This window comes from Paenibacillus sp. TSA_86.1, from assembly GCF_052691815.1.
The window spans coordinates 1-115,343 of the sequence record NZ_JBQZGE010000017.1 but is presented as its reverse complement, the minus strand read 5'-3'; the positions used below and the strand labels follow the sequence as shown (position 1 = coordinate 115,343).

Here is a 115,343-nt window from a genome sequence, read left to right as displayed (position 1 = left end):
CAAGATCATAAACACCCGGATCTACGTGCGGTGCATTCTCAGCATATACGCTGGAAGGCCCACCGGAGAATACAATACCTTTTGGCGCAATTTCAGCAATTTTCTCCGCTGGTGTGTTATACGGCAAAAGCTCGCTGTATACGCCAAGATCCCGGATTCTTCTGGCGATTAACTGGTTGTATTGGCCCCCGAAGTCAAGGACAACCACAATTTCATTTTGCTTATTCATTACCGTGCCTCCCTCAATTCAATGAAACTAATTATACGCAACGACAAAACCTACCGTCAAGGAAAGACGAAACTCCATTTTTCAGGCAAGTAACGGGAAGATGTGACATAAAGCGACAGTCGATGCTATTCCCTAAAGGCGAATCTACAGGATGAAATTTTGTTCAATATAGCAAGCACATATGATCCACCCTCATGTGTACTCTTATAATTGGATAAAAGAACGGATCTCATCCGCCATATGGACATATAACAAGCCATGGTAAAGCCATCAGTATAAGTGAGAGTGGTGATTCGGTATTAAAGTTGCAAAGCAAATATGCCAAGAGGCAGCACCAAAAACATCTCGACACGCTAACGATCACACCGGACCTTATTTCGCACGCTGAGCGGTGTTTGAAATTCTAACGATCCTCAGAAGCGCTATTTGGACTAAAACTCCCAAACTCCAGTGAAAACCACGTCATTTCAAGTAAATAAGGTTTCTGGTGATCGTTAGAATTTTAAAACGGCTAAAAAGGAGTAAATAACGTCGCTGGTGATCGTTAGAGATCGTGAAGTTTAATTTGGGCCCTACGAACTTTAAGAATTGAAATATCGTTTGCTCGTGAGAAAATATAAGAAGTAGGAGTAACCAACCTCATATGCTGACTGCAAACGAATTTAGCTGGAGGGTAATAGGCGAATTACTACTATGGGGTGAGTAGGATCTGTTGTAGTTAGTATAACTTTCAATCTACATACACCTTACAGAGGAGTTAGCTTAGATTGACACACATCCTCTTCCTAAAAGTCACTCCGTTGCAACTCGATAGAGTGTGGTGGTGTAAATTAAAAAATCTCGTTCACCCTTGGGCAAACGAGACGGGTCAGGAATTAGCGCCAGCGCCCTGGGGATTGTCGGGCCAGGCGAAGCGCCCGGCGCAGGAAGTCGAGACTGTCCGCGCGCAGCGGACGGTCTGGCCCGTACAGCAGCCGCTCCCAGTCGGCTGCAAAGCGCGCGATGTCCGCGCCGTCCGTGCCTGCGGCCACGGCGGGTGACGCTGCGTATTCCCGCAGCGTCATGCCCGGCGGCCGCGGGCCGTACCGGCGCGCAAGCGCGTGCCAGACCGGAGCGGCAGCCTGCAGCAGCCGCTCGCGGTCCGGGAAGCTGCTGCGCGGCCACGCCAGCAGCAGTCCAAGCCGCAGCGCGGGGCGAAGCCGCCGCGCGCAGACCCATGCAGCGGCGCAGAGCAGCGCCGCTGCCGCAAGTGCCGTCGCGGCCGGCCACGGCGCCGCGACAAGGGCACGGGCGTGCGCGGCCAGCCACGCGCCCGCACGAGCTAGCCCGCTGCCCGCATCCGGCAGCGGTGCTCCGTCGCCAGGCTGCGCCGCGGCGACCCCGGCGGCGCTGGCATCTGCAGCCTGCGCCGAACCAAACCCCGGCGTAGCCTCAAACGGCATCCAGCCCACGCCGGGAAAATAGACCTCCACCCAGGAATGAGCATCGCCCTGGGTGACAACAACACGCCCTGGGACTTGCCAGTCCGCCTGTCCTGGGGCGTAACCTTTTACCCAGCGTGCCGGTATACCCTCGGCACGCAGCAGCACAACCATGGCGGTGGAAAAATGATTACAGTACCCCGCCCGGGTCACGAATAGAAAATCATCCACAAAATCTGTACCGCGCGGCGGCATCCGGGTATCCAGCGAGTAACGGGCGTTTGCTTTCAGATAACTGCGCACAGCCTGTACAGCATCGTAGCGCGTTGCACTGGGTCGGATAATATCGGCAGCAAGATCTCTTACCCGCTCCGGCAGTGTGTCCGGAAGCTGTAAATCCTTTCTACGAATAGAGGCCGGATCGGCCGGACTGTTCCCGCCAGAATGATTATGTTCGCCAACGCCAAAGCTTCTCTCTCCATCCCCACTGATGCTCTTCCCATCCATCCCGACACTCTGTCGAAGCTGATCTGGTTTTATATTGGGCACCATCACATCTACGGTATAATTTCGGACAAGATCGTTCTTGTCCCTTCCCCCCGCAAGCCATAATGTGCCCGTATCTTCACTGGACAGCAACCGCTTTTCATTTTTGGTATTCATCCTATTTCCGTCCTGAAAAGATAAACTCACCGGTAGGCCGCCCGCGAACAGCGGGTTGGGTCCTCTCCACTCCCGCTCCATCGTAATAATCTGACGAACACGCTGCCAGTAGGGATGATCTTCCCATCCATCAGAACGCAGCAAGTCAGATAGATTCGCATAACGGAAGCGCTGCTCCGTATCACTCCAGGCACTACCGTTGTAATAAGAGCGGGTTTCCCCTCGCCAATACGTGGTGACAGCTGTGTTTGCTGTAAACACAGGTTCATTCCCCTGCACCAGGGGTGCTCCCATAGGCGCATCAACCGTACTGTATCCCGTCACGCTCAGGGAAGCCGGCATATTTCCTGACGGCGTATATCCTGCCCATTTGGCCAATCGTTCGACCGTATCCATAACAGAGAGTTGTCCGGCAGGTGATACTGCACTCATCCGCCCAGGAAGTGTAGATATCAACACTATACATACCGCTGTGCCTATGGACGCGACCATCCAAAGCAAATAGATCTTACTCCGTATCCGAGGAGAGCTACTCTTCTCGGATCGTGTCGCCTTTTGGCTAGTCCCTGAATCTACACCTTGGTTTGTACCTTCGTTTATACTTGGATTACCTTCGTAGTGTGTCCTCCCGTGATCCTGCTCGTTCCTCTCATGACCTGTTCCTTCTGAAAGGCGAAGAAGATGAAGCATGCCCTGAATGCACAGCAGCCAGCATACCGAACGCACCACGGAGCCATAAGCATCATAACCTACCAGGCTCTCCAGCAAAATCAGATATACTAATGTTCCCGTGCCAAACAGAGAAATACTGCGGCGAAGCAACACCAGATATTGCACCGAAGCCAGCAGCATGCTCCAGCCGCATAGCATGAACAAACCTCTCGTTTCCCTGCTCATCACACGAAAACGCCCTTTGTCGATCCATTCTCCCAGATCCACATTGAGCATGCCAGGGTAGGATATGCCCCATTCAATCGGATGACTGGCCCCGTACATCATGCATAACGCAGCATAGATCATAGGGATACGTAGCACGATGCCTGTAACCAAGCTGGTACGCAGCAAGCCAGCGGATAGAAGAACGGCTGAATAACCCGCCATAACAGCGGTAAATCGTTCACTGCCTACTTGACCATCCGAAGTCACAGGAAATATCCATTCCATGCACAATACGAGCAGCCCCGCTGTGATAAGCCATAAGTATAGGGCAGGAGCAGGTAGACTCCCGGACTGAGATAATGAAGAATTCACTTCTGAACTCCGTACCTTTGCCACCTGTCCAGCATAGACTGCAGATTCGGGCTGCCGTTTCATTTTATGCCCCCACATCAACAATCCCCGCCTTTCCGCCAGGCATAGCTCCAATGCTTGTACCAGACTCCAGACTGACAACCTGTACACCTTTGGATACAAGACGTTCAGTCCACTCTTGCGAACGATTGGCCTGCACCGCTGACGAATGCGATCCAGCCGATACTCCAGCACTTCCTTTTCCGCTCTCCACTGTTACAACAGTCTGCGTTAGATGTACGATGGCCTGGAAACCAAGTACAGACGCGTATTCGAGCCATACAACCAAACGCTCATCCAGCCGCCCGGTGAAGACCAATATACTTGAGCCATAAGGGAGGTGCTCCAGTCTGCCAACATCCAGCGACTCTCCATCGGATACCCGCTCTTGGTGTAATTGGGCATAGGCCAGCCGTTTTAATGCATAGGCCAGACCTTCGTCAGGGTTACCCTGACTTTTCTGGCTTTCATCAACATCACCCCTGCGTTTCGTCCGCACTTCATTCCATAACACTTCATCGAAAGGCATGTCCGGTTTACTTGCCAGCCCCTCTCCGCTCAACCAAAGCTGACAAGGCATCTGCACGCATGCTGCCTCACGAACCCAGCTAGCCGCGCCATGTACTGCGCGTTCAAACTCTTCCCGAGCCCGATTTTCAGCACCATGACTCGCATATCCTGAATGTTCTTCGTATACCATAATCGCCATAGAGGTATGTTGCTGCATTTCAGGAATCAGGGTGTGCAGCTTCCCGGTTCGGGCTGTACTTTTCCAATGAATCCGGTTAAACGAATCCCCCTGCCGGTATTCACGAACTTCTATACCAGGTGCACCCCGCAACTGATGCTGTACCTCCACGCCTTCGCCATGAGTTATCCACGCTTCTGGCCGGAACAATGTCTCAGCATTTCCGGTAGTTGCAGGCACAACAACAACCGGCTCCTCACCTTGAATGATCGTGCAGGCTCTATTCCACCCAAAAACGTCACCCCAGTATACTCGCCCTTCCTCCCACACATACACTCCTCGCGCAAGACCTGTTATCTCATACTGATAAGACCATCGTCTTTTTAAGCCTGGAAAGAGCAATTTGCGATGTACACCACCCGGAGTGTTGTCACATACCACGAGCCACAATAGCGGAAGCGGGCACCTCATCTGTAGTTCAATCCGAACACGCAACCTTTCTCCTACCTCAATCTGACCTTGCCGTATATGCCTGTTTATATGAATTTGAGAAGGACCAAACACACGCAGAAGTATTCCATGTATCACGATTAGCACGGATACAACCGCCAAGAACAATGCCGATTGTCCGCCATGCCAGAAATAGAAGCAACTCAGAAGAACGGCAATCGGCACTTGAACTATGCTTCCGCGCAGCTCTCTCATGCCCGCCGTCCCCTTCCCTGACCACTCATCTGCACAGGTACAGGTACGGATGACAACACTTCACGGATCACCTGCTCTTGCATCGCACTTCCGTCTACTCTGTTCATCAGTTTTAGCTGAATTCGGTGGGAGAGCACAGGAACAGCGAGTGATTGCACGTCATCTGGCACAACATAACTGCGCCCTTGCAAATAGGCATATGCCTGCACGGCTGTCATCCAGGCCAGCGTTCCCCGGGGACTGATACCCAGTCTTACGGCATCATGCGTTCTCGTAGCCACAGCGACAGCGACAAGGTATTGCTTGATCACGGCATCCACATGCACCTGTCTTACTTCTCGCTGCATGGCGACAACTTCCTCAGCCAGCATAATGGGACGCATGTGCTCCAGCATATCCTGGCTACGCTCACGGGAAAGTAATTCTACTTCCTGCTCCGGTTCGGGATACCCCAGTGTAATCCGCATCATGAAGCGATCCAACTGCGCTTCCGGCAAACGGTAGGTGCCTTCAAATTGCAACGGGTTCTGTGTCGCAAGCAGTAGAAAGGGTTTGGGCAACGTGTGAGTTATGCCATCTACGGTAACACTGCGCTCTTCCATCGCTTCCAGTAACGAAGACTGTGTCCGGGGAGAAGCCCGGTTGATTTCGTCTGCAAGTACAACATTGTTCATCAGCGGCCCTGGCCTGAAATTGAACTCTCCTGTAGCGGCATGATAGATCGATACGCCAGTCACATCAGCTGGCATCACATCGGGCGTACACTGAATGCGCCCCATCGCACAGTTTAACGACGAAGCTACCGTACGGATCAGCATCGTTTTCCCCGTACCCGGTACATCCTCCAGCAGAATATGTCCTTCACTGAGCATAGCTGCAATAATATATTGAATTTCCTGTTTCTTGCCGATGATCACATCGGCAATTCGATGGCTAAGTCTTTTCAACAGCTCGGTAGCATGATCATGCTCTATTCTCACTCTGGTCATTGGACTACACTCTCCTTCCTTACCTATGAATCCTGATTATCGTAATCTATGATTCATTGTTGCCCGGAAGTAGAGAGAATAGTCAGATGATCCGCCGTTTCTTTCAAATCATGCTATAAAAATGTCTATGCTCCATAGACGTCCAAGGCGGTTCTATGGTAAGTACCCACTCACTGTCCTTGGATTGAACCGTATATTGTTTCGCTCCGAGCTGCTGCATCAAATCGCCCACAGACACCCAAATTGTTCCCTCACGGCTCTCTATGGTCGCTTGCACCGTTCTCGCCTCCGGATCATGTAATCGTTTGGACGTTAACGTACCTACGCCCGGGTTGATCTTGACAATCCTGTCCTTCCACCAGGTGGTGGCCGTACCTGAAGCCTGATCCCAGCTTATGCTGCCTCCCAGCTTGTTCATATAACTGCGTAGCGGAACCAGCAATGTCTGATCCTTGAACTGATATTCATCCGAATTGAGCTCAACCGTCATGTATCCTAGCTCAATTTTAAGAGGTTTGGCCGCAATCCATTGCTCCGCGTTTTGGTTCACATGTTTAGCAACCCAGCTCGAGGCCGGAGACTGGCGAGATTTATATTTAGCAGCAGGTTTGACCTGGAATTGCACAGGTTTATCGGATGCCTGCATCACTTCAAACCGATACCCTTCCTGTTGATAGTATCGAATAATATCAGGCAGTGCTTTCACTGTCTCCGCATGTGCACCTCCGTCATGCATCAGCACGACGGCTGAGGATGTGCCCGCAGGCACATCTGTAGCATGTGCGGCAATTTCGCTAGAGGGTACATTTTTTCGCTTAGAATCACCGCTGTCTACATTCCAGTCCATGACAGCGTACCCTGCCTTTTTCAACAGGTCAAAATAAGTATGGTCAAAATGGCCGTATGTTCCACCAGGCGCTCTGACCAGTGCAGGACGGATGCCCACAATGTTGTTAATGATATCTTCCGTGCGTTTAATCTGCTGCCAGAACGTTTGGAAATCCCGGTATAGTTCTTTATAATCATGGTTATATGTATGATTGCCGATGGCATGACCTTCACTGGTTATCCGCTTGATCAATCCAGGCCTACGTTCCGCATGTTCTCCCAATACAAAAAAAGTAGCGGGAACCTTCGCACCACGTAAAATATCCAGTACTTCCGTTGTATGTTTGCCGGGCCCATCGTCAAAGCTCAAGTAGACAACTTTGTCCGATTTATTGCTTTGCGCCGACGCTGCAGCAGAAGGAACACCTGCTCCAAGTAGACCCGTAAGCAGCAACACGGCGAGCGAAAACCACATCGACAGACGCTGCCAAAACCGTATTCTCCCACAGGAATGAGATAAAGTTTGCTGCCCCTCAAGCTGTCCATTTCGTTGCATCATTTCGCGTGATCCCTGCGCCATTTGTGAATCAACCTCCAGCACTCTATTGAATTTGCTGATAGACTTCAGCAGATTTGTTAGAATTATATGGAGACAGATCGCAAAAAAGACGTCATTCCTCTACTATTTTGCAACATTTTTGATCGAGCCTGATATAGAATTTGATTCTTGATCTACAATTCGGTAGCATTAGGAAAACAAAGAACAAGTACGGGCAAACAGCTCTTCAAGCCCTGATTCATATGAAATCACCAGGAGTGTGAACCTATTGGAATTACTTCAGAAGGTCCAGGAGCTATTCGGGTCTTACGGATATAGTGTATTATTTTTCGGCTTGCTTCTGGAATTTATTGCGCTTCCCTTCCCAGGCGAAACGACGATGGCTTATGCCGGCTACTTGTCCTACAAAGGTCAGCTTGATTTCGGTATGCTCATCATTCTGGCGTTTCTGGGTACAACGATTGGCATGACCATTACGTATTTCATCGGAGCCAAAGCCGGACTGCCTTTTATTACAAAATACGGAAAATGGTTTTTGCTCAAACCGGACAAGCTGGACAAAACACAAAAATGGTTTGCCAAATACGGTTACGGCCTGATATTTATCGGATATTTCATCCCCGGTGTTCGCCATTTCACAGGATACTTCTCCGGTATTGCCGCCATTCCGTTTCGCAAGTTTGCTCTGTACGCTTATTCTGGAGCTTTGTTCTGGGTCGTGCTCTTCCTTGGGATCGGTAAGTTGTTTGGCCCTGGCTGGAGTGCCGTATTCACACTGGCCCATCAATATACGGCATACATTCTTGCCGCGGTTGTATTATTGGTGATCGCTGGCATCGTTTATCGTTACCGCAAAACCTTGTTCGCTCGTTCCCGTCGCAAGCCCCTCCCTGCTCGCCGGCGTCAGAAACAAAATGCGGACTAGTTATCAAGTCCATACTACCTTTAAAAATAGAGAAGCCGTATATATACGGCTTCTTTTTATTTGTTTTTATTGACATATGAAGATCGAATATCCTTTCATTCATATTTTTTTCATAAACTGAAACACTCCCGGTCATACTACTTGCAAATAAAGGATGCGTGAGGGAGGGAATCGGAATGGCTACAGATACGCAGGCGCAGGTCACACATGAAACGCATTCCATTCATCCGGATCTGGCTGAAAATATTGCCTATTGCAAAAAGATCATGGGGAATAGTAATGACTTGATGATTCGTCCATTGCAAAGCCTGCACAAATGGCCTTCGATGCTGTTATATATTGATGGGCTTGTCGATACGCAAGTCATCAATCAGGCTGTCCTTCATCCCTTGATGAAAGTTCGTAACTTGCCCGATTTCTCTGCGGACGATGAACACATAAGTTATCTCCAGAACGATGTTCTTACCGCCAGTGAAGTCATGTTCATCGATGATATGGATGCTGCGTTGAAAGCGATGCTGGGAGGCGAAGCTATCCTGTTGCTCGACGGATCCACTCGGGGACTCAAGATCGGTGCTGCTGGTTGGGAAGACCGTCCTGTAGGCGAACCTGTTTCCCAAACCGTGGTACGGGGGCCAATGGAAGGTTTTACGGAAAATTTGCGTACAAATACCGCACTGATTCGCAAACGGATTCGTGACCCTCACCTTTGGATTGAGGAGCGTGAGATTGGACGCGTCACCAAAACCAGAGTAGGTGTCGTATATCTGGAACATACGGTTAATGACGAGGTTGTTGATGAGCTTCGCAGGCGGCTGGGAGAAATTGATATCGACAGTATTCTGGAGAGCGGGTACATTGAGGAACTGATCCAGGACAAAACCACGACGATCTTTCCGACAGTCTACAACAGTGAACGTCCAGACACCGTCTGCGCCGCACTGCTTGAAGGGCGAGTAGCCATCATTATAGACGGCACACCGTTTGTATTGCTCGTACCCGCATTATTCATGCACTTTTTCCAATCACCTGAAGATTATTACCAACGTTCTGATATCAGTTCTCTTGTTCGTATGTTGCGATATTTATCTTTTCTGATCGCCATGCTGGCTCCATCCTTTTACATTGCTATCTCGACATTTCATCAAGAGATGCTTCCCACCACACTGTTGATCAGCCTGGCTGCACAGCGTGAAGGTGTGCCTTTTCCAGCCTTCATTGAAGCCGTTCTGATGGAATTAACTTATGAAATATTACGAGAAGCGGGGATCCGAATTCCGAGGACAGTCGGACAGGCCGTATCCATTGTAGGCACACTTGTTATCGGACAGGCCGCGGTAGAGGCTGGTGTTGTCTCTGCAGCGATGGTTATTATCGTTTCCATCACGGCGATCTCCAGCTATGTCATTCCGGAGAACGGATTATCTATTTCGGTTCGTATTTTGCGTTTTATTCTGATGATAGCGGCTGCAGCCTTTGGGTTCTACGGCATTCTGATTGCGCTGCTCATTACGCTAACTCATCTTTGCAGCTTACGCTCTTTTGGGATCTCGTACATGTCTCCCTTTGCCCCATTCATTCAGAATGATCTGAAAGATACGCTGTTTCGTGTTCCCTGGTCACGTATGAAAACTCGCCCATTATCCAACGGTACTCCGAACGTAACGAGACAGAAAAGTAAAAAAAACAAACGTTAGTAAAGGCAGGCGTTAAAGTTATGATGAAATGTCTACGCGTCATGCTATCCCTCATCGTTATACTGCCATTGCTGAGCGGGTGCTGGGATCGCCAGGAGCTGAATCAGCTCGGAATTATGCTTGGTCTTGGAGTAGACAGAGACGGCGACCTGATCAGGGTGAGTGCACAGGTGGTTGTTCCTCGTGAAGTCGCCAAAGGTCAGGGCGGTAATGGCACATCGGTTACCCAATTTCAAGCCAGCGCCCGTACGTTGCTCGAGGCCATTCAGAAACTTACTCAGACTAGTCCTCGCGCCATTTTCAAGGCACATATCCGGGTACTGGTTTTTGGAGAAGAATTTGCTAGGAAAAACGGCATATATGACGTCATTGAAGCCTTAATCAGAGAGCCAGACGTAAGACCCGATTACTACGTAATGGTGGCGCGAAAAAACACGGCTTCCAATATTCTGAATGTACTCACTCCGCTGGAAAATATTCCTGCAGAAAAACTGTTCAACGCACTCGATATTTCTGCTAAAAGCTGGGCTCCAACGACAACCGTGACCAGTGACAAACTGATGCAGTATATTCTCACACCCAGCATGTCCCCCGTTATTACTGGAATTGAGCTTGTTGGAGATCAAGGGATAAGTGGAGAGACCAAAAATGTCGAGAGTATCGAACCGCCAGCTACTCTTCAATTCAGTGGTCTCAGCGTGTTCCAGAAAGACAAGCTCATCGGCTGGCTTGATCAGGATAAGTCTAAAGGCTACAACTACATTCGCAATAACGTGAAATCAACGATTGGACCCACCAAATGTCCAAAAGGAGGTTATGTCACCCTGAAAACGCTACGCACCTCCACTGATCACAAAGTCAAAATGGTTCGGGGCGAACCCCAAATCCATCTGAAAGTCAATACGGTCTCCGTCATTGGTTCCGTCGACTGTGAGATGGAGATTGGTTCGATGGAAGCCATCAAGCAACTGGAACAACTGGCACAGGATCGGATTGTAGAACTGATGAAAAGTACGGTAAGTCTCGTGCGTAGCAAATATAAAGTGGACATCTTCGGTTTTGGGCAAGACATTTATCATAAGTACCCGAAAATTTACAAAAGAGAAGAAAAGAACTGGGATAAGTATTTTCAAAACTTAGACATCACATATGAGGCCAACGTACAGATCCGTCGTATAGGCACGTTAGACAATTCATTTAATAAAAAAGCCAAGGAGTGAGCATGCTTGCTGCTATCGATTGCAGTTGTCATTGTCGGGTGCCTGATGGGGGTGATTGATTTACCCAAGTTATGGAGAAAGAAGGAATGGAAAGAACTTACCGTCTATTCCTGTTTACTGCTGACAGGCACCTTTTTTGGTGTTGTCGCGGTGAATCTATGGGAGTTCCCAAGCCCGCTCTACATTATTATCTGGATTTACAAACCCGTGAATCAATTATTGGCTTTTATTACAGGAAGCTAGCCAAAAGGGAGTTGACAACATGCTGGAGCAAGGTCGGCTTGGCATTAGACAATTATGTATCTTGACCATTTTGATCATTGCCGGAGACATGATGATGATCTACCCTTCGGTTATCTCAACCTATTCGGGGCAAAACGCATGGCTTTATGCCTTAATCGGTGTTCCTCTTGGCATGGGACTGATGTATCTTTTCGTCAAACTTGCAGATACGTATCCGAATGAAAATCTAATTGGAGTTTTCCGCAAAATCCTTGGATTTTGGCCTGGCACGGTGTTATCCCTGTTCTACCTGATGTATTTTATTTTTAGCTCTGCAGCACAATCACGGGTCGTTGGTGATTTCATGACCAGCCAAATTTTTTTATATACGCCCATTCGGGCTGTACTTCTTATTTTTGTAATCCCCATCGGTTGGGCTCTGTATAACGGACTCGAAACCATCGGACGAAGCAGTGAAATACTCGTTCCGATCATTACTACTTTTATGTTTATTTTAGTCGTTTTTTTGTTGCCCGAGGTGCAATTAAACCAACTTGTACCCTTTACGGACACCACCTTCAGCCAGTTTACGCACGGGATTATGATCGGTTTTATCTATCCCGTTGGTGAATCCCTTCCCATTCTGATGATTCTTCCCTATGCAAGTCAACAAGCTCATCGTACCCGTGATCTTATGATATCTGCCGGATTTGGCAATCTGCTCATGGCTATTCTGGTGACAACCTCCATGCTGGTTATGGGTCTCTTTCTTACCCAGCATACGATCTTTGGTTCGTTTGTATTATCTCAAAAAATCAATATAGCCAATTTTTTCCAGAGAATTGAAGTGCTGATGGCTTCTTCTTGGCTGATATCTACCTACTTTAAAGCTACCGTTTATACGTATGCCTTTATTGTTGGTACCGCTGAGCTTTTTCGTCTCAAGACCTACCCATTTCTCATTTTGCCAAGCGTACTGATTGTATATGCGCTATCTAACATTTTGACACCCAATATGCCCTTTTTTAACACAACCGTCATTCCCTATTGGCTGGAGTGGGATTTAACTGTGAGCCTGATTATACCTGTCTTGCTGTTGATCATTCATCTAATTAAATCCAAAGCACCATTCAGAAAAGAGAAAGCGTGACGATAATCAAAGGAGGCTTCAGTGCATGCTCATCAAGGAGAGAATTACCGTACGGCAGTTTGCAGTCCTTGCCTTTTTGGGCATGATTGGAGATATGATGTTAATCTACCCGACATTAATTGCTTACGCTGGAAAACAGGATGCTTGGATCTGCTCCATTGTATCCCAAGGTATCGGCATGTCGATCTTATGGCTTTCCTATAAGCTGCATCAAACTCATCCCGGACTTACACTGATCGAAATTTGCTCCAAAACACTTGGTAATTGGATAGGTTCGGTTGTGGCCGTTTTTTACCTATTTTACTTTATGATAGGTTCGGCTATATGTATCCGTGAAGTCGGAGATTTTATGACAACCCAGGTTTATCTTCGTACCCCCATTCGGGCTATCATTCTTATTTTTATTATCGCCCTAGGTTGGTCAGTACTCAAAGGACTGGGTACGTTGGGTAAAATGGCAGAAATTCTGGCCCCCTTCGTCCTGATCAGCTTGATCATCTTGATTCTTTGTTTGCTGCCCAAAATGGAAGTATCGAACATCCAGCCTTTCTTCGATACGCCCTTGTTTTCATTTATAAGCGGAAGCGTTCGAGGGGCGACAGCTCCATATGGAGAACTCATTATCATTACCATGATTTATCCCTATATTTCGCACGGCGTGCATAAGCGGCGAGACTTGTTATTGGCCGCATTGCTTGCAGGAATTATGTTGACCTTCATTCTCCTTACCTCACTGCTAGTACTTGGCTCTGAACTGACAGAGCATAATATTTATGTATCGTATACTCTTGCACAAAAAATTAACATTGGCGGCTTCATTCAACGAATTGAAGCGATCTCTTCAACAGCTTGGCTCGTGTCTACCTACTTTAAAACCTCGCTGTACACATTGGGATTTATCCTTGGACTTGCACAACTATGTCGTCTCAAGTCCTACAAGCCGTTAATTCTGCCAACGATGCTTCTATTATTTGGCGTAGCCGTTGTACTTGCTCCTGATGTTCTGTTCTATACCAGTGGTATCATGTATGCTTGGATCGACTGGGACTTTACGATGGGCATTGTCTTACCTGCCCTCCTACTTCTGGTGTATCGCATCAGAAGCCGATGTAAACAACCTAATAAAGCAAATGCTCTTCCGCAAAAATAAAAAAGCTGCATCGGGATGGAATGGTATCCACAGATGCAGCCTTTTCATGTGAACCATGCTCGCTGTGAGCAAGGCTCGTTTTATTTTCACAGGATCGTAACCGATGGATTACAGCCCTTTTACCGTGTCCAGCGCCTCTTCAATGTGCCCTTTCACACGCACCTTCGTCCATTGTTTGATCAGCTTGCCCTCTTCATCCAGCAAAAAGGTGGAACGCACGATCCCCATATACTCCTTGCCGTACATCTTCTTTAACTGCCATGCGCCAAACTGCTCGGCAACCGTGTGTTCCTCATCCGATAACAGGATGAAAGGCAGTCCGTATTTAGCAATAAACTTGTCATGTTGCTTCATCGGATCGGTACTGATGCCCAGAATGACCGTATTCAGCCCCTGAAACTCCTCATGTCGGTCCCGAAAATCACAAGCTTGTTGCGTGCAAGACGAGGTCATATCTTTCGGGTAAAAGTAAATCAGAACTCGCTTACCGCGAAAATCAGACAGCTTCACAGACTCACCCGTGCTAGATGGCAGTTCAAAATCGGGAACTTGTATACCTTCTGTTAAAGTCATTTTCATGTCCTCCTTGGAATTTATGAACCCGCTCCCCGATACCTCTTCACACCAAAGTTCCACAAGGTAAGTCCAACCGTTGCAAAGACCAACCCCATGACCGGAGTCAGCAAAGCCATGCGATGCATCTCGGCCCGATCCAGGAAAAGTGCAGCAGGATAGATTCCCACAAAAGCAAACGGGATGATCCAGGTGAGCAACACCTGAATGGCTCTGTTATAGATCGTTACCGGGTAACGTCCGTATCCTTGAATATTGTACATCAGCGGCAGGATTCCTGTCGGTGCATCGGAATAAAAAGACAGTGAAGTTAATGTGGTATAGATGCCTGCATAGATCAGCACCGAACTGATCGCCAGAATAATTAATGCCGGGATATGCCACCATTCCAGTATCAGCCCCATCTCTGCGCCGCTGCTGATCATAATAATTAACCCGATGAATGAACCTACGAGAGCGGGCGGGTCTACATTTTCAAGCAAAATCTGAAACAGGTTGTGTGCAGGCCTTGTCAGAATGCGATCCATCTCACCTTTGACAATATAACGTTCGCTGAACCCCCACAAATTGATAAAACAGCTAAAGATGCCGTAAGGCACCATAAAGTACCCGTAAACAAACAACACTTCCGCCTCACTCCAGCCACCGAGGTTGTCCGTATGCCGGAATACAACAAAGATAAAGATCAGATTGGTTGCCTGAAAGAGCAGATCCGAGATGATCTCGACCCAGAAGTCGGCGCGGTACGTCAGACGTGTCTTCATGTAATTTTTCAGATATTCCCAGATTAGACCCATATAGTACATTCGCTTATCCCCCTTGCACGAACAGACGCTTGCGAGCCTGCCGCCAGATTAGCACCATGGGTATAAGTAGCAGGACAAACCAGAGCACCTGAATCCCGAGTACATTCCAGATGCCTGTGCCCTCTACTCTGCCAGTGAAGACCGAGCCGGGCAGATACGTGATCGCCTGAAACGGCAACACCTTCATGATCGCGGACAACCAGTCCGGGTACAGGCTGATCGGAATGATCAGACCCGAGAACAGATCGACTACGACACGTTTCATACGCATCATACCTTCGTTATTTTCCACAAAAAATGCGGCCAGTCCCGTAATAACATTAATCTGGGAATTAATGATGAAACTGAAGAACAACATGACGAGAAAACCAATCCATGCTGAAGGCGCGGTTGGCAGTTCAACCGGGAATAACAGGATGGCTATAATCATGCCTGGAATCATGAGCAGTAAGAAGCGGAAAATACCTTCGCCAAGCCCTTGCATCATTTTGACCATCACATAGTTAATCGGCCGGATAAACTGAATCGCGATGGAGCCATCCCGAATATCGGCGGCGATCTCCCGATCCAGATTGTTGAAATAAAATGCACGCGCCATCCACGAGACCGCAACATACGTTGTCATCTGCGCTGCCGTAAAACCGCCGATCTCTCCGCTACTTCCGTAAATAGCTTGCCATGTAAAGTAATACACGCCGATATTCAGCGTATATATCAAAATGCCGGAATAATAATTGACTCGATACGCCAGCATCGTCAGAAAACGAATGCGCATGAAATCGATAAATGCACTATTCATCTAAGATACACCTGCCGCTTCATTTCCTGCTGATACGATCTTGGGACGCTCGGCGGAACCGGACTGGTAGATGCTACGCACGATCTCATCCGTATTGATCTCAATAATCTGAATGTCCGTAATATCTGCCTGACCCACCACACGTGCCAGTACATCCGAAACGTTCAATTCTAACGGAATCCACACGGATGCCGATAACTCGTTCTCCACAGTCCATCTTACAGGCATCGCAGCTGTCCATTCATTCATCTGTACCAAGTTATGGCCTGTGCCAAACTTAAAGCGTACCTCCCGCTCTGTGCCCCACTGAGACTTGAGATGATCCAAACCGCCATCATAGATGATGCTTCCTGCATCCAGCATGATGACACGTGAACACAAAGCTTCAATATCTTGCAAGTCATGAGTTGTAAGCAAAATGGTTGTGCCATGTTGCTGATTCATGTCTTTCAGAAATTCGCGAATCTCCGACTTCACCACGATATCGAGGCCAATCGTTGGCTCATCCAGAAATAAAATGCCCGGATTGTGCAGCAAGGCTGCTACCAGTTCACAGCGCATTCGCTGACCGAGACTGAGCTTACGTACCGGACGACTTAAAAGCTCCTGTAATTGCAGACGCTCGACCAGCTCGTCCAGCCGTTTACGGAAGTCTTGTTCCCCCACACGATATACTTTGCGCAGGAGATGAAAAGATTCAATCACACCGATGTCCCACCATAGCTGACTACGCTGCCCAAAGACTACACCAATATTTTTGACAAACTTCTCCCGTTCCTGATACGGAACGTACCCACCTACTGATATATGCCCGGATGTAGGCACCAAAATGCCGGTCAACATCTTGATCGTTGTTGATTTGCCGGCACCGTTCTCTCCAATATATCCGCATATTTCGCCTTGCGGTATCTGAAATGAAATATCATTCACAGCCAATACTTCCTGGTATTGACGTTTGAACAGATCTTGAAACGCGCCCTTCAGCCCACCACGGCTTTTCTGGACATTAAACGACTTTCGCAAATCTTTGACATCAATCGCCAGCATGTTTATACCTCACTTGGATTTTGTTGAAATTGCTTGTAGCCCAAAAAGAAATTATAATAGTAACAGTCAAAATTCAGCAAGCTTTAAAAAATAGTCCGAAGCGGCCTCCTCTGCCTTGAGGTTCGGAGGGGAAGCGAACGGAAAGCTTCGACTTATACGCAAATTCAACGCAACTTTACATGTACTGAACTCGTTTATTTTTTATCTCAATTACAAAGGAGCGCTAGCATGACCAGAAAGACGAAGAGGACCCTATGGATCTCTCTTGCCGCCTTCGTGTTAATTGTTGGAGGGGCAACGGCCTATTATTTCGGTTCTATTCTTAATCAGTTGGATGGATTGCAGAAAAAAGGCGAGGATTCGCCATTTGCCAATATTCAAAATGTAGAGAAAGTGAATACACCTGACCCTCCCAAATGGGAAGGCACCGAGACCGTTAATATTTTGGTTATGGGTGTCGATGCGCGCGGTCTGAAAAAGGGTGAAGTTCCCCGTTCCGACAGCATGATGGTCGTATCACTTGACCCACTAACCAAAAAAATCAATCTTTTCTCCATTCTGCGTGACACTTACATTAATATCGACGGATATGGTAAAGATCGTATTAACACAGCCATTACCCATGGCCCGAATGTAGCGATGGAAGCCGCAAGTGATTTGCTCGGTATCCCTGTTCAATATTATGTGTATACCGATTTCCAAGGATTCATCAAATTGGTTGATGCAGTTGGCGGTGTAGACTTTGATGTCGAGAAGGACATGCATTATACAAGTAAAGCCGACAACAACGAGTACGATATTGATCTGAAAAAAGGATACCAGCATCTCGACGGCAAAACAGCCTTGATGTATGTTCGTTTCCGTCACGATGCCATGTCAGATTTCGCCCGTTCGGAACGTCAGCGGGAGCTGCTCAAAGCCGTGACTGCAAAGATGCAATCCACGACAACCATTGCCAAGCTGCCTTCCATTCTGGAAGAAGTCAGCCCGTTTGTGGATACCAATCTTACCCTTTCGGACATGTGGAAGCTGGGCGGACTTGGATATCAAAGCAGTATGAATGGCAGTGAGCAGGTTCCCCCAATGAATCTGTTGAAAGAAGAACGCACACCTGGCGGCGCGCAAGTCTTGTCGGTAACCAGTGAAGAAAAACTGAAACAGCATGTTCAGGACATCATTCACCCGCCAGCCAAGACGGAGGATCCCAAAGCCAAGGAAGATAAAACCGCTAGCGGTGATGAGAAAAACACACAGCAGCCGGCAGAGTAAGTGAGCCGGTAATAGCGATGATCCGATTCATTCTCAAAAGGGCAGCCTACATGCTGCCCTTTCGCTATGCCTGCACGCCAAAGTATGCGAAAATAATCATAGCATGTCATTGTTTTGCTCGTTTAAACTATTGGAATGACGAAAGGAAGTTATCTCATGAATACACGTACGAACTCTGAGTTGTTATATACAGAAGCGCTTGAGCATATTGTGGGCGGTGTAAACAGCCCTTCACGCTCATTCAAAGCAGTGGGCGGCGGGGCACCCGTTTTTATGAAAAAAGCGCAAGGTGCACACTTCTGGGATGTTGACGACAACAAATATATTGACTACCTCGCGGCATACGGCCCGATTGTGACTGGACATGCTCACCCTCATATTACCAAAGCCATTACGGAAGCTGCTGCGAATGGTGTTCTGTACGGTACACCGACGGAGCTTGAGATCCAACTTGCCAAGATGCTCAAAGAAGCTATCCCTTCCATGGACAAGGTTCGCTTTGTTAACTCAGGTACAGAATCTGTTATGACGACGATTCGGGTGGCACGCGCGTATACAAAACGGAACAAAATTGTGAAATTTGCCGGATGTTATCACGGCCACTCCGACCTCGTGCTGGTTGCTGCCGGTTCGGGCCCGTCTACGCTTGGCATTCCCGACAGTGCCGGTATCCCGACCAGTATCGCTCATGAAGTCATTACCGTTCCTTATAACGATCTGGGTGGTCTGAAAGATGCACTCGAACGCTGGGGTGATGACGTGGCTGCGGTGATGGTGGAGCCGATTGTTGGTAACTTCGGTATGGTTATGCCGGAGCCTGGGTTCCTCGAAGGCCTCTGTGCGATGACACGCGCGAACGGTTCACTCGTGATTTATGACGAGGTTATTACTGCGTTCCGCTTCCATTACGGATCTACGCAGACGTACGCCGGATTGAACAATCATGCAGAGATTGAACCAGACCTCACTGCACTTGGGAAAATCATTGGCGGCGGCTTGCCGATTGGCGCTTATGGCGGCCGTAAACATATCATGGAACAGGTTGCCCCACTCGGACCAGCATATCAGGCCGGAACAATGGCGGGTAACCCGGCATCCATCTCGGCGGGTATCGCTTGTCTTGAAGTGCTGCAAGGCACTGGTGTATATGAAGAAATGGAACGTCTCGCCATCGATCTGACCGCTGGTTTACAAGCTTCCGCTGACCGTCACGGCATTGATCTGACGATCAACCGGATTCGTGGTGCGTTCTCTACACATTTCTGCAACCATCCGGTGACAAATTATGATCACGCACAAGACACGGACGGTGAACGCTTCGCGTCCTTCTTCCGCCACATGCTGGATCGCGGCATCAATCTGGCTCCATCCAAATATGAAGCCTGGTTCCTGACCACCGCTCATACAGATGAAGACATTGCTGCTACTCTGGAAGCTGCAGAAGCTTCTTTTAAAGCGATGGCTCAGGAATAAGTAAGAGCAGAAGACTTCGAGTAGCGAAGGAGTAAGCATTGAGCTATTGGATAATGCATGGTGTATATGCAGAGCCCCCCGAGCAGCGCATGGAATTAGTGTAGAACTGTCGATTAGCACATAAAGAAGGAAACCTAGCCCTTTGGGCTAGGTTTTTTATGCTAGATGAAGGTGACTCCTTTATGGATGTGGATAGGAGGTATTCAACCTGATGAGCATGCCTTTCATCATATCCCTCCAAGCTGCCGAAATTCTAACGATCACAGGAAGCCTTATTTCCCGCTTTTTGATCGGTTTTGAAATCTAACGATCACAGAAGACGTTATTTTGCAAAATGGAGCCCAATTCTCCCCTCAAAGGGTCATTTTGGACAAAATAGCGTCGCTGGAGATCGTTAGAATATGGATTGGCTCAAAACAGGCCAAATAAGGTCTCTCAGGATCGTTAGAATTTCCCCACCTAAAATATTGAATAATGCAAGGCCGCAATCTCATTCAATCCGGCAAAATTTCGCCTTTACTACATCATCCTAATCATGTTTCGGAGTTGACTTCATTTCGGGTGCGATGATAGCCCCCGCCTAATAGTCACCTTTCGCAACATCGTTTAACATTCGAGATAGACCAGTCATCAATGGCTGGTCTATGTTCACGTTGCAGATCTGATCTGCAACTTCAAAATCTCCTCCCGAATGATCCGCATCCCTTCTTCAATACGCTGTTTCGGAACATTGGAAATGTTCAGTCGCAGCATCTGATCCGTATAGGCGCGGTAAGTCCCTTCGGGATAATACCGTTCAGTTGTATCCGTAATGATTCCGCGCTTCTGCAGGCGGGACAGTAAGGTACGAACAGGCATATCCCCTGGCAAAGGCAGAACTGTATGCTCCCCTCCGGTTCGTGGCGCAGCACAAAATGGTTCAAACTCAGTATGAGCCGCCAGTTGTTCATGAACTACTTCCATACGTGCTGCGTAGCGGCTACGAATGATTTTCCGATGATGGGCAAACATCCCGCTATGAATATACACTTCCAGTGCCGCTTGAGACAGCAGTGAGGTGTCGATGTCCAGCATTCTTTTCATTGTGCCGAAAGAGGCAATCAAGGCTATGGGAAGAACGGCTACACCCATACGAAGCCCAGGGAACAGGATCTTGGAATAACTTTTCAGATAAATCACCCGGTCATGCGTATCATAAGCCCACAAAGGATCTTGTCTTGCGCTGTCCTCCAAATCTGCCAGATAGTCATCCTCCACCAGATAGACATCATATCGCTGAGCAAGTCGAAGTAACCGTTTTTTCTCCTTGACCGTCATGGATGTTCCGATGGGATTATGAAACCGCGGCATGACGTAGAAAAACTTGATCTCTCCCTCTGCAAACTGACGTTCAACAGAATCCCAGTCCAGCCCTTCCCCTAGTGTTCTTCGTACACCTGCAACAGGGACATTCAGGCTTTCTAGTAAAGTAGGCATATTGTGATATGTCGGCAGTTCCACCATGACTGTAGTTTTTCCGCCGGGAAAAGGCATCAATGCCAGTGCCGCGAGCGCCTGTTGTACACCCGATGTGATGAAAAACTGCTCTGTCCGCGCGAAGACCTGATAATCGGCAAACTGTTTCTGTAAAAGCTCAATGAGCGAAGGCAATCCTTGCTGGGTTCCATATAAAAAAAGTTCATCCTGCTTCTGTTTCATCGCGAGCTCTACGCAATGCCGAAAATCGGCATAAGGGAACACCCTGGGATCAGGAGCGGCCGATGCAAAATCCAGCGGTTCCTCCCAATCCATATCCTGTATACCCAGACCATTCTGAACAGCGTAATAACCGGATTGGGGAACCGCGTACACCAAATGTCGCTGTTCCAGCGATTCATACGCACGAATCGCTGTGCTTACACTGCAGTGATACTGCTCCGCCACACGGCGAACGGCAGGAAGTCTGATTCCTTTCTCATCCCAGTGGCGGCTCCCCTGCTGTACCATCTGCTCTTGTATCCACTGTTGTAATGCATGAGCGATCACCTCATATTTTTTCATACCTTCCCCTCCCTTCCTTATGTTGTACCGGTACAATTCACGCTTTTGACTATTGTAGCACGAGATGAGCAGAAGTAATATTAAATCAAGCGAATGTATTCCACATCCTGTCAGGTTTAGATATAGGATCATCAGGAACATTCATCACGGCTACGACCACATCGGAGGGAATACAAATGAATAATACGTCCACACGTACTTATGCTTATATTGCAGCTGTGTTGTATGCAGCGATTATCGGTCTCTCTTTTTTATTTGTAAAAATGACCGTCACCATAGCAGATCCTATTGATGTGCTTGCACACCGGTTTGCTCTTTCACTGATTGTTGTCAGTATTCCAGTTCTATTCGGCTGGATCAAAATTAATCTTCGCCTCGCTGATCTGTGGCGGATTATCCCACTCGGATTGCTGTCCCCTGTCCTGTTCTTTGCCTTTCAGGCCTTTGGACTTGTCACCTCTAATTCGTCGGAGGCCGGCATTATTCAGGCTACTACACCAATATTCACGATGTTACTCGCCTCAATCTACCTGAAAGAGCGTTCATCCACGATGCAGAACATGTTTGTGCTTCTATCCGTTGCTGGCGTGATCTTTATCTTCATGATGAAAGGCAGCAGCATGTCACTGAGTAATTTCAAAGGAATCTTCTTACTGCTCTTGTCCGCTGCATGTTTCGCTGGTTATGGCGTGCTTGCAAGACCGCTGACCCGGAAATACAAACCATTGGAATTAACCTGGGTTACACTCTTGGTTGGTTGTGTTGTCTTTAACGTTGCTTCGCTCGGAATGCATGCTTTCAACGGTTCTATGGCAGACTACATCAAACCCCTTGGAGAACCTTCCTATCTGGGTGCACTGGCCTATCTGGCCATTCTTTCTACGATGTTCTCTACGCTACTTGCCAGTTATGCACTGACACATCTGGAAGCTTCGCGCATGAGTGTCTTCACCAACTTCTCCACACTCATCTCTATCGCAGGGGGAGCCTTGATTCTGCATGAACCGGTCTATGGCTATCATTATATCGGTGCGGTACTGATCATCATCGGAGTTTTAGGTACCAATATGAGCGGTCGCAGGCAGGGGCTAATTAAAAAAGAGCTGCCCAACTAAATAAATGTTCGCCCTGTATGAAGCTTCCCGAACACGTTAACACTGCTGAGGATACTCTACCCTGAAAAGGAGTTCCTCAGCATGAAGCGTACCCAACCTTCTTTTTTACAAGCTATGATGTTAATCATGTTATCCGTTGGCCTTATTAGCCATGTATTAATTATTCCTGCCCTTCTGAGTGCGGCGAAAAGAGATTCGTGGATTTCCGTGCTTTTATCAACCGGACCTCTGCTTGTCTTTGCATGTATGCTTGCCTTCGTCTCCCGCTTCCTACAGCATCAAAATATGCATGATTGGCTGTCTTCCCGTCTCGGTAAACCCGTAGGCTTGCTGCTGCGGGCGGGAAACAGTCTCTTTTTTCTATGCACAATCTACTTCACTCTGCGCGACACCACCACCTGGGCCAAAACGAACTATTTGACGGAAACGCCTGTTATTGCAACAACCATTGCACTTATGGCCTTATGTGCATATGCCGCCTTTAAAGGCATGCGTTCTCTTGCCTTCACCGCGGGATTGATTCTGCCCCTCGTTGTACTGCTCGGCTTCTATGTCGCTATCGTTAATTCCCAGTACAAAGATTACAGCCGGATGTTACCTGTGCTGGAGCATGGATGGTCGCCTGTATTTCATGGCATGGTGTACAGTCTTGCAGGCATGTTTGAATTGCTTTTCCTCTGGTACATCCAACCTCATCTCGCCAAACGTATAAAGCTATGGCAGTATCTAATGCTTGCCTTTATCATGGTTGGATTAACGACAGGCCCGCTCATTGGAGCGATCGTGGAATTCGACCCTTATGAAGCAGCCAGAATGAGATACCCTGCTTTTGAAGAATGGCGCATCGCCTCCTTGGGCAAATATATTGCGCAGACTGACTTCTTTTCTATCTATCAGTGGCTTGCAGGTTCTTTTACCCGGATCAGTCTGGCTATGTATATTGTGGTAGAGATTTGGAATATTAAAAGTGTCTCCAGAAGGAAGATCACCTGTGTTTCATTAGCTGTATTCTTTATTGTATCCATGCTGTATCCTCTGGACGATATGACTTTCACGAAGATTCTGGTTGATTACATCTTCCCTTTCAATCTCGTATATCTGAGCGGATTTGCGGCTCTGGCAACCCTGGTTGCCTGCATCCAATCACGCCATCAGAGGAGGAAACACCACCATGGAGAAACACCTGATTGATACCACTTCCTATGAAACTTTGCTCTCCTCCCTGAGAAAAAGCTTTGAATCCTGTGCCGATGTAGTGATCCAAACGTTCCCTGCCAAAGAGGAGACCCCTCGGTCTGTCATTCTGCTCTATTGCGACGGATTGGTGGATAGTAAACAGATCAATCAATTCATCATCCCACGGCTGGAACAACATACACTGATCATGGAAGAGACTGCGCCCAATGAGCTAGGTCTGACCCTGAAGCCCATAGAGGATGTCTCTGATCTGCAAAACATAAGCATGCTCCTGTTCAGTGGACAACTCCTGCTTGTTTTTGAAAATGGTGTACAAGCCTGTAGCCTCGATATCGCCAATATTCCAGGACGTACACCTGAAGAATCTGCCATCGAAACGTCCGTAAAAGGACCACGCGACGGGTTCACCGAAGAGCTGTCCACGAACATCGCCCTGGTTCGCAAACGTTTGAAAACGTCATCCATGTGTTATGAGAAAATAGTAAAAGGGGACCGGACACAGACAACGATCGGCCTCTTATATATCAGAGATATTATCAACCCCGAAATTTTGGAGACCGCTCGCAGTAATCTGAATCAGATTAACGTGGACGGCATCATGGGCACCTCTATCATGGAACGTGCAGTTATGGGAGGCGTGCGAAGCATCTTTCCGCTCACGGATAACTCCGAACGGCCGGATTATGTCGCGGACTCCTTAATTAACGGACGTTTTGCCGTAATCACGGATGGTTCACCTGTAGCCGTCATTGCACCCACAACACTGTTTAATCAGTTGAAATCGCCGGAGGACGAGAGCACTCCCTTTTTCATCGTGACCTTTGAACGCATATTACGGATTGCCGGACTGCTCATTGCCTGTTTTTTTCCGGCCTTCTACATCGGTCTGACCAGCTTTAATCTGGAACAGATTCCGCTGCCACTGCTCGCAACGATCGCAGGAACGCGAATGGGTTTGCCCATGCCGGTTACCCTTGAAGCATTTCTGATGATATTTATGTTTGAATTGTTTAATGAAGCCGGCCGTAGGCTGCCACGTGCATTGGGACAAACCGTAAGTGTGGTCGGTGGCTTAATTATCGGGGATGCGGCCATTCGTGCCGGAATTACGTCTCCCACTATTATTGTCACTGTAGCGATCTCCGTCATCTCCAGCTACATTCTGGTAAACACCGTTCTGGGGGGAGCCACATCCCAAGTCCGTATCGGAATGTTAATCGCTTCCTCGATCTTGGGGTTATTCGGATTTATGGTTGCCCTGTTTGCCCTGTTAGTTCATCTCGTATCTCTGGAGTGTTACGGTGTATTTTACCTCTCCCCCGTATCACCCTATATTCCGGGAGACTTCACACAGGCTGTATCGATGCCACCTTCCATGACACGCACCCAGCGCCCAGCCGTATTACGCACACAGGACTCTACCCGTCATAAGGAAAAACCTTGATGAGATGGGCTTGCGTAAGTAGCATACTTGCGGTTTGTGTCATGCTCCTGACAGGATGCTGGGATTCCAAGGAAGTACAGAGCATTAACTTTATTACAGCCATCGGCATCGATTACTCGGACAATCAATATACGACGTACGCCCAGTTAATCGATTTTTCAAGTATAGCGAAACAAGAAGGCCCCACGCCCAGGGAGGGCAGTCAAATCTGGATCGGGCGAGGTACTGGTACCACTTTGAGTATGGCCATCAACGATCTATATGAGACATCACAGCAGCAAACGTTGTGGACTCATGTGAAAGCAATTGTGTTATCCAAAAGTGCATTGGAAGCACGTCTTGAGGATATTTTTGATACGTTACTTCACTCCGGGCAGCTAAGATACACGCCATGGATCTATGGGACGGATCAGGACATGTCTACCCTGCTCTCTCCCTCGGCGATTCTGAACCAGTCCACTCAAACAATTGAGTTGTTTGAACCGATGAGACTGTACAGGCAGCATTCCGGATACGAGCCTATTCGCCTGCATCAATTGCTGGATTCTCTGAGAGAACCTTCATCGGTAGTGCTGCTACCTTCCGTTTCCACTAAAAATCAGACGTGGCATAACGGTGAAAAGACCCCGCCGCTGATTCGAATGGATGGATTTTACGTTGTGAGCAATGGCAAAAGTCAGGGGAAAGTGTCGGGGGCCGAAGCAGATGGCACACGTTATGTGAACTACGATCATGTGTACCAATATCCACTGTATGTCTATGGGAAGCATGGCGATGCTCCTGACCTTACCTTGAATCTTCACAAACCTAAAACGCGTATTAAAGCGAAAAAAAGCACCCACGGTATCACCTTTGATTTGGTCACTTCCGTAAAAGGTACCATCTCGGAGGATCACGGCTCTTATCGTTCTCCTCGTGTTATGGAGCAAGAAGCCAGTAAGCAGATAGAGGCTCAAATCCGTAGCACATTTGCCAAATCCCAAGCGCGCAATATTGATTCATATGGTCTTGTGGAGCATCTCTACCGGCATCATCCCGATTGGTGGAAAGAAGAGATTGCCCGGCGAGATAAATCGCTTGCCCGTTTTCAGCTCGGCAAAGTTGAAGTCAACGTGAACATTTTGAATGCCAGTACGTATAAATACGGGGAATAGAGCTATGGGAAAAAGACCTGTCATCCGCATCAAATCTGATGCCGGGTTACAGGTCTTTTGGTTCCAATGACTTTGATTACTGGGACATCGATTTTCACGTAGATCTAGACTTCTGTGATTGGGTATGCCATGACACTCATTAATGCCAGTTCCGGTTGTGTTGTGTCCAGACGACTATACTGAATGATGACAGGAACATTACTTGAAACCGTGATGGCATAGGGTACACCGGAAGGGATGCTTTCGTCCCCGACACTTAGCGATGCGGTACGGATATGTTTTGTTCTTTTAGCCGGGACTTCAGCTTGAATATGCTCCAGCGGATCGCGGTCTTCAAAATAAATCGTGATGTCTAGTGTTGCATCTTCACTGCCTGTATTCAATACACAGATGCTCTCATGGCTTTCCAACGAGCCTGAGCTATCCGGTGGGATGTAACCGTCTGGAATAACCCAGTACGTATGGCCATGGGTTGAAGGTTTTGGAAGATCGGTGTTGTCTTGCATGGGACACTCTCCTTAAGCTCATTGCGAAGGTGATGTGAGTTAAAACTCGTGGTGGCTCGCGGGCGGACGCTCGGTGCGCGGATCGGCTTTCGGGCCACTCATTGGTCCGGGATTTCTTCCTTTCCCCCTCCATGGGGGAAATCCCGTGCCAAACGCGGGCGCTTCGCTCCCTTTTTCCGATTCCGCCCCCCTCGCTGCCTCGCTCAACCTCTACTGCCTTTAAAAGCATGACCTTCGCTTCGCTGGGTCATTTTTTTGCGCTCGTTGCTTCGCTCAACTTACGTTTTATTTAGAAGCGTTTGTGTGGCTCGCCGTTCAACGCAAATACATCTGTAACGGCTGCAAGCGCAGCTCACCAATGGCTTTGGCCACCTGCTCTGCCAGGCGGCGTGCGCCTCGCTCCTGAAAATGTGTGTTATCTTCCATCCCTGTCGGGAAGTTGATATATTCGCCGGGCAGCACCCACATAAAATCATCTTTGGTGCCTTCTTCGCCCGCCTGTTCAAACAGCAGGCGGCTGCGCTCAGCCAGATCGATTAATGGCACCTCTTCATCTGCCGCAAGTTCGCGCACGGCAGTGATATAATCGCCGTGTGTATCGGTCAATGTGCCATCTTCCTCGAAATATCGGCGATGTACCGGTGTAATCAGCACCGGGCGAGCTTTTGCCTCGCGCGCGGTATCGACATACTTTTTCAAATGCTGCTTATAAGTGGTGAAAGGCTCCGTTCCCCGTTCTGGGTCAGGCTTCTCATCGTTATGTCCAAATTGAATAAACAGAAAGTCATGGGGCTTTATTCGCTGCCTTATTGCATCCAGGCGACCTTCATGAATAAAGCTACGGGAACTCCGGCCCGACTGCGCATGGTTATCCACCGCCACGTCATGTTTGAACTGTGCAGGCAGTAGCTGCCCCCAGCCACAATACGGGTATCCGCTCTCCGGCTGGTCCGTTACCGTTGAATCCCCGGCGAGAAACACAGTCATCGTTTGATCGGCCAGTGTAACCTCCAATACATTGATACGAGGAACTGGTCCCGAGAAGCTAAGGCGAAGCCGGCCTCCACGCACAATAACAGCAAATCTCACCTCTGCACATTGTCCAGCGACCGTACGGATTGCTGGTAACATCAGGCGACCTTCTCCCGCTTTGACATGAGTTACCGTATCGGCAAACGGATCTCCAGCCATCATAAGCACCTGATACGTCCCGTCCGGTACATCGAGCACAAACGACGCCTTGAGCGGGATACAGAAGCTCGAACGTAAGCGGACAGACATCGCTGTCTGCCCCTGCGGTGCACAAAACCCTTTTGCCAAATGCGACTGGGCTTCCTTCTCCTCATGCCGCTGCTTCTCATATACCAACGATCCTGACTCGAATCCGTAACCTCTGTGCTCATCATATATCGTTGCGGAGGAAACCGCCTTATAACCTTCTGCTTTTTCCAGACTTTCGTAACTTCCGTCTTTGCCCGTTTGCTTCTCTACTTTACCCATTCCTGAGTTCAAATTGGATTCTGTATCTGAAGATGGGCCAAAGTTAAACTTCCAGGAGGTCATGCTCTGTTTATCCTTTTGCATATCCGCAGAGTCCACTGCATGATCTCCCCCGCGTAATCCTTCCTTACCCTGTACTTCCTGCAATTTGTGTCCTCCTTACCCCTTCAAACCACTCGTGCTCATGCCTTGCACAATCTGTTTCTGGAAGATGAAGAATACGGCCACAACCGGCACCAGACTGACAATCGACATCGCGAACATCGCGCCCCAGTTGGAGGCAGATTCACTGTCCAGGAACATTTTGAGCGCCATCGATACGGTATACTTGTCAGGCGAGTTCAGATACAGCACCGGTCCGAGCAAGTCCTCCCATCTCCAGTAAAAGGAGAAGATTGCCGCTGTCGCCAGCGAAGATTTAATCAGGGGCATGATAATCTGGATATAAAGCCTGAACTTGTTACAGCCATCAATTGTTGCGGCCTCGTCCAGCTCTTTCGGAATCGTGCGAATAAACTGCACCATCAGGAAGATGAAAAACGGCATTCCGAAGAAGGTAGGTACAACAATCGGCAAAATCGTGTTGAGCCAGCCCAGCTTGGTAAATATGATATACTGCGGAACCAATACCACGTCATGCGGCAGCATCAGCGTAAGCATCATCAGCGAGAACCAGAAGGTACGTCCTTTGAAATTCAGTCTGGCAAAACCAAACGCGATCAGCGATGACGACAACACCGCTCCAATGGTAGAGATCACCACAATGACAAGTGAGTTGGTGATGTAATCCATAAACGGCCGTCCCGCTGTTCCTTTCCAGCCATCCGCATAGTTGGACCAGATCCATTCCGTAGGAAACAGACTTTCTGCCGTTACAAAAATCGTCCGACTTTCCTTAAACGAACTGAACAGCATCCACAGCACCGGGTAGAGCATCAGAAGGGCAAGTGCGGCAACGAACAGATGATAGATTGGCCATTTTACATTTCTCCACACCATCATTACTTCCCTCCTTCAGATTCATAAAATACCCAGAACTTGGATGTCAGGAACACAGCCGCCGTAAGCACACCAATCATGATCAACATCACCCAAGCCATGGCAGAAGCATAACCCATGTTGTTAAACATAAATGCCTGACGGAACAGATATAACGAGTACAGCATCGTACCGTCCATCGGGCCGCCCTCACCTTTGGAGATGATATAGGCAGGCACAAAGGTCATAAATGCACCGATCGTCTGCATGATCAGGTTAAACAGCACGATTGGACTGAGCAATGGCAGCGTGATGCTGAAAAACTTCCGAACGGGATTCGCGCCATCCACTCCTGCGGCCTCATACATCTCGGGAGAGATGTTTTTGAGTCCTGCCAGAAAGATCAGCATCGATGAACCGAACTGCCACACGGACAGGGAAATCAGCATAACAAGCGCCGCATCCGGATCGCCAAACCAACTTACCGGACCAATGCCAATGGCGGTCATCGCACTGTTAATGACACCTTCATTGCTGAACAGGTTACGCCACATAATCGATACGGCCACGCTACCGCCGATGATGGAGGGCAGATAGTACAACGTACGGTACGTTCCTACCATGCGAGAGCCCGTGTTCAGAATCATTGCGACAAAGAGGGCAAAAATCAGCCTTAACGGCACCCCGATAAATACATATAAAAACGTAACCTTAACCGAATTCCAGTATTTTGGATCATCAAAAAACATCTTGGTATAGTTGTCCATCCCGATCCATTTGGGAGAGGTGAACAGGTTATAACTCGTAAACGACATGTAGAGGGAAACGAACATCGGGATGAGCGTAAAACCAAGAAAACCAATAATAAATGGGCTGATAAAAGCATACCCCGTCAAGTTTCTGCGCAATGAAGAATACTGCCTCAAGTGGAACGTACCTCCTTCATGGATCAGCTTGCTACCACACTCTATGTTGCAGATGGGACGGGGAAAGGCCCTCGCATCAGCGAGCAGCCTCGTTCCCGACCATCCCTGCAAGCGGGACGAGCAAGCCATCATTCAATTATCATTTATTGTTTGCAAGCACGGACTCTGCATTTTTGCGGAAGGTCTGTGCTGCCTGTTCGGCCGTAATTTTGCCAAAGTTCAACTCTTCCACTACATCAGCCAGTGAGGAGATTACTTCAGGTGATCCGACCGGTGGTGGTGGACTCATTGGGGAAGCTTTCGGCTCCATCGATGCCACGAATTCAAATACCTGTTTCGTTGCGTCACTCAGTTCAGGAGCAATGGCCTCTTTAATTTTTCCGGAAATCGGCACACCGCGCTCCCCTTTGACCAGTTTGTTGGCCTCTTCATCGTTCACCCAGAAGTCAATGAACTTCGCCGCTTCTTCCTTCACCTTGGAGTTGGACGTTACACCCCAGTACATACTTGGCTGCATATAAAGTCCTTTCTCCATATCCGGTCCCGGCATCGGCGCAATCGCGAGTGGACGGTTAGCGACCTGTTGCAAAGCGACAAACTGATTCGACCATTGCCATACCCCGATGCCTTTTTCTTTGACCAGATCCGACTCTTCAATAATGCCTTTCGTTTGGTTAGCCACATCCGGCGAAGGTGCAGCCTTCTGCTCAATCATGCGTTGCATTAATCCGAAGAACTCTACGAACAGAGCATCGTCATCATATCCAAGCCCGGTTCCCTCCGGGTTGTAAAGCGATTTGCCTTTGGTACGCAGGAAATAGTGGAAGAAGATATCCGGAGCTACGCCGCCATCCAGATACAGCCCCTTCTCTGCTGCTTGTTTGCCAAGCGCTTCGTAGGATTCCCATGTCAGATTTTCCGGCATGGCATCTAGGCCAGCTTTCTTGAGCAGTGCCGGATCATATTGAAAACCAAGGACGTTAACCCCGGCGGGTACACCATACTGTTTGCCGTTAATTACACCTGTGCTGATGACGTTCTCAGCCACATCATCTACCTTGATCTGATTGCCCAGATACGGTGCGAGGTCTTCAAGCTGCCCGTTCTGTGCATATTGGCTGATGTAGGAAATATCCATCTGAATAATATCAGGCAGCTGGTTGGCTGCGGCTTGCGGGGCAAGCTTTTTCCAGTAGTCGTCAAAAGAAGCATATTCCACATCAATTTTGACGTTTGGATTTTTCGTTTTATACAGGTCGATGACCTTCTGTGTGTATTCATGCCTTGTATCCGAGCCCCACCATGCGATACGCAGATTTACCGAATCCCCCTTGCTCCCGGATCCCTGTTCGCTGCCTCCACCTGAGCTACACGCTGCTGTAAAAACAAGTAACGCAGCCATCATCAGGAATATTGCCTTTTTCACCATGCCAATCTCCCCTTTTTATGCTGATATGGTATTGTGAACGGGTTATCTCCATCTTGTTAACGATATACTGATAACGCTTTCACAAACTTGATATTGTCATTTTCGCAAAAGTACGATCCAAGTTGAATACACAAAACCGTCTTGTTGGTTCAAAAAACAGAGGAGGACATCCCTGACGCTGCAAGCGCCAGTTGTCCTCCTCTTGAGATATGTCATGGCATCGCATGATATGGATTGGTCATTGACAATGCACTGTTAGATGCCGAACCTGCGGAATTCGGTAGGTGTCATGCCGGTCCATTTTTTGAACACCTGACTGAAATATTGCGAGTTACCTCCAAAACCAAATAAATCAGCCAGCTCAAATACCTTCACATCCCCACCTCTACGGATATGTTCACACGCCCGTTCAATGCGTAGACGATTAACGTAATTGGAGAAATTTTCGCCAGTTACTTTTTTGAAAATTTTGCCGAGGTAGTCCGGATTCATATATAACATCTGATGCGCCACCCCACTCAGGGAAAGGTCAGCCTCACCATAGTGACGGTCCACGATGTCCATCATTTTCTCCACCGCCGATGATTGGCGACTAATATAATTTTTATAATAACCAGCGGTTAACCGAGCAGCACTGTCTGCCACAAACGTATTCAAATCAGGCAGCGTATCAAGATGTGTCAGTTCCGCCATCCGCTGCGTAAAATCGGTCGCCTCTTCCGGCGGGCACACTTGAATCATGGCAGAGTATAACTGCACCACATAAGCGCGTGTCACTTCAATATCCAGCTTCTGGTCGGCCAGCTGTTCGAACAGACGATGTACCTCAGCGGCAGCTTCCTCCGTATTGCCCGATTTAATTAACTGGCACAGCTGCTCGGCATCCCGCTCCACATTCACACCGTCACATTCCCCGGCCAGCACCACATCATTCTTGGTAATGAGTTTGCCCTCTCCAATGAAAAAGCGGTGATTCAAGTACTGCATCACCTCGCGGAACAACCGCCGGGACTGGGTCATATGATCGGCTTCACTGAGCGCAGCCGTCAGCTCTAATTTGTAGAGACGGGTAAAAGCTTGGCGAACCGCTTCAATTCTCTCCTGCAGCACATGCACATCGGATTGTTCTGCCAGCACAATCAAAAGCTTGCCTTCAATCGTGGTGCTTAACAGAACATCGGGAAGAAGGTCAGCAGCTATATTTTTAATCGCAAATAAATGGCTGTAATCATGCTCATCCACAATACGAAGCAACAGCAACCGGACACTGTTCTGTTGAAGCTCCAGATTGAATAAATCCTGATAATACGCCAGATCGACGGGGCCATACGTGCGATTGGTCATGAACTCCAGCAGAAATTGCTCCTTCACATGAGGGAGTACTCGCTGCAAACGCTGCTTGATCTCTCCCGCAACATGCTCTTTCACCTGCGCATCCTGACGCTCTTGCAACAACTCGACCAGAGCATCATGAATCTGATTCTCGTTACAGGGTTTCAGCAGATAATGCTTCACGCCATATTGCATCGCCTTGCGAGCATACTCAAACTCCTTGTAGCCGGATAACATGATAAAACGTAGTGACGGATAAGCCTCGGAAGCCTTTTCGATCAGACCCAGTCCATCCAACCCCGGCATGGAAATGTCAGTAATGATGATATCTGGTCTGGCACTTTCGATCTTCCCTAGAGCTTCCACTCCATTTCTGGCCGTGCCCACAAGCTCTGTCCCTGCCGCCGCCCAGTCAACTACCTGAGAAATCCCCTCCAGTATGACACGTTCATCATCTACGAGCATCACTTTGTACATCGTCATCGTCCTCTCTGATCCAAGGTATGCTGATCGATACTACAGTTCCTGATCCAGGCTTGCTGCTTATGCTCATGATGCCTTCGTCGCCAAAGGTCAGCCTGAGACGTTCCTGAATATTGGTAAGCCCTATGCCCTGTCCTCTGGTCTGAATCTGTCCTTCCTGCAAACGTTCCATGAATTCGGAGGTCATACCCGGCCCGTTATCCTCGACTTCAATCCGAATATGCTCGCCTTCTGCTCTGGCACGGATTCGTATCTGGCAAGGTTCGATGCTTGGTTCAAGCGCATAATGAATGGCATTCTCTACAAGTGGCTGTAATGTTAACTTGGGAATTCGGGCAGTTCCAACCTCAGGTGCGATAAGCATGTCAAAATCAAGTCTTTCCTCAAACCGGGTACGTTGAATCGTGACGTAACTGCGCACAATGTCCAACTCCCGTTCCAGCGTAATCCATTTCTCAGACATATTAACTGAGCTACGCAGCAGAAATCCAAGAGCCTCGACCATCTCGGAGATTTGATGCTGTTTCTGTACTTTAGCCATCCAGTTAATGGATTCAAGCGTGTTATATAAAAAGTGCGGATTGATCTGCGCCTGAAGCGCTTTCAATTCGGTCTCGCGAATGACGAGCTGTTTGGCATAATTCTCATCGATCAGCTCTCGAATCCGCTGTAACATCATCTTGAACGTTCGATGCAGCAGTCCGACTTCATTTTGCGGAGATACGGGGATGTTGCCAAGAGCCGCCTCTTCCAGTTTATCCAGATCCCCTTTTTCAATATTACGCATCTTCTTGATTAATTGAGCAATCGGATGGGTGATGCTGCGAGAGTATTTGGCTCCGATTACAAGTGCCACCAGAAAGATCATAATAAAAATGACCATGACCAGCTGTTTAACAAATTGAATCTGCTTGAACATCTGATTAAATGGGGTTGTATATAAATAATTCCAGTCCGTATAGGATGAGTGTGTGCGGGCAACAAAATACTTTCCCAGCTCTAACGTGGCGATTCCGTAGGGTTGGGTCCGCTTCAGCTCATCTGCAATTTCGGACTTGCTAATAGTGGACTCGGTCGGATAGATGACTTCCGTCCCATCAACGATAAGCAACTGGGAGTCTTCCGCTGGTTCCTGCATCTGATCCTGGACGATACGATCCAGCCGCACCCGGATAATCAAGGTGCCCAGCTTCTCCAGCGTAAATGCCCCGCCAGTGAATGACTTCACTTGCCTAACCGACAGCAGCCTCGCCTGTTGATCCCCACTTGCCAGCCATACGTTGGAACCCGCATTTTGCTCACCGAGCGCAATCAGTTCCTTTTGCTTCGCAGGCGAAATGCCTTCCCGATTGCCTGCCGCCATGACATTGTTATCGTTGTCGATGAAGATCATGGAGTACACGTATTTCTCGGAACCGGCGTAAGCGACAAGACGGTTTGTAATCTTTTTACGTAGACCATTCCGCTCGTATCCCGTTTCCGCCTTCTCCAATTGCAGCAGATACTGTTGCAGTGGCTCATCCGACATCACTTTGAAGGACAGGTTAGATAACTCGCGCAGTTTGTTCTCTATGCCGACGGACGACATGTTGAGCACTTGTGATGACTTTTCATAGATCTGACGATCATAAATATTCAACACGTACTGCATGACAGATACGTAAAAAGCAAAGCTGATCAACATCAAAAAGCCAATCAGCAACATCGTCTTGTGATGGATGGGGAGTTTCGTGAAAGCGTTTTTAATTTTATTCACTCGGGAGCGCTCCTTTGCTTGGCGAAGGGTTGCTGGATTAGAGGGATACCGGCCTACGATGAAGCTGATAAGGGTCTGAATTGGGTTGCATATGCCAGTTTACTTGTAAGTTATTTTCATATTTACACATCCATGGTCGGATGACAAGTCAAAAAAACCGCCGAGATAATAATTAGCGGTTTTACATATTAAATTCTATCTATTCTTTTTTTGGGTTGAAGTAATATCTATATTAATCTGCTTACTAATCGGGATACTTAATAGTGAACATATTCTTTGTTTATCACTTATATTGGTATCATACATATATAAATGATTAATCACCAATAATTTCAGAAGGCTTGTAGCAATTATATTGCCTTCTATACTTTCTTTTATCCGCTTAATATCATTGTATGGAAGTGCACGTAATTGATCCAATTTAATAGAAATTTCAATTAGTTTCACTGAGGTCATATTATGTTTCTCAGAAATTTGTTTATAAGTTAGATATAATTCTTTCGAACCTATAGATTCAGATATTTTTATAATAGTTTGAAAAGCTATAGTACAACAAAGATTAAAAAGCACCCTTCTCGATAACTTCTCGACTTCTGTTTTATTTGGATTTTTTTCTTCTTCTTGAATTATTCTTTCAATTTTCGCGGAAATACTGTGTACATTATTGTTTACAAGTGATAAAAATGAGTTCAAGGTGCGGAGGCCTATCATATAAGTTTCCTCAGCTAAATAAAGCTTTTCTGAAGCTTCTATAGAGCCATAGTAATTCCTAAGAATTTGACCCATAATTTCTATAGTTTTGAATGCTACATTAAGCTTTGCAACAACATCCATTACAGTTTCGTCTCTTCTCTCACCATCGGTGGTAGTGGCCATTTCTCTCTTGCTTCGTTCAATTTCATCTTTAGCCATTAATTTTTCTTCACGATGTTTTTTTACTTCAATGTTGTTGTATACAATTTTCGGTATTTCAACTGCAAGTTCATTAAGTAATGAAATATCTTTATCTAATTTTGTTGGTTCAAACTCATTAAAAATTTTCTTTGCTTGGTCATAAAGACTATTTAAGATAAATGGGTCTTTAGAAAGGTGAGTAAGAAACATTAATATATTAGCATACTCCTCTACTTGTAAGTTTGTACACATCTTAATGGTTATACTTCGGATCTTCTCATCGGTTATTTTCATAGACAGATACCTTGCTACGAAATAATAGTAGATGTAACTGTATTTAAATCTAAAAGAATTATTACTGTTTTCGATTATTCCTGATGACGTCAATTTACTAACTGTCTTTTCGAAATCATGGCTTAGATCATATTTTCGATTCAATAAAGTATTAAAATCGCTAAATTCTAATTTTGAAAATTCAACTATCTCGTTCTCATAAAAATAAAAAGCTAATTCTGCGATATACGTATAATATGCATCAATCTCTTTATTCTGCATATTTATATTAATAAACGATTGCGTGATTAACAATTCGTAGTAATATCCATATGCTGATTCTTTATTACTGTGTGGAAATCCACTTTCAGCAGTTTGAAGTAATATAAGCAAAAAGAATGGAAAAGATGGCACAAAATTATTGCCAATTACTGTGTTGATGTCAGCTAACATCCTATCTTGCTTTTCGATTATATCTTGATCTGACATGCTCATTTGTCCTATAGTGTTCCATTTCTCTACAAACTCTGCTCTTTTTACGTGACCAAATTGTAAAATCTCAAATTTTTCGAATTGCTCTATAGAGTTTTTATCAGGCTCTTCATCAAGTATTAAATTTGATAATTTAAGCATCTCATTACCAGTAATAATTATATTAGGATACACAGACGTCAGCCCATCAATTAAATCGATTAAATTTTTACTATTAAATCTATATTTCTCCAGTCCGTCAATTATTAAAAGCTTTCTTTTTTCTTCAACTTGTTTATATCTTTCCAATGCATCCTTAGAATATTGTAATGTAAAATTTTTATAAATGACCTTATTTACATCTGAAATAGAGGATCCTGTTATACTTTGAGCATCTAAATAAACAGGTATAAATCCTGATTGATAGTAATGGTGATATATAATTTTAGTTAAGGCTGACTTTCCCGATTTCTCAGCACCATATATTATTACTTTAAAATCATTTTTATAATCTTTAAGTTTAGATAAATTAATAATTTGCTCTATTTTATTTGGTTTATCATTATTCAGAATTTTTTTAGCGTCGGGAAATACATATATATCTTCTAAACTTACCTTCGTTTTACGCGGATGCTTTATATTAATGCCAGGATCATTTAATGATTCAGCAAAATTATCAGATAAAGTAAAGGTAGAGGCATTATGAGAAGAGCTTTTATCAAATTTTTTCCATTCAGTTTCGAAATTATTAGAATAATACTCTCCATTCCATGAATATCTTGAAAATTTTTGATATTTTTCAGCTAAGTTAAACAGAATAATATTAAATTCACTGATTTCGTCATTAAATGACTCTTGCAGAACCCCACCTTCCACATATTGAGTAATGCTCCCTTCGAAACTTTCCACTTTTTTCCCTGTGGCAACATGTTCATGACCAGTTAATACTATATCAGAATTTTTTTCCAAATGACTTGTTATGATTCTAGCATTCTCAGGCTGAAACCAATTCCTTGGATGATGTATCACAGTAATATTCAAATCTTCACTATTGTTTTTTATAACATCTTTATACATATCAATAGGAAATATTAGGCTTCCTGGCTTCTCATGTAGTTCAGATATCCATGATGAATTGAGACAATTAAACGCGACCGAATATCCTTGGAGATTAAAAGCGTATTTTGTAAACAAATAATTTGAATATATCTTATTACTGACTGGATCAAAACAACTAAGAAAATTAAAAAATTCTTTTTGAGGTTTGATCAATTCTTCAATCACATCTTTATCAATTTCTGCATTACCTTGCTGAATTAAAGTGATTTGACCATCTCGAACTCTAGTACTTAGTCCAAAATCACAATCATGATTACCTGGAATAATGATGAAATGTACATCAATTTCCTTTATTGAATTGATCTGAGCCTTTATATCTTCGTAAATTTCCATTGCAATTATGTATTCTTCTTGTTTACCTGAAAAAGCACTATCTCCTGTTATTGCGATAAATAGGCATTCGAGCTCAAATAAATATTCTTTAATCGCAGGTATTATCGCCTTATATTTAGAAATGATGCTATTACTACTAACTTTTATATGAATATCGCTGAGTTGAAGTATTCCGATTCTCATTTTATCACCTTCCACATCATATAATAATAAGAGGGAAATCCTGAACCATTCTTTTCAAAAATCCTTAACAGTAGAGATAATTTGACACATCATGCTAATTTTCCTCCCTTATTTACAAATTTTAAGCAATGCTCCGTGGAGCATTGCTTAAAATAATCATTACGGATTAACAAATACCGTTCTGAGCTTCGCGATATATTGCACGTCAAAACCAAGACCTTCGGCAACCATAGCTACCGGTACATAGGTTTTAGCTTCCTTGCCTACTTTGTTCAAGAAGGCCGGGGTATCCACTGCAACGGATGCGCCGTTCACTTTCACGGCATTCGCTCCAATCTTCACAGCTACTGTGCGGTCACCGTAAGTAATGGTTGCAGTTGACGTTTTGTTGTCCCATACTGTTTTGGCACCAACCGCATTCACAATGTCCTGGATCGCGACGAAGTTTTTGCCGTTACGAATAACGGGTTTATACGGTGTGTTCAGCGTCTTGCCACTTACGATGATGTTCATCGGTTGGCCCGCATCGGGTGCAGTCAGTTTCGTGTAATCGCCCCAGATGGTTTTTGCAAACTCTTCAGCAATAGCAGCATATCCGAGCTGATTCGGGTGAAAATCACGGTTTTTGATCATATGTGTCATCGTGCCCTCACCGCCAACAAAGTCTTTGGCTACATGAGCGACTTTTACATCTGCACCCTGAGCTGTGAACTGAGCAGCAATGCCATCAATCGTTTGTGTGAATCCTTGGGAAGCCTGCATCAGCTTGGCATACAGCTCTTTGCCTGCTACTTCTGGCATCGGCTGATACTGGTCAGCAATAACAATTCGGGCAGTTGGATTAATCGCATGAATATCATTAATGATAGCAGTAACATTGGTTGTATACGTGGACAGCAGTTCCTTCACTTTCTCTTGCAGCTCTTGGTCGCTCATGGTGTTCGCTGTACCTAGAAGCTCCGAGACATCATTGCCGCCAATCGTCATCGCAACGAGATTAGCCTGTGCAATACTCTCACGGATCGCAGCCGTATTAGCTCCGATCTGTCCTGCTCTTGGATCAGGCAGACTTGGTTGAATGGCTTCCGAAGTCAGCGTCTTGCCTTCCTTGATCGCATCGGTAAAGTTCTTCAAACCGCCGGTTTTAAGTCCAGCGATGCCGAAGTTATCCACCTGCGTACGTCCATGGAGCAAGCCCTGTTCCTGCAAACGCTCCACGTAACCGTAAGGCAACGTAGTCATTTTTGGCTCATACCCTACGGTGATAGAATCGCCCAATGTGACAACTCGGAACTCTTTCGTTACCGCAGTAGCATCTTTCTTGGTTGCTGTAAGCGATGCTTCGTTGGAAGCCGCAGGTAACACGCCCGTTTTGGCATCGGCAGCATGTGCCGGGAATGCGGACGATGTGAATAGCAACATACCCGCCAGCATGCTGGCGCTCAGTCCTGCCGCGGTGTTTTTCCAAATACGTTTACGCTTCATTCTTGTGAACACTCCTTTAGTTAAACCAGCATTTACACGATTATATAGTACATCCATCATTCCGATGACATATGCTTGTGTATCTCTATTCTATCACTTCCGTAATAGCTTTGTCCTCTTGCCTCTATGTGCACACAAAATAACAGACTCCCCTTGTCAGGAAGCCTGTTATTTATAAAACCTGTCTCCGTTAATGAGCGTAATTCTAAGGATTGTAGGTCTAGGAATGATGGCATGTCTCTTGATGATCGTAAGTGCCACGCAGGTTATGTTTCGCTGTCTGTACCTTGATTCGTCACTCGATCTTGATCTGCACGCTGACTTGTCGTTGCTTCGCCATTTGCCTTCGTTTTCTGCCCGGCAGCACGATCCAGATACCGGTCATATCGATCATCCAGTTCACGGGCCATGGTACGATACTTTAACGTTTCCTCCACAATCGGGTCTCGTTCTGTCTGAATGCGCACCTCGTACTTCGGAGGAATGAGCTGACGCTGACGCTCTTCAACATCGCCAGACGCTTCCATGTCTCCTTCCGTCAGCATATCGCTCAGCCGTCGTTCCAGTTCTTTGGATTCATCCATCGTAATTCGCTCCTTTGATAAGTGGTGTATGCTGCAATCAGATTATTCCAGTCCGGTAGCCTTGGCTTCTTTAAGTACACCCGTCAATGCGTCATGAATCTTGCCATTGCTGGCAACGATGTGGTTCACGGCTAGCGTATATGACGTTCCGAGCGTATCGGTCACCTTACCGCCAGATTCCGCAACCAGCAGCGCACCTGCAGCAATATCCCAAGGTTTGAGACCCACTTCCGTGTAAGCACTCAGTCGACCAGCAGCCACGTAAGCGAGATGAATTGCAGCTGAACCGCCTGCACGCAGATTGCGTACTTGCGGAGCAAGGGCTTGAACAGCAGCCATATTGAGTGGCAGCGCAAATGTTGTATCTGCCGGGAAGCCCACCGCGACAAGGCTCTGTGCCAGCGTCTCTTCACCCGATACCGTCATCCGGTTTCCGTGCACGTAGGCTCCTTTACCTTTTTCCGCAACAAATAATTCATCCCGCGAAGGGTCGTAGATGACACCCACGATTACTTCGCCCTTATGCGCCAGTGCAATGGACACCGAATAGAATGGGAATCCGTGCACAAAGTTCGTCGTTCCATCCACCGGATCAACAATCCAGAGGTACTCTTCCTCTGCTGCCTCTTTCAGCGCTTTTGCTGAAGCCTCAGGCCCCGGTTCGACTCCTTCTTCACCCAGAATAGCGTGGTCTGGAAAATGGGTCAGTATCAGGCGGCGAATCATCTGCTCTGCACCTTTATCCACTTCGGTAACCAGATCTTGAGGAGAATACTTCGTTCCGAGTTCACTTACCGTGCCCAGACGGCTCTTGATCCACTCGCCCGCCTTGGACGCAGCATTAATGGCAACGGCAGTATAGCTTTTGCTTGTCACGACATAAGGTACCTTTTCCTTTTCACTCAAAGCGTTCACTCTACTTTCTATATCAATCTACGAAAAAGTTAAAAATACTTGTTAGAAGTATACGTCCGAGCGTCCGTAAAGTTTCTTGCTGTCCAAGCCCCTTTTGGCTTCACGGATGGATGCGAACGGTAGACTCGTCCACCCATTCCACACCCTCATCCTGATAAAAGGCCAGTTTCTGCATCAGCTGCACCAGAGCTTCATCCTTGCGTTTCGCCTCGATCATCACATCGAGGGTCGGTGTGAGCGGGGCAATATGACGCAGAAAATCGAGTATGGGCTCAACCTCCACTCCATCCGCATGACCGCGAAGGTCCTTTTCACTTTTAGGGCTGGATACATGAATTTTGGGGGCTAAAGGTCTGTCCGGCAGTGCATCCGCCTGCGCGAGCGGTGACTCCCAGGTCTTCAGAATATCCGGCCAAAGCTCCCATGGCTGCTCGCCTTCGTTGTTCACCCATTGGTGATGGATATCCAGCACCATCGGTAAACCGAGGTTCTGACACACCGCCAGCGTTTCGGGCGAATTGAAGGTTTTATCATCATTTTCAAGCGTCAGTCGCTCCTGAATATCCCGATCCAGCTTCAGAAAATTTTCTTCAAAACGCCGTGCAGCCGAAGGCTTGTCCCCGTATGCACCACCAATATGAATATTATTCTTCGCTGTCGCATTCAGACCCATCGCATCCAGCATACGAACATGATGACGCAGATCCTTCATCGAGTTGCGCAGCACCTCTTCGCGAGGAGTACTCAAGACAGTAAAGTGATCCGGATGAAAGGATACACGCATCTGATTTTCCTTCACGAAATCGCCAATCGCTTCAAAGTCCGGCTTCAGCGCCGGAAACGGGTCCCAGTCACTCAGATCCTGATGGGTTGCCAGTGGAATTAATTTTGAAGAAAAGCGATATACATGAATATGGCTACCTTTATTATGCCGAAGTAAACGTAATGTATTGTGCAGGTTCTCGGCTGCAATGCGTTCCAGCTTGCGAATGGCCGCTTCCCTGTCGTCGATTTTGTTAAAACTGGCCATCGTCATGGTCTTGGAAGGCGAAGCATTCTCCACCAGCACCGACATTGCCACGTAACCGAAACGTACAAGCATGAATTTCTTCCTCTCTGTTTAGGACGGACAGACTGCACGGCTGAAGGTAGCCCGCGGAGATAGCCGACATGATATATAACCAAGTTTTACCCTAAACAAGGGAGCATAATCGTATGATTGCAAATCCAGTCAATCGCTCTCTTACAGAAGCTAGACCTTATGAGGCTCTATGGTCGCCCTCCATTGGCAGACGCTAACCCTCAGCCTGTTCCCCAAAAAACATCTCATCGGCAAGTGCTGTCTGAATCCGTGATTCTTCCTCATTCAGCTTGCGGATCAGTTGCATTTCCACTTCCGTCACTTCCTGGTTCTGAAAATTGATCTCCGCAATGGAAGCCACAATCTTCACAATCGCCACGGCTACGTTATCCGGGGTGTAAGCAATGACTTTTTGCCCGGTAGGGAACACCCGGAAGCCTTGTTTGACCATTTTGCCGCGACCGTATTCCAGCAGTTCGAAGAGCTCCTGCTCGCTTTTGAATTTACATACGGAATTAAACTCTGTCTGAAATCCCATGCACATTCCTCCCAATCTCCTGATATCGGAACCCTTACTCGAACATTCGGATCGTCTTAGACTATGCCTGAACGCCGTTCTCGTAATTCAGTGCCTGCTTGCGGTTATACCGCTCCAGTCCCAGTTCAATCATGCGATCGAGCAATTCGGCATACGATACACCTGTTTCGCGCCACAAAAGCGGGTACATGCTGTATGGTGTGAAACCTGGCATCGTGTTCACTTCATTAATTAGTAACGCTCCATCCGATTTGCGGATGAAAAAATCTGCACGCGAGATACCGTTACCTTCAATGGCGCGGAATGCCTGTAAAGCCGCTTCACGGATGCGATCTGCCGCTTCTGTGTCCAGTGGTGCAGGAATCAGCATCTGGGACTGGCCGTCGATGTATTTGGCTGCATAATCATAATACTCACCTGAGGATACAATCTCGCCCGGAACCGATGCCATCGGTTCATCATTGCCAAGAACACTAACCTCGACTTCACGCGCTTCCACAAACTCCTCAATCACAACTTTGGTATCGTACCGGAGTGCAAACTCGATCGCTGTTTTCAGTTCATCGCGGTTACGCGCTTTGGAAATACCTACGCTAGAGCCAAGATTAGCCGGTTTGATGAAACACGGGTAACCGAGCTGATCTTCGACCTGTACGATCATTTCGTGTTCAGTCTGTTTCCATTGTGTCACGTTAAAATAAGTAAAGGCACACTGATCAATTCCGGCTTGAGCGAATAACTTCTTCATGACTACTTTGTCCATGCCGCCTGCTGATGCCAGCACGCCTGCACCCACATAAGGCATATCCGCCATCTCAAACATCCCTTGGATCGTGCCATCTTCACCAAACGTACCATGCAACAACGGGAACATAATGTCGAGTGCTTCCGCCCCGCCGTACAGACGTGCGAACAATGCATTCAGCGCTTCCTGTGTGCCGCCCGCAGATCTTTCCAGCTTCAAATCTTCGATGCGTGCAAAGGGTGCATGCATCACCGCTCCTTTTTTCCACGTCCCCTGTTTGGAGATATAAAAAGGAACCAGTTCATACTTTTCATAGTCAAATGCATTTGTTACAGCAAACGCCGTTTGCAGCGATACTTCATGCTCGCCCGATTTTCCGCCGTATACGACGCCTACTTTTAATTTATCCATACTCATGCATAACCTCCGATTATCTGTACCTGATGCTGTCTGCGCAGCCGTTTCAAACACTTGCCTGCTGCTTCCGGTCTCTGTTCTTATTTTACACGGAACCGGCTGTCTGCGTCACCGCATCCCGCAAATCTTTCCTTCTTAGAACTCATCTGCAATATGAAAAAGCCGGTAAACCGTCCGTTCTGTCCAAGCATACGAATCCCGGTAATCCCAGAAACGATGACGACTGCTCACCGTATGTGCGTTTACAAGCGGCATGCCTCCCGCATCAAAAGCGGTGACTACCGTGCTGTGCTGGAATCGGCCATCCCCGTCCCAGTCATAGAAAATAACATCGCCCAGCATAAGTTGCTCCGGGCGATCCAACTCGGTGGCTATCAGCCCCCAGCTGCTGCCGGAAAGATACCTTGCCAGACTGTTGGAGACAGCCCAGCTGTAACTCCACATTTCCATGCCATTCACATACCCTTTATACCACCAGCCCGCTTCTCTTCTACCAGTATAGTGGATGGGTGCTTCCCCTGCAAAGAGACATTGGGACACATAATTCGTGCAATCCACATCGAATTCTTCAAATGCCGGATTGCCTGCGTTCCACCACCGATCTGCGTAGGCGACAGCCAGATCCCGACGATAGGTTTGCCGTCTGGCACTTCTGCCCTGCCCCAATACTTCCCGGTTGAGCAGTGGCCTGTTTACCGCCTGTACAAAATCGGCTTGCTGATACGGGCGTCCTTCGCCCGCCGGACGGCGTTCCGGCACTTCCCGTTCCACACGCGCGATGCTCCACCGCCCATTTTCGCATAAGAAAGTTAATCGTTCCCGTTCGATCCGATCTTCCCGATGGGTGATGCCGCTCTTCTCATAGAACAGCCTGCTGTAAAGCTGCACTTCCACGACCGCTTCGTCCGATCCATCAATGAGTGTGCGTACAAGCTTGGCGCTGGTCTCGCTGCGAAGAGGCACGGCGCGCCGTCTGCGGTACCATTCATCCAGCCTTGCCATGCGTTCTCCCCGTTCCACTACAAATTCAGGATCGGTTACGATTCGTTCACTCGTCTGCGGACGGTAATCGATCTCACAGCGATTGTACTGGTTGACGTACGTATACAAGGCACTCTTCCATTCGCGTTCCAAGCTTGTGTCCCCCTTTGGTATGAGTTCAGTCTGCTCCTACTATTCATATGAAGGGAACCTTGTTTGTATGTACACAGCTCAGATGAGACACCTAATCTGTGACCTGAAAAGATCAAATTCGTCCACACTCATACCAGAATGTAGTAAACGCCTTCATCCGTTCAAACGCTAGCTTGAACAGGCAAAAAGCCCTTTACGTACGGATGTGAAAACGGTATACTTAAAACTAAAGTTATGATTATGAAATTATGTTTCACCTGATGAAACTACTAAACAAGAACACGGAACGGTGAAGGCCTGTTCTTCATTAGACATGAACGTTTTCTTCATCTCACCGACACATTTTAAGGAGGTACATGTATGTCAGCCAAGAACCATTACTCCGCCGCTCGTTCGCTTGAGGTTGGAGGCAAGTCTTACCGCTACTACAGTCTCGATGCTCTTCAGGAAGGCGGCCACGGTGACCTTTCCAGGCTCCCCTTCTCGATTAAAGTGCTGCTTGAAGCAGCGATTCGTCAATTCGACGGACGTGCTATCACGGAAGAACACGTGAAACAACTGACCGGCTGGGCAGATAGCCGTGATAACAATAAGGAAATTCCTTTTATCCCTGCGCGGATCGTATTGCAAGATTTCACGGGTGTACCAGTTGTTGTAGACCTTGCAGCCATGCGCGATACTGTGAAAAAAGCAGGCGGCGATCCGAAACAGATCAACCCGCTCGTTCCCGTTGATCTCGTTATTGACCACTCCGTTATGGTCGATGCATTCGGAACCAGTGATGCACTGGATTACAACATCAAAGTGGAGTTCGAGCGTAACGAAGAGCGTTATCGCTTCCTTCGCTGGGCACAAACGGCATTCAATAACTTCCGTGCTGTTCCACCATCCACAGGGATCGTTCACCAGGTTAACCTGGAGTACCTTGCTTCCGTGGCTGCAACCAAAACGGTTGATGGCGAAACGGTTGTATTCCCGGATTCCCTCGTAGGTACCGACTCTCACACCACCATGATCAATGGTCTCGGTGTTGTCGGCTGGGGTGTAGGTGGTATCGAGGCCGAAGCAGGTATGCTTGGTCAACCGCTTTATTTTGTAACACCAGACGTTATCGGTTTCAAATTGACAGGCAGCCTGAGCGAAGGTGCAACAGCAACTGACCTCGCGCTCACCGTTACTCAAATGCTTCGTAAAAAAGGTGTTGTCGGCAAATTCGTTGAGTTCTATGGACCAGGCCTTGCCAACATCGGTCTTGCTGACCGTGCAACTGTTGCCAACATGGCACCGGAATACGGCGCAACAATCGGTTTCTTCCCGGTAGACAGCGAAACATTGAACTACCTGCGCAGCACCGGACGTTCCGATGAGCAAGTAGAACTGGTTGAAGCTTATTACAAAGCTCAAGGCATGTTCCGCACTTCCAGCACCGTTGATCCGGAATTCACGGATGTAATCGAACTGGATCTCGGCTCTGTTGTACCAAGTCTTGCAGGACCTAAACGTCCACAAGACCGTATCGAGCTGACTCAAATGAAAGAAAGCTTCAACAGCATCATCCGTACACCTGTCGACAAAGGCGGATATGGACTGAGCGATGAGAAGATTGAACAAAAAGTGCCTGTGAAGCACCCTGACGGTTCCACAACTGAAATGAAAGCTGGAGCTGTAGTCATTGCGGCGATCACGAGCTGTACGAATACATCTAACCCTAGCGTTATGGTCGGCGCAGGTTTGCTTGCGAAAAAAGCAGTTGAACTGGGTCTGACTAAACCAGCATATGTGAAAAGCAGCTTGACTCCAGGTTCCCTCGTCGTTACCGAGTATCTGGAAAAAGCAGGCCTGATCCCGTATCTCGACAAACTCGGATTCAACGTTGCCGGTTACGGCTGTGCAACTTGTATCGGTAACTCCGGCCCACTGCCGGATGAAGTGAGCGAAGCAATCTCTGCCAACGATATGACTGTAGCGGCTGTACTGTCCGGTAACCGTAACTTCGAAGGCCGTGTACACGCACAAGTAAAAGCGAACTACTTGGCTTCTCCACCACTCGTTGTTGCATACGCACTCGCAGGTACAGTAGATATCGACTTCGAAACCGATCCAATCGGTCACGATCAAAATAATCAACCTGTATTCCTGAAAGACCTCTGGCCTAGCTCGGAAGAGATCAAGGATGCTATTGCAAGCTCCCTGAATGCTCAGATGTTCCGCAACAAATATGAGAATGTATTTACTGCCAATGAGCGCTGGAACAACATCGCTGTACCGGAAGGCGAACTGTATGAGTGGGATCCAAACTCCACATACATCCAGAACCCGCCGTTCTTCCAGGAGCTTGGCGATAAGCTGAACGATATTGCTGACATCCGCTCTGCACGCGTAATGGCGTTACTGGGTGACTCCGTAACAACGGATCACATCTCACCAGCAGGTAACATTGCTCCGTCCAGTCCAGCCGGATTGTACCTGAAAGAGCATGGCGTAGAGCGCAAAGACTTCAACTCCTACGGTTCACGCCGGGGTAATCATGAAGTCATGATGCGCGGTACTTTCGCCAACATCCGTATTCGTAACCAGGTAGCTCCAGGAACCGAAGGCGGTATTACGAAATACTTGCCAACGGACGAAGAGATGTCCATCTATGATGCTTCCATGAAGTATCAGGATGAAGGACAGAACCTGATCGTTATCGCAGGTAAAGAATATGGTACAGGAAGCTCCCGTGACTGGGCAGCCAAAGGAACGTTCTTGCTCGGCGTCAAAGCCGTTATCGCAGAAAGTTTCGAGCGTATCCACCGCAGTAACTTGGTAGGTATGGGCGTTATGCCATTGCAATTCCAGGAAGGTCACGGCTGGTCCAGCCTTGGCCTGAACGGACGTGAGACGTTTGACATCACGGGTCTGAGCAACGATGTGAAACCAGGTCAAGAATTGAAAGTAACCGTAACTCGTGAAGACGGTACACAGTTCGACTTCCCTGTTATCGCTCGTCTGGACAGCATGGTTGATGTGGATTACTATCACAACGGTGGTATCCTGCAAACGGTACTGCGTCAAATGATGAAAAAAGCGTAACCCCCTTAATCTTTCATGGGATAAAATGATATAGCAAAACCCCGCTTCATGTGCAGCCTGCACGATGAAGCGGGGCTTTTGATTTTTGATTTATTGAGTTGGGAACTCAGCTTGAGTTGAGTTGGGACCCCGATCTACTCAAAAATCGATCCTGATTCCCACGTCTGAATCATCTGGTGGTGCAGGAATACGATAGATTCCCCTACATTTCAACTTTTCCACGTTGATCCAATCCATAAAGTCATCCCCGCCATAACTACGAGTATACGCCCCATATTCCAGTTCACCATCGAAATTAATGGATTCCACATATTCCGTAAACGGATGTTTACCTTCAATGCTTTGCAGAAAATCAGAAAATTCATTTCTCCACGCTTCGATCTGCTCTGCATATTCGTCAGGGACATAATAATAGAAACCGTCAGGGGTATAATACGAAATTTTCATAATCATCCGATCTACCTCCTAGATTTTCAAAATAGCCATGCCTTCCTTCAGCTGTTCAGAAACAGCCGTATAAAACTCCATGCTATCTGCAAGCTCGCGTTCTGTTTTATGTACCAGGTAATATGAATACTTCTGCATCAACTCATGCTCGTTCAACTCAATGGGCAGGTGAATGATCTCATAATAATCTGTGTTCTCTGAGTTGGCATAATAACGATAACCTCTTTCGCATCGGCCAACATTCATTACCGTTTTGATAACTAATAATTCATCGCGCGTGAAGCTGCGAATCTGTGTGGACCTTTTCTCTTCCAACTCTCGCACGACATGTTGTTCTTCTTGTCTATGCGTGGCGTCTGCGATCTCACTTTCGATAGCGATCAGCGCTCTCATTCTTCCGGCAAGCTGTTCAGCTAACAAAATCAATTCAAGCCCCTCCTCCTAGTGTAGTGAACATATAGGTATTGGCGAACATCGCCTTTTCTTTAAGATACAGAATTAGCATTTCATCGGTGTCTCTCAACTAAGAAACTATTAAACAGTATCGCAAAAGTGTCCGCTTAAAACAACTCGAATAAATGCTCTAAAGTGTAATCCATATAAGATTCCCGTTGGTTAACGAGACGAGATTGCATCCGTAGCAGGGGAAAACTTAAATCCGGGAATGGATGAAAAAGAAGCCCTGATGGCTAGCCAAGATTCTAACGATCACGAGAAGCCTTATTTCGTCCCAAAATAGCCTTTTGAAATTCTAACGATCCGTAGGGACGCTATTGAAGTAAATCCTCCCCGATTTATCCCGATTTCAGCTAAAATTGAGGAAATAACGTCTCTGGTGATCGTTAGAATTTCTAACCCGGCTAAATCAGCCAAATAAGCTCTGTCATGATCGTTAGCGCCGCGAGAGGGACAGAAACAATGGTGACTACAGGCCCCTTTACTATTCCCCTAGTTACTTTCCTAGTGATTCTCATACTCTTCCCGTCGTTATTTCAAATACTGCTCGCCTAGTTATTCGTTGCCACTCGTGAGTTACCTCCCGATAGCAACCTGTTCAGGACCAGCAACATGGTATACAGCAGGTATCCGATCATTCCACCAAATGTATTCAGCATAAGATCATCTACATCAAAGATACCTATACCCGTGAGCAGCTGTGTCCCTTCGTATCCCAGACTAAGCAGGAAGGATAGAATAAGCACATGAATTCCGGTGAAAAAATTATGGCCTAACAGACCCGTAATCAATACGCCGAGCGGCACAAATGCAAGGATATTGCCCACCAGATGAATGGCTGTTCCGGATCGGTGATGAACGGAGAGACTGTACCAATCTCGTTTGATCTCCTGAAATGGCGTCAGATTTACGGTTCGTGTATGAATCAGATCGGGTTGACGTAACAGCTCCGTTAATCTGTCCCAGACCAGTCCTATATCCACGGGACCTCCTTTGAATAAAATCAACTTGGTCAGCAGATAAAGATAAATCAGGAATATAGAAATCCATACAACTCGAAGCGGATTAGACTTCTTCTCACAATTCTTCTCATGATGTTTAGTCGCATGATCGGTCAAATGGCTCATCTGCCGTTTGCCCTGCATATGGCGATCACTCCGATCACGGTGCTCATGCTCACGTTGCTTAAGCTGCTCGCTTGGCTTATTCTGTCTCATGCTGTCTTTCCCTCCCCGATCAGGCCGCGAAGCCGTATATCAACCAGACTGTAACCTGTTTTGTTAATCCCCCGGTCGATGGCGTCCCCTTTTAAACCGATTCGTATGTATCCCATATATATCAAGCCTTCGGTAGTCAGATGCACCAATCCTTTTGGCAACCGTTTAGCGCTCACGCTCACTAGCGTTTCTTAACCGTAACAATAACGCCCTCCATATTGTCTCCTGAGATATCATATGAATCTTTCTCTGGCAAATATATCTTTGTATCCTTCAACACGTGATAATAATGGATGTGGTACGTCTCGCCATCAAGATCAACGGTCACGTCTTTTTTTTCCTTTAACATCTCCAGATACTCTTCCAAAACCATATGATTCTTCGCCATCACTGCACTGTGAGGCATACCCACATATCTAAAATGCCAGGGTTCATACTGAATACCGGTCACTTTCACTTTATCTTTCGGATATCGCAAAATAAAACCGTATCTCCACGCGTTCTTCTCCAGCCATGCCCCCTCAGGAGCTTCGCTCATCGAGGCCAGGCTTGACCCCACGTCTAAGGATAATCCCAGATTGTGCTCGCTGTAGCCCGCAGGCAAAGCGTAGTCAGAACCCTTTTGCCGATACAGCTCGTCCTGCTTCTCAAAATCTCTGTACCCGCTGCTCATCAGGAAATAACGTACATCGTCTTCGGCTGCTGCTTCAACCATCTCCTGGAATCTCTCTGCCACCTCACGGGATAACATCAATCTGTGATCCAGTAGTCCATAACCACGAAGCAAGTCTTCCTCATCAGCTACATGTACAATATCAGAGCGAACACCTTCCTGGTGAATTGGATGCTCGGAATTGACCAAAACGAGATTACCTTTATGTATTCGTTGTTTCGTGTCCTGGCTTGCCACTTCTCGGTACCCCGCATACTTCTCATCCGTGTCCAAAATAACAATCGGCATCTCCTTGTTCCCCGACAAAGCTGCCGGTGATTGCGTCAGGGTATACCCGATCAGGATGATGCATATTAGAAAGCCCCACTTTTTCATGATTGTTCCTCCTTCCTCTCATGATTCAAGGATAGACAAAACAATTTAAAGAAAACGCAGGGCAATTTTTAAGTTTTTCTTAAGTTTCACGAGAAACCTGCTGGAAAACAGGTAGACGAACCTCAAACATCGTACGTACCACATCGCTTGCTACCGATATTACACCCTCATGCTGCTCCACGATGTTACGTGCGATAAACAGTCCAAGACCGGTACCTCCCTCTTGTATTGTCCGTGCCCGATCCCCGGTGTAATACATGTCGAAGATGTGCGGCAGATCATCGGGATGAATGTGCCCCCCATAGTTGATAACCTGAATGACCACTTGATTGCCATCCCGGAATCCGTTAATGTCCACATACATACCGTCCTTACCATGCCGCGCAGCATTAATCAGCAGATTCTCGAACACACGGGCGAGCAGCTCCCCGTCTCCTGATACGGTAAGATCATTATCGATCTTGAGACGGGTGAGCAAATGATTCTTTTCAAAAACAGGATAAAGCTCCTCGTTCATCTGTTTCAACAGCTCGCTCAGGTCCAGCTGCGTCTTGCGCACAGGCAGCCTGCCGTGGTTCATCCGTGTAATCTCAAACAGATCATCAATCAGCTTCTCCAGCCTCTGGGACTTGGTAAACGCGATTGCTGTGAAATGACGTGCCTGTTCTTCTGTCAGTTGTTCATCCTTCATTAGCAAATCCAGATAGCCCAGCACGGAGGTTAGCGGTGTACGCAGATCATGAGCAAGGTTTACGATGAGCTGGTCTTTGCTGTTCTCGGCAAAATCCCCTCGTTCCATTGCCTCTCGCAGCTTCTGGCTGGCCAGATTCACACTCTCCGCAATGGAACCCAATTCATCCTTGGACGAAATCTGAACGCGATGCTGAAAGTCTCCATTCGCCAAGTGATTAATACCCGCGGAAATCTCTTTGAAATACGTAACATAAGGTCTCGTAAACAAGTAGAAAAATAAAATCGCGAGCGGGATAAACAGGATCATAAAGACATAAATATCCCCGATGCTTCTCATGATACTCCGATATTCCGCCAGTGGATCTTCCATCCGCACACCTGAGTAATACATCTGCAACAGCCTGTAGACGATAAATGTTACGCCGCCAGAAGACAGCATGCTCAGACCGAGCAGCATAATCATCGTTGTGCGAAAGCTTCTGCGTTTAGTCATTGAACGTGTACCCCACGCCCCAGATGGTTTTGATGAACTTGTTCTTGTCCACATCTTCTCCGAGCTTCTTGCGCAGTGTCCGAATATGTACCATAACGGTGTTGCCACTTTCGAAATAAGCTTCTCCCCATACCTTTTCAAAAATACTTTCTGCGCTAAAGACCTGTTTCGGATTACTCGCGAGCAGCACTAAAATATCAAATTCCTTCGGTGTTAACTCCAGCGGTTTACCATAAAGCGTCACGCTGTGCTGCTCTGGTGCAATGACAAGTCCGCCCTTTTCCAGAATCGAGCGCTGAACCCCCGCTGTGGACTGACTGAATTGCAAAGAACGGCGCAGTTGAGAATTCACACGGGCCACAAGCTCCATCGGATTAAACGGTTTGGTCATATAATCATCGGCACCCATCACAAGCCCCGTGATTTTATCCATGTCCGAGGTTTTGGCGCTCAGGAAAATAATTGGAAAATGATGCTGCTCCCGTATTTTGCGGGTCACTTCATACCCGTCCATACCCGGCATCATAATGTCCAGTACGGCTAAATCAATAGCATGTGTCTGGATCGCCTGCAGTGCTGACTGTCCGTCAGATGCCTTGACGGTATGATAGCCTTCTTTTTGTAAATGTAAAGCAACCAGATCTGCGATCTCTACTTCATCGTCCGCAATCAGAATCGTAATTCGCTTCATTGCTTATTTCACTCCTATATGGGATGCTGGGCAATATAATACATATGAATCTAACAGATAAGTCCGGGTTTAACAATTGAAAGCAATGTTATATTAGTAGAACAAAAATTTTACACAGCCCACTCCGATGACAGAATAACCTTCCGATCGCTGTTATCCCCAGATTTTTTGCTTCCCTTCTCTATAGGGAAAATCCGGTGATAAGCATATGCTTCCGAAGCAGCTTTCTTTCAGAATGCTCTCAGCGAGCGCTTCGCTTCTCCGGGTTTTTTCTGTTCTCTCCGTTCAAGTGTAAAAGAAATTGCTCATTTATATAAACACAAATAAAAAAAAGGAAGAGATCGCTATGAAACTGGAGCGTTTGTTAGCCATTGTAGTACTGCTCATTAACCGCAGGCGATTACAGGCGAAAGACCTGGCAGATATGTTTGAGGTATCGATCCGTACGATCTATCGGGATATCGACACATTGGGGCAAGCCGGGATTCCGGTCGTGACCTATCAGGGAGCAAGCGGCGGCATCGGGCTAGCAGAAGGTTACCGCCTGGATCGCAATCTGTTAACCGACAAGGATCTCGTTGCCATCGTCACCGCGCTGCGCAGCATATCCACCTCGCATACAAATACTGCGCGTGAGTTATTGGTAGAGAAGCTCAGCAGTATTGTGCCGGAAGCCAAAAACGAAGATTTTCAAGCCAGCACCCATCGATTCATCGTGGATTATTCAACGTGGACACACCCTGAAGCTCTGCAAAACAAATTAAACGTTATTGATCAGGGGATCGATCAGCTTCAATGCATTTATTTTGCCTATTGCAGCGCCGAAGGTATACAGACCTATCGTACGGTTGAACCACACACGCTTGTGCTGAAGAGACACGCGTGGTATCTGTATGCCTTCTGCCATGAACGAAATGAATTCCGTATGTTCAAGCTCGTTCGGATGAAAGAAGTCTTTCTTGCCGCAGAGCACTTTGAACGAAAATCCATCAACCTTCAAGACCGGCCATGGCAACAGGAATGGAGCCAGCCAGACAACAAGCTTGGGATTACCCTGAGATTCCATGCCCGTGCCCGTCATCTCGCGGAAGAATGGTTCGGTATTGAAAATGTATTGCCTGACGGCAACGGGTATTATATCAGCCAGATCGCTTTCCCGGAAGATAACTGGCTATATGGCTTTATTCTCGGCTTTGGCGCGGACGTGGAGGTATTGGAACCTCTGCATATTCGGGACAATGTGTGCCGTATGGCAGAGCAAATTGTGCAAAATTATAAAACCTCAGCTCAAACCTGACAGACAGCTGTCCAGTTCCTCCCCGTATACTTCAACTATGTTCAGGTTGAAGTTGTACATATAACCGAGGAGGAATGAATGATGAACGTTACCGTATGTCAAAGCTGTGGTATGCCACTCACAAGCGCCGATCAATTTGGTACAGAAATGGATGGCAGCACCACCCGGGAATACTGCATTTATTGTTACAAGGATGGCAAGTTTGAGCAGCCGGGCATCTCGCTTGAAGGTATGACCGAGATGTGCACCGCCATTCTCAAGGAAGAAGGCATGGATGAGGAATCGGCTCGCTCGATGCTGCGCAACCAACTACCCTTTTTGAAACGCTGGCGCAATGAAGGAAATGAACGGAGCGGTGAGGACGGGGCTACTGTGTTAGATAACACTTTGGCAGGAAAAATAAGAGCAGACGAGCAATCATCTCTGTCAGATGCGTCTAATCCAGCGAAAAATGCTCCGTTTTCCAGCGAGCCTGCTCGCTATGTTACCCTTCCGGGCAAACGCCTAGCCGGACTGTCCGCACGTACAACCAATGCGATTGAGATGAGCGGCCAAGGCAGCATCGGCGCGTTATGGGGTCGTTATTTTGCCTCCGAACATATTCCGGCTACTGAAGCTGCACGCTACGGCTGTTACACGGATTACGCGGATGGCATTGCCGGTGAATATACCATTTTGATCGGGCATGAAGTCGGCGAGGGAGAACAACTACCTGAAGGTTTCGACGAGGTTCAGTTACCGCCTGCTACCTATGCAGTGTTTACTTCGAGAACCGGACCGATGGTTGAAGTAGTCAGCGAAGTGTGGGGAGCGGTGTGGGCGTGGAACCATCAGAGTGACCGCACATTTACGGGAGATTTTGAGTTTTACGATGAGCGGAGTTTAGACCCGGAACATACACAGGTGGATGTATATATTGCGGTAAAAGAACGCAGGTAATAGAAGTAATAGTAACGGATACCCCCATTCAAAAAGGAATTTAAAGAGAGAATCAAATGAGGAAACCTGTAGCTGCCAAGTGGTCTTGGCAGCTTTTTTGACATTTTTCGATCCATATCCCCCGACCATAGAACCAAGTTAGTTAGCTTATACCATACCTAGTCACTTGGACATATGTCTTAGAGGCAAGCACCATTGACTTCCCTGAAATTAGGACCATTCACTTAACAACCGATACCATGCTCCCATACCTCGCCTCTCATATCAGGTTCTTTGTTCCTGAATTTCCCTAAAACCGTTTACATCTTCTGAATACCGGGTAAAATCACTACATCCGAGTCGGAATAACAATTGAATTTCCGCTTCTTCATGTAACAAGTCATATGTACCTATATGTGTACAAGGCGAATTCATTTGAATGTCACCAACAAAACAAATGTTGAAAATACATACAAACGAACGATGCATGTCCATCATGCATGTAAGGAGGAACCAAGATGATCCGCATGCCTATTCAGCAAATGATCCCGTATCACCACCAATATCCACGCAACACGGAGACCAATGCACCTAAAAAGGAAAATGAGAACACTCAAGGCCTATCCTTCCATGAAATTTTACAGCAAAAAATGGCGAAAAAGAACGTATCCATGAACATAAGATAACGCTTTACATCTCTGCGGCTGCTCCCTATACTACGTGTAAAAGATGACATTTCAGGCGCGACGTTTCTTACCGATGGTTCACACTTATGGTGTGATCCAGACGCGTCTTGTAGTCACTCTACATAAAGGGGATTGCTTATGAGCACCATTGCCTGTTTCCACGCGCATTACTCCAATATCAGGTTGATTGAACAAGCACTGACTTCTTATAATATCGAACTGGTTCACTATGTAGACCCCGGTCTTGATCGGCTCAAGCATGATGAGGATTTCAATAGTGCGCTTGTTCGGGAAAAAGTAAATCAGACACTGCAATGGATGAGCCGCTGTCACGCTGACGCTATTCTTGTGACATGCACCTTGTTCGCAGCCGTGCTGGAACAAATACAACCGTTACCGATTAGGGTAACGGGTATTGACGATTCACTGCTCGCGATGATGGTAAAACATCCGAAGCGGTATTTGCTCGCGTTTACCAATCCCGCCACAGTAGAGCCTACGATGACTCGATATCATGACTATATGGATCAACACTTGGTAGGAAGGGACAAGCCTGAGTTAGAATCTGTGTTGCTTCCTGGTCTATTCGATATGATTATGCGAGGTGACCAAGAAGGCTATAACGTCGCGTTAAAAGAAGCATTGCAGCAGCTTGCTCTTGAATGCAAGGATACTTGTCTTGTCGCAGCTCAGCTCTCCATGGCTCCTGCCGCTGAGCAGGCATCTGCCAATGCAGGTATGACCATTTATACGCCGCTTTCATTATTAGGCGCGAACCTGGAGCGGGATATCGGCATCACGAAGAAAGTATAATTAACTCGGAAGCACACTCGTTGCATGGTAAAACCAACAGTGATCTAATCACCATAGCTAAACGTATGTAGAATTTTATTTCGGAGGGAACGAAAACATGAAAAATCTCACGGTTGAACCAGGTCAATCTATCGGGGATATCCGGCTGGGCATGACACAGAATGAAGTTGAACAGACGGAGGCTTTCAGCTTTGATCCCAATGTGGAGTACGATGCCCAAGGCAGAGCACATTTTATTGAGTTTTATGAAAGTGATGAGTTTAAATGTATGCTGGGAGAACTCGATCTGCTAGGCACCGAAGCCGACGTTCTTGTTCCTCAGTTGGATGCCATTGCACCATATGACCGCGAAGATCCCGAGCTTGGTTGCAGTTACCAGTTCGATCAGATCGGTTTGATTCTATGGCGTCCTGTGCCCATGAGCCGAGAGGATATGCAGGAGCCGTGGTTCCTGGAGATGCCACCCGAAAATCAACAGGATGAAATGAAACATCTCTGCTTCTCAACGGCAGCCGTGTATGCAAAAGGATATTATGAGTAACCAAGTTGCGGTTCATTTTTATGGTTACGTGATACGGTTACGTGATACGGTTATGAGATAGTTACATGAAATCGTAAAATCCTATGAGGATCGAGGATGCATAGATCAAGAATTCATACAACCGTAGAGGATATATACAATCGAACAATGATCGCAGGAGGATCAGATACTCCCTTCTTACCGCTAACGATCTGAGAGAACGCTATTTACTTCATTTCAGCACCATTGAAATTCTAACGATCCTGAGAAACCTTATTTTAGGTTTTTAGCAGCGAATTGCCTCTTTTTTGGCTAATTTCAGCGAAATAACGTCGCTGGAGATCGTTAGAATTTTTTTCGCGCCAAAAACGTTAAAATAAGGTTTGTGGAGATCGTTAGATTTTAGATCATTCTCTGTGCAGATGCGAGAACCGCCTGACCCCTTAATATAAAATATGAGGTGATCAGAACATGAAATTTCTATATGTCCTTATCTTGTTCATAATAGGTATGGGATGTTCAGCTTTCCTGCATGCAGGTAATCTAAGACTGTCCGATGGCTTATTGTTTGTAATCGCTGGTATCTTGTATCGTATGTGGAACAAAATTGATAGGGAATAAAATTTGATTAAATTCAAATCGCACCACCAAGCCGGAGAAGTGTATAGATATAACCTTTTAAAAGGAGAACTCCGGTGATAACGGCGAAGCTTATGCTTCCGATGCAGCTTTCTTTCAGAAGCTTTTAGCTCCGCTTCTTCAGGCTTCTTCAGGCTTTTTCTACTTTATTACCGTGCCCGATACTCCGCCGCTTTCGACAGCATCCCAGCGGCGACCGCTTCCTCATCATTCAGGCCGCGATCTGCGGCAAAGGCACGAATATCCTGCGTAATGCGCATGCTGCAGAACTTCGGCCCGCACATTGAGCAGAAATGTGCCTCCTTCGCCCCTTCTGCGGGTAGCGTCTCATCGTGGTAGGATAGTGCCCGTTCCGGGTCGAGGGACAGGTTAAACTGATCCCGCCAGCGGAATTCGAAGCGTGCCTTCGACAGCGCATCATCCCGGCGCTGGGCGCGTGGGTGGCCTTTGGCCAAATCAGCCGCATGAGCGGCTATTTTATAAGCGATAACCCCTTCACGCACATCATCCTTGTTCGGAAGCCCCAGATGCTCCTTCGGCGTGACATAACAGAGCATGGACGTACCAAACCAGCCAATCATCGCCGCCCCAATCGCAGACGTAATATGATCGTATCCCGGTGCAATGTCCGTGGTCAGCGGCCCAAGGGTATAGAACGGCGCTTCCTGGCAGATTTCCATCTGCAAATCCACATTCTCTTTGATCTTGTGCATCGGCACATGCCCCGGCCCTTCAATCATCACCTGTACATCATGCTTCCACGCAATCTGCGTTAATTCTCCGAGCGTTGCCAGCTCCGCCATCTGTGCCTCGTCATTGGCATCGTAGATGCTGCCTGGGCGCAGTCCGTCCCCAAGAGAGAAAGCCACATCATACCTTTTCATAATCTCGCAGATTTCTTCAAAATGAGTGTACAAAAAGTTCTCCTGATGATGTGCCAGGCACCATGCCGCCATAATCGACCCGCCCCGTGAAACGATGCCCGTCATCCGTTTCGCCGTCATTGGAATATATCGCAGCAATACGCCGGCATGAATCGTAAAATAATCCACACCCTGCTCCGCTTGTTCAATCAGCGTATCCCGGTACAACTCCCAGGTGAGCGCCTCAGCCTCTCCATTCACCTTTTCTAATGCCTGATAGAGGGGCACCGTGCCAATCGGCACAGGGGAGTTACGGATGATCCATTCCCGTGTCGTATGAATATTCTTGCCTGTCGAGAGATCCATCACCGTATCCGATCCCCAGCGCACAGCCCAGGTCATCTTCTCCACTTCCTCTTCGATGGAGGAAGATACAGCGGAATTGCCAATATTAGCATTGATCTTCACGTGAAAATGACGACCAATCAACATCGGCTCACTCTCCGGGTGATTGATGTTGGAGGGAAGAATTGCCCTGCCGCTCGCCAGCTCCTGCCGCACGAATTCCGGCTCCACGCCTTCACGAATAGCGGCGTACTCCATCTCTGGCGTAATCAAGCCCTGCCGTGCATAGTGCATCTGTGTGACACAGCGTCCAGCCTGTGCACGCAGCGGCTGCCCCCGAAGGCCGGGGTATTCCTCTGCCCCGGCTCTTCGGCCTCCGGGCTTCAAGCCGTTATCCTCCGGCTTGATTGCCCGGCCCTCATACGCTTCCACGTCACCGCGCTCCATGATCCAGTGCGTGCGAAGCGCAGGTAAACCGGCCCGAATGTCCATCTGGAATTCGGGATCGGTCATCGGGCCGCTCGTATCGTAGACACGCAGCGGCTCATTATGCTCCACCCCTTGGGGAGTATTGGTGTCATGAAGGGCAATTTCACGCTCCGGTACAGCGATGTCCGGTCGTGAGCCCTGAATGTAGACTTTACGGCTGCCCGGGAAGGGTTGAACCCTTCCAGCCGCTCCGGTTTCTTTTTCCACCGGATGACCCTCGCTCCCCAATTCTTCGATTCCATTCTGTTGCCCCGTTTGCTTATGTGTACTCATGTCTCCTGTTTCCTCCTCTGTAATCTTCTCTTGCGTTATGTCTCCACCAATGCGTCAGTTTCAACGACCACCACACCTGCCCGGAAACATTCAGAGCACAGAAGTACAGCAGGATTGTTCCTGCCCACGCAGCCAAACAGATCCAGGAGACAAATTTTTATGTACAGTCAGCGAGAGAAGCGAGATCACTTCACCTGGAAGTCCAGGCATGTATGTCGCAATGGTTATGCTGTCACCGCGATAGTGAAACACAACAAGTGAATCTCTGCCAGGCACTGTAAATAAAAAAAGCCGGTTCCGAAGGAACCGACTGATGTCCATCACCATACACGCAACAAGGGCCATCTGCTGCCAAACAGCATCTATCCCAGGTTAACGTCTGTGGTGCTTGTGGTCATATGGCCGATTACTTCCCTACGCTGGTATGATCCAGATCAGGTGCAAAGGGTCCGGAATCTCATGCGATTCCGTCTCAGTCCGGACAATTCGGACTCCCCCAGTAACGTAAACGTATTACGGCAATTCAGCCGCTGTTCAACTTAAAAATATGACATTCAACCGGCCCCGATGGGCCGTCCATTACAGAGTAGCTTAATCTGGTTATAAATACAACCTTAATATTCCAGATCATCAATTCCTTTTGTGCAAAACTTCAAGCATGAGCCTGGCCTTACGACAACATAAGTCCCATCTGCGCGGCCGCTTCTTTCAATACAGGAGCGTACTCATGCAATGTGTCTTGCGAGAGCCTGCTGACAGGCCCCGACACAGACAGCGCTGCCGCGATATTGCCTCTGCGATCCATAATCGGTACGGACACCGCAGCAGCTCCCGGCTCGCGTTCCTCATAACTGGTTGCATAACCGCTTCCTCTGATGTCCTCCATCTGTGCCAAATATACTGCTGGATCAATAAATACGGGCCATTCCGAGCCGTTCATCAGCTCCTCCCGATCCTCTTCAGATGCAAAGGCCATCAACACTTTGCTGGAAGCTCCTACGGAAAGCGGCAGTCTGACACCTACTGGCGCAACCCGGCGAATCGCCTGATCACTCTGCACCGCCTGAATCCGAATCCGCTCGCTGCCGTCACGGAGATAGAGACTTACCGTCTCGCCCAACCGATCCCGGAGCCGTTCCATCGCGGGCAATAGCAAAATCGCAGGATCATCACTACGTGACATGTGCGCAGACAGTTCCCAGATGCGAATGCCAAGCCGGTACTTCTCGGTTGCTGCGTCGCGTATCACGAACCCCCGATCCTCCAGTGTTGCCATCAATCGATGCACCGTACTTTTGTGTAAACCGATCTGACTGGCAATTTCGGTGAGTCCAAGATCACTGCGTGTGGTAAAACATAATAATATATCCAGCGCCCGTTCTACAGCCCGGACGGTTAACTTGCGGTCTTCCATGGCATGGTGCCCTCCTCATGTTTCATCACATGAAACTTGGTTACATAAATTATATGAGAAACGGTCTCATCTGTAAACCAAAAAGAACCTTTTTGAAGGTAATGCGCAATCTAGAAAGTGGACCAGGATATGCATTTTGCACTTCGTAACCCCCTGTAATTTACACACTATGGAAAAGTTACCTCTACATCTTAAGAACTATATAACAATTGCGTAACAAATGCCTTCATTTGATTGACTTTGACTATATGGGGACATACGATAAAGACAGGAACCCTTTCGTTTATAACAACACAAAGTGTGACTTTAGAATCACGCTGTCATCGTCATGAATATGGCTTGAACAGATATAACATTCTATTTTTCACATCGTTAAAATCTTGGCCAAATGTATCTTTAACCGAAACTCAAAGGAGGGGCGTGCATGTATCCGACATCCCAGAGCGAAGCCCCGCTGCATACCAAAGTGTCCGATCTGCCCTCTTCATTGTCACCCAGGCTGATTCGGTTCAAGCATATTATCGTAGCGTTGCTGCTCTCCGTTGTATTTTTCTTATTGTTTTGTTTTATTGCCTTACACGGTTATATTGCATGGGTACTCTCCAATCCTACGGTCGCGCCAGTGTTCTCCAACCCGATGCAAGCCAAAAATATGAAATACGAAGACATCACATTCCCTGCGGCAGATGGCAGTCGCACGATGCAAGGCTGGTATATTCCAGCGAATACCGATGCAGGTAAAACCATTATCTTCAGTCACGGCTATGGAGCCAATCGCGAGGAAACCTGGGTACCCATGTATGACCTCGCTCATTACGCGCACCAACTCGGGTTTAATGTGGTGATGTTCGATTATGGCTTTGCCTCTCAGGTGAACCGGGCGGTAGCTACTGGAGGTAAAGCGGAGTCACAGCAACTACTGGGAGCCATTCAGTATGCGAAGCAGCGGGGTGCACAGGAGCTTGTTGTCTGGGGATTCTCCATGGGAGCCGGAACGGCTCTACAGACTGGACTGCTGACCAACGAAGTGGATGCCATGATTCTGGATAGCACGTTTCTGCTGGAGCCGGATACGCTGTATCACAACATTCATAATCAGATCAATCTGCCGCGTCAGCCTACGCTGGAGATTATGAAGTTACTCTTCCCGATCTTGAATGGTACCGGCTTACAGCAAATTCCGTATCAGGAAGTGAAGAAAAAAGACTATCCATTCCCGATCTTCTTCATTCATGGCACAGAGGATGAGAAAGCACCTTACCCGATTGCTGAGCAGCTTGCCGCCAATCAGACCAATCCTTATTCAGAAGAATGGATTGTACCGGACGCACATCATGAACTGATCTTCCGGGAGCATCCAAAAGAATATTTACGCCGCGTCTCGACCTTCCTTAGTCATGTGACGAAGACAAGCAACGAGGGTGTGCAACCAAACCAGTAGTAACGTAGTCATTCAGGAATATACGTTTTCAATAATCAAAATGATATCTAACATTAGATGACCTTAGAGCCCTCCGGGGCTCTTTTTTTATACACATAGGACAATACGCTGCAAGAATACACTGTTGAGACAGAGTAAAGATAATTGAACGAAGACTGAGGGAAAACAAACGGAAAGATTGGAGGTATAACGGATATGAACTGCGATGGATACGGCCATCTGCTGCCTCTGCGGACGCTGGAAGAAATCCGTTTCTGGAAAGAGCAAGAGAAAGAACATACACTCCTTATTCGTGCACTGGTTCCTGAACTGGAGCCTGCTTACGTTAAGCTGCTGGAGGAATGGGAAGCGGCTTTTGCGAACAGTGAGCAAGTGGCGAATCAACTGTTAAAGCAATTGTTGCCAGCAACCCAGCCACCTGCCCCCTATATGATGCGATGTATCGACCAACTCGTCTCCACAGCACAGCAGCAGTCCAGAGAGTTTATTCAACAGCTTTATATCATGTTGGAGCAAAGTGCAGCGGTGCGTGCGGTTCCTTTGGCCCAGACCATCATTTTGCACATCATCCGTGAATCGGAGTATTTCCTTGGGGTATTGGAAACGTTGAGTCAGCCTGGCATTTGGCGGGAAGCAGAACCAGCACCATCGACACTACTGGAAAATGCACTGCACAGTATTAGCTCCAAAATCGCTCAGGACAGTCGCTTCGAAGCAACAGAAGCGTCTGCCTCTTTTACCGGAAAAACCAATGCAGCTCCTGCTTCTTCTTCCGCACAGGTACAATCTGTCTCACTCCAGCCTTCGACGGACGGGGCGGCTCCTTCTGAAACTTTGCCTGCTTCTGCCCCGGTAAGAGAAAAGCCGGTTCCGATTGGCGGGCACACGCTGCCTCCCCTTCCCTACGCATATAATGCGCTGGAGCCGCATATTGACGAATTGACGATGCGCATCCATCATGACAAGCACCACCAGTCCTATGTGGACGGATTGAATGTGGCGGAGAAAAAACTGGCCGAATCCCGCAAAAAGAATAATTTCGAACTTATCAAGCACTGGGAGCGCGAACTTGCCTTTAATGGAGCAGGACATTATCTGCATACCATCTTCTGGACAATTATGAACCCAGCTGGCGGTGGCAAGCCAACCGGCATGCTAGCAGAGCAGATCAAACGTGATTTCGGCAGCTATGAAGCGTTCAAAAACCAATTTACCGAGGCAGCTAACAAGGTGGAGGGCAGCGGCTGGGCGATGCTGGTCTGGAGTCCACGAGCGCACCGTTTGGAAATTTTGCAGGCCGAAAAACATCAGAACTTGTCCCAATCGGATATCGTTCCACTCCTGCCGCTGGACGTATGGGAGCATGCTTACTATCTCAAACATCAGAACGAACGCAAAAAGTACATTGAAGACTGGTGGAATGTCGTCTACTGGCCTGCTGTCGCAGAGCGTTACGAAACCGCGCGCAAGCTGTTATGGCCGCCTTATTAGAGTAGCAAATATAAAAAAAAGAGATATCTCCAGTCATAGACTGAAAGATATCTCTTTGAAACATGTGCCCTTATCGCCATGAGGGCCGATCATTTGTCCAAATAACTTTACTTATTCTCACTAACAACATATGCTCATCGTTATTCTTTAATGGATGCGGCTTGAATTGCTTGGTAAGCCCAGTGGGTATCAGGCACATCCGACCAGGATTTTAACACCGTTGCTGCAGGCTGAAGACCAATCAATTTGTTGATCATGGTCACGGCTTCAGCACGTGATACCAGTTTATCAGGACGGAAGGTACCGTCCGTGTATCCCGTAAGAACTCCTGCTGCATTCAGTCGAGCGATCGCTTTCTGTGCCCAGTGTTGCTTCACATCCGTGAATGCAGTTGTCGCTTCAGATGCCGCTGCCTGTTCACTATTCAGCAAATGCTGTAATACGCCCGCCATCTCTGCTCGTGTCATCCCTTGTCCCGGTTTGAAACTACCGTCTGTATAACCTGTGAAGTAACCCGCTTTGACAGCAGCGGAGATACTATCATGAGCCCAGTGCCCAGATTTAACATCCGTAAATGATGCTTCGCTCTTAACCTCCACAGTGCCTGTTACACGCGTAATGAGTGCCGCCATCTCGGCACGTGTTACGAACCACTCCGGTTGGAAGCGACCATCTACATATCCGCGAATATAAGGTTTTGCTTTTGCCGTATCATCAGCCCAGTCTTTGACCCGTACCACGGAGAACGTACTGAATTGTTCCACTTTAATCTCAATGCCTTGTTGGTTGTTATTTTTGTTTAGTGTTACCACTTTACCGTGTACCAGCTCTTTCGTTCCGTTGCTGTGTTCGATATACACGCCAAGATCGGCAGGGTTCACACCTGCAAGCTGTTTGCTGTCCACTGGCAGGACAAGCGTTACTGGACGGCTTTGCAGATTCGTTTCAATCGTCATTGGACGCCCCAGCACCTGAATGTCTTTCGTGCCTGCGAATTGAGTAATCATCTCGTTAGCCAGCAACCTTTGTTCAATAGCCTGACGTGTATCCTGTTTCTTTACAGGCACGAGACGGAAATATACATCATCTGTTCTGTCCTTCATCGATGTAGCTGGAATGGTTACTTTTACGTTTGGATTGGAAATAACCAAATCGATGCCTTGCTCTGTGAACAAGTTTGCTGATTCCCGCGCCAGTTTTACATCCCACTGGGAGACTTCATCTTTCGCATCCGGAATCAGCACAACAGCGGTACGTGATCCCGTTCTCTTGAGCTGATCAATCACGGACTGCGCTTTGCTCTGGTTCAATCCAAGCTCATCTTTTACTGTACCATCTGATCCACGGGTCCGGCTGATCTCCAGAGAGTCAATGGTGGAAGCTTGCTCACCACTCGCCACATCCACTTTAATGATCTCCTTCTGTGGAGCTGGTGCTGATGAGGATGGTGATGGTGATGGAGAAGGCGACACAATCACTTCACCCCCACTATTGTCTTGTGATTGCGGTGTTACCGAGGTGGACACTTTAAACTCTGACAGTAGTGCGTTTTTAGAAGATCGAACAGCAAAGACATAAGGAAGACCACTTGTTAGATTTGAAACGGTATACTGCAATGCATTCATCGGCCCTGCTACTTTAATCCAACTTTCAGGATCTTGTGGCGCTGTGCTGCCCTGATACATATATAGGACATACCCGTCTACCTCGGGTACACTATTCCAGTTTAACTGAACTTGTCCGTTAATAGCCTGCGGAGTAAGCGTCGCAGGTGCAGCAGGTAGGCCAGGAGTGATTACGTTAGAAACGACATAATCGGATACCTCGTATTCCGGTCCTGTTTGAAATATCGATTTAACTGCAAAAATATAAGTTTTTCCATTAACCAAGTCTGGAACTTCGTTATCATCTAACAAAATATTGGTTATTTCAATCCAGTCGCCTGGGTTTGCAGGAGCCGCAGAACCTTCATACTTATAGACGTGGTATACACGATCTGACTGCTCTATCCAGCTCAGTTGCACTTTATCATTCACTAACGTTGCTTTTACTTTATCGGGAGTTAGCAAAGTTTGAAAACCTGCCGCTTCAAGTAAATTGACAGGAGAACCCTCTCCTTGTTCTTCCATTATAACTAATGAATAATCGGTTTCCGGGGTCAAATTAGTAAGAACAATCGTCTTGTCAACCCCAGGATGAACCTCAAAAAACGTATGATTTGAGATTGCATTGGTCTTGTATTCTTCTAAGCTGGGGTTAGAAATATCCGGTAAAGATGTTGTTTGCAGATCATAATATATTGTAGCTGTATGATCTAATCTTATAGTAATTTTAGCTGATGTAGGTGAAAGCAAATAAGGAGGTAACACTTCAAATCCTGAATCTGCTCTCACCACCTTCGTCCCCCATGTCGAGAACGGTAAAGCCAACATCAAGATCATGGCTATACAAATCTTTGTTAACCTACTGAATCCCCTATTGACCTTTCTATTTCCCATTTTACTGGCCTGCATATCTTTGATCTCCCTTCACAAAGAAATTCGTCTGTATTCATGAAGGCATCATATCAAAATATTCTGAACCGATTCTGAACAACATATGACATAATTCACGTTTTATCGATGTTATCCGACATTTAAAAGAAAAGAATACAAAAAAAAGCGAATCTCTCCTTAGAGATCCGCTTCAACATTCATTTCATATTACACTTCATACATAACATAGCTATGTTATGAAGCACAGCCCTCGCACGCCACATAGTTGTCGCCAACCTGTTTGCTGATAGCGATCAGATCGCCGAGTTTGATATCGGATTCCTCTGTGAACTCCAAATCGGCAATACGTGCTACAATCAGGGCCGCAGCCTCTTCTTTACTGGTTGCCATTTGGCTAAATTCCGATTTTTCACCTGTCGAAACGACTTCATACAGGTATGTATATCGCAATGTTTCCACTCTAATCCTCTCCTTCCGAAATCACATCATACCATCTCTGATGCCCAATTCCAAGCCTATAGAAAAAGAACTTAATCGTACCGCATTTTCATCTGCTCTGCCGTCAGCAACACTTCATCCATACCCACAGAAAGCACCCGCTCTGTCTGTGAATGCGGATATCTCCTGCGCAGTGTACGCACCAGTGATGCAGTATAGGCCGCAGTGGATGGCACACCTGCCAGCTCCTGCAAACTTGCCGTGGTTCCAGGTTTTACCTCGGGATATCCCCCGGCTGCTCCGCCCGATGCTTCTTGATAGAATCGGCGCACATCTGCAGCAAGCCTGTCTCCCTGGCCTTCTACAATGATAAATGCCGTAATAATGTAAGCTTTAGCCTGCCGCCGCTGAGCAATACCGCAAAATTTCAATCCACCCACGCTGACATCATAATCCCCGGGGCAGAATGCGCCCTGTACTTCTCCAGTTTCTGCGAGAGTTGACCAAGGAATTAACGACTCGGCAATAATAGAAGCCATCTCGCGAAAATCATCATGAATATTAATCGCATGGCCCGGATTAGGCAGGATCAGCGAGACATTCACCACTCCCGGATTCAACGGAACAGCGGCTCCACCCGAAGGCCGTACACATACGGCTGTACCCTCACCTCTAATGCGTTCCATCGCTTCAACTGCGAGTGGCAGCCTTCGGTCACGCAGCCCGGCAACAAAGGCATCAGGATGCCGCCATATATGAGCAACAGGCAGATGACCGGCTCCCACGCGTCTGCACATCACTTCTTCCCATGCAAATGCATCAAGCACACTGCGACCATGGCGCATAAGCGGTGTCTCCCAAATCTGCAAGCGCAGCGATGAGTCCTTGTCAGCGGATATCGTCTTTTTTTCAGTCAAATTACTCTCTTCTGGCTTAGGCAACGGATTGGATTGGGAAGGAGTACTCATCGTTCATAACCTCCGACTATCGATTCATATGTAGTTTTAGCCCATGCGACGATACAAAAAAACGCCCTATATAAATAAGCCGATTCCCTAAGGAACTCGGCTTATTTATCCTTTACTCTTTCACCAAAGACAGAAACTCTGCACGCTGTGCAGGGTTATCACGGAAAGAACCGCGTACGGCTGAAGTTACCGTCTTGCTGCCCGGTTTCTTCACGCCGCGGGAGCACATGCACAAATGTTCACCTTCAACGACCACCATCACACCATACGGTCCGACGGCTTCCGTCAGGATATCAGCAATCTGTGATGTAATGCGCTCTTGCACTTGAAGACGGCGCGTTACCGCTTCAACGAGACGTGCCATTTTACTTAGTCCCACAATTTTCCCGCTTGGTACATATCCAATATGTACTTTACCAAAAAACGGTGCCATATGGTGCTCGCACTGACTGTAGTACACGATATCTTTCACGATCACCAGCTCTTCGTGATTCTCGTCAAAGGTGACACCCAGCACGTCACGGGGATCCACTTCATATCCGCCAAAAATCTCTTCGTACATCCGGGTTACACGCGCAGGCGTGTCCAAAAGCCCCTCACGCGTGCTATCTTCTCCAATCAATTTGAGAATCTGTTCGACATGATACTCGATCTTCTCCCGATTGTCGGAAACTTTGGAATTCAAATAATCTTTAACGCCAGCCACTGCCAAGCGCCTCCTTTCGAACCACAACCTGTAAGCGGTTTAATCACCCACAGTTGTTATTATTTTCGACGGCCCGTGTTTTTACGCGCAGGATGTTGAGTCGGCTGAGGCATTTTTGCGCCTGGTTGCTGGTTCTTCATCATCTGCTGGGCACGCTGCATTTGCTTGCCATTCAGGTTGTAACCCATTTGCTTCGCCATTTTCTGTAGCATATCAGGGTTGCTTTGCATTTTCTCAAGCTGTTTACGCAAGTAGAACACCCCGATGAAAAATCCACCGACCAGACCCACAATCAATGTAATAATCGGTATTACAATCTCCATCTCTTAGACACCTCTGTATGCAATCTAAAAAACCTGATGATCTGTGCTATTCCACATCATGATTTATGCAAATTGATACCCATGATGTATACATAACACCGACCGGATTTCCTGAGAGTTATCATAGCATTTCCGCACGTCCTGAGCAAACGCATTTTCCAGTTCTATGGCTTAATTCATTACACCTTCAATGAAGACTGTGTTCTGTGTAGCCAAATCGATCTCAATAACATCCAGAGAATAACGCGTGCTGCCGCGAGCCACCCGAATGACCGGTCTTCCCGGCAAGCCGCGATGCTGGCGTACAATGACTCCGGTTTCTTTGGTGGACAGCCGAACAGCAGTCCCGTTGGGATATACGGATACACTTTTATTAAACTCAATCAAGATATCGCGATCCAGCTTGGTTCCGGACATCGCCATCATCTCCTCACACGCTTCATGCGGAAGCATGCTGCTACCAGACAAACCATTGATAAGATTATCATAGATGTTAGCTGCACTAACTATTTTGGCAAATAAATGGATATCCTTCCCCTTAATACCTCTAGGTGTACCACTGCCATCTTCATGTTCATGATGCTGCAGTGCAGTGTGCGCAACCAGCAGACTGAACTCCCGTTTGTTCTTGATTACTTCAAAGCCGCGCCATGTGTGATGTAGCTTTGAAGTAGGAACCGTGCCAGGAGGCTCGCCTACTTTTCCAATATCATGTAACAGGGCGCCTACAGCGAGATCCTTGAGCTGATTGTAGTTGAGTCCCATATTTAACCCAATCACCGAAGACAACAAACAAACATTCATCGCATGAACATATTGTGCATTGTCCTGGGTACGGATATCGGTTAACTGTACCAGCATTTCACGCCCGTTCAGTACGTCATTCAACAATTTGTCTATACTCAGCGCGACTTTCTTCGGACTCCAGTCTTTGCCGGATCGTACCGCTTCGAGTGTAACGCTCATCTCGTTGATAATGGCTCGTTTCGTGGCTTCATCCAGAATATCTTCTGTATCCACATCTTTATACGCTTCATCCTGGATGTACAGCGTGGTTACCCCGATACGCTTCAGCGTATTGACCATAAACACGGTGAGCTGGACTCCGGCAGACAGCAATACTGTACCATTACTGGAGTATACCGTCTTGCCCAGAATCTCCCCCGCCTCCACGCTTTCCACGTTTACATACTTCATGAACGTCCCCCGCTCTTACGATTGCTGCTCCAATGCGAGCAATTGCTCCTTGGTTTGCAGACCGCCTACGTAACCTACCAGGGTGCCATCTTTACCGCTCATACGATGACAGGGAATAATAATCGGGATCGGGTTCTTGCTAATGGCATCCAAAACTGCGCGTACAGCCTTGGGCCTGCCGATCTTTTCCGCAACCTGTTGGTGGGTTAAGGCTTCTCCATAAGATATATCGGACAGAACCTGCCAAACTTGTAGCTGGAATGCAGTTCCATACTGCTCAAGTTGCAAGTCGAAGGTCTTTCTTTCCCCTGCAAAATACTGCTGTAGCTGTTCCGCAGCTTCGCTGAGCTTCTCTTCATTTTTCTCATATCGGTACTCACCGACCCAAGTGCGCGCCCATTGCTGCAGATGAGCCTCCCGTACATGAAAAGCACCAAAATCAATATGACACAGGCCCTCATCCGTTGCACATAAGGTAAGCGTACCAATCGGTGTCAGCACCTCATCATAATACACAGGCTTTCCGTGAAGCCCCGTTACTGCGGAAGGCTTCCATGCGGCAGCTTCCGGCTTGGTAGAAGGAACAGAAGGCGTTCCCTCTTCTTCCCCGGTACCCTCGTTTTCACTCTTACGAACGTTCGCAGTCCACTTTGGATCTTGTCCAAATTCTGTATCACTTGCCTGAGCTAAAAAATCTTTTTGTGTATATTGCACGGCTGGTGATGCCACCTGTTCTTGTTCCTTCGCTAGCGCTTGTTGCTTCATATTCCGTTGCTCAGCCTGCGGCTGATCGGGTAAGGTCTCGGAGGATAACAATCTCTCCTCGGCTTTCTGCAGCATACTTAGCACGTTCCCATCTTGTTCGATCGCGGCAGCTTCCCCAATAGCTCTCATGGCGTCTTCTCCTCCAATTCTGCTCAGCGCCCAGGCAGCGGTTCCCCGCAGTTCCGGACGCGGATCACGCTTCAGTACCTGCGTTAGTTTCGGTACAGCGCTTTTGTCTTTGAAATTGCCCAGTGCAATGACCGCATTACGCTGAATTGGCTTTTTGCCCCGCCACGCGGCGGAACTTTGACCGAAACGTTCTTTGAATTCACGGTTGCCAATATCCAGCAGCGGCAGCAGCAAAGGCTTCACAACCTCCGGATCGGGATGAAACTCGGGATGATGATCCCAATTTTTGCCCCGATTCTTCGGACATACAATCTGACACGTATCACAACCGTACAGTCGGTTTCCTATTTTCAGCATAAACTCTTCATCCAGAAACCCTTTGGTTTGGGTTAAAAAAGAAATACAGCGCTGCGCGTTCAATTGGCCGGGGCCAACCAGCGCACCTGTAGGACAAGCATCGATACATTTCGTACATTCACCGCAATCCTCGGTCACGGGAGTGTCCGGCGGGAAAGGAATATTCGTCACCAGCTCGCCGAGGAAAATCCATGAACCAAATTTTGGCGAGATAATGGCGCAGTTTTTGGCACTAAAACCGATCCCTGCACGCTGCGAGACAGCACGGTCCACAAGCGCGCCTGTGTCCACCATGCTTTCAATCATCGCTCCCGGTACACGTTCACGGATGAAGTCCATCAGCTTATCCATCGCCGCTCGAAGCACCTGGTGGTAGTCCTGCCCCCAAGCCGAACGGGCGAAAATGCCTCGGTACGCACCAGGCTCCGATTTTGGCGGATTCACCATTTTGGATGGGTAGGCCACGGCGATGGCGATCAGGGAAGCAGGTGTGCCATCCTGGAGCGCAGGATGCACTCTTTTTTCAATATCCGGCTCTTCAAATCCTGACGCATACCCTTTATCCCGAGATTGCTCCAGCAACGATTTAAGCGATACAAAGGGATCCGCTGAAGCAAATCCAATATCATCTATGCCCAGTTCGGGGCCTGCTGCCTTGATCTCTTGCTTTAACGTCTCCCATACGGAGGCGCCCTGTGCTGACCCAGTCCGTACGCTGGTCATGTTCTCTTCCCTCTCTTCTGCACGGCACGTAATTGTAAACAATGAACGCCCGTCTCACTTAAGAGATCAGGCGTTTAGCTATAACGATATAAGTGTTGCATTGAATAGAATTCACAGCCTACGTGCCTGTATAGTTAAACGCAAATTGCGCTCTGAAGTTGTTGTAAACCATCATTTTACAGCTTTTTCATCTCCGAGAATGGCCAAAAAATAAACTCGGCCCTACCCACAATTTCGCTGGAAGTAATACTTCCGAACATTCGGCTGTCCTTGCTTTTGCCCTCATGACGATTATCTCCCATGACGAAAAAATGATCCGGCTCTAGCATTATCGGCCCAAAATCAGGATCTTGCACTTCAATGTCCGTATAATTCTCTGTCTGCTGCACACCGTTCACATATAGATGATGGTCTCTGACCTCAATCGTATCTCCGGGAAGTCCAACAATTCGTTTCACCAGATAATCCTTCTTGGTTGCATTTTCACTTGGATCACGTAGCACAATCACATCGGATCGGGTTGGCTCTCCAAAATGATACACCATTTTGTTCACAAACAGACGATCGTGCTCCGCCAGCGTTGGCTGCATAGACTGCCCTTTGACCATCGACAGATTAAATACAAACAGGTTCACCAGCATCATGATTACAAAAGCAACCACAATAGTCTTCACCCAGTCCCACAACTCGGCTGTCCAAGATTTTCCCGCTTGCTTAGGACCTGGCTTCGGATTTTGCTCCTCAAAAGTCGAATGCTCCATAGAAGGCATATTAGAATTCAAAGGGACACCTCATTTATCAGTTTGTAGATTCAACGTGTAACTATCGGTCATACTTCTTTCAGTCTACTCTATTTGAAAGAACGAAACAATTGGAGATGCCCACCAGCATGCGTATAAATGCCTTCTTTACGAATACACGCTTTGTGTAAAAAAGAAAAACAGGATTCATATCAGCCACTGACTCCTCATACAAATAGAAAGGCATATCGTTCACGCCATGATGCGTGAACAGATATGCCTGATATGAAATGAAAATCTCTTTATTTCTTTGTCTGAACTACATCGAATTCATCTGCACCGATTAAGCCTTGGACAAAATACTAAGTTGCTGAAAAGCACTCATAATCTTACTGGCACCATACCCCATTGCTTCATACAAAGGCATTGCTGCTTTGTTGTGCTCATCACCGGCCACCCAAATCTGGCTGACTTTGCGCTGCTGGAACCGCTGTTCCATAGCCTCGACAAGTGTTTTGCCGACACCGCGGCGACGATAGTCTGGATGGACCGCAATACGATAGATGCATCCCTGGTTTTGATCAATCGTACCAATCAAAGCGCCGACGAGGTCTCCCTCTTCTTCCGCAACCATGATCAGGTCAGAATCCCATGACAATTGACGGGCAAACGGGCCCATCGTGTTCTCATAACACTCTTCCGATAGTGCAACCTGGAGAAGCTCTGTCATCTGGCTTGCATCACTCAACTGAAAGGAACGAACGTGCATGTTATAAATCTCCCTTTTCGTTAGCTTAAGATGAGGTTTTACAAAAAAGGGGGTCCCCTTTTACCAAAAACCCGATGTTCATATAATGACAAAAAACGAGAAAATACCTCTTCTCCGTCAATTAAACCATACTTTTCTCCATAAAACACGCATTTTCTTCTGAAAGCGCTTTATTGTAACCGTTTACATTGGTTATGTTTTAATTTTAACGATTATTTCCGTCAAAATCTCATAATTTTATTCATAATGGGTAAAATATGTTTGTTATCTCTGGCCTGGCTTTTGATTAACGGTTCGGGGGACTTAATAAACAAAAATGTTGATTAATTGTCCCGAATGCGGTTTAATAATAATGGCAAGGGTATTATTACATATGTACCTAAAACAACAAATCCCAAAATCTCAGGAGGTATTTCACTATGGCTTTTCAATTACCAGCACTTCCTTACGCTAACGATGCACTGGAACCACATATCGATGCACAAACGATGGAAATCCACCACGATCGCCATCACAACACTTACGTAACTAACTTGAACGCAGCTCTGGAAAGCGCTCCTGAACTGCAAGACAAAAGCTTGGAAGATCTGATCGCTAACCTGGACAGCGTACCAGAAAGCATCCGTACAGCGGTTCGTAACAACGGCGGCGGACATGCTAACCACAGCTTGTTCTGGGAAATCATCGGACCTAACGGCGGCGGCGCACCTACAGGTGACATCGCAGCAGCAATCGATAGCGAACTGGGCGGCTTTGACAAGTTCAAAGAAGATTTCGCTAAAGCAGCAACAACTCGTTTCGGTTCCGGCTGGGCATGGCTCGTGGTAGGCAAAGATGGCAAATTGTCCATCACTAGCACGCCTAACCAAGACAGCCCACTCTTCGAAGGTCTGACTCCAGTTCTGGGTCTGGACGTATGGGAGCACGCTTACTACCTGAAATATCAAAATAAACGTCCTGATTACATCGGTGCATTCTGGAATGTAATCAACTGGGATGAAGTTAACAAACGTTACGCTGCAGCAAAATAAGACTGCGGTTAGAATTAAAGAGCCTGAGTCGATCCTTGTGATCGATTCAGGCTCTTTTTTATGGGCGTGGTAGGTAGGCGTTATGGTACGTGTAGGCCTGTAAGCCATACCGCAGAGTGGATGGGAGATTAATCTCAATGCTCACTCAGGATTGCCAAGCGGCACCTAGGCATACCTCAACGCTAGCGAGCCGTGATCGGGGAGTCCCGGGGATGACCTCGATGCTGGCAGGCCGTGCCACGCGTTCATCAGGACTTATCTCAATGCTGGCTGGACATGCCATGCGTTCATCGGGACTTAACTCAATGCTGGCAGGCCATGCTACGCGTTCATCGGGCTGCAAAATTCTAACGATCACCAGAAGCGCTATTTCCGCTTTTTTCAGCCTATCTAAATTCTAACGATCTCCAGAGACGCTATTTGTCTATTTTCGATAAATTATTGCTCCAAATGGACGTTTTCGAGGAAAATAGCGTCTCTCATGATCGTTAGAATTTTGCAGCCCCCATTTTTCGCAAAATAAGGTTCCTGGCGATCGTTAGAAGTAACTCGCGCTGGTTGAATGTTTGTCTCTGCTTCCTCCCGCCGCTTGCAGCCCCCAACGTGTGATGCACCACTTCATAATAAAACTATACGTGCTCTAGATTACTGAAGCTTTTGTCAAACATGCGCTTATTTACAATCTTGGCTATTTTGGGCTTATTCTCATACTTTGCACAGGCGTCTAACCTCACATTCTGCAAACACAGACACTTTATTGGCTACTTTCAACACCAAGGCTCGCTTGGAAACCTCACTGGTTAATCGAAAACCACGACGGGTTCATACACTCTATTGTTACTGGCACTTCACAACTCCGTACACACTTCATCCATTACCTCTACACCGTAACTCCACTCACATATCTCATTGCTACTCGCAGAACATAACTCAAAAAAATAATTGCCCACGCGCTAGCGGTCACCTTTTTAACACTAAAATTCGTTAATTACTTAGTTACCTCATCATAAGCTCCAGCAAAATAGTTGCGGAGCAACTTGAGAAAGACGTTAGGGAACGCGAGTTTCTCCATATCTTCCAGGCCGATCCATTGATAAGTGAGGCCGTCGCCTTTACCTGTCAGGGCTTCCTGCGCCGCATTAGCGGTGATGGGTGCTGACAGCGGCTCGCTATGTTCACTGAGCGAGCCCAAAGGATTTGTGAGATGGGTCATGCCCGGCTCTGACCCATCTGCATTTACAGATGTGCGTTCTCTGGATGCAGCATCTGCCTCCGTATTGACGTGATCAGCGGATGCAGATGACTCTGCAGCAGAGGCTGATCCCGTCAGTGATGCCGCCTGTGCATCGTAGGCGGCTCTTGCTTCCGCGGCGATCAGCGGAAGCTCACTGCCCAGGTCCTGCTCGGTGCACTTGTACACCTGCAGGCTCCAAACAATGTGGCTGAACACATGCTCCGCATGGGTAGCCAGCCCTTCCGGGCGGGCAGCGAAGCCTTCCGCCCACAGACTGCCGGCCAGCAAAGCCATGGCCGGCTCATCCGCCAGCGGCGCTGCCGCCTTGCCCGCTGCGGCAGGCGCCGCCAGCACATGCGGCAGCTCCCACATCCGGGCCAGCAGGCCTGTATCCGGGCGCTGGCGCACAAGCACACGGCCGCGATGAACACCGCGGCCTTCCACCAGGGCAACCAGCCGCTGCTCAGGGCGCGGCGGCTTGGCTTTGGTCTTGACCGGCAGCGTAAGCTCCCTTCCGGCAATTCTGCCGGAACATTGCTCCATCACCGGGCAAGTCAAGCAGTGCGGCGCTTTGGGTGTACACACCAGCGCACCAAGTTCCATCAACGCCTGATTGAAATCACGCGCTCTCCCTTCCGGAATGAGCTCACCCGCGAGCTCTTCCATCAGCACCCGGGTGCTGCCCTTCATAATGTCCTCATCAATGAGGAAATATCGGGACAGTACCCGCATCACATTGCCGTCTACCGCTGGCTGCGGCTGGTTGAAGGCAATGCTGAGAATGGCTCCGGCTGTATACGGGCCGACCCCTTTTAACGCAAAGACGCTCTGCTTGTCCTGTGGCATCTCTCCAGCATGCAGCTCCATAACCTGTCTTGCTGCCGCCTGAAGATTACGTGCTCGTGAATAATATCCGAGCCCTTCCCAGTTTTTCAGCACCTCTTCCTCCGGTGCTTCGGCCAGAGCCTGCACGGTCGGAAAATTCCCGATAAAACGATTAAAATACGGAATGACCGTATCTACCCGCGTCTGTTGCAACATAATTTCGGATACCCATGTAAAATACGGATTGTTGTGGCGACGCCACGGCAAATCCCGACGGTTGATCATATACCAATCCAGCAGATTCACGCTGAAATGTCGTTTCTGTTCTTGTAAACCCATACGTTCTTCCTTTCCTGTATCCATGATTCTCAGTTATGTTAGCCGTCTGACTCTCACTCACTTGCTCTTGCTCTATTCCCTGTTCGTTCGCCAACCATCTTATATATCTAGCCTATTCGCTTCATGTACTTGCTCCACAATTGCAAATGCTGCCGCCAACTCTGTCTGATGGGTAATGCTCAGATGAATCTCATATTGTATATTATACGGCAGCTGCAGACGCTCCCAAGCCTGACTGGACAAAGAAGCAACCGGGCGGCCGGAAGGATCGGGCAGTACTTCAATATCTGTAAAACTCATGACAGCACCGATCCCGCAACCAAATGCTTTGGATACGGCTTCCTTGGCCGCAAAACGTCCCGATACAAATTCAGTCATCCGTTTCCCGCGACGGGCCGCGATCTCACGTTCAGCTGGAGTTAATATACGCTTCATAAACGCCTCTGCATGGCGACCAGACAGCAACCTGCGCATACGTTCAATCTCTAATACATCATTGCCAATGCCATATATCATTACGATTCACCCGCTTAATCTTTTAGGCTATAAAAGATATTCCATTCTCAACGTTCCACAACTTTCCGAACACGTATTCTATTGTAGCAGGAGGCGTTCATGGATGCGAGCATCCACTATCGGCATTTCCAATTTTGCTAAAATTTTAATGAAACACACCTCTATCAACTTGGCGCAACCGTTCCAGCTCAACCCAATCCAACATACACATGTTGATTGAAAACAACAAAAAAGAGCCACCGCTCTAAGCAGTGACCCCTTTTCAAACCAGAGACCCTTTCGAAACTCTCTCATACATCTTCATAACCATGCTACCGAATTAAATACCAGGAATCGCATTGCGTTTGTGATGTGTCCGTGTGTAAAAGGCCTCCAAACGCTCTTGCGCAGCCGGGTCAATCTGTTTGCCTTCAAGGTAATCACTGTTCGCCTCGTACGAGATGCCCAGCTCGTCCTCATCCGTTTGACCTTCCCAGAGTCCGGCAGAAGGAGCTTTGTCCAAAATGGATTGCGGCACTTTCAGGTAAGCAGCCAGCTGACGCACCTGACGTTTGTTCAGCGTGCTCAGTGGTGTGATATCCACAGCCCCGTCGCCCCATTTGGTGTAAAAGCCTGTAATCGCTTCGGATGCATGATCCGTACCCACTACCAGCAGGTTTTCTTCAAAAGAAAGTGCATATTGCATCACCATACGCGTTCTTGCTTTTACATTCCCCTTGCCTTGGTGAGTCATATGGCGCGGACTGCCGAGGGATTTGAAGCCTTGCTCTACTTCCAGCGCAATTTCATTCACGGCCTCTTCAATGTTCGTTTCTACCACATGTTTGAGATCATATGCCTTGGCTACAGCGTAGCTATCCTGAATATCCGCTTGCTCTCCATAAGGCTGGAACACACCCAGCGTTTTGTACTCTTGATTGTTTTCTGCAGTCAGCTCGTCCGTTGCTTGTTTGCAAAGGGCTGTAGCCACTGCACTGTCAATACCGCCGCTAATTGCGATCAGCAGTCCTTTGGTACCGGAGTTTTTTACGTACGTTTTCAGAAAGTCCACACGCTTGCGTACTTCCTCGGCTTCGTTAATACTTGGTTTAACCTTCAATTCAGCGATGATCTGTTGTTGCAAACTCATCGTCAATACACCCCGTTTCTACAAAGATAGGATTTTGATGCCCCATTTGAAAGGTATTTTGATACTTAGCTTGAAAGGTATTTTGATGCTTAGCTTGAAAGATATTTTCTTGCAAGCTTGAAACGTTCGAATGGTTCAATAACCTGATCTGTCCAAAATGAAACGCCCCGGCATCGGTCATCCGAAGTGCGGGGCGTTCTATGGAGCGAATTAACGGCAGTAACGTTCAAATGCACTTGTCAGGTCAGCCGCGATTTCCTCTGCAGAACGATCTTCCACTTGGTGACGCTCGATAAAGTGAACAAGTTCTCCGTCTTTCAATAACGCGATGGACGGTGAGGATGGAGGATATGGCGCAAAGAATTCACGTGCTTTCGCAGTAGCTTCCTTGTCTTGACCCGCAAATACCGTATAGAGGTGATCTGGTGTTAGATCGTTCTGAAGCGCCTGAGCAACCCCAGGACGACATTGGCCAGCTGCACATCCGCAGACCGAGTTGATGACAACCAGTGCTGTTCCTTTGGCATCCGGCAAGCTTGCTTCAACCTCTTCCGGTGTGCGCAGCTCCTGGATTCCCAGACGAGTCAGCTCATCCCGCATCGGCTGAACCATATCTCTCATGTATTGATCAAATGACATCGACATTCAGTTTCACTCCTTATAATGGTTGTTCTATGATCTCGATTGAAAATATTGAGGACAATAGCTATGCACAAACGAATGCGTCCATATCGAAAAAAATGGATACACGCCTGTGCTATTCCTATTATACATCCCCATGCAATGAAAGCAAGGTTCAGACAACACCTGCGGAACAGCTTTCTCTCTCTTATTATGGCTGCACGTCTGGCAAAATATGCTGACGTTCTATCGCTGGAAGGCGACTTTGAATGTCGTTCCTTGACCTTCTTCCGATTCGACCGTAATTGTGCCGTTATGTCGCTCAACAATACTCAGGCACATCGATAGTCCAAGCCCGGTACCTTTTGCTTTGGTTGTATAAAAAGGCTCAAACAGCTTTTCCTGCTTCACCGGAGGGATACCAGGCCCCGTATCGTGTACACACAACTCCACCTTGTCATCCAATATCCGGGTTTCCAAGGTAAGCACACCTTTTTCAGTCATGGCTTCCATTCCGTTACGAGCAAGATTAAGTACAACCTGTTTGATTTCTTTGGAATTCAGATGCAGTTTCGGCACATTATGAGCCAGCATAAGCTCGATGCTCTGACCACGAAGATTGGCATCTGCCCAGAGCAACGGACTCAGTTCATGAATGATATCATGCAATTGCGATTCTTCTTTCTCCGCAATACGATTCTGAGCCAAAGACAGAAAATCATTGATGATGCTATTGGCTCTGTCGAGCTCCTCCATAACGATCCGGTAATAATGATCGAGGGATTCCGGGCTCTTTTCCTGCATTAACTGAAGAAATCCACGTACTACAGCCATCGGATTACGCACCTCATGTGTAATACTCGCCGCCATCTGCCCCACCAGGCTCAAACGATCCACATTATCCAGTTCACTGCGCAGCATCTCAAGCTCGGTAACATCCTGAATGATGATCATCACTCCTGAAATTTCCTTTGAGCCTTTCGCCGAATACGTATAGATTGGCACCGTACGGGATAGAAATACATGCGAGCCGTATCGTACTGTCAGCACATTCACTTCACCATGCATAACTGCCTGATGAATGCCATGCTCCATTTTCTCCGCCTGTTCCTGCTCTACAAATTGACTCGCGTGCTGCCCAATCAGATTATGAACCGATGTGCAAGGCAGCTGTTCTTTGGCCGTTTGCTTCATCAGTTCGTTCACAAACACAACTTTCCCTTCGACATCCACCGTAGCTATGGAAAGAGGAACCGCATTCAGAATTTGATGCAGCTTCTCCGTTTCGGTCAGATAATGGTGATGCACCTCGGAAAGATGTTGCTCCATTCCACGATAGTGTTTCATCCGCTCCAGCCACAACTGGCTTAGAGTTCCTGCAACCAGTCCACCTGCAACATATCCAAATGCCGTCAAAATCAGATAAACCCTGGCATAAGTCGTATCCGGATAGACGGAAATCACCCATAATAGACTTGAAACAACCAACTCAGCGGTGATTAGAGCGGTGATTAGAGCGATGATTACACCCATTTTGCGGGAATATGTATTGTGCTTGAATCGTTTGGCAGACAACCATACAATAGGATAGAGAAGAATACCCGTATGAAAGAGAAATCCGTATAGATTATAGGGATGTGCCAAGAGAAAATAGAAGAGAATATGTAATACGGACAAGGCCGCGCCTATGTGTACTTTACAATATAGAATGGCAAGTGTAAGCGGGATAATGCTCAAAGATATAGAATCAGTCCCCGGACCTTCAGATAACGCAAAAAGCAGGCAGAGCAGCATGCTGAGTATACTTGTTGCTGCAAAACTGAAATTCACCTTACCTGCATGATCCATTCGAATGATCTGTTGTTTGGAGAGTCCCAGATACAATAAGGGAATCAGGAATACTGCCGATCCGGCCAGCAGTACTTGTAAAAGAATGTCCTTTAACGCAACCACAACGTCATCTCCTCCTCTGCCTGCACATTCCCTCATTAATTCTGATTAAAACATAGGCGACAGTTTATTACAATATATCGCTTAAGGCTACAAAATAGAACACCTGATAACCCTTCTGATATCAGAAAAGGGCACAAGAAGACAATGTCTATAAAAAACAGACAAAATCAATCAAAAAAGAAGGTAATCATTAATGTATGACGTTATTGTAATAGGCGGCGGATCCGCAGGTCTGATGGCTTGTGTGGCAGCTGCTGAGCACGGAGCATCTGTGCTGCTGCTGGATAAGGGAGATCAATTGGGCCGCAAACTGGGCATCTCCGGCGGAGGTCGCTGCAATGTAACAAACGCAAAAGAAACCGATGAACTGATTCGCCATATTCCGGGTAACGGGCGTTTTTTATACAGCTCGTTTCAAAATTTGGATAATCAGGGCATCATGCGTTTTTTTGAAAATCTCGGCATTGCCTTGAAAGAAGAAGACAATGGCAGAATGTTCCCTGTCACCGATAAAGCCAAAACAGTTGTTGATGCGCTGGTGGGTAAAATTGTCTCCCTTGGCGTGGAGATCCGTACCAAAGAACCCGTCAAAGAACTTGTCCAGAACGGTCAACAGGTGCAAGGTGTTAAGCTGGCCTCGGGCAAAATCATTCATGGTCGCTCCGTCATTATCGCAACGGGTGGCAAATCCGTGCCACAAACCGGTTCCACTGGTGACGGATATCCATGGGCTGAGGGAGCTGGTCATACCATCACAGAGCTGTATCCAACGGAGGTGCCTATCGTATCTGGAGAGAGCTGGATTCAGTCCAAAGAGCTGCAGGGTCTGTCTCTGCGTGACATTGCACTGTCTGTGCTCGATGCCAAAGGTAAAACGGTCATCTCCCACCGGGGAGACATGCTCTTCACCCATTTTGGCGTATCCGGCCCGGTTGCACTGCGTTGCAGTCAGTTTATTCGTAAGGTTCAGATGAAGTCCGGGAGTACACAAGTCACGATGAGCATCGACCTCTTCCCTGACCTTAGCCCGGCTGCGCTGGAAGCACAGGTCAAGCAAGGACTGGAGCAAGAGTCGCGCAAGGCTGTGAAAAATATTTTGAAAACATGGGTGCCTGAGCGTCTGATTCCCCTATTGATGAAACGTGCCGAGATTGGGGACGACCTCACATTCCACCATTTTCCGAAAGGTATGTTAAGTCACCTGTGCGAGCTAATGAAGTCCTTCACTTTCCGCGCAGACGGCACAAGATCCCTAAAGGAAGCCTTTGTAACCGGAGGCGGAGTTCACTTAAAGGAGATATACCCTAAAACGATGGAATCCAAGCTGTTGCCTGGACTATTCTTTTGCGGCGAGGTGCTCGACATTCACGGTTACACTGGCGGTTATAATATTACTGCTGCCTTCTCCACAGGATACACTGCCGGCATGAATGCTGCTGAGTACAGACATGTTAATGCGTAGGTAATTAGACGTTTGGCGTTTGGCACTTAGTGCTTGGTGCTTGGTGCTTGGTGCTTGGTGCTTGGCGTTTGGGGTTTGACGCCCCTGGTCAGGGGCAAGTGCCTGTTGCAACGCGATGCGGACGTGCGGGATCAGGGGCTAGTGCGCGGAATGAGCGAAGTATGTGTAGGTGAACACTGTTGTGTTGAAGGATTGCTTGCCATTTGTCCGGTATGGGTGTTGTATGCGTGTTGCATACGTGGCTTTAATGTGCGCATCAATATATTGCCTGGTGCCGGAGTTGTGGCCCGGTTCGGTGTGATGCCGGTTGTTGGCGAGTCGCTTTAAACATGGTTCAAGCGCTAACGATCACCACGAACCTTATTTCATGGAAATTATTCATTTTTAAATTCTAACGATCACCAGGAACGCTATTTGGCGAAAAACCGATCTTTTCAAGGTAAAATGATTCATTTGTGTCAAAATAACGTCTCTGGTGATCGTTACATTTCGAAACACCCTCAAATGGAGCAAATAGCGTTCCCTGTGATCGTTAGAAAATACTCAGATACAGCGCTAGCCAAATGGGACACTCATTAACCTGCATCATAGGCGTGCGCCAAAAAAGGCACCCACATGTCATCATCCATGACCAGACGGGTGCCTTTCCTTTGCTTAATACTTTTTACAACTCCAAGGTAAGTTCCAGATGAACACTGCCGTTTACTGCTACAGGTACGAGGGCGTGTACTCGTGTGGGCAGTTTTCCCTTAAGCGTTGACAGTTCTTTCTTATGCCTTGACGCTGCCGGAGAATCCATCCGCGGAGTCATCGTAGACCGGATCATCGCTATAGTTATATTCATGTTTGCTCTGATTTACGCCCTGATCTGCACCTTGATCTACGCTCTGGCCGACATTCATCGTCTGGTTTCCACCGCGTGCGTAGCCCTCGTTCCAGTCCTCGTTGACGAGGTGTGCGGGAATAGATACATTTTGAAACAGATCCAGTTCATCCACCGAAGAGGCAAACACGGCGCTTCCTCCATGCGCTTGCACAATCTCAACCGCGGATTGCGGATCTTGGCGATCCGTCGGGATATATAGTTCAAGTGGTGCAGATTGATATGGCTTATAGCCTAATTCCTCCAAAGTTGCTTTTGCCACATGCAGTGCCGAAGGATCAGAGAAATGCACTTGAAGCTCACCGTTATCCATCATGCTCAACTTCTCCTCGCTATAAATATTTCTATCCCCAGTCCGTGAAACCCATTAGACATCAAGACATCCATAAGTTAAAACATACATATACAGGACACCCATGAAACTCATGAAAGTCATGACTCCCATGCCACTTATGACTCATGTCACTCATGAGATTCATGGGATTCATGGGATTCACAAAACCTTTCTTCTATAGCATGGGCAGGAAACATATGTGATATGCGTCCCGGGAAGAAAAATCCTTTCAAGCATGTTTATGTAAAATCATGCACGGGTCTGTCTGATCCAGCCTGCAACGGACACTACAGCATAACCAAATGCTACCGTGCATGCAGCAGTCAGAAAACCGACTATCCAACCCAGCCAAAACACTCCCATGACATATCCCATCAGCGCAACGAGTGGAAGCAGTAACATACGCACCATGATGGAGCCTGCCTCATGAAGCGCAGCAGAATCATACGTGACAAGCTGTACATACTCCGACGTAGCCAATCCATCCCAAGCACGGTATAACATCACGGTCAGCATAATCACCAGTAAACCACACACGATGACATTGACCGGAAACGGCGGCAAGGCTACCGCTACGATAGACAACCCACCCAGTTGAAGAATCAATTTCAACGTCTCGGAATTGCGAAAAAAAGTTTTGAAAGCAATCTCTGCCGTCCGATTCGGAATGGAGCGTTTACGAAATAATTTGCGAGATTTGCGAAAAATGATCGTACGTGTCTGCGGAGACTTTGGTTTCTTCACAGCCTGGCTCAACATCAGTGCAGTTAACCGTAGCCTGCTTCGCAGACCCTCCCGCACATCTCCCTCAAACGTGCCCTTCATATGCAGTCTCATCTGTATCAATGTAATGAGTAACAGCAGAACGGCTGCAATACTCAGCGTGATTCTCCACGTATACGAGTCCCCAAGAAGCCAAGCAGATGTGCGAATTGTTGCCCACCCCATAGCGATCACAAGCGGGATCATTGAAAGCCAGCGCCGCCACCCTGTATATCGAACTTTAACCATATGTATAACAATGACTTGAAGTGACGCCGCAGTTGCGAGCCAGATACTTGTCAGCACGATCTGTAATAGAGACATGTCATACACACGAACGAGCAGCGGTGCAACGAGCGCGGTAATAAGTATCATTTTTCCGAGTTGTAATAGGGTCACCCGCACAAGCCCTCGCATCATCAGTGTTTGCATCCACACCCTTCTGGATTTCAGGAACAATACATCCGCTTCTTCGATAAAAAGCAAAACTCCACCCGTCAGGATGATTAATTCGATAATCCCCGTTAGTACAGGGAATGATATGCCGCCGCTTGCCCATGCTGGCAACGCTTTTGTCCACAGACTGGCGTAGTAGCCGATAAAATATAACATTCCTGGAACCAGCAGATACAACCATACCGTCCAGTCCACCACAAGCCTAAAATTACGCCACTGTTCCCGAACATGCTCTTTCTGCCTTCTTTGGTATAAAAGATGCGGGGTATAACGTTTGGGTTCTACCATTCCTTCAGTTCTCTCCTTTCTTCAGTCCAATGTCAGCGTATCAAAACAATCAAATAAAGACGCTTCCGGCATTCCCGCCGTAGCACGAATTTCATCCAACGTTCCTTCCGCAGCCGATCGGCCAGAAGCAATCAGAATGAAGCGGTCGCAGATCCGTTCGGCCGTATCCAGCACGTGGGTAGACATTAACACACCTGCCCCGCGGCGGCGCTCATCATCAAGTAACTTAAGGAAATCCTTCGTTGCGCGCGGGTCTAAACCGATAAATGGCTCGTCCACAATATAGATATCCGGTGAGGAGAGAAATCCGATCATAAGCATCATTTTCTGACGCATGCCTTTCGAGAAACTGGCTGGGAGATCATTGCGGACATGATCCATGCCAAATCGGACTAGAAGCTCATCCGCTCTCGCCACAAATACTGCTTCTTCTATTTCATATGCTGCAGCAGCCAGATCAAGATGCTCCCACAAGGTCATGTACTCGTAAAAAACAGGCTGTTCGGGAATGTAGGCATAACGCCCTTCCCCGCCAATGGTTACATCATAATCGGCATGCTCCAGGAGGCCGAGCAATGTCTTAATGGTTGTACTTTTACCCGCACCATTAGGGCCGATAATGCCTACCAGTTCTCCCGGTGCGACGTGCATCTGAATGTTCCGAATCGTAGACTGTCCTGGCGCGTAACCTGCTTCGCGAATATGTACGTTCAGGATGGAATCGGGTAGAGCTTTTTCTTCCTGCGATATGTGCTGCATGGCTTAACACTCCTGTTCTTATCCTTTTTTACATAATGAACTATTTATATTGTAAATGAGTTTTGAGTATCATGTTTGATCAAATTGAGTAAAAGTGGTTAATTCATTTTTTGACTTATAATAAAATGTTATTACATACTTATATCCTTATATACATATTTCCATCTTTATATTAATACATTTACAGTTTGGGTATCACTCGATAACATTCGTTCATACTACTTAATGCAGAGGAAGTCTATCAAATGTTCAAGCTGAATTGAAAAACAGCAACGTAAGATTAGAAGTAAATAGGTTTTAATCTCATAAAAAGAAGCAGGGGTTCCGGAGCCCCTGCTTCTTCATGTTACAGTGAAAAATTCATATTATCGATTGCTCTCCACCATGGTTATCGTATCGCTTTCTGCATCCGCATTAGCGTTCAGACCCAGATCGAGCATGCCACGGCTTTCGCTGGCATAGCTGCTGCTTGCGGTGCGCTCACGGTCGTTCCCGTTACTGTTGCGTTCGGATTGAGCCATGGTTGCACTCTCTCCTTCCGCTTTCGCGTTCAGACCCAGATCCAGCATGCCACGGCTTTCGCTCGCATAACTGCTGCTTGCGGTGCGCTCACGGTCGTTCCCGTTACTGTTGCGTTCGGATTGAGCCATGGTTGCACTCTCTCCTTCCGCTTTCGCGTTCAGACCCAGATCGAGCTTGCCACGGCTTTCGCTGGCATAACTGCTGCTTGCGGTGCGCTCACGGTCGTTCACGTTACTGTTGCGTTCGGATTGAGCCCACGTTGCACTCTTTCCTTCCGCTTTCGCGTTCAGACCCAGATCCAGCATGCCACGGCTTTCGCTCGCATAGCTGCTGTTTGCGGTGCGCTCACGGTCGTTACCGTTACTGTTGCGTTCGGATTGAGCCCACGTTGCACTCTTTCCTTCCGCTTTCGCGTTCAGACCCAGATCCAGCATGCCACGGCTTTCGCTCGCATAACTGCTGCTCGCGGTGCGCTCACGGTCGTTCACGTTACTGTTGCGTTCGGATTGAGCCATGGTTGCACTCTCTCCTTCCGCTTTCGCGTTCAGACCCAGATCGAGTTTACCGCGGCCTTCACTGGCATAGCTACTGTTCGTGTTGCTGTTGCGAGCCTGACCGTTTCGTGAATACTCGTTCATCGTTGCTGCTTCTCCCGACACATTGGCATTCAGACCGAGACCTAGTCTGCCAGAGCTACTGTGCTCACTTGTAACGTCCGAAGATTGGTTATTGTAACGGTTCATGTTCTTGGCGGATACACCGGCATTAAGTCCCAGATCCAGGTTTAATGCTCCGGTTGCACTGGAGGAACCACCATAGCTGCCAGTATTCCCGTAACCAGCGTCACGTTGTCCTGATAACAATGATCCCAGTTCCAGACGCAGACCTGCATTCAGATCCAAATTACCGCTGCTGTTGCTGTTGTAGCTATCCGCATAGGTTGCCTGCGAAGCCCCCAGCAATCCAGCTACCAGCGTACCCGACAATACCGACAATTTTACCCAACGATTCACTTTTTTCATGATAATATACACTCCTTCTCAATTTTGGTTGAATTAACGCCATTGTTGTTTATGAGAAAGAGGTATATTTCGGCGGCTGACCTGGTGGTGCTTGTGACCACTGGCTGAAACCATCCAAACGTTCCATGTCAAAAGCAAAATCATAACCTGGCATCACCGGACTTGTTATCGCCAAAGGCAGTGCTACGGCCGGAACGGATGCTCCGCCTCCTGTCACACCGGATGAACCGGAGCTTGTACCTGTAGAGGTACTCGTTGAAGTAGGAGCTATTGCCGTAACAGACCAGTTTGCCGGTCGTTCTGTCCGTGGTTGCCATGGTGCAGAGGCTTTATCCTGCTTTTCAAGTGATGCCTGATCCGCATTCAGATTCCCCTGACCTTGGTTCTCGGCTGTTGATTTACCCAAGGACGCATCCATCTGCAGCCATTTATGATCCAGTAAAGATACGTTGGAATTCGTCTCCTCAGCACGTTGGTTGAGACCCTCCTGCTTCACAGGTACACCCTGAGAAACAACGGGCTCTTTTACTGCGTCTGGAGTGATCTCACGATCCATCACCTGACCTGTAACCTGTACTTCATCCCGCTTTGTTTCCGATTCGCTTAGCTTATCCTGAGACTTCTCATCCTTAGGTGCTTGCACAGCATCAGGCTGATTTGAAGTATTTGCGGACCGCCCCGGTTTCACAACCGGAAGTTCGACTTTACCAGGATCAATTTCCGCGTTTACACCCGCAACAGGTACGCTCGCTTTCACTGTTGGAAGCCGCACCTTGCCTTCGTTTAGGTTCACACCTGATGCCCTGACATCTACCGATGTAACTTCAGGCACATCAACTTTCACGGAAGGCAGTTCAACCTTGCCTTGCCGCAAGTCTGCTCGTACAGCAGATGTCTCTGCTTTGATGACTTCAGGAACCTCCGCTTGAATCCCCGGCAAGGAAACTGTTCCCTCCTGAAGATTCACCTGACTGCCGGACACATCTGCTCGAATGACAGGCGTATCAGCTTGTACAGAAGGTAGTTCCACCGTTCCTTGTTTCGCATCGATACCAATCTTCGATGTTCCTGCCGATCCAAGCGGTGTATCGACCTTAAGCTCAGATACACTTAGCTTGCCAGTAGATGTATTCGTTTGGATCGAGGGAACTTCTACATCAAGCAGTGGTGTGGATGCCGATATGGATGGAGTCAGATCAAGACTGCCATCTGCATCACGTGAGAACAGGTTCAGTGACAATCCGCTGGACGGTTTGTTTGAACCCGCCTGATTCTGAGCATCATCTGCATATACGTGCGATGAACCGATGCCCATAACCAAGGTTCCGGCCAGAATGGCTAACGGAATGCTTGCCAGACGAGTGATCGATCTGGGTAATTTCACTTTTAAGTTCAAGTTGCTTCACCCCCTTTCCGCGCTAGCGTTGGTGGGACAAGGCATATGAGTTTTCCCCTAGGAATAATTAGAATACAGGGATTTCTGCCTGTTCCTCATTAAACATGAAGGCGTTTCCTCAAACGATTTTTCCGTAAAAACATTTTAAATTTAAATTAATTTACACCTTCATACCCAGCTATTACTTCTCTAAACGTTCTTACGACACCTCTCCGGTTGCCACAGACTGTGCCGGAATAACTGCTTCCCCATCTCTGTTCTTACCTCTTGCTTTCAACAGATACAGTAAACCCAACAGTGTCAGCAAAACGCCTGAACTTACAAACGCAGGAACAACACCAAATGAAGTCACTAGTAACCCGCCTGCCACAGGGCCGAGAATGTTGCTCGTTGTCATCACACTGCCTACGGTACCAAATACCCTGCCTGTCATCGGCTCAGGGGTCTGTTCTTGCAGTAGAATCTGAAAAGGCACGACTGCAAAACCAATGCCCACACCTGCCAAGGCAAACAGCGAAATAAGAAGCAGCTGTGCGCCTAGTCCTGCTGAAGGCCATACGACAACAACTAACCCAGCGGTCCCGATCACGAGACCTGTTACAGCGGTACCCAGCCCCATTTTTAACCCGTGGCTCGCTGTTTTCCATTTCCGGACACTCATCGCCGCGATTAACGTTCCGACACCACTTGCCGCAACACACCATCCAAGCAGATCACCCGAAATGCCGGGAAGTTGTCTGAATAAGATGACAGTCTGTGAATCGGCAAATTGCAGAAACAAAATCGCAGCTGCCAGCAAAAGAAGTGACGTTCCTACGCGAGGAAGGGAAGAAAGCATGCGGATACCCTCAAGTGTTTCCTTCCAAAAGGATTGTTTTACGCGAATCGATCCTGCTGTCTCTTCCTCTACTCCTGTTACGTCAGAATCTGCCCGTTGGATCACCCGATGTCCGGGAATCCACAATAAAATAATGCCAGAGATCAGAAATGATGCCGCATCCAGCACAAAACACCACGTGATTCCGAACCCGGCTACAAGTAATCCGCCCAGTGCCGGACCGATAATTTTGGACATCTGTTCAATCACCGAACTAATGGACACCGCTTGGGCAAGCTGGTGATGTGGCACAATTTCTTTCAACTTGCCGTTCTTCGCAGGTGAGAACATGACATCAAATAGAGATTTGAGAATAAGCAACACATAAACATGCCAAATCTGACCGGCAAAAATAAATGCACCCACGATAATAATTCGGGCAGCATCGCTGTAATCATCATCCACTTTCGGTTCAGGCGATCTGCCAGAGCACCGGCAAAGGGGCCCGTAAACAGTACCGGCAATGCCGCAGACAACATCACAAAAGTAACCTCCCATGGCGTAGCATTCCAACGAAGCCCTACCAATGTGAAAATGGCCAACAGGTGCAGCCAGTCCCCCAAGTTGGATATGGCCTGAGATACCATCAATGTCATGAATGCACGATTTTGTTTCAGTGCACCCTGTCCCTCTACTATGGAATTCGTCATCCCGCTCCTCCTCCATCATTTTCCGAATGTTTAATATGATAATGATTATATAAAAGAGTCCCTGGCAGAACCTCCTGCCCGAGACGGAGATGGAAAACACCCACAGGAGTATTTTTGCTTTTTCTCCATTCCAGTTCTCTAATCCATTTGGATGCTTGATTAAGAATATGTATTATAAATTGTGGAAATTGATCAAATTTTAAATGCTAAAAATGCAAATCTTGTGACATATCGCATGTTTTTCACCAAAATAGAGGTCTACAATGAACATATGGCGATCCACTAATTCGTCAATTGATATAACGATCCAACTCGTATAAGTTGATCTGATCTTTACCAAGAGAGCTAGCAAAGAGAAACTTTCAATCACGTCAACTTATATAAATACACTGAAAGGCGGGATCAGCATGCTGGAATTACAAGAGATCGGGACAGAACGTTCACTTCATCTGTACCGCACCCTGGCTCATACGTTCAAAAGTGTGAATGAACACGCTGTATCTGGAAGTAAAGTACATGGTTTTAACCCGACTGCCTACGGAGTGCTCGAAGTCTTATATATGAAAGGAGCACAGCCGATCCAGCAGGTAGGGGCCCAATTGCTTCTGCAGAGCGGCAATGTCACTTATGTCATTGATAAGCTGGAGGAAAAAGGACTACTCTGCCGCAAACATTGTCCACAGGACAGACGTATCATTTTTGTTGAACTGACCGAAATAGGTCAGCGTACGATGGATGATATCTATCCGGGTTATGCAGTCAAGATTGATCGTGCGGTTAGTGGTCTGAGTGAAGAGGATAAGGAACTGCTTTCCGAACTGCTGGGCAGACTGGCACATGGTGCAGAAAGTCTGTCAGCGAGCAGCTAGAATTGGAATAAACCGTAATATAAAAAGACCAGATTAGCCTCTAATTAAGGCTTATCCGGTCTTTATTTTTTATTGATTTTCAGCCAGTGAGTCCCTGCCCGCAAAACATATTGCCAGCCCAGAAAGATCAAGGTGATGATAAACATCTGGCGAATGGCCCCCATGTACAGAAACGTATTCCCCCGAAACACAAAGACAGAGAACAGAACACCGCTGAATCCTGCTAACAAAACATAACCAATCATTACCGATACAACTGGATGCATTCTCCCTCTAGCTCGTTGCACCACAGATATAGACACCGCATCCGTCAAGAGTGACAGTGGAAGAATAAGAAAAATGACAATAGCCAGATAAATCAGCACGGTAATAAGTAATGAATACCAGAGCGGAGAATAGTACGTATTATCCATTCGCTCGTCTACAGGTACATATTTAACGAGAACGGTGATGACAGAGATTGAAATACAGGCCAGCAAGGCTGACAAGATTCGGACAGAAGGGGAAACAGGCCGCAGGACAACTAGCTTTAATTTGCTCAATTCACATCCTCCTCCTTTTTCCAGTCCATCATACCAAACCCATTGAAATATAAAAAGCAGCTGAATTCAGCTGCTTTTTTAGGACATAGCGATGATGTTCTATCCGTGCATTCCATTACTATGCCTTTCATTCTTTCCTCTACCCTGCCGCTCAGTTACTTCTGCATGGCTTCCACTTGTGGCGGAGCATCTGCATCCTCGGGAACGATTAGTCGTTTGCGCAAAGCTAGTGTAGTGACCCACGAAACAATAGCAATCACAAACATAATAACAAACAAGGAGTGCAGACTGCCTTCCAGCACACTGCGCAGTAGCGCCCACTTCTCGTCCGATAAAGCTGCATCCGTATGCGGTGCAAGCAGTTCGTTTAGATCCTTCTCCGAAATACCTGACGCCGCCAAATTTTGTTCACTCGACAGTGCCGAGATGCGGAAGTTCAGCCAGGTTCCAAATGCTGCTGCACCGATCGTCTGGCCGAGTGTACGCATGAACGTATGTAGTGCCGTTGAAGAACCACGCTCTTTATACCCCACAGAGGACTGGGCAATGATGGTGAAGATCGTAAAGGCAAAACCGAACCCGAGCCCATAAATAAAGGTCAAAATGAACAGCACGACCTGCGGAGAAGTCCCGCCAACCAAGAATAGCCCGCCCGAACCAACCGCGATTCCGGTAAGTCCAATTAATGTGGTCAACCGTGAACCGATCTTGAGCAGCAGCCGGCCAGCCAGCACGCTACCGATCAACCAACCAACGGACATCGGTGCGAGCAATAACCCGGACTCCGTTGCATTGCCTCCGCGAACCCCCTGCACCCAGAGCGGCAGATAGCTGGTTAAGCCGATCATCAATGTACTGGTCAGCAGGCCGGCGATATTCGCCACCCGGATGTCCCGGATACGGAACAGATGAAGTGGAACCATCGGGGCCTGAGCTTTTTTTTCCACCACAAAAAACAAAATGATAAACAGCACAGCAACGACGCTCAGTGCCACAATCAATGGAGAACTCCATGCGTAATACTGCCCACCCGCCGATAAAACAAAGAGCAAAGCGGTAATACCAATGGTGAAGGTCAACGCTCCCATATAATCAATTTTGGCCGTGCGTGGGGAAATGTCTTCCTTCAAATAACGGAAAACGAACCACATCGCGAGCAAACCAAACGGCACATTAAACCCGAAAATCCACTGCCAACCGAGGTTGTCCACGAAATAACCACCGAGCAGCGGGCCGACGAGAGACGAGATGCCCCATACCGAGCTGATCCAGCCCTGGATTTTGCCACGTTCCTCAATACGGTAAATGTCCCCGATAATCGTAAAGGTAACCGGCACGACAGCACCTGCCCCAATCCCCTGAATGGCACGGTAAATGATCAACTGCTCCATATTCTGCGAAAGACAGCATAAGAGTGATCCCAGCAAAAATAAAGCACAGCCAATAAGGAAGACCGGTTTACGTCCATACAAGTCACTGATTTTGCCAAAAATCGGCGTACTGACTGCCATCGTGAGCAGATACGCCGTAAAAATCCAACTCAGCAGCTGCACGCTCCCCAGTTCGCTGACAATCGTCGGGCCAGCCGGACCGATTACGGTACCCTCAATCGCGGACAGAAACGTTGCCAGCAGCAAACCAGCGAGAATAAAACTGCGCTTCAAACCTCCTGATGTATTCACACAAACCCTTCTCTCTTTTTTCTCTTTAACCATTAGAAGATATTATTTACATGCCTACTACGAGCCAGAACAATCTTTCGATCGTTGTTACCCCCAGATTTTTTTGATCTTATTTTGTTTAAAAGGGGGAAATCCGGTGGTAAGCCTATGCTTTCGATGTAGCTTTCGTGCCGAAAGCTTTTAGACGAACGCTTCGCTTCTCCAGCTTTGTTCTGTCTCTCCGTTAATATGTAAATAAAAAAAACCTCAAATGATAAACTTCCTTTCCACTACCTTCTCTTATTGCGAAGAAACTCATCATATAATAGCGAGTACATGACCATGTCCTTGTATCCGGTAGACGTATGCTGCACCTGGCGTAGCAGACCCTCACGTGTGAAGCCCTGACTTGTCAGGAACGTGCCCGAAGCTGCATTGCGCGGGTCAACAAGTGCTTCAATCCGGTTCAATCCCATCGTCTCATAACCAAAGGGTAGCAGCGCCGTGAATGCCTCGGACATATATCCGTAACGCCAGTACTCACGGCCCAGCTCATATCCGATCTCCCCGCGAAACGCACCTTCCAGCTGCCAGGTGTTGAAACCGCAGCTTCCGATAAGTTTGCCGATAGCCTTTAGTTCAATGCCCCACCGAATGGCATCCTCTTCCCCCGCCATATGGTTCAGCAGCCCGATCATATCTGCCGCCTCGCTTGTCCCAATCATGGGCGCAAGATTCATATACCGTGTAACCTCCCGGTCGGACCAGTGTACGAACATCTGGGCAGCATCCTTGCGGCGCATTTTGCGTAAACGTAGCCGCGGTGTCTCCATTTCCGGGATTCTTCCTTTACATTTATACATCAACTGACACTCCGATCCGATCCTTCTCTTGCAGACCATAAGATTCATTAGCCATCTAACCATAACCTGCACCAATTGGCAACCGTTCACTCTTCCGATCATATCAAAAAACCGGGCGCATTCGCTCCCGGCCTTGATGTAACTATGAATCCACCAGCACAGGTTGTCCTGTTTTATGCCGAGGGTTATTCCTTTTTTTGCTCAGCTTCTCGCAAAGCCGAATCTCCTACATCCTTAAGCCGGAGATGCTTTCTTACCTCCAGCAAGTAATTCCTCGCTGACTCGTCCAAGCACAGCAACAATTTCCTTATACTCCTCAATGCCTGTCCCGGTCAGACTCCACTGGTCTCCATGGGCAGTCAGGAAGTTCTCTTGCGTCAGGTGTTCAAGCTCCTGCTTGATCTCACGTTCACCCACGCGATATCCTCGTTCTTCTAACATAGGCAGCGCATCGCTTACGGTTAGATCCTCATTTTGGGCAAAATATAGAAGATGAATTCGTACAAATAGGTTCTGTACTTCTGCATGCATAAGCTAAGCTCCTTCCAGGGTTGTAGCCCTTCTTGGTTGCTAAGTAATTACCCCGCGAAAGTACCAGAGAAACAGGCGCCTGATTCGAGTACTGCCATCTCTTTCCAAAATCATTCTGCTTGACTAACCGCATCTACTGCACTATCTTGAAAATAAGTACCATTTTTGCTCGGGAGGGTGATCCACCATGTTTCAAGCTGTTTCCTACGAAGGAACACGAAACGAGCAGCACACCGCCGTCCTGGGACAGTTAAGTGCCCTGATTCGCGATGAACCTAGTGCGATTGCCAATCTGGCTAACGCTGCTGCGCTGCTCAATGTATTTCTAACCGATACCAACTGGGTCGGATTCTATCTGTATGATGGCAAAGAATTGGTCCTCGGACCGTTCCAAGGGTTGCCTGCCTGTATCCGAATTCCTCTTGGACGCGGAGTATGCGGCACCTCTGCTGCGGAGAGACGCACACTCGTTGTTGATGATGTGCATGCTTTCCCAGGCCATATCGCCTGTGATGCTGCATCCAATAGTGAAATCGTTGTTCCGATTATCAAAGACGGACAATTATACGGAGTGCTGGATATCGACAGCCCGATCAAAAACCGGTTTGACGACGAAGATCGCATCTTCCTGGAAAAAGCAGTAAGCCTGCTCACTGAGCAGCTGTAAGCCGTTTGATTCATTTTCAATTCATTCGAACAAGAGAATTCTTGTCCTCTCACCCTATGATGGCGAGAACGATATGTGTTAACAAAAAGCGCAGCCCTCTCGGAGGTCTGCGCTTTTTGTTGCTATGTTCACACCGATGTTCTTGCCCGCCCATGTTACTTTATGCATCTAGGATAGATCCTGTGCCGCTTTGATCATCATTCCCTCCCGCAGGAACTCAGCGAGTTTTGGATGATAACCATCATACATGTTACGAAAATCGCGGTGCTCAACGTACAGATTGGCCAAATCTCGATAAATCTCAGCCGTAGGTGTGTAATATCCTTTGATCCATTCGAGATGTCTTCCGATAATCTGTTGTACAGCCTGGCTGTCCGGCTTGAGACCAAGCTCCAGTGCCTGTTTCAAATCCAGATGGATGCGATCGATTTTAGCCTGTGAGTCCAGAAAATCTTCCTTGGATTTCAATTCAATTTTCTCAGCCTTCAGGTCACGTTTCACACGATCATCAAGCGAGTGCTGTGTATAACCTGCTTCTGGAAGCCGGGCATGACCTAAGTTGTGTCCAAAACCATAGTATAGTTCATGCTCATCCATCGCCCGTTCCCCTTGGAGATAGGAGACGGTTCGATCTAACGTCTGGATCAGACCGTGCAGGCGAAGAGCCTCCTCCAGAATCCGGATACGGTGTTGCTGCATCACACGTACCATTTCCAGAGGATCCTCCTTGAGTATAGAGCCGATCTCTTCCTCCGGCACACCTGCTTCCTTGCAGAACAGAATTTGCTGAAGTTTAAGCAGCTCCTTTTTTTCATAATAGATATCTTCATCCAGTCCACGAAAAGCAGGAGACAGCAGCCCCAGCTCCGCATAATGACTTAACTCGTTCAAGCTCACACCTGACATTCCGGATACATCTGTCATGGAATACGCCATATGATATCACCTCCTGCCTGACCCGCGTGCTCTGTGAGTTCACCCGCTGCCTGCATGTTGTTTTGCTATATCTTAAAAACCGAAATGTAAAACTTTAATCCTGCCTGGTACTTGAAAAACCTTTTCTTACTGGATGTTTGAAATGCCTTCATTCGTCTTGGAATCGCGCTTAGCAAACGTATCGTCCTTACTTAAGAAACGGACCCCGCTGTTAAAATATGCGTGTACCCAGACTCTATGAAGATCAACGGGATTAGACACATGCTTTGCAGTATGTTACCTAATTAATACCCTCCTCACTCAATGTGAACCTGTAGTCATTGAAGAAAAATAATGTATTTTTTTAGACAGCTCTCCGCTTGTTGTAATCGTTTTTGATATTTTTTTTAATTATTTTTTTAGGTAATGTTTTTGTTTATTTTGTGGTTGTTTTTTTGATAATTGTTTATACCTCAAAAAAATCCTGCACCCATGACACAGGTACAGGATTTCCAATGACTTGATAGCTATCGGTTATATTCCTAACGATAAATTCGATTAATTTTTGTTAAACATGACGAACTTTAGTTCGGTCATTTCTTCCGTTGCATACTTCACACCTTCACGCCCGATGCCACTTTGCTTCACACCGCCATACGGCATATGATCCACCCGGAATGTTGGGATATCATTGATCATCACACCGCCCGCTTCAATCTCATCCACGGCCCGAAGTGCCGTTTGTATGTCACTCGTGAACACTCCGGCCTGAAGTCCATACATGGAGTCGTTGACATGCTGGATACCCTCGTCTACGGAACCCACCGAGTTAATCACAACAATCGGTGCAAACACTTCCTGACAGGATACCTTGGCATCACGTGGCACGTTCACAAGCACCGTTGGACGCAGCACGCCCCCTTCGGCCTTACCACCTGCTGCAACCGTTGCTCCCGCCTGTTTCGCCTCATCGATCCATTCCAACGTACGTTGTACATCCTTAGCAGTAATGAGTGCAGACACCACCGTATCCTCGTTCAGCGGATCACCGATCACAACCTGTTCAGCTGCTTCGGCAAAGCGCTTGATAAACTGCTCGGCAATCGCCCGATGCACATAAATACGCTGCAATGAAATACAGACCTGTCCCTGATAGGTGAACGCCCCTGTGACACAACGCGGAATAACCTTGTCCAGATCGGCATCTTGATCTACAATAACAGCTGCATTGGAACCCAGCTCCAGCGTAACTCGTTTCAATCCAGCATTGCTGCGGATGTTTGTTCCTACGGCCGGGCTACCTGTGAATGTGATATATGCCACATCAGGATGCCCTACAAGCACATCACCAATCGTTTTGCCTTCACCGCTAACAACGTTCAGCGCTCCATCTGGCAGTCCCGCCTCTTGGAGCAGGTTTGCGATGTAATAGGCTGACAACGGTGTCTGCTCTGCAGGTTTAAGCACGATCGTATTCCCGGCAGCCAGGGCGGGTCCAACCTTATGTGCAACCAGATTCATGGGAAAATTAAACGGCGTAATCGCGCCAATGACTCCAAGTGGCTGCCTCATCGTATAGCCTATTCGACCTTCACCGCCTTTGGCGGCATCCATCGGAACCGTTTCTCCGGTAAGCCGTTTCGCTTCTTCGGCAGCAAACCGATAGGTCTCGATCGTACGATCAATCTCAGCTCTTGCTGCAGTGATCGGCTTGGCCGCCTCCAATGCGACGATGCGCGCAGCCTCTTCTTTGCGTTCCTCCAGCATGGCAGACAGCTTGTACAGTAAATCTGCACGCTGATGTGCTGGCATCTGGCGCATCGATTTACTTGCCTTCACAGCTGCAGCAATGGCAACCTCGGTTTCCTCTGCCGAAGCGGAGGCTACTTCTGCCAACGATTCCCCCGAATAAGGTGCCTGAAGTGTTGTATATTTTACCGATTCGGTGTATTTGCCGCCGATAAACAAATGTTGTTTTTTCATAAACTTACATCCTCCGTTCCTTCACTCTTTGGATTCCTCACATTCTCACGATTTGTCATCAAACGTATCCTTTGCTAATCACCACTTGCAAGTAAGTAACTATCTTAGATAACCCTACTCTAGTTATACACTATTTGGCGTTCATCCACCCAGTTGACAGAATGATAGAAGTTACTCGGGTGTAACCTGTAACGTTCACGTATATCGCACATCTTGCTCCATGAGATATAACTCTCAATATGAAGGTAGTTGGTGAACCACAGGACTGGCATGAGGTGACACTCCTGAGCTCTAACGATCACCAGGAACCTTATTTAGCCTGATTGGAGGCGAATAGAATTCTAACGATCACCACAAACCTTATTTCACTCCAAAACACGATAATTAACCATTTTTCACACCGAAAGAACAAAATAGCGTCTCTACGGATCGTTAGAATTTTAAAATGGCATTTTTCCGCAAAATAAGCTCTCCTGAGATCGTTAGAATTCTGGCAGCTTTATTTTACCGTCAAAACCGGACATTCGGCATGCTTCAGCACTCCGTGACTAACACTGCCGACTACAATCTCAGCCAGCAATTTTTTCCCGCCGGTACCTATCGTAATCAAGTCAACTTGCTGTTCGCGTGCAATGCGACAGATTTCTGTTACTGGATCACCTGCGACCAGCATCGTCTCATAGGACACCCCGCGACTAGCCAATTGCTCGATTATCGGCTCGATCATGTGCTTCCCTTCTTCAGCAATGCGTTCCTCCAAATCAACTCCAAGCGCGAGCTCGTTAATCGAGATGGATGGATTCACGTGCACGATGGTCAGACTTACAGGATGTTTCATCTGTTCAGCCAGCATCAGAGCCTGTTCCAAGGCCTTTTTCGTATGATCTGATTCATCTACAGCGACCAATATTCGTTTTAGCATATCCATTCCTCCAGTCTGTTGATCAGCACCAAATATTGTTTATTTACCTGTTTGTTTGTTTATCTGTTCTGTTTATCCATACTGTTGTCCGTTCTCTTCTGTTTATTTGTTTGTTAAGGCCTGCATACGTCAAATATCCGTAATAACAGTTCATAGATGCGAGCGGCAAAAATGAATAGAGTCTATCCCACAATGTTTATTCACGAGCGCTAAATCGCAATATATCCACTAACCATTAGTGAGCATTGATGATCAATAATGAGCTGTGATTGATCATCATTAATGAGCTGTGATCGAAGCATCAATATCCCGCAGGTGACGTCGGCGCATCAGCAATACAACCACACCAATCAACACCATCAGCGCACCGAAATAAAACGGCGTTTCTGGCAAAAACCATTCAGACAGTTTACCTGCAAGCCACGGTGCTAGCGCGCCACCCATAAACCGCACAAAACTATATGCCGCAGATGCTACAGAACGTTCCACTGGCGCTGCTTCCATCACAGCTGTTGTAATCAACGTATTGTTTATTCCAAGGAAAATACCTGCCACGATAACCGCAACAATCACCGTAGTCGATGATCCCATCACCGTACCAACAGCCATAACCAGCAAGTCCAGCGCAAACAACGTGAGCATGACACTCATAGATGGCACGGAGCCAAACCGGCGCTGCAGCTTCGGTGCCACAAAGACGGACGTAATCGCCAGCATCAATCCCCATCCGAAGAAGACATAACCGAGGCCGTGTTCGTCCAGTTTCATGACATAAGGTGAATAAGCCATCAAAGTAAAGAATCCAAAGTTATATAAAAACGCGGTAATCGCCAACGTTTTCAATGAAGGGTAACCGAGCGCTTTGAATGGATCGGACAACGTGCTGCGCGTTTTCGGTTTTGCCATTTTGGGTAGCATAAACATAATGCTGATAAAAGCAATCGCCATCAGAGCGGCTACCCCGTAAAACGGGCCGCGCCAAGAGATGGAACCCAGTTCCCCGCCAAGCAGCGGACCAACGGCAATCCCAAGACCTAATGCTGCTTCGTATAAAATAATAGCCTTGGCTGTCCCCGAAGTGGACAAGCCAACAATGGCTGACAACGCGGTGGCGATGAACAAGGCGTTTCCAAGTCCCCAGCCCCCGCGATAACCGACCAGCGCTCCGACCGTGTCGGATGTACCGCCAAGGAACGAAAAGACAATAATCAGCACGATACCGCTGAGCAGCGTCCATTTCACACCGATACGGCTGGACACTACACCTGTGATCAGCATGGCGATCCCCGTTACCGCGTTATAGCTGGTAAACAGCAAGGACACTTGGCTTTTGGACGCGTGAAGTTGATCCGCAATGGCCGGCAAGATCGGGTCTACCAGGCCGAGTCCCATAAACGAGATGATACACGCGAAGGCTACAGCCCAGACCGCTCGTGGCTGGGACAGCAGACCTCCACGGGATAACGGCAATTCGTCAGGTAGCGATGGTTCTCTTTTCATAGGTCATTCCTCCGATGTCGAATGTTATGTTGGTTTTTTATTTTTTCAAAACGTTGAAAATTTTCAGAATAATCGTTCCTATTTTCAATAAATAGGACAGAAAAAACAGCACAAGCACACCGGAGTTTCCAGTGTATGTACTAATAAAGAACACAGTCGTAGTTAATCCATTAGTCGTCTTCATTCTCGTTGTTCTGTTCGGCGCGACTTCTCAATGTCTCTAAGCCTGTCTTAACACGCCCGCGCAGCTCCTCCAGCTCCTGTTGCACAGCGTGAATACTCTGAAGCTTCTGCTCCAGCAGCTGCAATTGACCTTCCAATGTGGCTTCCATTCGAATAAGCTTATCCATCCGTTCCTTCACCTCGGTCGTCTGCTGGTAGTCAAAACGCTGCTCGTTCAGCGCATCTGCCGTGGCAACATAGGCATGCAGTTCCTGTAATGAGAAACCAAGTACCTCTTTTGCTCGAACTACTTTTTTCAAATAATCAATGTCGTCCTGTGAATACAGCCTCGTTCCGCCGTCTGTCCGCTGAGGTGAAGGCATCACACCAATCTCTTCATAATATCGAATGGTACGTTTCGTCAGTCCGCAGGCTTTGGCGACATCATCAATTTTGTATAGACTCATTTGCCTCACCTCTTCTATATGTCTTTATTTTTATGTACATAATTATATATAAAATTAACATTAACGTCAACGTTAGATTTTAGTTTGGATTTATCTTTTAGAACGAAAAATTAATAGAAATGATTCATCGCTTGAACCATTTACAGCCTTGAACCATTACAACCTCAAAACAAAAGCTGAATATGAAGACAAAAAAGACCCGCTTACGCGGATCTCCATGTGATTCTACACGTCACTACGGACGTTGCTTGCCTTGAATTATGTTATTTCCCCTGCTTGTCCTGCTCCTGCTGTGTCCGCTGCAGCTGCTTCAGACGCCCTTCGACCCGGGTAAACAGCCTGATGGTATAGAAAACAACAGCGATCAGACTCAGCACCAACGCGCGTACATCCGTAAGCCAGAACCCGATGACGCCAAAGGCGGTGATAACAAAACCAAACTGCATCATCAATGCCGAACTGTACCGCTGCGCTTCTTCCCATAACCTTGGGTCGCTCATCGCCCGTGGCGTCCGGTACCCATATATTCCGTTAATTTGTTTTGGCGGCTTCTTATACACCATCAATCCCAAAATGAAATAACACACTCCACATATAATGCCCAACAATGCTCCTGCCAAAATGCTCGCTCCTTCTCTTCTCTTTAGCTTTCAGACCCACTACTCATCAGCCATAAAAATAGTAAAACGGCTCTACGTATATACGCAGAGCCGTGCTGTTCGTTTCAGCAATTTAAACGTCCTTAATTCGTAGAACCCGCATCGCGTTCAGTACCGCGAGGACCGTCACTCCCACATCGGAGAAAACCGCTTCCCACATGGTGGCGATCCCGAATACACCGAGCAGCAGGAAGATGGCTTTGACGCCCAATGCAAATCCGATGTTCTGCCAGACGATGCGGCGTGTTCGCTTGGCAATACGGATGGCACTGGCGATTCTAGATGGCTCATCCGTCATGATGACCACATCCGCTGCTTCAATCGCCGCGTCCGATCCAAGACCGCCCATCGCTACACCGACATCGGCACGTGCCAGAACAGGAGTATCGTTAATGCCGTCACCGACAAAAATCATCTTTTCCTTCGGCAATTTGGCCGCTTCCAGTTGCTCCAGTCGTTCGACTTTGTCCTGCGGCAGCAGCTCGGCATGAACCTCATCCACGCCAAGCTGGCGTGCAACCGCTTCGCCCACCGCTTTGGCATCACCGGTCAGCATCACTGTTTTGCGAATGCCCAGCTTTTGAAGTGCCTGTATCGCTGACGCTGCATCTTCCTTCACTTCGTCCGCAATAATCAGATGTCCGACATACTTGCCAGCTTCGGCAATATGCACGACCGTTCCCACCGTTTGCGGCTTCGTATACATAATCCCTGCCTGCTCCATCAACTTCGCGTTGCCTGCGAGCACTTCATGGCCGTTCACATTAACTTTGATTCCGTGTCCAGCTACCTCGTCATAGCCATCCACACCTTGCGAGGGAATATCTTTTCCCCAAGCTGCGCGAATCGATTCAGCAATCGGATGATTGGAGTTTGCTTCGGCAATCGCCGCCAGCTTTATTACTTCTTCTTCTGTACGTGCGCCATCGGGGTGAACAGATGTGACTTTGAAAACACCTTTGGTTAGTGTACCCGTTTTATCAAAAACCACCACTTTAACATCATTCAGAGCCTCCAGATAATTACTTCCTTTGACCAGAATGCCGTTTCGCGAAGCCGCACCAATACCACCGAAGAAACCAAGCGGAATCGATACAACCAGCGCACAAGGGCATGAAATGACGAGAAACACCAGTGCGCGATAGATCCAGTCCGCAAACGTTGCACCGTTAAGTAACAACGGAGGAACGAAAGCAATGAGCGCAGCGAGAATGACAACAACAGGTGTATAATACCGGGCAAATTTGCTGATAAAATGTTCCGTTTTCGCCTTGCGGCTGCTGGCATTCTGCACCATGTCGAGAATTTTGGATACCGTGGATTCACCAAAGGTTTTGGTGACCTCAATCGTTAACATGCCGTTTTTGTTCACAAAACCGCTAAGCACATCACTTCCGGTCTCCAACTCCCGTGGAACGGATTCCCCTGTCAGAGCTGATGTGTCAACCATGGAGCGGCCTGCCTTCACAATACCGTCCAGAGGTACCCGTTCACCAGCCTTGACCACGATACGGTCACCAATGCGAACCTCTTCCGGGGAGACACGCCGGGTCTCTTCCCCTGCACCTGTGAGTATATTCGCATAGTCCGGGCGAATATCCATCAGGGACTGAATCGACTTGCGTGAGCGGTTGACCGCCATGCCCTGGAACAGCTCTCCCAGCTGATAGAACAGCATAACCGCAACACCTTCCGGATACTCTCCGATGGCAAATGCACCAAGTGTTGCAACTGTCATCAGGAAGTATTCATCAAATACCTGGCCGCGGATGACGTTTTTGAATGCCTGTAGCACGATATCGCCGCCCGCGATGATGTAAGCAACCACATAGAGGGCAAGCTGTGCCCACCCATCCAGCGGTGACCAGATCGCTGTGGCAAGCAGCACAGAGCCAGCCGCAAGGCGGGCAAGCAGTATCTTCGTCTGCCCTGCACCATGTTCATGCGAATGGCCTGCATGAGCGTCACCGCTCTCTGCGTGGCTGTGGTCATGTCCATGATCATGCCCGTGATCGTGAGCATGGTCATGTGAATGTGCATGACTCTGATGTTGGTGCTGATGTCTGCCAGCTCCATTCGTCACGTCTGTGTGAACATGACTGCTATGAGCATGTACGTGTCCATCTGTATGCTGATGATCATGATGCTGGTGGTTTCCTGAATTAGCGTGTTCCGCCCCTTGCCCTGCCTCGCCATTAACGTTAGAACCGCTTCCTGATTGCTTCTGGCTGAAGTTGCCTTGGCGTTTCTCCGAAATACGAATATGTGGCTCCAGCCGCAGCACCTTACGCTTTGCTTCCTCCACCACTTGCTCATCCATATCGGATGTGGTGTACATGGATAATGTTTTGGTGACAAAATTGACGGAGCATTCATGAATGCCCTTAATTTTACTCACACCATTTTCAATCTTAAGTGCACAGTTCGCACAATCCAGTCCATCGAGCAGCAGTTCCCTTTTCACCTGTTCCTGTCCGGTTCCCATGTGAATTCTCCCCTTTGCAGTCCGAAAAAAGTAGTTCTTTCATTTCTGTTAATCGTATTTATTATAATACATGAGCAATCATTCATATGTTCAATTAACCCTATTATATGCATGCCCATACCGGAGTGTCAACACGAGGTGTTGATTTTGGATACAGAATATGCAGGGCGTGTCTGAAAACGCTGAAGGAAGCAGATTTTGCCGAATTTTCGTTCCAAGCCAGGAAGTTTACCGCAGGCGTGCCGGGGCACGTCAAGGGAAAGTGACGCAGAAGGGGGCGAAAAGGCGGTAAAAGATGCACTTCAGTCGGTTTCAAGACACGCCCTATTAGTAATCATTTCGCTTTAAGCGTTTTTTGGATATAATAGAGCTATCAGTTGTTAAACATAGGCGGTGATAGGAATGGAACAACCGGTTAAAGCTCCACATGATTGCGATGAAGCCTGCTCAGGTACGGAAGCCGATGTACAAACCATTCGCACCTCACTTATAGATCGGGACACCTCTTCCGAGATGGCGGATTGGTTCAAAGCATTTAGTGATCCCACACGTCTACGTATTATTGATGCGCTGTTACAGAAAGAATTATGTGTGCACGATCTTACGGTGTTGCTCGACATGGGTCAGTCAGCCATCTCCCATCAGCTGCGCTCACTCCGCAACATGCGGATTGTAAAGCGGCGCAAGGAAGGCAAGACGGTGTATTATTCTTTGGATGATGCTCACATTGAGCAGATTTTCCTGCAAACGCTCCAGCATATCAAACACGGCTAGGCTGCTGCCAGCCGGTTTAAATCAACAGAACCCCCGTCTCTCGGCATCAAGCCGATGGACGGGGGTTCTGTTGTGTAAGGGAACCGTTTTAACTGAATATTTATAATCGTGCTAACCTTGATTAATTACAACAAATTGTTTTTGTTTGGATCGTACAGACCCGATTTGTCCTTGAACATATTGAAAATATGGGACACCACCACTTTAAGTACAGCGTACCCCGGAACCGCGAGCAGAATACCGACTACCCCGAACAAGTTCCCAGAAGTCAGAATGACAAAGATGATGGTGATCGGATGAATTTTGAGTGTTTTACCCATAATCTGCGGCGAGATGAGCTTACCTTCAATCAACTGCACAATCGTCCACACGGCAATCATTTTCAGCAACATCACTGGCGAAGTTACCAGAGCTACGATCAAAGCTGGAGTAATGGCAATCGCTGGACCCAGATAAGGAACTACACTCGTGAAGGAAGCAATGATTGCAAGAATCAGGGCATAATCCAAACCGATGACCATGTATCCGATATAAAGCAGCACACCGATACAGAAGCTGACGATAATCTGTCCACGGATAAATGAACTGATCTGGTGGTTGATATCATGCAATACATGCATTGCACCGGTACGGCTTTTGATTGGCAAAAAGGACAAAATCTTGTCCGGCAGTTTCTTGCCGTCTTTCAGCAGATAGAACAAGATGAACGGCACGGTTACGATGGATAACACCGTCTCCGTAAATGCACCAAGGAATCCGCCAAGCTTCGTCCAGGTCGAGTTGAGGATCTCGGTTGCTTTCGTGGAAATCGTGCCCCACCAATCCTGCCAGTTCATGTTGATGGTCTCCTGCACCTGGCTGAACAGCTTGTTGCCTGTCAATTCCTCGAATTGTTCTCTTACGTTTTCACTGTAAGTAGGGAAATTGGCGATCAGCCCCATAATCTGATTACGCAGCACAGGAATAACGGCCAGCACTACAATGGTCAAAATGCCGCCAATCGCGAGATAGAGAATCAGAATCCCCCAGCCTCGCTTGATTTTCCATCGTTCCATCACATCCACAAGTGGATTGAGCAGGTAATAAAGTATACCCGACAGAATAATGGGCAGAACAATCGTTTTGATTAACACCGCCAGCGGGTGGAACACGAAGGATACCTTGGTCAGCACCATAATGTTCAGTCCAACCAGTAGCAGAATTAACAGGAACAGCACAAACTTGTTGTTTAGAAAAAAACGTTTGAATCGCTCAGGCCAAACGCGGGGTTGCTCAGGTTGCTCCATAGGCTTGTCGTCCTCTCTTATGTATCTTTCTTGCATTTTAATCGCTTTTCTTGCCTGACGGGTACAATCGACTTGTACAAGCCAACATATGTATAATACTCCCGATTTATACGTATGAGCGGTTTGACCGTTTCAAATTCGCCAAGTAAAGTCATTTTACCCCAAAACGAACAACCTGCCCCACAACAACCGATTGAAAATTTTCCCATGAAAAAAACGGCCCGTCTCCTTCTGGAGACGAACCGTCATTCTGCTATCCGATGCTATTCGCATTCTGCTGCCAATTAAGAACTTATATGTTTCCCGCCAGCTGCGCGATCAATTCATACGAATGGAGGCGTGCTTGATGATCATAGATCATCGACGTAATAATGAGTTCATCCGCCTGGGTCTGGCGAATAAAGGATTCGAGCTGTCCGCGCACCTTCTCCGGCGAACCATTTACCGCTGCTTTTAACGTCTGAGCTACGGCGGCTTGTTCGCGGTCCGTCCACTTGCCATCCATCACGGCCGGCGGCTGTACCAGTCCTGTTGTCCCGCGGATAATGTTCAGGAACTGCTGTTGCATCGTTGTTCCAAGCCAGGCGGCCTCTTCGTCCGTATCAGCTACCACGGCGTTCACCCCTACGATCACATAAGGCTCCTTCAGACTCTCCGATGGTTGGAAGCTGTTGCGGTAGGTATCCAAAGCGATACGTGTATAATCGGGTGAGAAGTGGCTGGCAAAAGCAAACGGCAATCCCAGCTGGCCTGCCAGACGTGCACTGAAATCACTGGAGCCCAGCAGATAAATCGGAATGTTCAGCCCTTCGCCGGGTACAGCCCGCACCGGTGCATGATAAGACGTTGCCGATGCATCAAAGTATGCCCGCAGCTCGGACAGCAGCTCTGGGAAATCTTCTCCACTGTTCATATCCTTGCGCAGTGCAACGGATGTACGACGGTCACTACCTGGAGCCCGGCCTAACCCCAGATCAATGCGCCCTGGATATAAGGATTCAAGCGTACCGAACTGCTCTGCAATCACAAGCGGTGCATGGTTCGGCAGCATAATGCCACCTGAGCCTACACGAATGGTCTTGGTTCCGCCCGCAAGGTGACCAATCACAACCGAAGTTGCAGATGAGGCGATGCCTGGCATGTTATGATGCTCAGCTACCCAGTAGCGATGATATCCCCAGCGCTCGGCATGTTGTGCCAGCTCCAGACTGTTGCGAAGGGCATTCGCAGGGGTTGATCCCACCACGACGGGTGCAAGGTCAAGCACCGAAAGTTTGACGTCTTGGATATGTTCTTTATGTTGATTTTCATTATTCATTACATTCATGCTCCTCAATGATTATATTTTTGTATATCCAGATATATAGATATAAATAAACGAAAGTGGACTTAGCAACTGACCAATAAATCATGTGTTCCGTAGACAAATTCTTTCCATACATGTGTCCATGTTCCGAAAAACAACTCAAGTCAACGTGTACACAACAGATGTCCTTGCAACATATAGCCGTTCACGTCCGGACGGAATCTCCTGCTTGCTGCATTTTGCATCCTGGCTTCCGTTCCGGCATCCGGCTTACAACTCATGCTGTACGTACTCGGCAAAAGCCTGTATCGTCTCTTCATTGCGGCGATAGTACGTCCATTGTCCTCTGCGCTCCGATAACAGCAACCCTGCCTTGAGCATCGTCAACAAATAACTGGAAATGACAGACTGTGCCAGTCCAGCCTTCAGTTGAATCGTGCCCACACAGATACCATTCTTGCCGCCATCGGGATGATGGGATAGCTCAAGTGGTGAGAAGTGTTGCTCCGGGTTTTTCAGCCACAGCAGGATCTGTCTGCGTGTCTCATTGGATAATGCTTTGAAAATGAGTATAGGTTCCATGGGTCGATTATACCCCCTTTCTATCCTTTTGCCAAACCCCATAAACTAACAAACCGACTCATCATGAGTCGGCTTGGCAGTTCACATCTGATCCATCACATGTTAGAAGCGTGTTGTTACCGTCTGTTTCACTTCATCCAGCATCGCTTCATATGCAGCAGCATCCAGATATCCAATACCACCGAAGAGCAGATGACCTACAGGCTGAGTATTTAGTTTATCCAGTGTGTAATTCGTTCGATAGACTGGCGTGATTTCTCCCGATGAGGCTCCTCTGCACGGTAACCAAAGGCTGCCATCACCGACACATCCCATGCACCGTCCTCAAGCAGTCCGGCTTCCTCCAAAATACGATGCACCTCTGCATAGTTGAACCCCTCAATCGGACACGAATCAATACCAATCTGAGCCGCTGCAGTCATCATATTGCCAAGGGCAATATACGTCTGTTTCGATGCCCAGTCAAGTAACGTTTTCTCATTTTGAAGGAAGCCTTGATTGTTCTGAAAATTACCGTAAGCTGCACTTGTCAGCTCAAAAACATCGTCAGGCATATTCTGAACCTCTTTCAGCATGTACTCTGCATAAGGAGAGTTGTAGCTTGCATCTGTCCGAGCCAATATCACGATAAAATGACTGGCTGTAGCCAGCTGCCGCTTTGCACCGGACGAAACTTCGGAAAGACGCTGGCGGAATTCCGGATTTTGCACAATCAGAAACTTCCATGGCTCAAACCCGATAGAACTTGGGGACAAACGGCCTGTTTCGAGTATGAACGCAAAGTCCTCTTCCGTAATTTTACGTGATGCATCAAATAGCTTCGTGGCATGACGGAACTGAAATGCCTGCAAAATCTCTTCTTTTTTCTTCGTCTTTACAGTAAAGTCCAATCTCTCCACGTCCTTTGTTATATATATGATGTGAATCCGCATATCAATGGAATTCGTGTGCTGTTAATAGCCTAGGTATCAGTTTAGATGTTATATTCCAAATTGAAAAGTACGCACCTTATTGTACCTTGGTTCCTTAAAGTAAGTCTAATTTCCACCATACATACCACTACTAATCTCCCTGGTAATCATAGTTACTCGCCCATCTTCTTTATATTGGACCTCGAAAACATCTCGATCCGAATCACGTTTAAATGTAACTGATCCCAGCTGTCCAGCATTCCTGTGCAACTTGTAGTCTTCTAAGTCAACATTGAAGAAATTCTTCACAAAGGGTCCAACCTTCTCTCGGAGAAGATTCTCATCTATATTTAATAATTGATCTTGGTAAGCCTCCATCTCTTCTGTGCTGCTTATTTGAGGTTCCCCATAATTATTTGAATCTCCTACCAAATATCTCGATCCGTTTTTTGCTTCTGTCATTTTCACAAAATAATTATCATTAAAAGAGAAAAAAGTTGAAACTTCACCAATTTCATCATCTTTAATTCGATTAGTACCTTCTAGGTTAAAGTTAGCTTTACCTGAGAACACCTCAATCGCCCTTTTCGCCTTTGCCACCTCATCTTGGGATATCTGATCTGGTCTTAACTCACCTGTAATGGATATCGCTTGATCCTGCCGCCAGATAATCTCTCCGTAACTATCACCCTCGCGTAAATCTGCTACAGTATAGCTCGTTGGCTCCGTTTTCCCTTGTTGCATCCCCACGGATCTTCTGACTTTCACAGGTTGAAGTGTCGGTATCATGCCCATGCCCTCCAGAAGTGAAGGAATCTGTCGTGTATATCGATGTTCCAGCCTACTTGGCTGCATCTCGGTCTTCATCTGCACTTCACGTAGATTACCCGTCTTGGCGTCCAGCCAGATTTGGGCGTAATCTGCTCCTGTCTCCTGACCTGCTTCGACGTATATTCTGCCAGACACAGGCAGATCCTGTACTTTGGTAATACGTAGCTGTTTGCCCAGATCATCTCTCATCGTTATCGCAACATTCTTTTTCATCTGATCCGTCAGGATATCCACATTCAGGTGATCGGTGAACAATAATGCTGAAGCTGGATTAATCTGTTCCATCAACGATTTGGCAAATTGCCCGTCATCCCAGCTCCACAGGAACATTCCTCCTGCGATAACCAATGCACTCATCCCTGCAACAAGGAAACCTCTACGATTTTTTCTAAGACGTTGATGTCTTGGTGAGACTTGGGCTTCCCCTTCCTTACTACTTGCCGTTCTCATCCACTCCACCTGCTGCAGCACCCTACGCTTGTGGTCTTCAGTAAAAGGAGACGCCGTAAACGGCCCTTTACGGATTTCCTTTTCCCACTGATCATCCTCACGTTTCATTCACTACTCTCCTCCCACTGCTTCCGCACCTTATCCTTAGCTCGGGATAACCGTGATTTTACGGTTCCTTGGCTAATTCGCAGCATCTCTGCGATCTCCACCGTTGTAAGCTCATACCTCAGATGCAGTAAAAGAATTTCCCGAAACTTCTCCGGCAGCGCCAGAACAATATCCCAGATTTCATGTACATGTGCTTTACGCATGACTTCCATCTCGGCAGATGGATGGGCTGATTCTTTTCTCATTATCTGTCTTGGTTCTGATCGATTCTGCTCTGAATCCAACGGTAACGCTTCTCCCCATAGGCTGCTTCGAAAAAACCTCGACTTTCGGTATGTAAATGTTGTGTTTCTCGTGATCGTCAAAAGCCATGTCTTAAGTGTGCACTCTCCTCGATAGGTTGCAATTCCCGAGTATACCCGGACAAACACTTCCTGTGACAAATCATCCGCCTGCTCCGCATTTTTAGTCAAAAAATAAGCATAATTCCACACATCATTGCCGTAATCGTCCATCAGGCTGGCAAGTGTGTCATTGTCGATAGTCTGGGCCTCTGCCAGAAACAAATAGTCCAACTGATGTTCACCTCACTTAATAGGACTAAACCAGATGCCAGTTGGTTCCCTAATGTGTACATTATTTCTTATATTTTAACAAAATAAAGAAACAGCATGTTCAACACACTGAACACGCCGATCTTCATGGCTTATTTTCATTCAGAGAGACCCATAATTATGCTTTCGTTGCAGCTATCATCAGAAACATCGGTCTTCGATTCTCGTCGGACATATCTGGAACTTGCTCCATCATCTCCAAAGATGGTTTGGATTCTGCTACATGCTCAATAACAAATCCTGCACGAATCAATTCATTCAGATGTGTAGCCATTGTCCGATGATACTTCACTACATCATGATTCAAGAAATTAGCGATCCGCTCTCCCTGTTCATGGTAACGATCCACAGGCCAATGCAACTTCTCCCCTTGCGTACCATAATCTGCACGAGCGGTAAATATCGGGTGTTCAACAGATAAGATGAATGCCCCACCCGCGGCTAGACAATGATTGATCTTAACATACACGGCATGCAAATGCTCGATGTAATGCAAAGCAAGAGAACTGACAACTACATCAAACTGGTTTTGTTCAAAATGGATATCTTCGATAGCCATCTGCTCGTACTTAATCTGTGAGTCATTCGTCAGCTCACGCGCACGTTGTAGCATATTCTCAGATAAGTCTACACCGATGACCGAACTCGCTTGTTGTTCGCGTGCATACCGGCAATGCCAACCAAAGCCGCATCCCAAGTCAAGTACACGCTTATCCTTCAGATCAGGTAATAAGGTTTGTAGTTCATGCCATTCTCCAGCTGCATCCAACCCTCCAACGGAGCGATCCATCTTGCTATAATTCTGAAAGAATGTATCCTCATCATACTTGTTTTGTCTCATTTGCCTTACCTCCCTGCTTAAATCCTCTCTCATACTCTATCAAATTAATATCAAATAAACAGTGTGAATTTCAGAAAAGTTGCCAATTGAATTGTACTCATGTTATTATACAGAACGAACGTTCAGTATAATATATTTCAGTAAGCATTATAATTTTACAAACGGAGGTCATTATGAGTACGAATTGGACGCATCCACTTGAGAGGCAAACGGTAGGCAAAGCTTTTATCAGCTATCTGGTGCCTTCAGTCCTGGGGATGCTGGTCATTGCATTGAACTTTATTATCGACGGCATCATGGTCGGGCACAAACTTGGGTCAACCGCCATGGCTGGAATCGGCATCGCTTCTCCTGTATACACCTTGTTTGTCGCGATGTCTTTGTGGATCGGCATGGGCGGAGCTACGTTATACTCTAATCATATGGGCAGAAAAGATCATCAGAAGGCCAAAGAAGTGTTCACCAAATCCATTATTCTCATTGCGCTGGCTACGGTGGTTATTGGTTACACGGCCTTTACATTCAAAGATAAACTCGTATATGCACTGGGTGCAAATGCTGACACGTTTCCCTTCGCGGCCGACTATATGAATATCATGTTACTTTTCGGGTTTGTTTTTACGATCGAAAATGCATTATCCGTGTTTGTTCGCAACGATGGAGGTCCAAACACCTCAATGTATGCCCAGATTACCTTTGCTGTGGCCAACATTGTAATCAACTATATTACGTTATATGTACTGGAGTGGGGAGTACGCGGGGTTGCACTGGGCACCATTGTATCAGCGGCTCTGGCATTGCTCGTTCTGTTCAGTCACTTTTTCAAAAAATCAAATAATCTTACATTCACAAGGTTCACATGGAGTACCAAATTGCTAGGCATGATTGCCCTCATTGGCTTTCCCAGTTTCCTGGCTGAACTCGGTATGTCCGTCTTTTCGGTTTCACACAACATCTCTATGGAACGGATTGGAGGTACGGATGGTGTTGCCTCGTTTACGGTTTTAAATTATATCCACGGGGTTGTCTTAATGGCATTCCTTGGTCTAGCTTCTGCTGCACAGCCTCTGATCAGTTATTATCATGGCGCACAGCGATCAAAACGAGTTCAAGAGACCATTCGCATTGCCGTAAAAACAGCCTTAACTTGCGGGGTGGTTCTGCTTCTCGTCGTTCAAGTCGGAGCCCCATATTTTGTACAAATCTTTGGTAACTTCAGCAGTAGTGTAACGGATCGTGCCGTATACGGACTGCGGATCTTCACTATCGCCTATGTATTTATGGGAATAAACTTTGTCATGAGTACGTACTTCCAGTCCATAGGTAATGCCAAAATGGCCATCTGGATCACAGCCGCACGCGAGATGATTATTATGCTTGCTCTGATTGCAGTCCTGCCTTCATTCTTTGATGTAACGGGTGTATGGCTGGCTGTGCCCTTATCCGAAATGCTTGTGCTGATTACGATAGCACTCTATTATCGAAAACGCTCCATGGCCGAGCGGGGCAGCCTGTTACAAGCAGATCAAACATCATCGAGATTTAAACAAGCAAAATAAATGTATTATGGATTGCCCTGTATGTTGAACTAATAAATTAAATCTAACCCTAGCCTTGTCCTTGATGAATTAGGCTGGGGTTAGTCTGTTGTACAGATGTATGAACAATCCTATCCACAATAGTACGGACATGAGTATGGGT

At 47.4% G+C, this 115,343-nt stretch carries 99 protein-coding genes, 1 pseudogene and 1 riboswitch (1 of these 101 running past the window's edge); of the genes and pseudogenes, 28 read left to right on the top strand and 72 right to left on the bottom strand.

The features are described 5' to 3' along the window. The 5 genes from guaA to ACUTVW_RS23695 all read right to left on the bottom strand — a co-directional run. A protein-coding gene (gene guaA, locus ACUTVW_RS23715) for a glutamine-hydrolyzing GMP synthase (protein WP_434748085.1) crosses the window boundary here: on the bottom strand, positions 1-229 show its 5' portion. It extends 1,310 nt beyond the left edge of the window; only the first 229 of its 1,539 coding nucleotides appear in the window; the start codon lies at positions 227-229; its stop codon lies beyond the left edge, outside the window. Between the two features lie 875 nt (positions 230-1,104). After that, positions 1,105-3,627, bottom strand: a complete 2,523-nt coding sequence (locus tag ACUTVW_RS23710; RefSeq protein WP_445648020.1) for a DUF4129 domain-containing transglutaminase family protein — start codon at positions 3,625-3,627, stop codon at positions 1,105-1,107. A gap of 1 nt (position 3,628) precedes the next feature. Then, the gene (locus ACUTVW_RS23705) at positions 3,629-4,996 is read right to left on the bottom strand and encodes a DUF58 domain-containing protein (protein WP_445648019.1); all 1,368 of its coding nucleotides are present in this window, start codon (positions 4,994-4,996) and stop codon (positions 3,629-3,631) included. After that, positions 4,993-5,985, bottom strand: a complete 993-nt coding sequence (locus ACUTVW_RS23700; RefSeq protein ID WP_445648018.1) for an AAA family ATPase — start codon at positions 5,983-5,985, stop codon at positions 4,993-4,995. Before ACUTVW_RS23700 ends, ACUTVW_RS23705 begins: the two co-directional genes overlap by 4 nt. Before the next feature lie 103 nt (positions 5,986-6,088). After that, positions 6,089-7,393, bottom strand: a complete 1,305-nt coding sequence (locus ACUTVW_RS23695) for a polysaccharide deacetylase family protein (RefSeq protein WP_445648017.1) — start codon at positions 7,391-7,393, stop codon at positions 6,089-6,091. 247 nt (positions 7,394-7,640) lie between these two features. On the opposite strand from ACUTVW_RS23695, the gene ACUTVW_RS23690 reads away from it, so the two are divergent. The 6 genes from ACUTVW_RS23690 (at position 7,641) to ACUTVW_RS23665 (ending at position 13,736) form a co-directional block, all read left to right on the top strand. Then, positions 7,641-8,297 carry a DedA family protein gene (locus ACUTVW_RS23690; protein ID WP_445648016.1) on the top strand — a complete coding sequence of 219 codons (657 nt, stop codon included), beginning with the start codon at positions 7,641-7,643 and terminating at the stop codon, positions 8,295-8,297. 176 nt (positions 8,298-8,473) lie between these two features. After that, positions 8,474-9,994 carry a spore germination protein gene (locus ACUTVW_RS23685; protein ID WP_445648015.1) on the top strand — a complete coding sequence of 507 codons (1,521 nt, stop codon included), beginning with the start codon at positions 8,474-8,476 and terminating at the stop codon, positions 9,992-9,994. 20 nt (positions 9,995-10,014) lie between these two features. Then, positions 10,015-11,214 (top strand): Ger(x)C family spore germination protein, encoded by a 1,200-nt coding sequence (locus tag ACUTVW_RS23680; RefSeq protein WP_445648014.1) that lies wholly within the window; start codon positions 10,015-10,017, stop codon positions 11,212-11,214. Between the two features lie 6 nt (positions 11,215-11,220). Continuing rightward, positions 11,221-11,457, top strand: a complete 237-nt coding sequence (locus ACUTVW_RS23675; protein ID WP_445648013.1) for a hypothetical protein — start codon at positions 11,221-11,223, stop codon at positions 11,455-11,457. 19 nt (positions 11,458-11,476) lie between these two features. Continuing rightward, a complete protein-coding gene (locus tag ACUTVW_RS23670) occupies positions 11,477-12,586 on the top strand; it encodes a GerAB/ArcD/ProY family transporter (RefSeq protein ID WP_445648012.1) in 1,110 nt (369 codons plus the stop codon). A 25-nt stretch (positions 12,587-12,611) separates the two neighbouring features. Continuing rightward, positions 12,612-13,736 carry a GerAB/ArcD/ProY family transporter gene (locus ACUTVW_RS23665; protein ID WP_445648011.1) on the top strand — a complete coding sequence of 375 codons (1,125 nt, stop codon included), beginning with the start codon at positions 12,612-12,614 and terminating at the stop codon, positions 13,734-13,736. A gap of 108 nt (positions 13,737-13,844) precedes the next feature. On the opposite strand, the gene bcp is transcribed toward ACUTVW_RS23665, so the two are convergent. From bcp to ACUTVW_RS23645, 4 genes are read right to left on the bottom strand one after another with little or no spacing between them, the layout of a single operon-like run. After that, entirely contained in the window at positions 13,845-14,315 is a 471-nt protein-coding gene (gene bcp / locus ACUTVW_RS23660; RefSeq protein WP_445648010.1) for a thioredoxin-dependent thiol peroxidase, read from the bottom strand. 14 nt (positions 14,316-14,329) lie between these two features. Beyond that, on the bottom strand, positions 14,330-15,115 hold the full coding sequence (locus tag ACUTVW_RS23655) for an ABC transporter permease (RefSeq protein WP_445648009.1): 786 nt from the start codon (positions 15,113-15,115) through the stop codon (positions 14,330-14,332). A gap of 4 nt (positions 15,116-15,119) precedes the next feature. Further along, complete coding sequence (locus ACUTVW_RS23650; protein WP_154985747.1) at positions 15,120-15,914, bottom strand: ABC-2 family transporter protein; 795 nt, start codon at positions 15,912-15,914, stop codon at positions 15,120-15,122. Further along, the gene (locus ACUTVW_RS23645) at positions 15,915-16,961 is read right to left on the bottom strand and encodes an ABC transporter ATP-binding protein (protein ID WP_445648008.1); all 1,047 of its coding nucleotides are present in this window, start codon (positions 16,959-16,961) and stop codon (positions 15,915-15,917) included. It abuts the gene before it with no gap. Between the two features lie 228 nt (positions 16,962-17,189). Between ACUTVW_RS23645 and ACUTVW_RS23640 the strand changes: the two genes are divergently transcribed. After that, positions 17,190-18,230 carry an LCP family protein gene (locus ACUTVW_RS23640; protein WP_434748100.1) on the top strand — a complete coding sequence of 347 codons (1,041 nt, stop codon included), beginning with the start codon at positions 17,190-17,192 and terminating at the stop codon, positions 18,228-18,230. Positions 18,231-18,386: 156 nt separating this feature from the next. Further along, positions 18,387-19,703, top strand: coding sequence for a glutamate-1-semialdehyde 2,1-aminomutase (locus ACUTVW_RS23635; RefSeq protein ID WP_445648007.1), 1,317 nt, complete (start codon positions 18,387-18,389; stop codon positions 19,701-19,703). Positions 19,704-20,351: 648 nt separating this feature from the next. Here the strand turns inward: ACUTVW_RS23635 and ACUTVW_RS23630 are convergent. Continuing rightward, positions 20,352-21,743: an aminotransferase-like domain-containing protein gene (locus ACUTVW_RS23630; RefSeq protein ID WP_445648006.1), complete on the bottom strand. Its 1,392-nt coding sequence runs from the start codon at positions 21,741-21,743 to the stop codon at positions 20,352-20,354. A 176-nt stretch (positions 21,744-21,919) separates the two neighbouring features. Here ACUTVW_RS23630 and ACUTVW_RS23625 point away from each other — a divergent pair, with 176 nt between their 5' ends. The 4 genes from ACUTVW_RS23625 to ACUTVW_RS23610 all read left to right on the top strand — a co-directional run bounded on the left by ACUTVW_RS23625 (position 21,920) and on the right by ACUTVW_RS23610 (position 26,653). Continuing rightward, positions 21,920-22,858, top strand: a complete 939-nt coding sequence (locus tag ACUTVW_RS23625) for a DMT family transporter (RefSeq protein WP_445648005.1) — start codon at positions 21,920-21,922, stop codon at positions 22,856-22,858. Between the two features lie 81 nt (positions 22,859-22,939). Next, complete coding sequence (locus ACUTVW_RS23620; protein ID WP_445648004.1) at positions 22,940-24,049, top strand: GerAB/ArcD/ProY family transporter; 1,110 nt, start codon at positions 22,940-22,942, stop codon at positions 24,047-24,049. After that, positions 24,030-25,499, top strand: coding sequence for a spore germination protein (locus ACUTVW_RS23615; RefSeq protein ID WP_445648003.1), 1,470 nt, complete (start codon positions 24,030-24,032; stop codon positions 25,497-25,499). Before ACUTVW_RS23620 ends, ACUTVW_RS23615 begins: the two co-directional genes overlap by 20 nt. Further along, positions 25,499-26,653 carry a Ger(x)C family spore germination protein gene (locus ACUTVW_RS23610; protein ID WP_445648002.1) on the top strand — a complete coding sequence of 385 codons (1,155 nt, stop codon included), beginning with the start codon at positions 25,499-25,501 and terminating at the stop codon, positions 26,651-26,653. The genes ACUTVW_RS23615 and ACUTVW_RS23610 overlap by 1 nt, the downstream gene beginning before the upstream one ends. A gap of 104 nt (positions 26,654-26,757) precedes the next feature. On the opposite strand, the gene ACUTVW_RS23605 is transcribed toward ACUTVW_RS23610, so the two are convergent. From ACUTVW_RS23605 to ACUTVW_RS23535, 15 genes are all read right to left on the bottom strand, one after another. After that, positions 26,758-27,159 carry a sensory rhodopsin transducer gene (locus ACUTVW_RS23605; protein ID WP_445648001.1) on the bottom strand — a complete coding sequence of 134 codons (402 nt, stop codon included), beginning with the start codon at positions 27,157-27,159 and terminating at the stop codon, positions 26,758-26,760. Positions 27,160-27,474: 315 nt separating this feature from the next. Continuing rightward, a complete protein-coding gene (locus ACUTVW_RS23600; RefSeq protein WP_445648026.1) occupies positions 27,475-28,722 on the bottom strand; it encodes a rhamnogalacturonan acetylesterase in 1,248 nt (415 codons plus the stop codon). Positions 28,723-28,818: 96 nt separating this feature from the next. Further along, positions 28,819-29,658, bottom strand: a complete 840-nt coding sequence (locus ACUTVW_RS23595; protein ID WP_445648025.1) for a carbohydrate ABC transporter permease — start codon at positions 29,656-29,658, stop codon at positions 28,819-28,821. 2 nt (positions 29,659-29,660) lie between these two features. Continuing rightward, positions 29,661-30,563: a carbohydrate ABC transporter permease gene (locus ACUTVW_RS23590; RefSeq protein WP_441930042.1), complete on the bottom strand. Its 903-nt coding sequence runs from the start codon at positions 30,561-30,563 to the stop codon at positions 29,661-29,663. A 139-nt stretch (positions 30,564-30,702) separates the two neighbouring features. Next, complete coding sequence (locus ACUTVW_RS23585) at positions 30,703-31,992, bottom strand: ABC transporter substrate-binding protein (RefSeq protein ID WP_445648000.1); 1,290 nt, start codon at positions 31,990-31,992, stop codon at positions 30,703-30,705. A 255-nt stretch (positions 31,993-32,247) separates the two neighbouring features. Beyond that, positions 32,248-33,801: a response regulator transcription factor gene (locus ACUTVW_RS23580; protein WP_445647999.1), complete on the bottom strand. Its 1,554-nt coding sequence runs from the start codon at positions 33,799-33,801 to the stop codon at positions 32,248-32,250. After that, on the bottom strand, positions 33,776-35,563 hold the full coding sequence (locus tag ACUTVW_RS23575) for a cache domain-containing sensor histidine kinase (RefSeq protein WP_445647998.1): 1,788 nt from the start codon (positions 35,561-35,563) through the stop codon (positions 33,776-33,778). Before ACUTVW_RS23575 ends, ACUTVW_RS23580 begins: the two co-directional genes overlap by 26 nt. A gap of 195 nt (positions 35,564-35,758) precedes the next feature. Next, positions 35,759-38,836, bottom strand: coding sequence for an STAND family AAA ATPase (locus tag ACUTVW_RS23570; RefSeq protein ID WP_445647997.1), 3,078 nt, complete (start codon positions 38,834-38,836; stop codon positions 35,759-35,761). Positions 38,837-38,995: 159 nt separating this feature from the next. Continuing rightward, a complete protein-coding gene (locus ACUTVW_RS23565; RefSeq protein ID WP_445647996.1) occupies positions 38,996-40,321 on the bottom strand; it encodes a stalk domain-containing protein in 1,326 nt (441 codons plus the stop codon). Positions 40,322-40,587: 266 nt separating this feature from the next. After that, on the bottom strand, positions 40,588-40,905 hold the full coding sequence (locus ACUTVW_RS23560) for a hypothetical protein (protein WP_445647995.1): 318 nt from the start codon (positions 40,903-40,905) through the stop codon (positions 40,588-40,590). Positions 40,906-40,947: 42 nt separating this feature from the next. Then, complete coding sequence (locus tag ACUTVW_RS23555) at positions 40,948-41,811, bottom strand: inositol monophosphatase family protein (RefSeq protein ID WP_445647994.1); 864 nt, start codon at positions 41,809-41,811, stop codon at positions 40,948-40,950. A gap of 109 nt (positions 41,812-41,920) precedes the next feature. Continuing rightward, positions 41,921-42,922, bottom strand: a complete 1,002-nt coding sequence (gene uvsE / locus ACUTVW_RS23550; protein WP_445647993.1) for a UV DNA damage repair endonuclease UvsE — start codon at positions 42,920-42,922, stop codon at positions 41,921-41,923. Positions 42,923-43,115: 193 nt separating this feature from the next. Continuing rightward, on the bottom strand, positions 43,116-43,439 hold the full coding sequence (locus ACUTVW_RS23545) for a hypothetical protein (RefSeq protein WP_445647992.1): 324 nt from the start codon (positions 43,437-43,439) through the stop codon (positions 43,116-43,118). A 61-nt stretch (positions 43,440-43,500) separates the two neighbouring features. Next, complete coding sequence (locus ACUTVW_RS23540; RefSeq protein ID WP_434748117.1) at positions 43,501-44,601, bottom strand: D-alanine--D-alanine ligase; 1,101 nt, start codon at positions 44,599-44,601, stop codon at positions 43,501-43,503. A gap of 135 nt (positions 44,602-44,736) precedes the next feature. Continuing rightward, complete coding sequence (locus ACUTVW_RS23535) at positions 44,737-45,735, bottom strand: amidase domain-containing protein (protein WP_445647991.1); 999 nt, start codon at positions 45,733-45,735, stop codon at positions 44,737-44,739. 360 nt (positions 45,736-46,095) lie between these two features. Between ACUTVW_RS23535 and acnA the strand changes: the two genes are divergently transcribed. Next, positions 46,096-48,810: an aconitate hydratase AcnA gene (gene acnA, locus ACUTVW_RS23530; protein WP_445647990.1), complete on the top strand. Its 2,715-nt coding sequence runs from the start codon at positions 46,096-46,098 to the stop codon at positions 48,808-48,810. A 138-nt stretch (positions 48,811-48,948) separates the two neighbouring features. Here acnA and ACUTVW_RS23525 read toward each other — a convergent pair whose 3' ends face one another. The 7 genes from ACUTVW_RS23525 to ACUTVW_RS23495 form a co-directional block, all read right to left on the bottom strand. Continuing rightward, positions 48,949-49,263 (bottom strand): hypothetical protein, encoded by a 315-nt coding sequence (locus ACUTVW_RS23525; protein WP_445647989.1) that lies wholly within the window; start codon positions 49,261-49,263, stop codon positions 48,949-48,951. 12 nt (positions 49,264-49,275) lie between these two features. Beyond that, complete coding sequence (locus ACUTVW_RS23520) at positions 49,276-49,683, bottom strand: hypothetical protein (protein WP_445647988.1); 408 nt, start codon at positions 49,681-49,683, stop codon at positions 49,276-49,278. A 581-nt stretch (positions 49,684-50,264) separates the two neighbouring features. Next, positions 50,265-50,930, bottom strand: coding sequence for a VanZ family protein (locus tag ACUTVW_RS23515; RefSeq protein WP_445647987.1), 666 nt, complete (start codon positions 50,928-50,930; stop codon positions 50,265-50,267). Then, on the bottom strand, positions 50,927-51,091 hold the full coding sequence (locus ACUTVW_RS23510) for a hypothetical protein (protein WP_445647986.1): 165 nt from the start codon (positions 51,089-51,091) through the stop codon (positions 50,927-50,929). The genes ACUTVW_RS23515 and ACUTVW_RS23510 overlap by 4 nt, the downstream gene beginning before the upstream one ends. A gap of 20 nt (positions 51,092-51,111) precedes the next feature. Continuing rightward, on the bottom strand, positions 51,112-51,978 hold the full coding sequence (locus ACUTVW_RS23505) for a M15 family metallopeptidase (protein ID WP_445647985.1): 867 nt from the start codon (positions 51,976-51,978) through the stop codon (positions 51,112-51,114). Positions 51,979-52,057: 79 nt separating this feature from the next. Continuing rightward, the gene (locus ACUTVW_RS23500) at positions 52,058-53,164 is read right to left on the bottom strand and encodes an ATP-binding protein (RefSeq protein WP_445647984.1); all 1,107 of its coding nucleotides are present in this window, start codon (positions 53,162-53,164) and stop codon (positions 52,058-52,060) included. Then, the gene (locus ACUTVW_RS23495) at positions 53,157-53,855 is read right to left on the bottom strand and encodes a response regulator transcription factor (RefSeq protein ID WP_445647983.1); all 699 of its coding nucleotides are present in this window, start codon (positions 53,853-53,855) and stop codon (positions 53,157-53,159) included. The genes ACUTVW_RS23500 and ACUTVW_RS23495 overlap by 8 nt, the downstream gene beginning before the upstream one ends. Positions 53,856-54,201: 346 nt before the next feature. Here ACUTVW_RS23495 and ACUTVW_RS23490 point away from each other — a divergent pair, with 346 nt between their 5' ends. The 5 genes from ACUTVW_RS23490 to ACUTVW_RS23470 all read left to right on the top strand — a co-directional run bounded on the left by ACUTVW_RS23490 (position 54,202) and on the right by ACUTVW_RS23470 (position 58,110). Then, entirely contained in the window at positions 54,202-55,152 is a 951-nt protein-coding gene (locus tag ACUTVW_RS23490) for a helix-turn-helix transcriptional regulator (protein WP_445647982.1), read from the top strand. A gap of 78 nt (positions 55,153-55,230) precedes the next feature. Next, entirely contained in the window at positions 55,231-56,091 is an 861-nt protein-coding gene (locus ACUTVW_RS23485; RefSeq protein ID WP_445647981.1) for a zinc ribbon domain-containing protein, read from the top strand. Between the two features lie 497 nt (positions 56,092-56,588). Further along, entirely contained in the window at positions 56,589-56,756 is a 168-nt protein-coding gene (locus tag ACUTVW_RS23480; protein WP_445647980.1) for a hypothetical protein, read from the top strand. 138 nt (positions 56,757-56,894) lie between these two features. Then, on the top strand, positions 56,895-57,569 hold the full coding sequence (locus tag ACUTVW_RS23475) for a hypothetical protein (protein ID WP_434748130.1): 675 nt from the start codon (positions 56,895-56,897) through the stop codon (positions 57,567-57,569). Positions 57,570-57,666: 97 nt separating this feature from the next. Continuing rightward, positions 57,667-58,110, top strand: coding sequence for a hypothetical protein (locus ACUTVW_RS23470; protein ID WP_445647979.1), 444 nt, complete (start codon positions 57,667-57,669; stop codon positions 58,108-58,110). A gap of 767 nt (positions 58,111-58,877) precedes the next feature. Here ACUTVW_RS23470 and thiC read toward each other — a convergent pair. Both thiC and ACUTVW_RS23460 read right to left on the bottom strand, forming a co-directional pair. Continuing rightward, on the bottom strand, positions 58,878-60,698 hold the full coding sequence (thiC, locus tag ACUTVW_RS23465; RefSeq protein WP_445647978.1) for a phosphomethylpyrimidine synthase ThiC: 1,821 nt from the start codon (positions 60,696-60,698) through the stop codon (positions 58,878-58,880). A 394-nt stretch (positions 60,699-61,092) separates the two neighbouring features. After that, a riboswitch (TPP riboswitch) is annotated at positions 61,093-61,206 on the bottom strand. A gap of 162 nt (positions 61,207-61,368) precedes the next feature. Further along, a complete protein-coding gene (locus ACUTVW_RS23460) occupies positions 61,369-62,112 on the bottom strand; it encodes an IclR family transcriptional regulator (RefSeq protein ID WP_445647977.1) in 744 nt (247 codons plus the stop codon). Positions 62,113-62,536: 424 nt separating this feature from the next. Here ACUTVW_RS23460 and ACUTVW_RS23455 point away from each other — a divergent pair, with 424 nt between their 5' ends. Together ACUTVW_RS23455 and ACUTVW_RS23450 are read left to right on the top strand one after the other, a co-directional pair. Continuing rightward, entirely contained in the window at positions 62,537-63,553 is a 1,017-nt protein-coding gene (locus tag ACUTVW_RS23455) for an alpha/beta hydrolase (RefSeq protein WP_445647976.1), read from the top strand. Positions 63,554-63,748: 195 nt separating this feature from the next. Continuing rightward, positions 63,749-65,044: a Fe-Mn family superoxide dismutase gene (locus ACUTVW_RS23450; RefSeq protein WP_445647975.1), complete on the top strand. Its 1,296-nt coding sequence runs from the start codon at positions 63,749-63,751 to the stop codon at positions 65,042-65,044. A 140-nt stretch (positions 65,045-65,184) separates the two neighbouring features. On the opposite strand, the gene ACUTVW_RS23445 is transcribed toward ACUTVW_RS23450, so the two are convergent. The 9 genes from ACUTVW_RS23445 to ACUTVW_RS23405 all read right to left on the bottom strand — a co-directional run bounded on the left by ACUTVW_RS23445 (position 65,185) and on the right by ACUTVW_RS23405 (position 74,654). After that, positions 65,185-67,437 carry an S-layer homology domain-containing protein gene (locus ACUTVW_RS23445; protein WP_445647974.1) on the bottom strand — a complete coding sequence of 751 codons (2,253 nt, stop codon included), beginning with the start codon at positions 67,435-67,437 and terminating at the stop codon, positions 65,185-65,187. Between the two features lie 336 nt (positions 67,438-67,773). Then, on the bottom strand, positions 67,774-67,998 hold the full coding sequence (locus ACUTVW_RS23440) for a hypothetical protein (RefSeq protein WP_251511618.1): 225 nt from the start codon (positions 67,996-67,998) through the stop codon (positions 67,774-67,776). A gap of 71 nt (positions 67,999-68,069) precedes the next feature. Continuing rightward, positions 68,070-68,945: a lipoate--protein ligase family protein gene (locus tag ACUTVW_RS23435; RefSeq protein WP_445647973.1), complete on the bottom strand. Its 876-nt coding sequence runs from the start codon at positions 68,943-68,945 to the stop codon at positions 68,070-68,072. 112 nt (positions 68,946-69,057) lie between these two features. Beyond that, positions 69,058-69,651, bottom strand: coding sequence for a GTP cyclohydrolase I FolE (gene folE / locus ACUTVW_RS23430; RefSeq protein WP_434748139.1), 594 nt, complete (start codon positions 69,649-69,651; stop codon positions 69,058-69,060). Between the two features lie 59 nt (positions 69,652-69,710). After that, positions 69,711-69,974, bottom strand: coding sequence for a YneF family protein (locus tag ACUTVW_RS23425; RefSeq protein WP_434748140.1), 264 nt, complete (start codon positions 69,972-69,974; stop codon positions 69,711-69,713). A gap of 171 nt (positions 69,975-70,145) precedes the next feature. Next, entirely contained in the window at positions 70,146-71,171 is a 1,026-nt protein-coding gene (locus ACUTVW_RS23420) for an HD domain-containing phosphohydrolase (RefSeq protein ID WP_445647972.1), read from the bottom strand. A 15-nt stretch (positions 71,172-71,186) separates the two neighbouring features. Further along, positions 71,187-73,145: a tRNA epoxyqueuosine(34) reductase QueG gene (queG, locus tag ACUTVW_RS23415; protein WP_445647971.1), complete on the bottom strand. Its 1,959-nt coding sequence runs from the start codon at positions 73,143-73,145 to the stop codon at positions 71,187-71,189. A gap of 176 nt (positions 73,146-73,321) precedes the next feature. Then, a complete protein-coding gene (lepB, locus tag ACUTVW_RS23410) occupies positions 73,322-73,906 on the bottom strand; it encodes a signal peptidase I (RefSeq protein ID WP_445648024.1) in 585 nt (194 codons plus the stop codon). A gap of 322 nt (positions 73,907-74,228) precedes the next feature. Continuing rightward, positions 74,229-74,654 carry a GNAT family N-acetyltransferase gene (locus ACUTVW_RS23405; protein WP_445647970.1) on the bottom strand — a complete coding sequence of 142 codons (426 nt, stop codon included), beginning with the start codon at positions 74,652-74,654 and terminating at the stop codon, positions 74,229-74,231. A gap of 419 nt (positions 74,655-75,073) precedes the next feature. Between ACUTVW_RS23405 and ACUTVW_RS23400 the strand changes: the two genes are divergently transcribed. Next, on the top strand, positions 75,074-75,685 hold the full coding sequence (locus ACUTVW_RS23400) for a superoxide dismutase (protein WP_145336127.1): 612 nt from the start codon (positions 75,074-75,076) through the stop codon (positions 75,683-75,685). A 137-nt stretch (positions 75,686-75,822) separates the two neighbouring features. Beyond that, positions 75,823-76,086, top strand: a complete 264-nt coding sequence (locus tag ACUTVW_RS23395) for a hypothetical protein (RefSeq protein WP_445647969.1) — start codon at positions 75,823-75,825, stop codon at positions 76,084-76,086. Between the two features lie 587 nt (positions 76,087-76,673). Here the strand turns inward: ACUTVW_RS23395 and mutY are convergent. The 5 genes from mutY to ACUTVW_RS23370 form a co-directional block, all read right to left on the bottom strand. Then, a complete protein-coding gene (gene mutY / locus ACUTVW_RS23390; protein ID WP_445647968.1) occupies positions 76,674-78,083 on the bottom strand; it encodes an A/G-specific adenine glycosylase in 1,410 nt (469 codons plus the stop codon). Positions 78,084-78,182: 99 nt separating this feature from the next. Then, on the bottom strand, positions 78,183-78,599 hold the full coding sequence (gene acpS, locus ACUTVW_RS23385; protein WP_445647967.1) for a holo-ACP synthase: 417 nt from the start codon (positions 78,597-78,599) through the stop codon (positions 78,183-78,185). A 319-nt stretch (positions 78,600-78,918) separates the two neighbouring features. Next, complete coding sequence (gene nadE, locus ACUTVW_RS23380) at positions 78,919-79,728, bottom strand: ammonia-dependent NAD(+) synthetase (protein WP_445647966.1); 810 nt, start codon at positions 79,726-79,728, stop codon at positions 78,919-78,921. Between the two features lie 210 nt (positions 79,729-79,938). After that, entirely contained in the window at positions 79,939-80,373 is a 435-nt protein-coding gene (locus tag ACUTVW_RS23375; protein WP_090924929.1) for a BrxA/BrxB family bacilliredoxin, read from the bottom strand. Between the two features lie 222 nt (positions 80,374-80,595). Further along, the gene (locus ACUTVW_RS23370; RefSeq protein ID WP_445647965.1) at positions 80,596-82,302 is read right to left on the bottom strand and encodes an ATP-binding protein; all 1,707 of its coding nucleotides are present in this window, start codon (positions 82,300-82,302) and stop codon (positions 80,596-80,598) included. 193 nt (positions 82,303-82,495) lie between these two features. Here ACUTVW_RS23370 and ACUTVW_RS23365 point away from each other — a divergent pair, with 193 nt between their 5' ends. Further along, positions 82,496-83,764: an NAD(P)/FAD-dependent oxidoreductase gene (locus ACUTVW_RS23365; RefSeq protein ID WP_445647964.1), complete on the top strand. Its 1,269-nt coding sequence runs from the start codon at positions 82,496-82,498 to the stop codon at positions 83,762-83,764. A 105-nt stretch (positions 83,765-83,869) separates the two neighbouring features. Continuing rightward, a complete protein-coding gene (locus tag ACUTVW_RS23360) occupies positions 83,870-84,091 on the top strand; it encodes a hypothetical protein (protein ID WP_445647963.1) in 222 nt (73 codons plus the stop codon). 443 nt (positions 84,092-84,534) lie between these two features. Here the strand turns inward: ACUTVW_RS23360 and ACUTVW_RS23355 are convergent, their stop codons facing one another. From ACUTVW_RS23355 to ACUTVW_RS23330, 6 genes and pseudogenes are all read right to left on the bottom strand, one after another. Then, positions 84,535-84,963, bottom strand: a complete 429-nt coding sequence (locus ACUTVW_RS23355; RefSeq protein WP_445647962.1) for a hypothetical protein — start codon at positions 84,961-84,963, stop codon at positions 84,535-84,537. Positions 84,964-85,230: 267 nt separating this feature from the next. Continuing rightward, the gene (locus tag ACUTVW_RS23350; RefSeq protein ID WP_445647961.1) at positions 85,231-86,487 is read right to left on the bottom strand and encodes an ABC transporter permease; all 1,257 of its coding nucleotides are present in this window, start codon (positions 86,485-86,487) and stop codon (positions 85,231-85,233) included. Positions 86,488-86,508: 21 nt separating this feature from the next. Further along, positions 86,509-87,246 (bottom strand): ABC transporter ATP-binding protein, encoded by a 738-nt coding sequence (locus tag ACUTVW_RS23345; protein WP_445647960.1) that lies wholly within the window; start codon positions 87,244-87,246, stop codon positions 86,509-86,511. 365 nt (positions 87,247-87,611) lie between these two features. Beyond that, on the bottom strand, positions 87,612-88,790 hold the full coding sequence (locus tag ACUTVW_RS23340; RefSeq protein WP_445647959.1) for a hypothetical protein: 1,179 nt from the start codon (positions 88,788-88,790) through the stop codon (positions 87,612-87,614). Between the two features lie 49 nt (positions 88,791-88,839). After that, entirely contained in the window at positions 88,840-90,186 is a 1,347-nt protein-coding gene (locus ACUTVW_RS23335) for a hypothetical protein (RefSeq protein ID WP_445647958.1), read from the bottom strand. Between the two features lie 199 nt (positions 90,187-90,385). Next, positions 90,386-91,650: pseudogene (locus ACUTVW_RS23330) on the bottom strand (MFS transporter). Between the two features lie 470 nt (positions 91,651-92,120). On the opposite strand from ACUTVW_RS23330, the gene ACUTVW_RS23325 reads away from it, so the two are divergent. Next, complete coding sequence (locus ACUTVW_RS23325; RefSeq protein ID WP_445647957.1) at positions 92,121-92,582, top strand: MarR family winged helix-turn-helix transcriptional regulator; 462 nt, start codon at positions 92,121-92,123, stop codon at positions 92,580-92,582. A gap of 62 nt (positions 92,583-92,644) precedes the next feature. Here ACUTVW_RS23325 and ACUTVW_RS23320 read toward each other — a convergent pair whose 3' ends face one another. The 4 genes from ACUTVW_RS23320 to ACUTVW_RS23305 all read right to left on the bottom strand — a co-directional run bounded on the left by ACUTVW_RS23320 (position 92,645) and on the right by ACUTVW_RS23305 (position 96,179). Then, positions 92,645-93,124, bottom strand: a complete 480-nt coding sequence (locus ACUTVW_RS23320; RefSeq protein ID WP_445647956.1) for a hypothetical protein — start codon at positions 93,122-93,124, stop codon at positions 92,645-92,647. Positions 93,125-93,279: 155 nt separating this feature from the next. Beyond that, positions 93,280-94,839: an MDR family MFS transporter gene (locus ACUTVW_RS23315; RefSeq protein WP_445647955.1), complete on the bottom strand. Its 1,560-nt coding sequence runs from the start codon at positions 94,837-94,839 to the stop codon at positions 93,280-93,282. Between the two features lie 236 nt (positions 94,840-95,075). Continuing rightward, a complete protein-coding gene (locus tag ACUTVW_RS23310; protein ID WP_445647954.1) occupies positions 95,076-95,618 on the bottom strand; it encodes a GNAT family N-acetyltransferase in 543 nt (180 codons plus the stop codon). A gap of 264 nt (positions 95,619-95,882) precedes the next feature. Further along, a complete protein-coding gene (locus tag ACUTVW_RS23305) occupies positions 95,883-96,179 on the bottom strand; it encodes a hypothetical protein (RefSeq protein ID WP_434748157.1) in 297 nt (98 codons plus the stop codon). Between the two features lie 187 nt (positions 96,180-96,366). On the opposite strand from ACUTVW_RS23305, the gene ACUTVW_RS23300 reads away from it, so the two are divergent. Next, positions 96,367-96,846: a GAF domain-containing protein gene (locus tag ACUTVW_RS23300; protein WP_434748158.1), complete on the top strand. Its 480-nt coding sequence runs from the start codon at positions 96,367-96,369 to the stop codon at positions 96,844-96,846. A 168-nt stretch (positions 96,847-97,014) separates the two neighbouring features. On the opposite strand, the gene ACUTVW_RS23295 is transcribed toward ACUTVW_RS23300, so the two are convergent. The 7 genes from ACUTVW_RS23295 to ACUTVW_RS23265 all read right to left on the bottom strand — a co-directional run bounded on the left by ACUTVW_RS23295 (position 97,015) and on the right by ACUTVW_RS23265 (position 105,939). Continuing rightward, complete coding sequence (locus ACUTVW_RS23295; RefSeq protein WP_445647953.1) at positions 97,015-97,782, bottom strand: MerR family transcriptional regulator; 768 nt, start codon at positions 97,780-97,782, stop codon at positions 97,015-97,017. A gap of 537 nt (positions 97,783-98,319) precedes the next feature. Then, positions 98,320-99,744, bottom strand: coding sequence for an aldehyde dehydrogenase family protein (locus ACUTVW_RS23290; protein WP_445647952.1), 1,425 nt, complete (start codon positions 99,742-99,744; stop codon positions 98,320-98,322). A gap of 499 nt (positions 99,745-100,243) precedes the next feature. Beyond that, entirely contained in the window at positions 100,244-100,666 is a 423-nt protein-coding gene (locus ACUTVW_RS23285; protein ID WP_445647951.1) for a universal stress protein, read from the bottom strand. A 279-nt stretch (positions 100,667-100,945) separates the two neighbouring features. Next, positions 100,946-102,166: an MFS transporter gene (locus ACUTVW_RS23280; protein ID WP_445647950.1), complete on the bottom strand. Its 1,221-nt coding sequence runs from the start codon at positions 102,164-102,166 to the stop codon at positions 100,946-100,948. Positions 102,167-102,336: 170 nt separating this feature from the next. Next, a complete protein-coding gene (locus tag ACUTVW_RS23275) occupies positions 102,337-102,795 on the bottom strand; it encodes a MerR family transcriptional regulator (RefSeq protein WP_445647949.1) in 459 nt (152 codons plus the stop codon). Between the two features lie 263 nt (positions 102,796-103,058). After that, positions 103,059-103,415: an SdpI family protein gene (locus tag ACUTVW_RS23270; RefSeq protein WP_445647948.1), complete on the bottom strand. Its 357-nt coding sequence runs from the start codon at positions 103,413-103,415 to the stop codon at positions 103,059-103,061. Between the two features lie 112 nt (positions 103,416-103,527). Beyond that, positions 103,528-105,939, bottom strand: coding sequence for a heavy metal translocating P-type ATPase (locus ACUTVW_RS23265; RefSeq protein WP_445647947.1), 2,412 nt, complete (start codon positions 105,937-105,939; stop codon positions 103,528-103,530). A 402-nt stretch (positions 105,940-106,341) separates the two neighbouring features. On the opposite strand from ACUTVW_RS23265, the gene ACUTVW_RS23260 reads away from it, so the two are divergent. Beyond that, positions 106,342-106,713: an ArsR/SmtB family transcription factor gene (locus ACUTVW_RS23260; RefSeq protein ID WP_434748166.1), complete on the top strand. Its 372-nt coding sequence runs from the start codon at positions 106,342-106,344 to the stop codon at positions 106,711-106,713. Positions 106,714-106,838: 125 nt separating this feature from the next. On the opposite strand, the gene ACUTVW_RS23255 is transcribed toward ACUTVW_RS23260, so the two are convergent. The 7 genes from ACUTVW_RS23255 to ACUTVW_RS23225 all read right to left on the bottom strand — a co-directional run bounded on the left by ACUTVW_RS23255 (position 106,839) and on the right by ACUTVW_RS23225 (position 113,642). Continuing rightward, on the bottom strand, positions 106,839-107,999 hold the full coding sequence (locus ACUTVW_RS23255) for an AI-2E family transporter (protein WP_445647946.1): 1,161 nt from the start codon (positions 107,997-107,999) through the stop codon (positions 106,839-106,841). A 292-nt stretch (positions 108,000-108,291) separates the two neighbouring features. Then, on the bottom strand, positions 108,292-109,326 hold the full coding sequence (locus tag ACUTVW_RS23250) for an LLM class flavin-dependent oxidoreductase (protein ID WP_445647945.1): 1,035 nt from the start codon (positions 109,324-109,326) through the stop codon (positions 108,292-108,294). A gap of 249 nt (positions 109,327-109,575) precedes the next feature. Further along, the gene (locus tag ACUTVW_RS23245; protein WP_434748169.1) at positions 109,576-109,887 is read right to left on the bottom strand and encodes an ArsR/SmtB family transcription factor; all 312 of its coding nucleotides are present in this window, start codon (positions 109,885-109,887) and stop codon (positions 109,576-109,578) included. Between the two features lie 212 nt (positions 109,888-110,099). After that, positions 110,100-110,777, bottom strand: a complete 678-nt coding sequence (locus ACUTVW_RS23240) for an NAD(P)H-dependent oxidoreductase (RefSeq protein ID WP_445647944.1) — start codon at positions 110,775-110,777, stop codon at positions 110,100-110,102. Positions 110,778-110,924: 147 nt separating this feature from the next. Then, on the bottom strand, positions 110,925-112,187 hold the full coding sequence (locus ACUTVW_RS23235) for a hypothetical protein (RefSeq protein WP_445647943.1): 1,263 nt from the start codon (positions 112,185-112,187) through the stop codon (positions 110,925-110,927). Next, positions 112,184-112,762: an RNA polymerase sigma factor gene (locus tag ACUTVW_RS23230; RefSeq protein ID WP_445647942.1), complete on the bottom strand. Its 579-nt coding sequence runs from the start codon at positions 112,760-112,762 to the stop codon at positions 112,184-112,186. Before ACUTVW_RS23230 ends, ACUTVW_RS23235 begins: the two co-directional genes overlap by 4 nt. Before the next feature lie 157 nt (positions 112,763-112,919). After that, positions 112,920-113,642: a class I SAM-dependent methyltransferase gene (locus ACUTVW_RS23225; RefSeq protein WP_445647941.1), complete on the bottom strand. Its 723-nt coding sequence runs from the start codon at positions 113,640-113,642 to the stop codon at positions 112,920-112,922. A gap of 173 nt (positions 113,643-113,815) precedes the next feature. On the opposite strand from ACUTVW_RS23225, the gene ACUTVW_RS23220 reads away from it, so the two are divergent. Beyond that, positions 113,816-115,201, top strand: a complete 1,386-nt coding sequence (locus ACUTVW_RS23220) for an MATE family efflux transporter (RefSeq protein ID WP_445647940.1) — start codon at positions 113,816-113,818, stop codon at positions 115,199-115,201. Positions 115,202-115,343: the final 142 nt, after the last annotated feature.

Excerpts from the sequence above, each read along its gene's own strand:
- ACUTVW_RS23710 (WP_445648020.1), bottom strand. The coding sequence starts at position 3,627 with ATGAAACGGCAGCCCGAATCTGCAGTCTATGCTGGACAGGTGGCAAAG.
- ACUTVW_RS23705 (WP_445648019.1), bottom strand. The coding sequence starts at position 4,996 with ATGAGAGAGCTGCGCGGAAGCATAGTTCAAGTGCCGATTGCCGTTCTT.
- ACUTVW_RS23700 (WP_445648018.1), bottom strand. The coding sequence starts at position 5,985 with ATGACCAGAGTGAGAATAGAGCATGATCATGCTACCGAGCTGTTGAAA.
- ACUTVW_RS23695 (WP_445648017.1), bottom strand. The coding sequence starts at position 7,393 with ATGGCGCAGGGATCACGCGAAATGATGCAACGAAATGGACAGCTTGAG.
- ACUTVW_RS23685 (WP_445648015.1), top strand. The coding sequence starts at position 8,474 with ATGGCTACAGATACGCAGGCGCAGGTCACACATGAAACGCATTCCATT.
- ACUTVW_RS23680 (WP_445648014.1), top strand. The coding sequence starts at position 10,015 with ATGATGAAATGTCTACGCGTCATGCTATCCCTCATCGTTATACTGCCA.
- ACUTVW_RS23670 (WP_445648012.1), top strand. The coding sequence starts at position 11,477 with ATGCTGGAGCAAGGTCGGCTTGGCATTAGACAATTATGTATCTTGACC.
- ACUTVW_RS23665 (WP_445648011.1), top strand. The coding sequence starts at position 12,612 with ATGCTCATCAAGGAGAGAATTACCGTACGGCAGTTTGCAGTCCTTGCC.
- bcp (WP_445648010.1), bottom strand. The coding sequence starts at position 14,315 with ATGAAAATGACTTTAACAGAAGGTATACAAGTTCCCGATTTTGAACTG.
- ACUTVW_RS23655 (WP_445648009.1), bottom strand. The coding sequence starts at position 15,115 with ATGTACTATATGGGTCTAATCTGGGAATATCTGAAAAATTACATGAAG.
- ACUTVW_RS23650 (WP_154985747.1), bottom strand. The coding sequence starts at position 15,914 with ATGAATAGTGCATTTATCGATTTCATGCGCATTCGTTTTCTGACGATG.
- ACUTVW_RS23645 (WP_445648008.1), bottom strand. The coding sequence starts at position 16,961 with ATGCTGGCGATTGATGTCAAAGATTTGCGAAAGTCGTTTAATGTCCAG.
- ACUTVW_RS23640 (WP_434748100.1), top strand. The coding sequence starts at position 17,190 with ATGACCAGAAAGACGAAGAGGACCCTATGGATCTCTCTTGCCGCCTTC.
- ACUTVW_RS23635 (WP_445648007.1), top strand. The coding sequence starts at position 18,387 with ATGAATACACGTACGAACTCTGAGTTGTTATATACAGAAGCGCTTGAG.
- ACUTVW_RS23630 (WP_445648006.1), bottom strand. The coding sequence starts at position 21,743 with ATGAAAAAATATGAGGTGATCGCTCATGCATTACAACAGTGGATACAA.
- ACUTVW_RS23625 (WP_445648005.1), top strand. The coding sequence starts at position 21,920 with ATGAATAATACGTCCACACGTACTTATGCTTATATTGCAGCTGTGTTG.
- ACUTVW_RS23620 (WP_445648004.1), top strand. The coding sequence starts at position 22,940 with ATGAAGCGTACCCAACCTTCTTTTTTACAAGCTATGATGTTAATCATG.
- ACUTVW_RS23615 (WP_445648003.1), top strand. The coding sequence starts at position 24,030 with ATGGAGAAACACCTGATTGATACCACTTCCTATGAAACTTTGCTCTCC.
- ACUTVW_RS23610 (WP_445648002.1), top strand. The coding sequence starts at position 25,499 with ATGAGATGGGCTTGCGTAAGTAGCATACTTGCGGTTTGTGTCATGCTC.
- ACUTVW_RS23605 (WP_445648001.1), bottom strand. The coding sequence starts at position 27,159 with ATGCAAGACAACACCGATCTTCCAAAACCTTCAACCCATGGCCATACG.
- ACUTVW_RS23600 (WP_445648026.1), bottom strand. The coding sequence starts at position 28,722 with ATGACCTCCTGGAAGTTTAACTTTGGCCCATCTTCAGATACAGAATCC.
- ACUTVW_RS23595 (WP_445648025.1), bottom strand. The coding sequence starts at position 29,658 with ATGGTGTGGAGAAATGTAAAATGGCCAATCTATCATCTGTTCGTTGCC.
- ACUTVW_RS23585 (WP_445648000.1), bottom strand. The coding sequence starts at position 31,992 with ATGGTGAAAAAGGCAATATTCCTGATGATGGCTGCGTTACTTGTTTTT.
- ACUTVW_RS23580 (WP_445647999.1), bottom strand. The coding sequence starts at position 33,801 with ATGTACAAAGTGATGCTCGTAGATGATGAACGTGTCATACTGGAGGGG.
- ACUTVW_RS23570 (WP_445647997.1), bottom strand. The coding sequence starts at position 38,836 with ATGAGAATCGGAATACTTCAACTCAGCGATATTCATATAAAAGTTAGT.
- ACUTVW_RS23565 (WP_445647996.1), bottom strand. The coding sequence starts at position 40,321 with ATGAAGCGTAAACGTATTTGGAAAAACACCGCGGCAGGACTGAGCGCC.
- ACUTVW_RS23560 (WP_445647995.1), bottom strand. The coding sequence starts at position 40,905 with ATGGATGAATCCAAAGAACTGGAACGACGGCTGAGCGATATGCTGACG.
- uvsE (WP_445647993.1), bottom strand. The coding sequence starts at position 42,922 with ATGCTTGTACGTTTCGGTTACGTGGCAATGTCGGTGCTGGTGGAGAAT.
- ACUTVW_RS23545 (WP_445647992.1), bottom strand. The coding sequence starts at position 43,439 with ATGGGATTTCAGACAGAGTTTAATTCCGTATGTAAATTCAAAAGCGAG.
- ACUTVW_RS23540 (WP_434748117.1), bottom strand. The coding sequence starts at position 44,601 with ATGAGTATGGATAAATTAAAAGTAGGCGTCGTATACGGCGGAAAATCG.
- acnA (WP_445647990.1), top strand. The coding sequence starts at position 46,096 with ATGTCAGCCAAGAACCATTACTCCGCCGCTCGTTCGCTTGAGGTTGGA.
- ACUTVW_RS23525 (WP_445647989.1), bottom strand. The coding sequence starts at position 49,263 with ATGATTATGAAAATTTCGTATTATACCCCTGACGGTTTCTATTATTAT.
- ACUTVW_RS23515 (WP_445647987.1), bottom strand. The coding sequence starts at position 50,930 with ATGAGACAGAATAAGCCAAGCGAGCAGCTTAAGCAACGTGAGCATGAG.
- ACUTVW_RS23505 (WP_445647985.1), bottom strand. The coding sequence starts at position 51,978 with ATGAAAAAGTGGGGCTTTCTAATATGCATCATCCTGATCGGGTATACC.
- ACUTVW_RS23500 (WP_445647984.1), bottom strand. The coding sequence starts at position 53,164 with ATGACTAAACGCAGAAGCTTTCGCACAACGATGATTATGCTGCTCGGT.
- ACUTVW_RS23495 (WP_445647983.1), bottom strand. The coding sequence starts at position 53,855 with ATGAAGCGAATTACGATTCTGATTGCGGACGATGAAGTAGAGATCGCA.
- ACUTVW_RS23490 (WP_445647982.1), top strand. The coding sequence starts at position 54,202 with ATGAAACTGGAGCGTTTGTTAGCCATTGTAGTACTGCTCATTAACCGC.
- ACUTVW_RS23485 (WP_445647981.1), top strand. The coding sequence starts at position 55,231 with ATGATGAACGTTACCGTATGTCAAAGCTGTGGTATGCCACTCACAAGC.
- ACUTVW_RS23480 (WP_445647980.1), top strand. The coding sequence starts at position 56,589 with ATGATCCGCATGCCTATTCAGCAAATGATCCCGTATCACCACCAATAT.
- ACUTVW_RS23475 (WP_434748130.1), top strand. The coding sequence starts at position 56,895 with ATGAGCACCATTGCCTGTTTCCACGCGCATTACTCCAATATCAGGTTG.
- ACUTVW_RS23470 (WP_445647979.1), top strand. The coding sequence starts at position 57,667 with ATGAAAAATCTCACGGTTGAACCAGGTCAATCTATCGGGGATATCCGG.
- thiC (WP_445647978.1), bottom strand. The coding sequence starts at position 60,698 with ATGAGTACACATAAGCAAACGGGGCAACAGAATGGAATCGAAGAATTG.
- ACUTVW_RS23460 (WP_445647977.1), bottom strand. The coding sequence starts at position 62,112 with ATGGAAGACCGCAAGTTAACCGTCCGGGCTGTAGAACGGGCGCTGGAT.
- ACUTVW_RS23455 (WP_445647976.1), top strand. The coding sequence starts at position 62,537 with ATGTATCCGACATCCCAGAGCGAAGCCCCGCTGCATACCAAAGTGTCC.
- ACUTVW_RS23450 (WP_445647975.1), top strand. The coding sequence starts at position 63,749 with ATGAACTGCGATGGATACGGCCATCTGCTGCCTCTGCGGACGCTGGAA.
- ACUTVW_RS23435 (WP_445647973.1), bottom strand. The coding sequence starts at position 68,945 with ATGAGTACTCCTTCCCAATCCAATCCGTTGCCTAAGCCAGAAGAGAGT.
- ACUTVW_RS23425 (WP_434748140.1), bottom strand. The coding sequence starts at position 69,974 with ATGGAGATTGTAATACCGATTATTACATTGATTGTGGGTCTGGTCGGT.
- ACUTVW_RS23420 (WP_445647972.1), bottom strand. The coding sequence starts at position 71,171 with ATGAAGTATGTAAACGTGGAAAGCGTGGAGGCGGGGGAGATTCTGGGC.
- queG (WP_445647971.1), bottom strand. The coding sequence starts at position 73,145 with ATGACCAGCGTACGGACTGGGTCAGCACAGGGCGCCTCCGTATGGGAG.
- lepB (WP_445648024.1), bottom strand. The coding sequence starts at position 73,906 with ATGGAGCATTCGACTTTTGAGGAGCAAAATCCGAAGCCAGGTCCTAAG.
- ACUTVW_RS23405 (WP_445647970.1), bottom strand. The coding sequence starts at position 74,654 with ATGCACGTTCGTTCCTTTCAGTTGAGTGATGCAAGCCAGATGACAGAG.
- ACUTVW_RS23400 (WP_145336127.1), top strand. The coding sequence starts at position 75,074 with ATGGCTTTTCAATTACCAGCACTTCCTTACGCTAACGATGCACTGGAA.
- ACUTVW_RS23395 (WP_445647969.1), top strand. The coding sequence starts at position 75,823 with ATGCTCACTCAGGATTGCCAAGCGGCACCTAGGCATACCTCAACGCTA.
- mutY (WP_445647968.1), bottom strand. The coding sequence starts at position 78,083 with ATGGGTTTACAAGAACAGAAACGACATTTCAGCGTGAATCTGCTGGAT.
- acpS (WP_445647967.1), bottom strand. The coding sequence starts at position 78,599 with ATGATATATGGCATTGGCAATGATGTATTAGAGATTGAACGTATGCGC.
- nadE (WP_445647966.1), bottom strand. The coding sequence starts at position 79,728 with ATGAGTTTGCAACAACAGATCATCGCTGAATTGAAGGTTAAACCAAGT.
- ACUTVW_RS23375 (WP_090924929.1), bottom strand. The coding sequence starts at position 80,373 with ATGTCGATGTCATTTGATCAATACATGAGAGATATGGTTCAGCCGATG.
- ACUTVW_RS23365 (WP_445647964.1), top strand. The coding sequence starts at position 82,496 with ATGTATGACGTTATTGTAATAGGCGGCGGATCCGCAGGTCTGATGGCT.
- ACUTVW_RS23355 (WP_445647962.1), bottom strand. The coding sequence starts at position 84,963 with ATGATGGATAACGGTGAGCTTCAAGTGCATTTCTCTGATCCTTCGGCA.
- ACUTVW_RS23350 (WP_445647961.1), bottom strand. The coding sequence starts at position 86,487 with ATGGTAGAACCCAAACGTTATACCCCGCATCTTTTATACCAAAGAAGG.
- ACUTVW_RS23345 (WP_445647960.1), bottom strand. The coding sequence starts at position 87,246 with ATGCAGCACATATCGCAGGAAGAAAAAGCTCTACCCGATTCCATCCTG.
- ACUTVW_RS23340 (WP_445647959.1), bottom strand. The coding sequence starts at position 88,790 with ATGAAAAAAGTGAATCGTTGGGTAAAATTGTCGGTATTGTCGGGTACG.
- ACUTVW_RS23325 (WP_445647957.1), top strand. The coding sequence starts at position 92,121 with ATGCTGGAATTACAAGAGATCGGGACAGAACGTTCACTTCATCTGTAC.
- ACUTVW_RS23315 (WP_445647955.1), bottom strand. The coding sequence starts at position 94,839 with ATGGTTAAAGAGAAAAAAGAGAGAAGGGTTTGTGTGAATACATCAGGA.
- ACUTVW_RS23310 (WP_445647954.1), bottom strand. The coding sequence starts at position 95,618 with ATGGAGACACCGCGGCTACGTTTACGCAAAATGCGCCGCAAGGATGCT.
- ACUTVW_RS23305 (WP_434748157.1), bottom strand. The coding sequence starts at position 96,179 with ATGCATGCAGAAGTACAGAACCTATTTGTACGAATTCATCTTCTATAT.
- ACUTVW_RS23300 (WP_434748158.1), top strand. The coding sequence starts at position 96,367 with ATGTTTCAAGCTGTTTCCTACGAAGGAACACGAAACGAGCAGCACACC.
- ACUTVW_RS23295 (WP_445647953.1), bottom strand. The coding sequence starts at position 97,782 with ATGGCGTATTCCATGACAGATGTATCCGGAATGTCAGGTGTGAGCTTG.
- ACUTVW_RS23290 (WP_445647952.1), bottom strand. The coding sequence starts at position 99,744 with ATGAAAAAACAACATTTGTTTATCGGCGGCAAATACACCGAATCGGTA.
- ACUTVW_RS23285 (WP_445647951.1), bottom strand. The coding sequence starts at position 100,666 with ATGCTAAAACGAATATTGGTCGCTGTAGATGAATCAGATCATACGAAA.
- ACUTVW_RS23280 (WP_445647950.1), bottom strand. The coding sequence starts at position 102,166 with ATGAAAAGAGAACCATCGCTACCTGACGAATTGCCGTTATCCCGTGGA.
- ACUTVW_RS23275 (WP_445647949.1), bottom strand. The coding sequence starts at position 102,795 with ATGAGTCTATACAAAATTGATGATGTCGCCAAAGCCTGCGGACTGACG.
- ACUTVW_RS23265 (WP_445647947.1), bottom strand. The coding sequence starts at position 105,939 with ATGGGAACCGGACAGGAACAGGTGAAAAGGGAACTGCTGCTCGATGGA.
- ACUTVW_RS23260 (WP_434748166.1), top strand. The coding sequence starts at position 106,342 with ATGGAACAACCGGTTAAAGCTCCACATGATTGCGATGAAGCCTGCTCA.
- ACUTVW_RS23255 (WP_445647946.1), bottom strand. The coding sequence starts at position 107,999 with ATGGAGCAACCTGAGCAACCCCGCGTTTGGCCTGAGCGATTCAAACGT.
- ACUTVW_RS23250 (WP_445647945.1), bottom strand. The coding sequence starts at position 109,326 with ATGAATGTAATGAATAATGAAAATCAACATAAAGAACATATCCAAGAC.
- ACUTVW_RS23245 (WP_434748169.1), bottom strand. The coding sequence starts at position 109,887 with ATGGAACCTATACTCATTTTCAAAGCATTATCCAATGAGACACGCAGA.
- ACUTVW_RS23235 (WP_445647943.1), bottom strand. The coding sequence starts at position 112,187 with ATGAAACGTGAGGATGATCAGTGGGAAAAGGAAATCCGTAAAGGGCCG.
- ACUTVW_RS23225 (WP_445647941.1), bottom strand. The coding sequence starts at position 113,642 with ATGAGACAAAACAAGTATGATGAGGATACATTCTTTCAGAATTATAGC.
- ACUTVW_RS23220 (WP_445647940.1), top strand. The coding sequence starts at position 113,816 with ATGAGTACGAATTGGACGCATCCACTTGAGAGGCAAACGGTAGGCAAA.